A 115,343-nucleotide genomic window follows, 5' to 3' on the forward strand; every position below is an offset into this window, starting at 1 on the left:
GGGTTCCCCGGCGAGCGATGAAAGTACCTGATGGGCGGGCCACCTTGGCAAGCATCGCGAGTTTCACGAATTCAGTGAGTTTGGCGGCGTTGGCCTGGAGCCGCCTCTGAAGGGACGGGCTCCCGGAGTTGCGCGAACGTAGAGTGATGGCCACTTCAGGCGCAGGGCCGGTACCTGTCCGTGGGCTGATGAGCCCAGAAGGGCGGACCTTGGGCTGGCCAAGATGCTTGATCTCCCCGGGTTCGTCGCTGGCGCTCTCCGGCGGCGAGGAGCGCGACGCTGCGGAAATTTGGATCACGATTGCGGCGCGGTGAAGAATTGGGTCGAGGATGGTGGTCTGCATCTGGTCATATCGCAGGACTGCAGCCTCGAGAACCGGTCCGTCGTGAGAGGCAAGCGACAGGTCAGCCGCAGTGTTCTGAGGGCGACAGTGGGGAGAACCATCGGCTGCACTGGCGAGGACCGGGGTCCCTGGTCGGCCGATTTCAGCTCGACGCCGCAGGCATCACTCGGCTGCGGCGCGGGAGCCGGGGTGGGGGAGTGCGGTTACCTCACCCCAGCGGATCGGGGCGCCGCAGGCGCTGCAGGCCAGTGTCGGGTGGAGGGCCTCTCCGCACGTGTGCTCAAAGGGCATGGGTGGCCCCTCGGGCCGCGCAAGGTTTCGGTCACCCCAGTCCCGCAAGACGGTGATGATCGGGAGGAGTGATTTGCCCCGATCGGTGAGGTGGTATTCGTAGCGCTCGGGACGGTCCTGGTATTTGTTGCGCTCGATAAACTCGGCTTCTTCAAGCTTCCGTAAGCGCGCGGTAAGCACATCTCGCGGGGCCCCCGTGAACCGGACGATTTGATCGAACCGGGTACTTCCCAGCATGAGCTCTCGGATCGCGAGCAGCGACCACTTCTCGCCGATCAGCTCGAGGGTCCGGGCGATCGAGCATTCCCGCGCATCTGGTGAGGCCATACCTCCATCATACGCTTGCGTTTGAAATTCCAACTCTGTACAGTTTGGAATCCAAACTAACCGGCTAAACGGACCGCGCTAAAGAAGCACGGGCCCAGACTGCCACTGAAAGGAACAGAACGTGGCCTCCTACACCACAACCGTGACCACAGTCGGAGAGGGCCGCCATGGCGGCCGCAGCACCTCCGAGGACGGCAACCTCGATGTTAAACATGCTTTCCCGGTTGAACTCGGCGGCTCCGGAGACGGCACTAATCCCGAGCAGCTGCTCGGCGCCGGGTGGTCCGCTTGCTTCCGCGGCGCACTCGATTCGGCCGCGAGTCAGCGCCAGATCAAGCTGGGCGACGTAGACGTTACTGCGGCTATCACGCTGCATGCTGAGAACAACGACTACTGGCTCAGCGCCGTTCTGGAGGCCAGTGCATCCGCGGTCCACCAGGCAACGCTGGTCGAACTGATGGAGGATGCCCACCAGCTGTGCCCGTACTCCAAGGCGACCCGCGGCAACATCGAAGTCGAGCTGGTCGCGAAGGCCGCCTGACACCCCCAACGCGGGCACCGGCCGACCTCGCCCGCGGGGCCTTGATGGGTCCCGCGGGCGCTCGTCCGATCTCGCCGGCTGAGTGCTTGGCGCTGGCTACGGATGAGGTCACTGACTCGGCGCCCTGACCCACCAGCAGCTCGCATCCCTTCGTTGCCTTCTTGGCCAGCTGGTGGTGTTTTAGTGAGGATTGTTTGGCGAGGCCGTTCAAGGGCTGCCGTTGGGCAGGTGGTCTTTACTGAAGGGAACAGGGTTCATCTCGAAGCCTGCTGCGTAAAGGAAGCCTGTGGCCAGGTGTCTATAAACTGCCGCACGGCTTCTGGAAGGATCACAAGGCCGGCCCTTCCCAAATCCAAATGCCATGTAATCGATGTTTGAAAGAACCGTCCCGCTGGCCGCCAAACATCTCCACCAGCCCTTGGTGCGGACGCATGCCTGCAGGGCGCCAAACACAAGCTGATAGCCCCGACATTCTCTGCAGCAGCAGGCGGCGCCCGGATTTTTCGCTTCCCCCGTGCCCATCCCCAAAGGGCTGCAATGCGATGACCATTTGGCGTCGCTGACCTGCGTCAACTTGCCAGAGCCGTATGCCGAACACATCGCCCCGTGTTCGCTGCCGAGGGGTAACTCGTCACCGCGACCCAGGCCTGACCTAACCATGGCGCCCATAAACCGAACAACCACCAGAAATTAGGAGCATCCCATGGCATTTCTTGACCGTCTCCTCGGCCGCGCGAGCGTGCGCGATCGCGAAACCCCAGCCCGCACGGAGGATGAAGTCGCCATCGAGCGATACCAGCAAGTGTTAAGTAATGCCCCGACCGAAAAAATCGAGCAGGTGCACGTTGAGGCGTTCAGCAAGCTCACACCGGCCCAGCTCGATGTCCTCTTCGAGCGCTTCACGCAGAACGCTCACACAACGGAGGATCGCCCAGCGAATGCCCAGCCCGCAACCCTGGCAAGGGCAGCGGCACGGTCTGAGCGACACCAGCCCGGTGCCCTCACCCGCACCTTGGGGGAGGGCGGGAGCGGGGCCGACTCCCGCTCGGTTCTCGGCAGTGTCGCCGGGTACGTCATAGTCTCTGAAATCGTCAGCGCCTATTTTTGGAGCGGTTTGTACGCTGAGGCTGCCGGTGACGGCTCGACCGAGGCCTTTGGAGGAACCTCGGCTGAGGAGACCACCAGGCACTACGACGGAGGCGACTATGGCTTCTAACATGCCAGGCCAGTATCCAGAGCAGGAGGAACGAGGGCCGGCGGGCACCAATGGCGGCGGAGATCATCGCTTTGAATCCGTGCCTGCGGCCGGTTTTGAAGCATTCCTGCTCCAAGGCACTGCATCCTGATGGAACCTTCCCTTGCCCTGGTGGGCATGCTCGGAGGACTTATCACAGGCATTTCCCCATGCATACTGCCGGTTCTCCCCGTGCTTTTCCTGTCCGGTGGCGCCCGCGGAGCTCGTCATACCCAAGAAGGAAACGAGCCGGCAAGTGGCGGCCGCCGACCATACCTCGTCGTCGCCGGCCTAGTGCTGAGTTTCAGTGTCTTCACCCTGGTGGGCACATTGGCATTGTCAGCGCTCCCCATCCCAGAAACGGTCATCCGCTGGGCAGGCATCATCGCATTGGCCCTGCTTGGAATCGGAATGATCTTTCCCAGATTCGGGACAATTCTGGAAAAGCCCTTTTCTCGGATCCCTCAACGTCAAGTTGGAACCGATCGAGGCGGGTTCGTGCTCGGACTCGTACTGGGTGCCGTATATGTGCCATGCGCGGGACCGGTGATCGCAACCATTACGATCGCCGGGGCAACCGGAAGCATTGGCTTCGATACCGTGGTCCTGACCACATCATTCGCCGTTGGAACCGCGATTCCCCTTCTGGGCTTCGCCTTAGCGGGCCGCGCCGTTGCCGAACGGACCGCCGCTTTCCGCCGCAAACGGCGAGCCTTGAACGTGGGGGCTGGCATTGCAGCCATCACGCTGGCCGTCGGTCTGACGTTCAATCTGACCGATGCACTTCAGCGAGCCATCCCCGACTACACCACAGCCATCAGTGAGAGCATCGAGAAAGTGATCCCCGCCCCTGTCAGCGTCCCGGGCGGCTCGGCAGTCAGTCAGCGCCTTACATCATGCGTAGAAGATGCCTGGACTGGGCAATCCGGCGAGCAGGACTGCGGGCCCGCGCCACAGCTTACGGGTATTCAGCAATGGCTCAACACGCCTGGTAACACCAGTCTTGACCTGCGGTCGCTGCGGGGAAAAGTGGTGCTCGTCGATTTCTGGGCCTTTTCCTGCATCAACTGCCAGCGGACCATCGAACACATCACTGCTTGGCACAGCACTTACCAGGCTCAGGGATTCGAAGTTATAGGAGTCCACACTCCTGAATACACGTTCGAACGCGATCCCGGAAATGTGATGGATGGAGCCGAACGGCTAAACATCGACTATCCCATAGCACTCGACAACAACTATTCAACCTGGACCGACTATGGCGTTTCAGCTTGGCCCACCAGCTTCCTGATTGACGCCAACGGCACAGTCCGCCAAGTCACCATTGGCGAAGGCGGCTACGAGGAGACCGAAGAGCTCATCCAGACCCTGCTCGACGAAGCCGCAAAGGATCCGGGGCGATAGTATTCTGTGAGCGTTGACGATCGGCTGTGCGCAGCCTATCCCAAACTTGGTAGCTCTATTTGCCCAAGCGGAAGAAGATGATTTAACCTCCTGCAAACGGGCGGTTCTGATTCATCGTGCGGGCAACGTATCAACAGTTCATGACAATGCTTGGTCGTTGCACAGTGTCGCATGATCCACCCGTCTCCACCGGCTTTGAGACGCCCCGCTTAGCTGCCGATAACTGACCTTCGACTGACTTGACCGATTGCTGAGCCCCTTCTGAGCGCCAGATTGACGCAATATCGGTTATCGGTCGAGGCAGTGCAGGTGTGCGAAGAGCCTAGCCGCAGACAGCGGTGTTGGTGGTGTCACTGGGCTACGTTCTCATCGGACGTTCCAGTCGGAAGACCGGCGTTGACCAGTGCGCTATCGCGGGACCAGGTGCTCGGAAATTAGTTCTGCGCTGCGCTCCAGGGAGACAGTGCCGGCAGCCACGCCTACAACCAGGTCGAAGGCTGGCGCGGGTAGTTGCTGCTAACGCGCGGTGAGCGCCGGTGGTCGGCTGTAACTGTGGTTTCGCCCAGGATGATGCTGTCAACTTCTGCCTTTTCGTGCTCCCGAAATTTGTCCAAGTGCTTTGGACAACAATTCGGTCGGAGGCACCCTCGCGGACACCCGACCAGCGCCGCGGCGGGCAAAGCGGGCGAGTTTCACCGCTTTCACCGTTCACGCACCTTCACCCTTAAGGCCCAGTGCAGAATCCCTCCGCGACTGGGAGCCGTCGCCCGGCCATCATCACGGCTGTGGCTGCACCGGCAGGCCGCCAATGCAAGCGGCCGCGCCGGGAGGACTGGCCCTGATTCCCTGAACGGCCCGGCTCGGGGTTCGTTTGCAGGATCGGGCGGGCGCGCACGGGGCGCCGGGCTGCCCCACGAAAAGGCCCTCCTTCACCCGCTACTTTTTACGCAGGGCCTGCCTGTTGTCGTGGGGGTCTTTAAACGGCCCGTCGCTGCTCTGATACCCGAAGCTTCGACTCACAGCATCGTAAAGTCGCTGACTGCGCTGTCGATCGCTTCGGCAGCAAAGACTCTGCGCATGACCAGAGTGGCAAGCCCCTGTAGGGAAGTTTGGTCCCCGCTGTCCCCGGCCTGCACCGTTAGGCCGTCGGCGATGCGTTCAACTACGTCGGCCATGACTCTTGCCCTAACTTGATCGACGAAGGCGGGGATGGAGCCAATTTTCCCTCCAAGAACGAGCCGGTCGGGGTTGAGGGTTGTTATGGTTGCGGCCAAGGCTCTCCCCAGGACAGCTGCGGCTGCTTCAAGAACCCGGGCAACGTCAGGGTTACCTTTCTTGGCAGCGGCGCTGACGGCATCGAGGTCTGTAATGCCTCCGGCGGCGAGCAGATCCGTGATGGCACGCCCTGAGCTGTAAGCGGCGAGGCAGCCGTGGCGCCCGCATCTGCAAAGGGGCCCGTTTTCGGCCATGCGGATGTGTCCGATGTCGCCGGCGGCTCCGTGGGCGCCCCGGAGGATTGATCCTTCTACCACAATGCCGCAGCCGATGCCGGTGGCCACTTTGACGTAGACGACAGTTTCAGCGTCGCTGGCCCGCTCCCCGAGGGCCGCGGCCCGTGCGTCGTTTTCGATAATGTGCGGTACCGGCCATGTGCTGGAGACTGCTTTGGCCACGGCATCCGGCGGCCAACCAGGGATGGTGGTGGTGTGGGAGACATGCCCGCTCTCCGCTTCGACCGGCGCCGGAAGGCTGACGCCCACTCCGATGAGAACTTCAGCGCTGCCTTGGGCGAGTAGGGATTTTCCGGTTTCGATCAGGGGGGAGAGTACGGCATCCGACGGTCCGCTGATGGTGTGCCGGGATGTAACCGAGCGCAGGGGAACGCCCCGCAGATCGGTTACGCTGACGGTGGCATGCGTTTGGCCGAGGGCGAAGGCCAGGACAACCCGGCCCCTGTCATCGAAACGGATCTTGCGGGAGCGGCGGCCCCCCGTAGCCTCCAGCGATTCGGCCTCATAGATGAATCCGCGTCGCAGCAGGGTTTCCAGACGTTCGTACAGCGTGGCCCGGGACATCCCGGTCGCCGCCAGGAGTTGTTGGCGGGACAGGCCGCCGGAGGACCTGATCAGTTCCAGAAGATGCCCGTGGGAGGTCGCTCCGCCCAGGCTCGCGGGTGTTCTTTCAACCGTCATAGGTCCTCCTCTCTTCCGGTCTACCAACATACTGCACGGCTCTGTCGCCCGGTTTCGTTCACGGCGCTGCGAGAACGGCTTCCTCCGCCAGGTGCATCACGCCGAAAACCGGCGCCGTGCCCAATACCTGCACGTCGGTGATTCCGTGGTTGGTCAGATAATTGGTAAAGCTTTCCTGAAGGGCGGGCTGGTTTAGCCCTAGTCCGCCGCCGAGGACTACCGGTCCCTGCATTCGTAGCCGGGCCGCAACCTGAAGGGCCTGCTCGGCCAGGCTTCGTCCGGCCTGGTCAACCAGTTTCCTGCTTGCGGGATTACCCCGGCGGGCACAGTCAAAAACGAGCCGCGATTTATCCGCCCAGTACGTTCTGTCCTTGTTGCCGTGGAAGAGACGTATCAGTTCCTCAGCAGAGCCCAGCCCGCAGCTGTCGAGCAAGCCGGCGGTAAGTTCATCGTCCGGCAGGCCAAGGTTGGTCCTGTGCAAGCTGTGCCGCACTGCTTCCCGTCCGAGCCAGTAGCCACTCCCTTCGTCGCCGAGGAGGTATCCCCAGCCTCCGGCCCGGGCCTCCCTGCCGTCTCCCGTGACACCCCAGGCGGCCGATCCGGTTCCGGCGATGACAGCGATACCCGTGTCGGCCCCTGCAGCGGCGAGAATCAGACGTGTGTCATGCACGATCGTGATGTTCGTGCCCGGGGCTTGGGGCGAGATCAGGCGCCGGAGTTCCGCCTTATCGTTATCGGTGTCCATCCCGCCTGCGCCCGCGTAGATGTGTGCCGCGTTGGCGGCGTCCAGGCCTCCCAGCAGAAGTGACAGGTTCAGGGCAGCGGTTGCAATGCTGACGTTCTGGGTGTTGGAGCTTCCGGCCAGCCGGTCTTCGACAACGGTACCGCCCACAATTTTGATGCCGTGGGTTTTGGTACCTCCGATGTCCAGGCCGATGATCGTCTCGCTGGTGGTATTGCCTCCGGGAAGGGTCGTCATTCCGCACCCTGGTCCGGCGCGCCCGGGGCGGTGGAGGAACCCAGCCATTCGAGGGCAGCAGCTGCCGTCCAGGCCTGCGCGAGGCTTCCGAGGGGTTCTCCGGTGAAGGGCTCGTAGTATTCGCCGAATTTCAGGTCCGAGAGCTGCCGCAGCGATTCTGAACGAAGAGTTTCGTGGAGACCGGCTTGGCCGTCGCGGGAGCATGCCCAGCCCAGCAGCAGATTCAGGAAGGGCCACACGGGGCCGCGCCAGTACGTGCGGGCCCGGAACGCCGGGCTGGACGGGGAGGTGGAGGGCGGAAGCGCGAACAGCAGTTGGGGGTAGCCCATCCAGTCCGGGCCCTGCAGAATGTCCCGTTGGCGGTCCAGGACCTCCGGCTGGCCGCCGGCGATCAGGGGTGCGAAGCCGGACACGGTGTCGGTGGAAATCCAGGTCTTGGCCAGCACATCGTAGTCGCGTGCCAGCCCTGTCTCCGGGTCTACCGTCGAGGCCACGCCGTCGCGGAAGCGTTGTGTCAATTGCCGGAGTTCGGCAGCTTCAGAGGATCGGCCGATCTCCTCGGCGAGGCCTGCCAAGACGTCACTGGATGCGGCCATGATGGCCGAGAAGAAAACGTCCCGGACGCGGAAATCGACGATCTCCTGGACGGCGGCGTCCTCGAACCGGACGGAGGCCATCTGTTGGACGAGCCAGAGGTATTTGGTGTATTCGGCGTCGTCGGGGCGTTCACTGACGTCGGCGACGTGGAGGATGTCGCGCCGTGTAAAGGGTTCCACGTCACCGGGCCGGATTGCGGTGTAGGGACCGTCCCAGCGCGGGGAGTTGTCGAAGCCGGATTCCCAGCCGTGGTGGATTTCGATGAGCCCGACTCCGCCGGGGTCGCGTACGGTGGCCAGCCAGCGGTGCCAGGCCAGCCAGCCGTCAAAGGAATCCCGCAGGAATTCTTCTGCGGCCGCTTGGTCGGCGCCGCCGTTTTCCCGGCCTCGGTCCACGATATGGCGCAGGGCAATGGCGTGGACCGGCGGCTGGCAGATCCCGCTGCTCTTGACTCCGGCGGGGCGCGCAGCGGCCAGAGCGGTTCCCCATCGGTCGTATCCGGGGAAATAGCCCTCGTCATTGTCGCTGAAAACGATGTGGGGGATCATGCCGGTGGACCACTGGGCGTTCAGCAGGGTGCGCAGTTCGGTGATGGCTCGGGGGACGTTCACCCGTGCCAGTCCGATCGCGACGAAAGCGGCGTCCCAGCTCCACATGTGCGGGTAGAGGTTCGGGCCCGCACTGGTCATGGTGCCCAGATCGTTCAGCTGGAGCACCTCGATGGCGGATCGGCGGAGCTGTTCGCTGCTGATGGTCAGGTCGCTGGTCATTTGGCCTCCAGTGCCATTGAGGTTTCTCGATCGTAAAAGCGCATGGTGTTGGGGGACAGACCGAGCCAAATCGTTTGGTGCGGTGCCGTTCTAAACGTTGGGGGTGCCTGGACTTTGACGGTCTGGCCCTCGACATCGACGGTGAGCAAGATGCTGGAGCCCATGGGCTCAACGACGAGCACGGTCGCTGCAATGTCACCGGAGGCACGTTCGGTCGCAACGGTGAAGTTTTCGGCACGGACGCCGAGTACGACGCCCGAGTCTTTGAAGGATCTCAGTAGCGAAGGTGCCATCATTTTCTGGTCTCCGACCACGATGGTGTCCCCGTTGGCGGTGACGGCCGCGTCGATGAAGTTCATCGGGGGCGAACCGATAAACCCGCCAACGAAGCGGTCGCTGGGAGCGTCGTAGACGTCGAGTGGATCACCGAGCTGTACGATGCGGCCCTTGCGCATGACGGCGACCTGGTCGCCCAGGGAGAGGGCCTCGCTCTGGTCGTGTGTGACGTACACGGTGGTGGTGCCCAGATCCTGCACGATTTTCTTGAGCTCCGAGCGGAAGTTGAGGCGCAGCAGTGCGTCCAGGTTGGACAGGGGTTCATCCATGAGCAGGACGTCCGCGTCCATCACAATGGCGCGGGCGACGGCGACGCGTTGGCGCTGGCCGCCGGACAGCTGTGCGGGCATCCGGTCAAGGTAGGGGCGAAGCTGCAGCAGGTCGGCTGCCCACAGCACTTTCTTTTCGATGGTGTCCCGGGCGACCTTGGCCATCTGCAGCCCAAAGCCGATGTTGTACCGCACGGAGCGGTGGGGGAAGACGGCGTAGGACTGGAACACCATGGAGATGTTTCGCTTGTTCGGCGGCAGGTAGGTGACGTCCCTGCCGCCGATGCTAATGGAGCCGGAGTCGGGCAGTTCGAGGCCTGCGAGCATGCGCAGCAGGGTGGTTTTGCCGCAACCCGAGGGGCCGAGCAGAACGGTGAATTCACCGTCGCGGATGTCGAGCGACACGTCATCGGTGGCCCGTTCGGTGCCGCCTGGATACGTCTTGACGAGGTGGGAAATCGAGATGTCAGCCATGGGGGTTGGCTCCTTGGAGAGTTCTGAAAGAGGAGAGGACGGTAGGTCAGCGGATCGTGGAGCCCCACATGTTGGTGAGGTATCTGCGCATCAGAGCGATGAAGATGATGGACGGAATCACCAGGGCAAATCCTCCGGCGAAGCGGTACGCCAGCGGCGAGTCGGCCAGTGACGTCAGCACCTGGGCCGGCAAAGTGCGGTGGTCCAGGGTCAGGATCGAGGCGCCGAGCACTTCGTTCCAGGACATGACGAACGTGAAGATGGAGGCGGCGGCGATGCCTGGCAGGGCCATGGGCATGACCACCTTCATGAACGCGCCGTAGGGTGAGCAGCCGAAGACGCGGGCTGCCTCTTCAACATCGATCGGAACACTCAGGAACACGCTGGCCGAGATGAGGATCGTGGTGGGTAGCGCCAGGGCCGTGTGCAGCAGAATGACGCCGTACGTGGTGTCGTAGATGTCCACCGTCAGGAACAGCCTGGCCAGGGGAACGGACAGGACAACGATGGGCAGTGCACGGGTGAACAGCAGGAACAGCTGGTAGGGCTCCTTGCCAGGGAAGGCAAAGCGTGCAAGTGCGTACCCGGCCGGGACGCCGATCAGGGCGGAGAGAAGCAGTGTTCCCAGGCCGACGATCAGCGAGTTGCCCAGCGCGCCGAAGATACCCGTGGACCCCAGGAAGCCGTTGAGGGTTTCGAACGAGACGTTGCTGGGCAGCAGGCTAAGAGGGAACTCGTTCAGCGATTCCCTCGTCGACAGTGCAGCCAGGGAAATCAGGTAGATCGGTATCAGCATGAACAGCGAGACGGCGATGCAGCTTGCCTGCAGCCAAACTCTGTTGCGCTTTTGCCGCCTCAGGGGGGCAGTGTCTACTGCTACGTCGTTCATCGTTTGCCTCCCTGGCTTTTGTCGCGGAGTGCCCGCAGGTAGAAGATCGAGGTCAGCATCGAAACGACGAGGATGACCAGGGCCAGTGCCGCCGCCACGTTCGGATTCTGGAGGCCTGTGTACCAGCGGTAGGTTTCGCCGACAACGAGGGGAAAGTTTTGTCCCGTGAGGGCCTGAGCGACGGCAAACGTCTGGAATGCCAGGATCGTGCGCAGGATTAGTGCCACCTGCAGGCTCGGTTTCAGCAGCGGCAGGGTGACGTGTCGAAGGCGCTGCCAAAACGTCGCTCCGAATACCTGCGCCGCTTCGTCGTAATCCTTGGGGATCCCTTGAAGGCCGGCGACGACGATGACGAGGACCAGTGAGGTGGCCCTCCAGAGCTCGGCGATGAGAACGCACATGAACATCGTGGTCTGGTTGTCATAGGCCAGCCAGGAATTTCCCTGCAGGCCCAGCCAGGCGAGTGCGGAGTTCAGGTAGCCGCGGTCATTGAAGATGGCCAGCCACACCAGGCCGGCCGCAAGATCGCTCAGCGCCAGAGGTATGGCCCAGACGAAGAAATGGGCTTTGTGCAGCCTCGGATTGGTGCGGAGCAGCAGTGCCATGCCGATCGCGAAGGCGAACTGCAGGGGAATCATGACGACGATTAGGAGCAGCGTGTTGCGCACGGCCGGCCAAAAATACGGGTCCTGGACCATGCGGACGACGAAGTCGAGCGTGAAGCCCTGATCGTTCTGGAACGCCTGAAGGATGCCCTCGACGACGGGCCAACCGAGCAGGAGGGTCATGAAGATCACGGAGGGACCGATCAGCCAGACTGCCGGTGGAACGCGGCGCTGGCGGGGCCGGACCGTCGTTCCGGTCGGGACTGCGGTGGTTTGTACGCTCACTTAGGCTACCTCGCACTTCGCGGAGATGGGGTCGGGTGCCCAGCACGGCACGTTAAGGGTTTTCAGGATGGTGTTGAGTTCCGTGGCCTGGCGGTCCAGGACCGGCTGAATGCCGGAGTTATTGAGGCAGATTTCCTGGAAGCAGTTCTTGAAGATCTGTGAGACTTCGCCTTCCTTGGGTCCGAGACCGACTGGAGGGAGGGCCAGCAGAGCGCCGGCGGACCGCTGTTGCCGGCGAACGGCGAGGGCTTCCAGGGCTATGGCTCCGGTCAGGTCGGTGGGCAGTTCTGTCTGCACGACTGGGAAGAACGCGTTCCGTCGCAGGGTTTCGATCTGTGTCAGAGGTTCGGACAGCCCGCGGATGACCTGTTCTGCCAGATCACGGTCCTTGCCGCCCTTCGGAAGTGCCAGCCCGGCGATGATGAGCATGTATCCGCGTCCTTTGGGGCCTCGCGGGGCGGGAACCATCAGCCAGTCATCGGGCTTGTTGGCCGGGGCGTCTACGAGCCGGGCCACGTGGTCCCAGGCGACCAGCACTTCGCCGCGGGCGAGCGGTTCCTGCATGGCATCGTAGTTCGTCGAGGCCGGCGCCATGTTGGCCCAAAGTTCCTGCATGTAGGTCCATGCAGCCACTGCATCGGGATTCCGGAACGTGGTGATCTGGCCTCCGGTAAAGCTGGGGAGCAGGAATCCCTGGTAGAAACGGTGGTGCAGCCCCTTGGGCCCGGCGGGCATTCCAAAGACCGGGCGGCCAGCACCCTGACGGGCGGCTTTTGCCCACGCGAGGAAGCCTTCGTAGGTAAGGTCATTGACATCAACGCCCGAGGGGAGCCATTCCAGGGCCTTTTTATTGACGGCGACGACGTACGTCGCCTGCATCCAGGGGACGTACTTGGCCGCCGAGCCCCCGGCCTTGGTCAAGTCAAGCATCTCCTGGGTGAACCCACGTCCGGACAGGTCCTGGAGAATCGCGTCGACGTCTTCCAGTGAGGAGGACAGTGGAGCGAGTTCGCCGTGAAGTCCGCCAAGGAGGGAAGTGCGCACGTTTTGTGCGCTGGCCTGCGACTTCACGGTGGATGCGAAAACACCCGGGTCCACAGCGTTGTAAGCGGTTGGCACTCTCAGGAATTTCTTCAGGACTGCTTCGTAGCGCTGTTTTTCCTCCACCGGCGTGAACTGCGTGGAGAGGAAACCCACTGTGCCTTGGCCAGCAGCCGCTCCGCTGGTGTCAAAGCCCGCGCAGGCCGCGAGGAACGGTGCCGACAGTGCGGTGCCCAGCCCAGCCAGCAGCAGGCTGCGCCGGGAAGGAAGCCGGGTGGGGGATGAGAATGCGTCGTTCATTGACTACTCCAATCGTGTGCGCCTCTGCACAACTTTCGTCTAAGACTCAGACAAAAGCTTGCACCTGTCAAGAGCGGTTGGCGGCAACCGCATGCCCTATGCAAAGGCAACGGCCAGGAGGGCTTGACGGAATATCACTTTCGTCTAATGCTTGAACGGAAGTTGCTGGCATTCCGGCGAGGGCCGTCAGCATTCACCGGGCGGAGCATCTTCACCGCCAAGCACGGCCGCCTGGTTCGACCGGATGTGCGGCGCGTCCGCACTTCCATCACATCTTGTTCGAGGGGCCTTCGCGAGCCCAGGAACAATGCGGATCGAGACCGCCAAGGACACGAGATAGGAGACAGGAATGATCGAGGCAAAGACTGATCAGACTCTAAAAGTGACGGTGGAAAGCAAGGCCGCCATGCAGAAGCAGCTCACGATTGCTGAAAGGATCCTACGGGCGAGAGCAGCCAGCGTACGGACGCAGGGGATCATGATCACCCGGCGCAGTCCGACGTTGTTCACAGTAGCGCTCAGTGAAGACGTTCCTTACGGACTGACGTGGGAATTCCGTGCCTACTAGTCTTTTCAGCATCGAAAGGCTCCACGACCTCGATGGAGGACGCCAGGAAGCGCAGCACGCGGCGGATCACTTACCGACAGGCTGGCGGCAGGTTCCGATCCGGGGTGCGATCAGCCGTTCGGCGCAGCCGAGTGCGAGGTGGTGAGCGCCGATAACGGTTCTCGCTCGGTAATGAGAGAGATTGACCGGTTCACGCAGTGTATCGAGGCGACACCTATGTCAGGGATCGGGCCTGTAACCGGAGCGGATGCTGCTCTCGTTTCGGTGTACCATCCACAGGCTGATCATCACGGATTTCCTTATCCGGCGGGCGTGGATGATTTCCTTCAAGCCGACTGCGCCCCATGTTCGGAGGGGCGGGGGATGGCGGTCGATGCGGCTTCACTGACGACTGCGGTCTCGTGGTGTGCATCCCTTGCCGCGCACTGCAACGCAGGCCTTGGGTTAAGCCCCGCCAGCCATCCTGATGAAGACTTCCATGCGGCGCTGCTTGCACTTGTCGTCGCAGTCCATGTGGGTCCTCGCCGCCCAATTGAAGGTCTTGACCTGTGCGAGACCAGCCTGGCTGGGCCCAAACTCGGACTGGGAAGTTCCGGGATGAAAAGGAGATTTCAGGGCGGAACGGCCAGGCATCGGTTCATGTTGCAGTTTTTGCATCGCACCATTGCATTGAATGCATTAGTCCTTGATAGTGATCGTGGATTGAGACGCGGACCACTTCCGCGTCACGGTCTCAGAGAGACTTTGAAGCAGGTCTGAGCGACGCCGGGACGAACCCGTACTTGATGGAGGAAACAGTGATCGAGAAGCCGACAACTTTTTTTAGTGAGGGCAGCCGTCTGCAGGCTACGCTTTACTACCCGGACGATGTTTCGGACGGCGCAGAACGGCCTGCCCTGATTGTCAATTCGGGCTACCAGGGTTTTAACGAGTTCTACCCGAAAATGTTCGCCCGGCTCATGACGAGGTTCGGCTACATCTGCCTGGGGTTTGACTACAGGGGTATGGCGGACAGCGAGGGCCCGAAGGGAACAGTCCTTATCGAGGAACAGGTTGAGGATATCCGCAACGCGGTCACGTTCCTCCAGGCCCAGGAGGACGTTGATGACCAGCGGATCGGACTTATCGGGTGGGGCATGGGTGCCGCCAATGTCATCCTGGCGGCCGAGAAGGGCCGCAATGTTGCAGCAGTCGCTTCACTGAACGGGTTCTACAAAGGTGAACGCTGGCTCAAGTCCATCCACTCGTACCATGAGTGGACGAAGATCCTTCAGGACGTTGAGGAAGACCGGACCCGGCGGGTTCTTGAGGGGGAGTCCCGGCTCGGGGACACGTTTGAGCACTATCCGCTGGATCCGGCGACGGATGACTACGTGCAGAAGGAACTGGCCCAGGTCTACGGCTTTGGCCACCCGACCCGGCTCCAGTTCACGGAATCGATTCTTGACTTGAACGTGGAAAAAGTCGTTGCTGACATTGCACCAACCCCCCTGTTCATCGGACACGGAACGCGTAACTCCCTGCATCCCTATGACGAGGCTCTGGCGCTGTTCGAGGCTGCGTCCTCGCCGAAGACTCTTTACAACGTGGAGGGCCGTCACAACGACTTCATGTACGTTGACCACCCGGAGTTCGTACTTCTGTGCGACCAGCTTGATGAGTTCTTTGAGCAGGCTTTCACCCGGAGCGCATCGCCGAGCCGAAGCGTCTCAGCCTAGCGGGAACCGATGCGTTGGATGCAACTTCTGTTGCAGAAATCACACTGGCTACCTAGGATCGGGGGAATGGAAATGGAGCAGAAGCAGAGTGGGGCTGCGAGAGTTATGGCTGTTCTCGACGTACTCAGTTCTGCCGATGCGGCTCAGTTTCCTGACGGGTTGACTGTTTCCGACGTTGCACGCATGTTGGGCCGGGAAAAGTCGGTCGTCTCGCGGCAGCTGAAGAGCCTGCTGGAGACGGGGCTGGTGGCGAGGGACCCTGACGGTCGTTATGAGCTGAGCTGGCGGCTGTTCGCGTTGGCTCAGCGGGCCGGCGACCAGAGGCTGACGAAGCTGGCCGGGCCCCTGATGTTCCGGCTGACTGAAACGGTTCGTGAACGAACGTATCTGACGGTGCTCAGTGACGGCCAAGTCCTGACGGTACATTCAGAAAGTTCACGCCGGTCCATCGAGGCAGCCGGGTGGGTGGGGCGCACCGTCCCTGTAAACCGAAGCTCCAGCGGGATGGCCCTGTTGCTGGACCACGAGGATGATCACATCCTCGAGATCGTCCGGACAGGTGAGGATGGCCTTGGGGCCCGGGAAGCCAGGGAGTTCCTGGCTCACATTCGGGAAGCCCGGACTAAGGGCTACACGGTGGCGGACCGGATTTTCGACCCTGAACTGATCGGCATTGGCGCGCCGGTGCGCGACTATGCCGGGAGGATCACAGCCGCAGTAAACCTTTCCGGACCTGCCCCCCGCATCGAACCACACATCAGGGTATTCTCGGGCCACCTGCTCTCAACGGTCCGCACCCTTCACAATGCCCTCGCCCCGGTTACTCACGTTCCCGCCTAGCAGCCGCCAGACTTCCCGTACTGGCCCGTCTCCGTAACCCTCCCCGACAAGAACGAGCAGGAGTTAACCATGCACTGTCTTGCCATGCCATTTTCCGGCGCCGATGCCCGAACGAGCGCCCGCCTTCACCGCCCTGATAAGAGTCGTTCTTCAACAAAGCCGTTGAGAGCACGTCCAGCGATAGACCAGAGGCCGCTGTGTTTCTGGAATATCTGAGCAACAACGCAGTTCGGCTGCTGTTTCTTGCTGAGCAGCACGCCGAACTGGTGCTGATCAGTGTGGTCATCTCGGCGGTGCTGGGCATCGGCCTGGCCCTCATCACCGAGTCCATGCCCCGGCTGCGGCGAACTTTGCTCTCCGTGACCGGAACGCTCCTGACGATCCCATCATTTGCCTTGTTTGCTCTGATGATTCCGTTGCTGGGTCTGGGCGTTGCGCCGACCGTGGCTGCCCTGGCCGTATACGGCATCTTCCCGATACTCCGCAACACCGTCACCGGCATCGAAAGCGTCGATGCGGCCGTGATTGATGCGGCAAGGGGGCTGGGTATGGGCCGGGGCCAGCGGCTGCGAACCGTCGTGCTGCCCTTGGCCTGGCCCGTGATCCTCAACGGCATCCGGACGGCAACGATCATGTTGGTGGCTACGGCGGCCATCGGCGCCGTTGTCCGCGGGCCCGGACTCGGGGAACTGATCTTCAGGGGTCTGGCCCGGATCGGCGGGGCCAACGCCCTTTACGAAGCGCTGGCCGGAGTCATCGGGATTGTGCTTGTCGCGCTGGTCCTAGACCTCTTATTCATCTGGATAGCAAAATTCACCACTGTGCGAGGGTTAAATGTCTGAGAAGCCAGGATGCAAGCCTGACACCATGATCTACCTGGAGAATGTCTCCAAGCGCTACCCCGATCAGGGCAAAGACGCCGTGGCCGGCCTGTCCATGGAAATTAAGCGCGGCGAATTCGTGGTCCTGGTCGGGCCTTCAGGATGTGGAAAAACCACCACGCTACGAATGATCAATCGGTTGGTTGAACCGACCGGTGGGCGCATCTGGATCGATGGCAAGGATGTCACCCACGTAGACGTCGATCAGTTGCGGCGCGGCATCGGTTACGTCATCCAGCAGATCGGCTTGCTGCCGCATCTGACCATCGCTGAGAATGTGGCGCTGGTTCCGAAACTTTTGGGTGACTCCAAGAGCAAGCGGCGTGCACGCGCCGAGGAACTCCTGGATCTCGTTGGATTGGAGCCGGCCACCTACGCGGACCGTTACCCCAAGCAGCTCTCCGGCGGCCAGCAGCAGCGTGTGGGAGTGGCCCGGGCACTCGCCGCGGACCCTCCCGTGATGCTCATGGACGAGCCCTTCGGCGCGGTGGATCCCATCGCCCGGGAAAAGCTGCAAATAGAGTTCCTTCGACTGCAGGAGCGCATCCGCAAGACCATTGTTCTGGTCACCCACGACATCGATGAGGCCCTGCGGCTCGGTGACAGGATCGCCATTTTTGGCCCCGGTTCAAGGCTGGCGCAGTTTGACACTCCGCTGCAGATTCTCAGCAACCCGGCTGATGATTTCGTTCGCGATTTCGTCGGGACGGGAGCTTCGGTGCGCCGCCTTACCCTGTTGACGGTCCGTGATGTGGTTGGCCCGTCCACCCCAGAGGCCGGCAGTGTGCTCGCCACGGTTGATGCTGACCCTGGCGAGAGCGTCCACCGCGCACTGGAACGGGTCCTGGCAGCCGGCGCCGAAGGCGTCACCGTGCAACTCGACGGCGGGACAACCCGGGTCATTGACATACAGGGGCTGCTCACCGCAGCGGCTCAGCGGACTCCGGTGCCGTCATGAGCTCGACAGTCATTGACCGGATCAACGTTCCAGGATCCAAGCGGGCCAGGGCGTGGGTTGTGCCGGCCATCGTGGTGGCACTCCTCGTAGGGGTCGCCGCTTACATTGGATCCACCCCCCTTGACTCAAGCGAAGCCCGCAGCCTGGCCCCGGATGTCATTTTCACCTCGCTGTGGCAACACGTCCAGCTGGTTGCTGTTTCGACGGTACTCACTATCGCCATCGGTGTTCCGCTGGGTGTCCTGCTCACCAGGGCGCGCACCGGGGGAGTGGGTGCCGTGGTGTTGGCGGCAGCCAACGCCGGGCAGGCCATCCCTTCCATCGGAGTCCTCGTTTTACTCGCAATGATGTTCGGCGTCGGATTCTGGATGGCAGTCATCGCACTGGTGGCCTATGCCCTGCTTCCGGTGCTGCGCAATACCATGGTGGGCATCCGCCAAGTGGACCGGGCGCTGCTGGATGCCGGCCGGGGCATGGGCATGAGCGCCCGTGAGGTCCTCCTCACCATCGAGCTTCCCCTCGCGGTTCCCGTCATGCTCGCCGGGATCAGGGTGGCACTCATTCTTAACGTGGGAGTAGCGACACTCGCAGCCTTCACCAACGCCGGGGGCCTGGGATCAATTATCTCCTCCGGCATCTCCCTAAACCGTATGCCTGTTCTCATTGTCGGCAGCGTGCTGACCATCTGCCTCGCCCTGACCGTGGACTGGTTGGCCGGCATTGCCGAGCGGCTCCTGCGTCCCAGGGGCATCTAATCTCCCACCACAAGTGAAAGTGATACAAATGCGTAAAAGTATGCTTGCCGCCGGTTTGCTCAGTGTTGTGCTCACCAGCGGCTGCGCGCTGGGCGGCAACGGTCCCGGCCAGGCCGCGGGCGGCGCGGCCAAGGACGGCCCCCTGAAAGATGCCGCCCTCAATGTCGCCTCGAAGAACTTCACCGAACAGCTCCTGTTGTGTGAAGTTGCCGCACAGCGCCTGGAATCACAGGGCGCGAGCGTTGAGCGGACCTGCGGGATGAGCGGCTCCAGCGCCGTCCGCGCAGCGTTGACCAGCGGCGCTGTGGACATGTACTGGGAATACACGGGCAGTGGCTGGCTCACCCACCTGCAGCAAAAAGAGACCATCACCGACCCCGAGGTGATGTATCAAAAGCTCAGCTCCTTAGACAAGGAAAAGAACGGCGTCATTTGGTTGCCGCCCGCTCCTGCCAACAACACCTACGGGGTAGCCGTCAAGACTGAAACCGCGAAAAAGCTGGGGGTCGCGACCCTCTCCGACTACGCCAAGCTAAGCAGATCCGATCCAGCCAGCGCCGCGTTCTGCGGGGCATCAGAGTTCTTCGGGCGCGATGACGGATGGTCTGGCCTGAAGAACATGTACGGCATCACCCTCCCCCAGAACAAGGTGGCCGAACTCGCCGAAGGGCCAATTTACAACGCCATCGGATCGGGTAACCCCTGTAACTTCGGTGAGGTGTTCGCCACCGACGGCCGCATCGCGTCCCTGGACCTGACGGTCCTCGAGGACGACAAGAAGTTCTTCCCGCCCTACAACCTCTCGCTGAACGTCACGCAGGCCGCCCTGGAAAAGTCCCCCGAGATCGCCGAAGTCATGGAACCGGTCAGCAAACTGCTCACCACCGCCGAACTGCAAAAGCTTAACGCTGAAATTGACGTTGACGGAAAGACACCCGAGGAGGTGGCCAGCGGATGGTTGACGTCCAACAACCTCAACTAATGTCGCAGCAGCGGGCGGACACGCTGCGCGTGGGGTTGTTGCAGACGGCCCCGGTGTTCGGAGAGGTGGAGGCGAACATCCGCCGGATTCTGGAAATGCGGGAGAACGTCGGCTACGTGGACCTGGCCCTCACGCCGGAACTGTCGGTCAACGGGTACGGCTTCGGAACCGGGGCAGATTACCGGCCGCTGCAGGCGAACGATCAACGCCTCAGGGCTTTCGCCAACCAGAGCGGCGCCATGGGCATAGGTTTCGCCGAGACCGTCGGCGACGGAAATCCACGCAACGCATACCTGATCACAGGGGCGGAAGAACGTCACCATCAGCAAAAGATCCACCCCGTCTCATACGCTCCCTGGAACGAACACTTGGGCTTTGACGCCGGAGACGCGGTGGACACCGCGGTCATCGGTGGTGCACGGTGTGCCACGGTCATCTGTAACGACATGTGGCACCCCGTCATCCCGTGGCTCGCAGCCCAGGCAGGAGCGGAAGTGCTGATCGTTCCTGTTGCCAGCATCGAGGGCGCCAACGCCGGGCAAGTGCAGCGCACCTGGCAGGTCATCCTCGAGCACGCAGCCCTGCTCCTGCAGTGCTACGTGGTGTTCATTAACCGCTGCGGGACCGACGGAGGGGCGAAATTCTGGGGGCAATCGCGCATCCTGGCCCCGGACGGATCCGTCGTGGCAGCGGCCGGGTCCACCGAGACCGCCTTGACGGCCAACCTCAACCTCGCGGCCCTGAGGTCCCTCCGGGCCCGCACACCGCTGCTGGCCGAAGCTCGGCACGACGTGGTGCTCAATACCCTGAGCCGGCGCACCCTGACGGAGGCCGCTTTGAAAGGACACGATCCACTTGTTTGATGTCCATGTCCATGCAGCGCCTGATGTGATCGGGCGTATCGGCCATGACGACGAGATCTGCGCTGAATACGCTGAAGCAGGCTTCACCGGCTTTGTCCTCAAGGCCCACCACGAGTCCACCGTTGGCCGGGCATCGGCGCTGACCCGCTCCTCAGGGCTGGATGTTGTGGGCGGCATCGCCCTGAACCGGCCGGCCGGGGGAATAAACCCTGACGCCGTCGTCTCTGCTCTGGGCAGCGGCGGCCGGGTGGTCTGGTTTCCCACCGCAGATGCTCATACCCAGGAAACCGCTTCCCTGCCCCGCCTCAGTGACCTTGAAACCCGGCTGGATCGGGCCGTCCTGGCGGTCCCCCCTGTACTCACACCCGGCGTTAGGCAATCAGCAGATATTTCCTTGGTCCTGGACCTCATTGCCGAACATGACGCGGTGCTCTGCACCGGGCACGTGAGCGCCGCCGAATGCTGGTGGCTCGTGGACGAGGCCCAGCGGCGCGGCATTACCCGGTTCCTGCTGACCCATCCTTCCTACACCGTGCCCGGTATGAGCGTGGCCGAGATCGCCGAGTTCGCCGCCCGGGGCGCGTTCATAGAAATCACCGCTTACCAGCTGTGGCATCAGCCAGGCATGAGCGCCGCCCGTCTGGCCCAGGTGGCGCTTGCTGCCGGGGACCGGCTCGTCCTTGCCTCGGACGCCGGACAACCGGACAGCCCGCAGCCGCCCGAAGCCCTGCGGCAGTTGGTCTCCGCCCTTCACGGCGAAGGCCTGGACAAAGGCTGGCTGGCCGACGCGGCTTCTGAGATTCCCAGAAAGCTGGTGCTCTCATGAACGCCGGGACCCTTCGGCCAGAGACAGTGCAAGGCGCCTAGAAGAGGCCGTGGTTCCCTGAACAGGGACGACAGCTCCAGATCAGCTCATGCAGCATAGCGTAAGACACTGCCTCCAGCGGACTGCTCCGGATCTGACATAACGGAAGCCGGCCCACAGAGACGGGGAGTTGCTGCTCCCACAGAGCTTCGTCGCGGCCGTTTTCTGCGGGCGGACCGGGATATGGCGGGGCGTTCCGCCCTGCTGGTCATTGAACGGTCAGCACCCTTGGTGTCGCTGCACTCGTAATGGTCGCGCCCATAATGCTCGGCTGCCCGAAATTCACGGATAGCCGGCCAATGTTTATCACCTGACAATCGGCACAGTAGGAGAAGAAATGACCCCGGTCGCCCTGCGAGAGGACCTGACCACCCGCGTTGCATACGTTTCGGACGCCTCTATATATCGGCGCGTACCCGCAGCTGTTGTTGAGCCCCGTACGGTAGAGGATATTCGAAACGCCTTGTCCGTCGCGAAGGAACGTGGTTGGTCCGTCGTGTGCCGAGGGGGAGGTACTTCTGTGGCCGGAAACGCGATCGGTGACGGACTCATCATCGATACCAGCCGCTACTTCAATCAGATTTTGGGCATCGACCCGGAGGCCCGTACGGCCCGGATCCGCCCGGGAGTGGTGTGCGACACGCTGCGCGACGCGGCGGAAGAGTTCGGGCTCACCTATGGGCCCGACCCGTCCACGCACTCGCGCTGCACCGTCGGTGGCATGTTCGCCAATAACGCCTGCGGCTCCCACTCCTTGGCCTGGGGCACTGCCGCCGACAATATCGTCTCCCTCAAGCTGATGCTGGCTGACGGGCGGGAAATTGAAATCAGCGACACCAACTGCAGCGATCCGGTTATACAGGACGAGCTCAGGCGGCTTCGCGACGAGCACCTGGGCATCCTGCGGACCGAGCTTGGGCAATTCGCCCGCCAGGTATCCGGATACGGGTTGCATCACCTTCTCCCCGAGAATGGCTTTAACGTTGCCCGGGCCATGGCGGGATCCGAAGGCACCTGCGGGATTATCACCGAACTGACAGTCAGGCTCGTCAAGCGTCCCCGGGCCACGGCGCTGGCCGTCCTGGGATTCTCCGACGTCTTCGAGGCTGCAGCCACTGCGCCCCGTCTGAGGCGGCCTGGGGTCTACACAGTGGAAGGGATGGGCGCTGACCTCCTGGCCGCACTGCGGACCCGGCCCGGGCAACACACCGCCGGCTCCGAACTCCCCGACGGGGGAGGTTGGCTGTACGTGGAAGTCGGCGGAGAAACGCCCAGCGGGGCCGGCGACGCCGCCCGCGCGCTGGTTGAAGAGCTGGTCCGGGAGCGCCGCATCGTGGACTCAGTCGTGGTGACGGAGACCAAGCAGGCGCGCGCCCTATGGCGCATCAGGGAAGCAGGTGCCGGCATCGTCACCCGACTGCCCGACGGCGGCGAGGCCTGGCCCGGCTGGGAGGACTCTGCCGTGCCCCCGGAGCACCTGGCGGACTACCTACGCGACCTCTATAAGATCCTGGACTCGCATGGGCTGCGCGGCATACCGTTCGGCCACTTCGGCGAAGGCTGCGTGCACATTCGGATCGATTTCAGCCTTGGGGCAGAAGAAGGAGTTCTCGGGTACCGGGCGTTCATCGAGGAGGCGGCCGCCATGGTGGCCCGTTATGGCGGATCCTTGTCGGGAGAACACGGTGATGGGCGGGCACGGTCGGCGCTGCTGCCCTTGATCTACTCCGCGGAAGCACTGACGGCCTTCGCACAATTCAAAAACATCTTTGATAAGGAGAACTTCTTTAACCCGGGCGTTCTCGTTGATCCGGAGCCGATCGACCAAGGCATCCGTCCCGGTCCCGGAAACCGTACCTTCGAGCTGACCCCGGTTCACGCTTTCAGTCATGACGGCGGGTCATTCTCAGGCGCCACGAACCGCTGCGTTGGCGTCGGGCTCTGCCGCTCCGATGCGGGTTCCATGTGCCCCTCCTACCAAGTGACCCGGGACGAGGTCCATTCCACCCGCGGGCGGGCGCGTGCGCTGGGGGAGATGTTGCGCGGGGAGTCAGTGACCGATGGTTGGCGATCCAAGGAAACGCTGGAGGCGCTGGACCTGTGCTTGTCATGCAAGGCCTGCTCCAGTGAGTGCCCGGTCAACGTCGATATGTCCACGTACAAGGCCGAGTTCCTCCATCATCACTACAAGGGCCGCATCCGTCCCATGGCCCACTACGCAATGGGATGGCTGCCGCTGACATCCCGCCTGCTGGAGGCTGTCCCGGGCGCCGCACGATTAGCCAATTGGACACTTGGGTTCCGCCCGGTCGAAGAGCTGGTCAAACGCCTGGCCGGCATAGAACCCAAGCGCCGCATGATCCACTTCGCACCCCAAACCCTGCGGCAGTGGTTTGCAACCCGTACCCGGGCACAGGAAACAAGTTCGGGTGCGCCGACCACACCCGGTCCGGAACGACCCACCGTGATGCTGTGGCCGGACACGTTCAACAACTTCAATTCCCCCGAGGTTGGTCAGGCCTCGGTCGAAGTCCTTGAGGCGATGGGGTATCGCGTGATCCTCCCTGATGGCCAGGTTTGTTGCGGGCTGACATGGCACTCCACCGGACAGCTGGACATGGCCAAGCGGATTATTTCGCAGACTCTGGACTCATTGGGTCCGGCACTGGACGGAAAGACGCCCATCATTGGACTGGAGCCGTCCTGCACCGTCATGCTCACGGAGGAGATCACCGAACTGTTGCCCGATGACCCCCGGGCCGCCAAGCTCGCACGCCAAGTCGTGACTCTGGCAGACATCGTGGCGGCCCACCGAGGACCCTGGCCGTTCGGCGAAATCAACATCAAAGCCATCTCCCAAGTGCACTGCCATCAGGAAGCGAAGGGATCCTATGCCCCGGACAAAGCCGTGCTGCAGAAGCTAGGAGTGGACACCGACATCATTGCCTCCGGCTGTTGTGGACTCGCCGGCAACTTTGGTTTCGAGCCTGGGCACTGGGACGTCTCACAGGCTCTGGGGGAACGTGAACTGTTTCCCACGGTGAGAACGAAAGACGAAGCCACGCTCGTCCTCGCAGACGGTTTCTCATGCCGTACGCAGGTAATGCAAGGCACCGGAGTCAGCGCCCGCCACTTGGCCGAAGTACTGAGACTGGCACTTGACCAGAGGACACCACAACGGGCCGCGCAGCATCCGACCGACGCGTCGAAGACGAAGTGATTCCCGGCCAAGTTAGAGCCGGCCTTTGCCTGGACTCCGAGGTGACGAGAGCTCCGTATCTTAGGTGGCGCACCTCCTGGCAACGGCACGGCAGCACATTTATCCCCCCGGGGTCCCTGTGACCCGCAAACCGTGCCAGGGCACTCAGAACTTAGTTTGGCTCTCCGGGGGAGTGATGTACTTGCGATGGCGTGCCGGAGCGGTCGTAGAGGAGAACGCAATAGCAGCGATGGCAAGGGTCTCTGAGCTGAGCCTCGGAGGTGCTTATCCCTTGCTCGTCGACGTTTGGGGAATCCAAAAGGTGGACTACCGCGCTCGAAGAGCGTTTGCGGCCGGGCCGTGGCGTGTGACCCGCGTGGCATTAGTCGCGTTCTCGGCAGTGGATCGGGTCGCGGTGCATTTCTATCTGAGCAGGCATCCCCCGGCTTGCCCCGCAAGACTGTTCGAGTCTGCACACGAGGCACTGATCTGGCTCCGAGGCGCTCTTTAGCCCTGAGGAAGCCCTGCGTCAGCTTCACGGAGAATCCGAATGGACAGCCTGATACCAGGATCCGGACGCACAATCTTCAGTCCGCAAGATCCCCAACCGTGCCGTGTGGCGATATTCCCAGAAGGAGGTGCACGGTCGTCCTCGATGATCTCGTCCAGCTCCATGGCCAGTCTGGCGTCGCGGCGGAACGCGGCCAGCACCTCGAGCGGGCAAGCCTGCAGACTGGAGCGGGCATACACCGCGCGGAAGAATCCAATCCGCCCAAATTCTGCCTTCCGAAGTAGCTGTGGCCACTTGTTCAAGACTCACCCGTCAGCCTGCTGCCGCGAATGCCCGTGCGGCAGCCAGGACCGCCTGCGCCCCATCCTCGACGTGGCCTTCCCGAAGCAGCCGCGCCGGCGGCACGTCGTCGAGCTGGGGACCAGTGAACGCAGGTCATCCAGATTGGTGCAAGCCGATCCGTGATGTGCACCACCACGGTGTCCCCGTTACGGGCAAACCGCAGCATCTTGACCTGCTTTTATAAAGGCCATAGAACTCAATCTGACAGGTTGAGAGTTTTGTAGGCACTCAGTCAGCTCCGGTCTGGACGTGTCCCTGCCTGGGGCTTTGTCCGTGAAGACCCGATCCAGAACCTGATGCTTCGATCGTTTGATGTCAGGTTGGGGTGTACTTCAACGTGACCAGGGGAGCGACCGAGTCGACCTCCTGCCGTCCAGGGAGTCGTGATTAAACGAAGTGCTGCCTCGTAAGCCGCGGGCTGCTGGGCGCCCTGTAGGCCGTGGTCCACCCGGCCAGCCCTCGAAGTTTGTCTCCCACGCAGTTTGTTCGCTCTGGTCGGGGCCACGACGCCGTGGTTGTCGAAGGTGCCTTACGCCGAGCGCTGACAGGGATAGACAGCGGCACCGAGGCGGCGTCGCCGCGCAGTCAAAGAACTCTGCCTACGGTTGCTGACCAGCAGGCAGGGGGAGTGGAGCGAGCGTTAAGCCTGGCGACCGCAAGGAGCCCTTCTTGGGCGTCACTCTCATGCGGCCACAAGAGAGCAACCATCGCCGCCAGCAGTCATCCCAAAGTCCTTCCTTTAGGGTGAAATGCTCCAGAACCACCTGGCACGAGTCAGGTCATGACCAGCAGCTCACTAGAGCTTGGCGCTGTTGCTGGAAAGTGGCCGTGGCAGAGCACAGGGGCTCGTTCACCGGAGGAAGTTAACTGGTCCGGCATGCCACGATTTTCAGCCGATGTTTTCCAGCACCAGGTCAGTGACTGCGCACTGCAGTGCATTCAGGTCGATCCCGGCGAAGGGAAGAATTTCATAGATGAAGGCATCGAAGTCAAAAGGGTGACAGTCTCCGCCATGGTTCCAATACAGGATCCATAGGTCGATCAGGGCCAGTTCCTCCTGTTGCAGGAGGTTCCTGGCGGTGAACCTCAGCTCTTCCATGACCAATCCTTGCTTCTGCTACCTACACCCCACAAGACCGGCAAGCGCCAGGAAGACAAGATTTTGGAACTGCCCCTTCTTGGTCTCGCGCGGAGAAGAAGTGTGGCTTGGCGTGCTGGGTCGAGCTGGAACAACGCCCGCAGCAGAAGCCGCCCGGTTCCGCGACAGGTCAACCCCTGACCGCCCCGGTGATGGCCGAAGGTCAGGGGTTGGCTTGGTGCGGCAGCTGGTTGGTGATTGTCAGCGGCGGGTTTCGATGTTCCGGGAGAGCAGTATCGCCAGGGCGATCATGGCGAGGCCGAGGATGAAGTGCAGCCAGTTGTCGGCGTTGTTGACAGGGACGAAGTTCGCGGGGTGTCCTGGCCGACGAGCAGTTCGTAGAGCCAGAGCACCAGGTAGATGACGCCGCCGTAGAGAAGGAAGTTCCTTGCCTGGCTGCGGGTGAGGGCCTTGAGGATGCCTGCGGCCCCGAAGATCAGGTGCAAGGCCCTCTGCCGTTCCGCAAATGATGGACAGGGTCCAGGGGCCGGTTCACAATGAGGGGTGTGATGGCTCGGCCCCTGATGTTCCGATGCACCGCGGTCCGGGGCGCCGATCGGTCATGGAGGAGGACTAATGCGGATGGCATTGATGAGGGCCGCTGTTTTCGCTGCCCTCATTGGAAGTATGTTTTGGATTCCCCCCGCGGCCGGTACCTCCGGCGGACTCGGAGCCGCGACCAATCAGATTTTGGTCGCCTCGCCGGGGGTTTCCCGAGGACAGCAGCCTTCTCCTACTGACGCTCCGACGGGGCCCACTCCAGCGCCGACAGGAACAGCAACTCCGGCTGAATCTTCACCGCCTTCCCCCGCAGGTCCCAGCAACACCGGGACGGCCCAGAGCAGTGACGGCACCGCCCTCGTGATAGGGGCCGCGATCATCTTGATCGTTTTGCTCGTGGTGTTTTATCTCTGGAGACGGCGGGGGTCGGTGAGGGACCTTTAAGGGCAGGAATAGCGGCAGAGCAGGGTGGGCAGCGGGCACCGTGGGGGCACTGGCACCCTTGCCTGACGGGACAAAAGTACCTGCTTGTGCTCGCTCCAGATGACTGGCCGGGCCACTTTTCGTAGTGGATTCATGGACGGGAGACGTGCTCAGGGATCACCTTTTTCGCCGTAGTATCACGGAAAGGTCACCAACCAGGGCGTGGAGTTCGTGCAGGATTCGGAGACCCGCATCCGTGCTGGCGTTGCGGGTTGCTGCAGCCCGGGTGTGCTCCGAGATTAGAGCCGAGATTTCGGCGCTTTCCGGAGGGTACCGGAAACTTCGATTGCCGTTCACGTCGGCCCAGGAAGGTGCCCTCACCGAGGGCCTTGGGATGAGAGGCTCTCCTAAGCGGGTCTCGCTTCAACGATGAGCCGCAGTGTTCGGGCGGCAGCAGCCCACGGAACGTTCCCCTACCGCTGGCATATCCTAGGCTGACATAAACGACACAAAGCTGTGGCCTAAGTCAGGGAAGGACTCCGCTGTAATGACTGTCAAGGATCAGTGGGACCGGCTCGATCCGGGCACAAAGAAGTGGCTCCTGGATAATCCGGGATGCCTGATCCTGCCGCATTCCATAACAGCAGTCATCCGTGAAAAGTCCGGCCATGACATCAAGTGCGATCAGCACGGGCAGATGATGTTGTCCCCGCAGGACCGGGACTTCATCCGTTCAAAGGCCAGCGGCGCAGCGACCACAGCCCCCGGCCACCTCCCCGGCGTTCTTCAAACGCCGACAACCGGCCTTTCGTCAACCTGAAGGGGCACGGGGCACAAACCAGGTTGAGGCGGAGTATGGGGCGTGGGTGTTGCAGGCTCCCTAGATCAGGTCGGGCGCACTTGAAAGAATGTAATCCGCGGCAGCCGGCCCAGTCATTGAGAGGGTGTTCTGTCTAGGGACGATGCCTCTGGCGCCCAGCCCCGCCCACAGGGCATCGGCCGACTCAGGAGGACACCCATTGAGCGCGCACCAGCTGGTGTAGAGGCCGAACAGCTGTTCTTCCCCCAAGCCCTTCTCGCTACCAGGGTCAGCCGTCGTTGCTTCCCGCAGGAAGTCATCAAAATGGGTTGTACTCACGCCAAAGCTTTCCCTAATCATGTTCGTTACCTGGGGTCCAGGGTTCCCGATAGCAGTACCTGAAACTGCTGACCCGAAGCTATCTGCACAGCGTTCTTCCTGTCCAGTGACTCGCATCCGATGAAAGCCAAGCAAAGGCCGAATCGCCGATTATCGACGGCACAGTGAGCCCGTCCATTGGCCACCAGATGCGGGAATCTCTCACACAGTGGGAGTCAAAATCGAACGCCGATAATCCACGTTATGTAAAGTAAGTAGGCTGATAGTTTCCAACGCCATCTTATTCAGCTTAATCCACCCCGCCATCAGTAAGCCATGACCGCTGCCGCTGCATTCACCGGACAACGCCTCGCCCCTTGGCTTCGGATAATCCCGCCCCAGTCAAGGAGAGAACCGCGTATCTGCGCGGCTGGCCCGCGTCTACACGCTGATTCCCACCGACTTACCGATATGGTCGAATCATGATTGAGCCTGATAGCTCCCCGCCTGTACCGGGCAGTATTGGTATTGGTGTTGTAGACGGTGGCTACAACGACGAGTCCCAGACTGAAGGCATCCGCCAGGAAGTGCAGGACTGGCTCCGCCGCGCGGGGCTCAGGGCAAGTCCTGTTGACATACCGGGCACGGGAAGCGCAGTCGGCCCGTTTATGGAGAGCGTGGTTCAGAATGTATGGGCCTCACTCCTTATCCTTGCTGCATCCAAGGCTATCGTCGCGACGAAGAACATGCGGGACAGGAAACACCGCCGGAAGCTCCGCGGGGCGCAGCGGCCTTGTCTTATACAAATCTGGGACAATCGAGGGGCTGAGCGTGATGCCGTAGAGCTCCTACGCCTTCTGCCTGACATCCACATGCAACTTGAACAGGCCTTCCCTAACAGGATGTATTCCTTTTTTATGATGTCGGCCCTAGATAAGCCAGACATCCAGAGGCTGCACATAAAGCTGGAAGACTACGATGACCTCCGCCTCACCACGTGGCAGGCCAGCAAGATGCTGTATCGAATGTCGAACACACCTTTTGCCTTCATGTACTTGGAAGCCGGCCCGTACGGCTCGAGGCGAATCAGCCTCAACGCCATTTAGCCCCTGAGGAACGAAACGGCCAAGAAATTGCTGGGGCTGCTCCCGCCCCCCACCACGGGTGCTCCTGAAGAAACGATAATCTCCGGCGTCCGACCCGCATTTGGATGCAGCCGTGAGGTCTCACACTCCAGAATTGGATGAGATCCGGTTGTGGCCGCCACCGTCACCCTTATTCGAGTTATGAGTAGTCCAGAGCCAGAGCGACTGCGGTCCCCTGTACGGCGGACCGATTATGCTTCCTAGAACTGGATCAATAGAAAGCTCTTGCTTAGTCTGATGAACATTAACCTCGCAGCCTTCCTTATGAGTCTCCTCGCAGGATTGGCAATTCACTTATTTTTCAAGGTCATGAGGCGCCACGGACCAGCAGGACAGGGTGGAGCGGGCCAACGTCAGGCTCAGACGGCATATCTGTCCGTTTCCGATTATGTGGCCAACACACCCAGGCGCAGGCTGTACTACGTGGCTTTCAGGCATCTACCTCCTCTTATAGTGACGATGCTCCTGTGCGGCCTACTGAATAAGCTCTTTCCGGAACTCTGGACATTGCCTTATCTCCTTGCCGCGACATTTTCTTCGGTGTTGTTCGGGAGCTTTCGTGAGTCCTTACGACGAGATATTTACGTGTCCGAGCGCCTTGTACACATCTACAATGTAGTGGTTGTCAACTTGATGGCCGTGCTGACAGAGCCCTTCAGTCACTCACTCTGGTTAGCTGCAGTAACACCATCTCTTGAGGGGATTGTCGATAACATTTGGTCCTCCCTATTCGTCAGTCTCATAGTTATCGCCTTCTTAGAGTTCTCATCTCAGAAGCACTCTGCAAGCAGGGGAGAAGAACGTAGGGACACCACCGAACGTTTTGTGGCGGCTTCGCTAAGCAGCATTGAAGCAAAATTCGGCTCCCACGTTGATGCCTTGTGCGGGGATGATCTACTCCTCAGGCGGCTGATGAGGGCAATCCTGGTCTTCGAAGATATGAACCGACCGGCCTGGATACGGCTTATCGAACGCCTTCTTGTCAGGCTGCCTGGCATATCGATGACTGTCGGTGTAGCTCAGGTCAGCTCCGATCGCCCGCTCTCCGACTTCGACTCTATAACCCTTGCCCACAAGCTTTTGGTCGAAAGAAGCCAGCCTGGCTGCAGTTCGGCAAAACATGCAGACGAGGAAGAGAGGCTGAATCACCTGATCGGAACGTACAACCCGAACGTGAAGTACCTTCAGGATGTCATGTCTGTCTACAGGCTGGTTCCAGTCGGCTGAATGCAGAGCACAACGGATGGTGCTGCCGACCCACATCATTATCAAGATCGCCTGGCACCGCCATGAGCATGGTCAGCTCGACTTCCTGACCAAACGAATAATCGAAGCCTCGCACTAAACCCCGTCCCTAGGGCACTCCCCAGACTTGGTGGATGAGTTCCTGAAACTGTTCGAGAACCCGCGCATATATGTCATGGCTTATGGAAGCAAAATAAAGGTGAATGAGAGCACGATCAAGAAGTTTAGTTCCAGCGTTGCTCGCATGGAGGTCGTCTCGCTAAACAACCAGTTTCGGCAGATTAGCAGCGCAGAGTCGCAGGCTAAGCTCGGAATTTCGTGGATCAAGATCGTCTAAAAAGTTCCACTGTGGAAGAGTGTCGTATCTGGTATACCTCTTTGGGCTCGGAGTGAATTTAGCCGACGGTGACGACCTCTGCAAGGGGCAGGAATTGGACCTTCGAGGCCGCAGGCCGAGGGGCAGCTGTTGAAGACAGTCGCCTTAGCCCTCGCACTCGACGCAGTGGGAATGGCGGTTGCTCTCGCGCGCCAGTTGGGAACCGGGGGCGGACCAAGAAACAGGAATAACAGGTGAGCTCGCCCTTGCCCTGCGGGATGACTTGAACGATCAACTCCTCGGAGACAATTTCTCCCCCGGGAGTCAGCCCCTCATCGAGAGCGTCCGCTTCATCGAGCTCTGTCACGACGCTGCGGGTCATCAGTGGCATTTGCAGACTGCCATGTCCAGAGAACAGTTCTGGGATTCCTTGACGTCGGAACGGACTCCGTCGTAGTCGGCTATATAAACTATCGAAATGCCAGCTCCCTCGGGTTTGAGTCCACTACGTACAGCCGCGCGCAGAGACTTGCAGTTCCTGATTCTGGGGCGTGTTGCTACTCCGGGTAAGCGGGCCGGGTCCCGGCTGTACAAGGACACTCGCTCCGCCCCAAATCTCAACCAATATGTAACGGCATTACTGAGGACCAAAATGCCGGATATTGAGCCGGACGATCGCTTCACCTGGCTGGTAATCACGCATGTGCTCCTGAGCGCCAGTGACGCGTCGTGGCCTGAAAACCGTGACCTCATCGCTGCGAAGCACCTGCTGGCCCTTGGTAACCGCGGGGAGTATCACGACGACCTGCCTGTTCCAGGACACGTCGACACGTTGGAAAGCGTTCGCCGTTCCCTGAAGCGTCCAGGGACCGCCAGGGACTTCGCGGAAAACATGACATTACGGAAAGCCTTCGTTGCACGGATTTTTGGCTTTTCGGACCCAGGAGTGCTCAAACCAGGCAGCCCGTCCAGCGATCAGATCACAGGTGGCGTATTTAACGCAGTTGAGCGGTTCATCGAAAGTACCGGCACCGAGGAACTCACTGAGCTATTCGGCAGCCTGCAGCAAATCACTGATGAACCGCAAAGCGATGCACATGATTCCGAGGCAGTGTCTGCTGTCTCCATTCAGGACCCTGCCATTCCCCTAAACGTGAACCGGGTCCTCGCATTGGGCTACCGTCTTGAACAGGCCCTGGGGGCCTTCACCCAGGTACAGAGAGATGACGCGAACCGAGCGGTTGACTACGTCCGTCGTAATGTGGAGGACGGTATCTTGCAAAGGATGTCCGCACCCGTCGTCCGATCCAACATTCAAGTGGTAATTGGGGAAGCGGGCAACGGAAAGTCCACGCTGCTGTGGGGTCTTGCCCGTAGGGTTCGGAGCTTGGGAAGGCTGAAGCCCATCCTCGTTTCGGCTGCATGGCTGAGGGGTAACGAGCAAGACGGCCCCCTGCTTGAGCCGGAGGACCTTGTTGCTGCTGCAAGGAGTATTGACAACCTTGTGGTCCTCATCGACACCGCGGATTTACTTTTGCACGACGAGCGGGCACGCTTCCTGCTACTTCATGTCATAGAGCAATTGAGCTCAAAAGGTGCCCGGGTACTACTTACAACGCGGCCTGCCGAGGCGATACACCTACCGGAAGATTTTGGCACCAGGGTCTCTTTGGGCCTTTATGATCCGGACATGGAATTGCCCACGGCAGTTCGCTCATTGTCGTCAAGGTTTTGCCCTGACAGTGATGCGGAAATGATTCGCGGTTCCATCAGCTCTGCGGTTACAAGAGGATTGCCGGTCAGCTCCGTTTGCCGATCGCCCCTCATGCTGAGGATGCTTTTTGAAGTATCCGGTGACTCCGGGCCCCTCATGGACCTTGATGTGACGGCGTTGTATGAACTCTATTGGAAACAGCGTGTCCAGCAAGACTTGGGTCCAGGCCGAGACGGTGCCGCTTCCCACCATGACCTGAGCCGAACGGCTGGCCAGGTTGCCCTGCAGATGTTGGAACTCGGATCGCCCGAGGTTCAAGAAACAGAGATGGACTCCGTGTCGGAGGAAGGTGGGCGCTCCTCACTGCTGCTGCTGGAACGACGGAACATCCTCACCCGCACAGGCCCTCTCCTGTCCTTCTTTCATCAGACCATGTTCGAGTTTGCGGCGGCGAAAACCATTTTGCACCGCGACCCTGCCCTGGGCTTGCAAATTCTTCTCACCCGAGTCTTGGAGAGACCATCTGATTTATTCGTAGGGGCGGTGCTGGAGCAAGCGCTGATTCTGTTCGGCAAGCACAGGCGCCTTAGGCCAGATCTCTCGAAAGTCTTATCCATTCTGTGCAGCTCTGAGTTTGACAGTCTGCAGGGAATCGGCCTGATCGGTGTCGCACATAACTCTTGGGTCCATGCCACTGATGACGACCAAGTGCCTGGGTCGCACACCATTATCGAAGCACTTGAACGCCTCCCTGGGCCTTTGGTCCGTCAGTTCCTGCGGGCTATTCCTCGCATCGAACGCCTCGACATCGAACTCACGCTGCATCAGCTGTCAGCTGTTTGGGGTAGAAAGGAAGCAAGTCTTTGTCTCGAGGTACTTGAAACCGCAAATAAACTTAGACACCGCTATCCGACACAAGTAGCTACCTGGTTCAGGTTGGTGGATTGTTGCTCTTACTTCATCGACTGCCATCCCAAGGGCTTGGACGCTCCCGTCCTGCTGGAGTTACTTGAAGCACTTCCCGGTTATGGCTCTGCGAACGGGGTCGCCGCTGTCCGCAGCGCTTATCCACGGATACTGAAGAAGCTAGGAGCTACCGCTGGCCGCACGACCTTCCTTTCGATACTGGCGAGTATCAACCGGAATTGGTCACTCATAGGATCGCAAGAGTACCTCGACGAGATCGTGTCTGTTGTTGATTCTGTCCAAAGCGGAGCAAACAAAGCAGGGCGACCGATGCGCCCTCCGGAGGGGCGCATCGTTCAGACTGCACTCGCTCAGGTCTTGCTCGCCCAAGAACTGATCATTGACGAAGAATCGCCCGTCGAGGCTGAGGGCCGATGGATGCATAGGGCTCGGGACCTGTGTTCGGACCTGGAACAAGATCCCCGAGGGACTCGGACCGGAGCGCGACTGACCTCCCTTGCGCTCTACGCGCGCGGGCTTGCCGACTCGGGCGGCGCTCTGAAGGCAATACTGGACGAAGTCATGGCTTTGCAGAACTGGCAGGCACTGCGGCAACTTCCCGTGAACTTCTTTGCCGTCATCTTAGAGCGCGAGTGCCAAGCTGCGGAGTTACTCGTTCCGCGGCTGATTAGCTGGTTAGGTTTCCTACCGGTCGAGCCCAATAAGGCGAAAAGCCTTCAGGACATCCAGGCCTCCGTTGCTCGTGCGACCCTTGCCGATGCACGAGTGAGCAAACGGAGCTTTCAAGCCATCTGCTTAGACATGGGTTCTGCGACCGTCGAGCGCTGGCACCAGCGGGCCTGGCTGCTATCTGTGCTTCCTTTTGCAGCTGCTGCAGGAGTAGCAACGGCAAATCAGGCAGTCACGGAACTGACCACTGGTCAAGCTCAACTGGGTAGCAAGGAGAGCAGGGATTTCCTCGATTCTGCCAGTGACCTGATCGTCTCTACCCCTGAATTGTGCGCACCCTTTGTCCAACTTGCCGTCCATCAACGAGCTGCCGGTTCGCTCAGACAAGTGTTAACCAACACAAGCGCCGATGAACGTGCGCAAGCTGCACAGCACCTGCGACTCCACAGAGATGCGATCGCCGCCATGGTGTTTGACATGACCAGGAGCTCTAATGGCGAGCAATCAGCAGCTGCCGAACTTCTCCGAAGTCTCGTGCAAGAGAACGTGGTGAATCTCGATTGGCCCACACTGCAGAACGCTTTGGATGCCGCAACCTATCCCAACGCACGCGCTGTCCTGGTCAGATTGATTCATTTCGTGCAAGGGGACAGCAGCAACGGTAACCCCGACAAGCGGTTGTCGTGGATACGGGAGTCGGTTCGATTGAAAGGGTCAGTCCTAAGGCGGCCGGCACCGGACCGCCGACAACTGCCCCCGGTTCTCGCCAACGCCTTCCGTGATTCCTGGCTAATGATGCTCCAGGAATTAGGAGGGGCTGAAGACCTTGAATTAGCTGTTGCCCTTTGTCTCATGCCGTTTCAGACGGAGCGCGGCCCCACCCTCGATGTAGTGGGCTTCGTGCCGTTTGGAAAAATGATAAAAAGGTTGGCACCTGAGATTTCGGACCCTCACAAAGCCAGGGACGCGCTGCTGCACGTGGCGATGCAACTCGCTGCCGCCAACTACTCCGGTAAACAGAAAAGGAACGCATCCAGTGCTCTGGCTCGCGCCATCGCTCCCCTATTGCAGCGCGAGGAACGTCAAGCCTCTCCTGCACTATTAGGTGCACTTGCCTCTGTTCCGTCGCCTTTCGCGAAAAAGATCATCCAGACGGTAGCCCAATTGGCGTATCTGCAACGTCGAAACGAGCTCCTGTCCCTCCTGCACTCCCCTATCCCCGAGGACGTGCGCGCCATTGCAATTTACGAGTTGCGGCGCCGAGGTGACCCAACCGGCTCCAGCCTCTTCCCCGAAATCAGAAACTTGTGACGGCACCACCGAAACCGCTCGTTCTTTGACGTAGGGGTCCAACAGGTATCCCGGGAGACAACGAACACTCCTCCGCTCCTCACCAGTCCGAGCATCCGAAGGAAATCAGCTTGCAGGGGATGTTATGACTGGTTCGCTGAAGCTCAATCGAACGTTTCCAGAAGGGATTGAGCATGAAGCCGGTAGGCAAGGGAGCACGCTTGGACCTGAACGTGCTCGGGGAACTCCATAAACTGACGCCATTCCTGCTTTTCTGCGGTGTCTACGCCAAGCAGATGTACCCCGGCAAGAAAACAACGGCCAAACGAATCGCACAGTTCAAAAAGGACCATCCGTTTGCCTTCAAAGTCCTCTGGGCATTGGATTTGCTGGTTCAAATAGCCGCTGTAGCGTCGGTTATGGGGACTGTTGGTCTAGTGGTAGTCAGGGCACTGCTCAACCTCACGATGACCTAGCTCATGCAAGCAGCATTCCACCTCGGCGGAAGAACAAGTGTGCACTTTGAGGGCTTGAAACACACCCCAAGCCACTACAACAGTCTGGTGCTTCATTAACGGCTGCGGCCTGGCATTCCTGGCAGCCTTGATTGCGGCTGTGGGGGCTGGGCAGGGCAGACCCGAAGATGCTGAACCCGGACAACATTTCCCTGTAGTTCGTGAAGAGGCATCGAGTTCCCAATGGCGTTGCGTTTCTCCAACTCCGCGGCGGTGTCGTAACGGTAGTAGCCGACCAGCTCACGGACACGCGCCCAGTTCTTCTGTTCCACATGGGCGCATCGTTTTTGTCCCCCGGCCTGGAACGGGTGAAGGTGATTGCCGGGCATGGCAGTACTCCAGCAGGTAGTCGTTGATGAAGTCGGATCCGCTGTCTGAGGATCCCAAGGATCGAAATGGGAAGCGGCCAGGGCGTACTGCAGGGCTGCGAACACCCATTTCTGGGCGTTGTCGGGACCGACCGGTACCGTCCATCCGGGCGCGATATCAGTCAGATGCACCTACAATCCAACCTGACGTCAGGCTGCCATAAGCCTTGCGGACAAACCAAGGGTCGTTCCTTCAGGTCGGTGGATTTTTATCACAGATCGGTTCGTCACGCTCTGGTGTCGGTACGTTCTGGTCAATCTTTCTGCCTGCTGATGAATGCGCCCATACCGGGAACGGTAAATTGCACGTGCCCGTGCTCCGGGGCGAAGATGATGCCTTTTTCGATGAGGCGGGCACGTTGGCTGGTAAGGGAACTGTGGTCCTTTCCGAGCCGTTCGCCTAGGTCAGCTGTGGTTGACGGGCCTTCACCGTCCTGGCTCATCGCGCGCAGGTAGTTCCTTTCGGCGCGTGTTGCCCGTTGCCACCGGGCGACGAAGAATCCATGGTCCAGGTCTGCTGTTCCGAGCTCGACGGCAAGGCGGGCGTCCCCGACAGTGATCTCTTTTTCGGAGGCTGCTTCCCAAAGCGTGCGCCCATATGCCTGCAGGAAGTAGGCGTAGCCCCCGGCCGCGTCGAGGACGGTGTCGAGGGCCTGCCCGCGAAGCACTCCCCCGAGCCGGCCGATCGGAACGGTGAGTGCTTCTGCTGCCGCGTCGGGAGCGAGTTTGCCAATCATGCGGTAGTGGAACAGCCGTTCGGCGTAGGAGCGGCTTTCGCTGAGTCGGCCCGGCAGCGAAGGCAGTCCTCCTCCGATGATGTAAAAGGGCCAGCCGCGTTGACCGGCGGCGTGCTGAACGGTCAACAGAGCACCGAGCAACTCGGTGTCGAGGTCCTGCATCTCATCGATTACCAGGGCGAACCCGGCCCTGGCCTTCCTCATGGACAGGGAGACGTCCTCGATCATTTCCTCCAAGTCGATGTCAAGGTCGCGGGAGTCCGCGCGGCCGGCCGAAAACTTCAGGTCGGCAGTGAGTCCTTGGAGCCCCAGTGAGACCGAGATGTTCGAGATGCTTCCCAGGCCTTGGCTGCGAAGATGCGACCACGCGGGGGTTTGCCGGAGTCGCCGGGCTCCGAGCTGGAGCTCTCGGGCAAGCTTCTTGCGGACGGCTTCAGGGCCGCCTTCTCCGGGCTGGGCTTCAAACTGGACGACGAGCCATCCGTTGCGTCGGGCCATCTCCGAGAACTCGTTCAACAACACGGTTTTGCCCACTCCCCTAAGCCCCGTCAGGAGAATGCCCCGGTCACCGGCAGCGTTGGCCTTGGCCCGGGCCACGAGAAGGTCGAAGGTATCAATTTCGGATTGCCTGCCGACAAGGGCGGGAGGCTTGACGCCGGACCCGGGCGCGAATGGGTTTAGGGCTGGTTCCATGGCTCCATAGTAGCCAAAGAATTGCGCAGCATCTCAAAACTTGAAATTATCTAGGATTATTTGGCCTTCTTGTTTGGAGCAGGTTGCTCTGCCCCTCACTTAGTCAGGAGCAGCGTTAAGCATGCACGCACCCAGCAACTTGACGAAATCGTGGTTATCGGCGCTAAAAATGGCCGGGGAGCAGCCGTTTCAGCATGGGGCAGTCTGAGCCGAGGAAGGATTCCACTGGTGCAGGGCGGGAACAGTTTGTTTAGTTGGAATCCCGCCGCTGCGCGGTAAAGGGCAGCGGCGGGACTTTTAGGCGTGGCCCACCCCGCACATCAAGAATTGGCCGGGATTCCGTAAACCGCGCACTGCTACACGGTCGACCCTCTATGCGCTATATCCTCACGATTGGAGCAAGGCCAGCTGTGATTCGGCCGGTCACGCCGCTCCGGGCCCGTCCTGCCGTTCTGCGGTGTGCTGAGGTGCGCAGCAGTTACATCTTCAGGCCAAGTCCTGTTGGTGTTGTTCGCGGATGAGGCCGAAGGGTACGGCTGGGTGGGCCCTGACGATGTACCGGCCGGGGCCTGTTCTGGTGACCATGATGCCGGTTTGATGGCGGGTAGCGGCGTTTCGAACTGTTCCGATGGCCCCGTCGAGTGCTGCGTCGACCTCGGCGTGGCTACCTACCCTGACTTCGATCATGCCGGGTGTGCTGTTGTGGTCCCTCTCGGTCATGGCGCAAGCACTACGGTGGTATTGGATTGCAGGTCCTTTACTGAGAACCCAGTGAGGAGTTCGTATTTGCCCGCCTCATAGCTCCAGCCGTTGTCCCAGTACGCCAGAAGACGGCTGGGGACTTCGACAGTCTTGGTGACGGTTTCGCCGGGTTGGGCCCAGACTGGGGTGGAGGCGACGAGCCACCGGACCGGCCGGTCGACGGCTGAGTCTGTCTTCTCGGCGTAGACCTGCACCACGTGCTTGCCGGACCGTTCGCCGGTGTTGGTGAGGGTGACGGTCACGGGGACGACGTCCCCGGGTGCAGCCGGCTCGGTGGGTCCGTTGACCGTGTCGAGTTTCCAGGTGGTGTAGCCCAGGCCGTAGCCGAATTCGTAGGCGGGTGTGGCTCCGGTTTTGAGCCAGGCGCGGTAGCCGATGTGGATTCCTTCGTCGTAGCGGAGTTTGCCGTTGGCGTCGGGGGTGGTGTTGATGACCGGGACGGTGCCTTGAGTGGCGGGCCAGGTGGTGGGCAGGCGTCCGCCCGGTTCGGCGGTGCCGGTGAGGATGTCGGTGAGGGCGTTGCCGAATTCCTGGCCGCCGAAGTAGCCGATCAGGATCGCGGCGACCTCGTGCCGCCACGGCATGATGACGGGTGAGCCGGCGTTGACGATCACGACTGTGCGGGGGTTCGCGGCTGCGACCGCGTGCACCAGGCGGTCCTGCATGCCGGGCAGGTCCAGGGTGGTGCGGTCGTAGCCTTCGGATTCCACGCGGGAGTTCGTCCCGACCACGACGACGGCGACATCGGCTTCCTGCGCGGCGTTGGCGGCCTCGATGATCAGTTGTTCAGGGTCCACATCTGCGGGCTCGGTGCCGAGGGTGATGCTGAGGGCGTTGTCCAGGGGCCCGGTGCGGTTGGAGGTGTCCAGTTCCACCCGGACGTCCAGCGGAACACCTGCACGCACAGGGATCTCCACGGTTGAGGAGGGTGGGGCGAGGAACGATTCGGCGATGTCCTTGCCGTCCACCTTGATGTTCCCCTCGTGGACAAGAACGTCGTTGACATAGAGCTTGGTCTGGCCGACGGTGGCCGCCCCGAGGCGGACCGCCCCGGTTTCGTCCGGGGTGTAGATGGTGTGTAGCCGGACGGCTGAGGATTCCCTGACGGGGGCGTCTCCGCCGAACCAGACCAGCGCGGTGGAGCGGCGGTCCTCAACGAACAATTCGTCCCCTGCGGCGTCCAGGAAGCTCACGCGCAGCCCGGGTTGGCCGGTGGCCGGGTTCGTCAACTGGTCCAGGGGCAGTTCGGCGACGCCTTCCTGCACTATCGCGCCAATGCTGTAGGTGACGTTGTTGTCACCGAACGCGGCGCGGATACCGTCCAGGGGTGAGACGACCTTCTCCGGCAAAACCGTGGCCGAGCCGCCGCCCTGTGTCCTGGCGTGCTTGGCGTTGTGCCCGATCACCGCCACGACGCCGGTCGCGGCGCGGTCCAGCGGCAGCAGGCTGTCGTTCTTCACCATCACGGTCCCGGCGGCGGAGGCCTCCCTGGTGAACGCGACCAGGTCTTCCCGGTCAGCTGGTTCTGCCTGGACGGGTTCGAACCCTTCCAGCGCGCCGACACGGGCGGCGAGCTGCAGGATCCGCAGCACCTTCCGGTCAACACTGGCTTCCGGAATCTCCCCTGCCCGGACGGCGGTTACGAGGGCCTCACCCCAGGGCCCGTCAGGGCCGGGCATGACCAGATCCTGCCAAGCACGCGCGGACTCAACATTGCGCACGGCGGTCCAGTCGCTGATGACCACCCCGTTGAAGCCCCATTCGCTGTTCAGTGGGGTCTCCAGAAGGTCGTTCTCGGTCGCGGTGGTGCCGTTGATGGAGTTGTAGGAGCTCATCACCAGCCAAGCCCGGGACTCCACGATGGCTTTCTCGAACGCCAGCAGGTACAGCTCCCGCAGGGGGCGTTCGTCCACCTGGACGTCGACGGTGAAGCGGTCGGTTTCTGAATCGTTGGCGACATAGTGTTTGGGCGTGGCGCCGACGCCGTTGCGCTGCACCCCATTTACGTATGCGGCCGCCAACTCTCCGGTGAGAACCGGGTCCTCGCTGAACGCTTCGAAATGACGGCCACCCAGAGGGGACCGGTGCAGGTTAATTGTCGGGCCAAGAACCACATCGACGCCCTTGCGCCGGGCTTCCACCGCTGACGCGGCACCAAGGCGGTCGGCCATGGCAGGATCCCATGTAGAGCTGATCGCCGTGGCGGACGGGAAATTCACCGAGGGCTGCCGCTCATCCCATGCCTCACCCCGCACACCCGTCGGACCATCCGAGACCAGGATCCGGCGCAGGCCGATCTTCTCCATCGGCCAGGTGTTCCAGAAGTCGCGGCCGGTCAGCAGCTGGACCTTTTCTTCAAGGGTCAGTTGGGCCTGGAGGGCACGGAGGCGGTCGTCGGTGGTTTTTTCTTGGGTTTGGTGTGCGGTGAGCGTTTCCATGGGCTGGTTATGCTTCCTGTGTTTGTGGCGGGAGGGTGCGGTGTGGGTGCAGGTTAGCCGTGCTGGAGGGCTTCCTGGCGGCGGGTTTCGAGGATGTCACGTACCTTGGCGACGTCCCGGGGGTAGCAGAAATAGAGTGCTGTCAGAACCAGCGCGTTGATGAGCATGAGGATCACGAGGGTCCAGAGGAACACGGTCTGAATTCCGAGGGATGCGGCCAGGGCGCCGGCGCCGAGGGAGAAGACTGCCCAGCCGATGGTTTCGAAGACGGTGAGGAAGATGGCGAATGCCTGGTTGCGCAATTCGGGCAGGACGACGGCGGCAACGATGGGGCGGTTCGCTGGCGGGTTGGCGCCTTGCGCGAAGCCCATCAGTGCCCAGAAGATGCCGTAGATGCCGATGTTGTCGTAGTTGAACTGGGTGGCGAAGAATGCGACGGCGGCGAAGAGTACCTGGGCGCCCTGCAGGTAGGCGATCCTGCCGCGGTCGGGCAGGACTCGGTCGAGGAGCGCCGTGAGCCAGCCGCCACCCGCGGTGCCGGCGAAATAGCCCAGCCCAAAGGGCAGGAGCACAATGGCCGCTACGGCGTTGGTGAAGTGGCGTTCGGCGACGAGGAATTGGATACCGAAGATCACGATGAGGAGGTGGCCGGACAGCAGGCGGGAGAGCATCATGACCGAGAAGCTCGGGATGCGGAACAGCGAGAGGACTGAGCCGACGGTTACCTTCGGTGCCAGGGCTTCACGTCCTGTCAGGTCCGCAAGCTGCTTTTCGGACGCGCCGACGCCGGGGTCCTTGAGGAAGAACAAGACGAGCAAACCTGCGGCGATGCAGATGGCGCCGATGGCCCACATGCCGTAGCGCCACCCGTCGGACAGTCCTGTGAAGAGCGCGATCAGGGGGCCGATGAACGAGCTGATAAGGCTGATGAAGCCGTAGAAGTAACCTGCGGCCCTGCCTCGTTGGCTGTCGTCGAAGGAGTCGGCGATGATGGCGTTCGCGATCGGGCTGCCGCCGATGATGGCTGCGGACATCAGGGTGTTGAAGATCAGCAGCTGAACGAAGTCCTGCGAGAAGCCGGCGGCAATGCCGAAGGCACCGCCGACAAAGGTTGTGGCTACCAGGGCCTTGCGGCGTCCGATTTTGCTTGCCAGCCAGGCCCAGGCGGGACCGGCGGGTACAGCGACGAGTTTGCCAAGGGCCGCCAACAGGCCAAGGTGGCTGCTTTGCAGTTTCAGCGCGGCGGCGATGGTGGGGAACAGCGTGGTGCTAAGACCGGCTTCGGTGTTGTCCACGACGGTAACGCCGGTGAGAACGGCGAGGTTGCGCCAGCGGTGCGGGACGTGGCTGGCTTGGGCTAAGCCTTCCACCTGGGTGGCGGCGGCCGTGTTTTGGGCAGGTGTTGCGGGTACGCGGTGAGTGCTCATTGAAGGAATCCTGTCTTCGTTGCCAGGGGACTGGATGGGTGGTTGGGTCAGGCGGTGGGAACGGCAGTGAGTGCTTCGGCAATAGGACCGAGGACGGCCGCCGGGACAGCTGCGACCGCGGCGAGTTGATGAAGGGTGAGCTGCGCCGGGAGGTTGACGAGCTCGGTGCTGACCAGATCGGGCAGGTGCCTTACCAGCACCTCACGCGCCTTGGGATCCTGGAGGAGTTCCAGGACCGGGACTGTCAGCGCCGCTCCGCCGCCGGGGAGGGATTCCAAAGCGGGCAGCGGTTCCAAAGCTAGGCGGGCGCGGTCGGCCTGATTCCGGACTAGCAGGTGCTCTTCGCCAGGTTCCCGCACGGCTGGAAGTCCGAGGCGTTCGAACTGGCTTGCAGGAGCGTCGCTGTCATGCATGAGCTTCACGAGCAGCCGCAGCATTCGCAGTTCCGTCTCATCGTCCGTCAGCGGCGTTTTCTGCTGCGGGTCGCTTTCGAGGTCGAAAAGGAGCGTTCCGTGGGTCCAGGGGTTCATGAAGGACCTGGTTTGCACACACATGGTGCGCAGGCCCTTTGTGAATCCGAACGGTTCGGCAGGTTGCCACCCGGTAAGTTCCGGCACGGCAAAGCGGCTGCGCATGTGGGTGGGCATGAGTGTGTAATCCTCAAGCGGGCCGTTGGAGGGATCCGCTGCCGCACGCATGTAGACATACCGGCCGTCGGTGACGTTGACATGGCCGCCATGGATCCCGAAGAGTGCACCGTCCCGGACTTCTGCGGACTCATCTTCGACGACGAGGGCGAGGTCCTGGCCCTGCATATCCGCGGTGGGTTCGAGGCCAAAGTAACGCAGCATGGTGGGGGCGATGTCGATGGTCTGAGCCAAGGCCCCGCACCGGGTGTCCCGGCCCCCGGTGCGGGGATCCCACAGGAACATCGGCAGGTGGACGAGTTCGTTGAACCAGGGCTGCACAGACTTGGCCCACCACCCGTGCTCACCGAGCAGGAAACCGTGATCGGTGTTGACCAGCAGGAGGGTGTCCTCCCAGAGGTTGTGCTTGTCCATCGCGTCGAGGACCCTCCCCAGCGACTTGTCGCACATGGACACCAGGGCTGCGTACTCGTAGCGGGCGTGCTCCACCTGGTCCTGGGATTCGCTGACCTTTTGATAGCCGGGCCAGTCGAACTCCGGTCCGTCGTACTGGTGCGGGTACATCGCCTTGTAAGCGTCGTGGGTGAAGAACGGTTCGTGCGGGTCGAACAACTCAATCTGGAGCATCCACTTGTCCGCGTCCTTGTTGACATCGAGAAAGTGAAGGCCGGCGTCGACCGTTTTGGTCTGTGAATGCTCTTCTTCAGTGGCCATGTAGGAACGGTTGATCACGTCCTGCCGCTTCATCTGCGACCGCCAGTCATGACCCTCTCCTACCGGCTCTACCACGCCCTTCCAGGGATCGCCTTCCTGGCCCCGGAAGAATTCCCACGTGGTGTAGCGGGGATGGTAGGTGGCTCCGCCGTCCTCCCAGTAGTGCGGGTGGTCGGAAACCAGGTGCGTGTGGACGCCGGCCTGCTTCAGGAGTTCCGGCATGGAGTCGTCAAACGGCTCAAGCGGTCCCCAGGAGCGGTGCAGGAAGTTGTACCTGCCTGTGTGCATCTCCCGCCGCGCGGGCATGCACGGCATGGATCCGGCATAGAAGTTGTCGAAGGTCGTCGCCTTAGCGGCGAGCCGGGCGAAGTTGGGTGCGTGGACGATGGTGTCGGCGGCGTAGGGGGAAAGCATATGCCGGTTAAGGCTGTCGAACATCAGGATGATGGCCCGCATGGGGAATCCTTTCAAAGACAAAAGTCAGGTGCGTAGAGGCGGACGAACAACCCGCGTCGAGTTCAGGGAACCGTACGACCGGAGAAGACCCGGGCGTGCTGTCAGCGGGGTTCTGCGGGGAGTTCATCCCCGGGCAGTGCGGTCAGCGAGCGGGAAGACAGCTTCCCGTCGAGCAGGTCGCGGCGGAGGTCAATCATGGCGGCAACGTGGGCGTCGATGGCTGCAGCTCCCATCAGGTGCATGCGCTCCCCGACCGAGTCGGCCAGTTCAGAGTCAAACGGGACAGTTGGCGCCCAAACCTGCCTCCGGTCCCGGTTGCGGTACCGGGCAATTTCAGTCTGGCGGGTTTCAATTTCGGTATCGAGAATTCGCAGCAACTGTTCGGCGCTCATGAACCCACAGAACGTCAACCGCACGCCCAGCTCGGGATCCTGGAACCGCGACGGCGGCTGGTACGGTCCTGTCAGCCAGTCGAGGAAGACCGTGGCCCCCTCCTGCGTCACGCGGTAAGTTTTTGCGTCTTGAGCACCCGGGCGGGGATCGAGCTCATGCGTCACCCAGCCCTGCTTTTCCATGCTGTTCAACGAACGGTACACCTGGCTCATTTGCGTGTTGGAGCGCAAAAAGCGGCCGTGCGTATCGAGGTACTTTTTGAGATCGTAGCCGGTGCTGGGGTGCTCAAGAAGCACTCCAAGGAGGATGCTCTCCATCTTCATTGATGCCTCCGAAAGGTCTTCGTGTCGTGATGGGAATCACCTTGTCCTTCAAAAGGATGACACAAGTAGAATACTGCGTCAATAGCACTTGTGGAATGGTTATATCTGTCCGATAGTGGATGGAGGATCCAAAGGAGCTCCTAACCCGCTCTCTCGAGGAGGACCATGGACTGCCACAAGCAGGAAGCCAGCGCCGGCTGCTGCATGCCCGACAACGGAGCAAGCGCTGGCACATCGGTGCCGCATGCAAAACGAGTAGTAGTATCGCCTGATACGGCTCCCGCCTCACTGGCGGCACCTGTACACCCCGACGTGCCGCTCCCGGCAGGTTCATTTCTCATGGGCGACGCATTCGAAGAAGGTTATCGAAGTGACGGGGAAGGCCCTGTCCACGAGGTGAAACTGGACGCATTCAACATCGATGCGACGACGGTGACGAACCGGATGTTTGCCGCCTTTGCGGAGGCGACCGGGTACCGTACGGAGGCGGAGCAGTACGGGAGCTCGGCCGTCTTCCACCTCCTCGTCGCCGCTACCGACGGGGACGTCCTCGGGCGCGCGGCCGGAGCACCATGGTGGCTGAACGTCCGCGGTGCCGACTGGGCACACCCCGCAGGCCGGTGCTCGGACTGGAACAGCATCCCTGAACACCCGGTGGTGCACGTGTCCTGGCACGATGCACTGGCCTACTGCCAGTGGGCCGGCCGACGGTTGCCTACCGAGGCCGAATGGGAATATGCCGCACGCGGAGGCCTGAAGGGAAAGCGCTACGCATGGGGCGACGAACTCACTCCCGACGGTGAGCATCGCTGCAACAAATGGCAGGGCACCTTCCCCACCACGAACACCCAGGACGACGGCTTCCTCGGGACCGCACCCGTAAAATCTTTCCCCGCCAACGGCTACGGCCTCTACGAAGCCGCCGGGAACGTCTGGGAGTGGTGCAACGACTGGTTCTTCCCCAACTACTACCGCAGCTCCCCCAAAGAGAACCCCCAAGGCCCCACAAGCGGCGCCGGGCGCGTCATGCGCGGCGGTTCCTACCTGTGCCACGAGTCCTACTGCAACCGCTACCGCGTCGCCGCCAGGACCTCCAACACGCCCGAATCCTCCAGCGGAAACTGCGGCTTCCGGACGGTGGCACTCTGATGGTCAAGCTCAAAGAACCTCAATGGCGGCGCGACGGCGAAATGCCTGATTACCGATTCTCGCTCGCCAACGAGCGGACCTTTCTGGCCTGGATTCGCACCGCGATGGCGATCCTCGCCGGCGCAATCGCCGTCGACCAACTGACCCCACAAATCGCCCCGTCCCCGGTCCGGATCTTCCTGTGCCTCGTGCTCGCAGTCGTCGGCTCAACCCTGGCCCTGGAAGCCTACCGGCGCTGGTCCCTGCAGGAACAAGCCATGCGCCAAAAACAGGAACTCCCCCACGCCTGGCTCCTGATGGCCATGACCGTCGTCGTCGCCCTTGCCGGTGCCATCGTCGCTATCCTCATCCTCCTCGTCCGGTGACAACCAGGGACCCTGGCCTGCAGCCAGAACGGACGGCACTCGCATGGAGGCGCACCTTCCTGGCGATGATCGTCTCCGACTTCTTCATCTGGCGCGCCTGGGCAACGTCCCTCACCCACCATGGCGGCAATATCCAAGGCTCCTCCCTCGGCCTCGGAATCGCAGCCGCCGTTGCTGCCTCCGCCACCGCTGTCCTCGGCGTCTGCCTTCTGCGACGGAATGCCAACCTCCGCGATAAAAAAGCACCCGAAACGCTACTCCTGCGCACCGCAACGACAGCCATCATCGCCATAGGTGCCGCAACTATCACTTCAATTCTCTTGGGAGGCTAAGACCAGCCCGACAGGCAGCCACGGCAGTGGCCGAACGGCAATCGAATCGGTGGCTGCCCGAATCAGCTACACCGCACTCTGACATCAAACGATCCAAGTATCTTGACCTGCCCCAAGAAAGGCCATAGAACTCAATCTGACAGGTTGAGGGTTTGGAGGCTCAGGTGGCTGGACAGCGGATCGGATACGTGCGCGTCAGCACGCTGGACCAGAACGAGAAACGCCAGCTCGACGGCCAGGTTCTGGACCGGGTCTTCACGGACAAAGCCTCGGGCAGGGACACGTCCAGACCGGAGCTTACTGAGCTGCTGCGCTTCGCCCGTCACGGGGACACCGTCGTCGTGCACAGCATGGACCGGCTCGCCCGCAACCTCGATGACCTGCGCGCCCTCGTCCAGGGCCTCACACGCAAAGGAGTCCGGGTCGAGTTCGTCAAAGAAAGTCTGGTCTTCACCGGGGAGGACTCCCCCATGGCCAACCTCATGCTCTCCGTCATGGGGGCCTTCGCCGAATTCGAACGCTCCCTGATCAGGGAGCGGCAGCGGGAAGGCATCGCCCTGGCCCAGCAGCGCGGCGCCTACAAAGGGCGGAAAAAGACCCTCACACCGGAACAGGCCGCCGAGCTCGTCCAGCGGGCAGCAAATGGAATCCCCAAATCCGTCCTCGCCAGCGACTACGGCATCAGCCGGGAAACGGTCTACCAGTACCTCCGCCAAGCCCAAGCCAAGCCAAGCCCTATTGAACCTTGTAGAGGATTTCGCTGTCCTGTGCTATTCCGCCGAGGCAGGCACGGAGTCCGAATTCACGAAGTAGGGACGACAGTGGTTCTGGATGCGCCGGCTATGGGTGCCAGACCCGCTGCTGCTGTTATGGAATTGTTGGACATTCAGAACGGTTGCCTTTTGGCTGGCGGGCCTCCGTTGTGGTCGTGCCGCGATGCGTGCGGCAACGGGGCTGGGTGAAAACAGAGAAGCTGGCCGGTTTGCAGCCGGCCAGCTTCCTGAGAACCACTTAGAGCGGCTGGATGTTCTCCGCCTGCGGACCCTTAGGGCCCTGGGTGACGTCGAACTGAACCTTCTGGTTCTCGTCCAGGGAGCGGTAACCGCTGGATGCGATTGCTGAAAAGTGTGCGAACACGTCAGCGCTTCCGTCGTCGGGGGCAATGAATCCGAAGCCCTTTTCGGCGTTGAACCACTTGACCGTACCTGTTGCCATGCTTTTTTCCTTCACGGCTCGCGGGCCGGATCCGCTTGTCGGATTGCCGTCCCCGCCACTCACATGTTGAGCCTATGTGTCAGTGCCGGCGCGGGCAACAGATTGGTCAAAAGCGGAACCTGGATAAAGCGGTCTGCCCCACTGCCCACGGCGTAGTCGACCGCTCCACGCGAGCCGCTGGGATCCAGTCCTGCCAACCGCGATCCCAGCCTCGGATTCTTCCACGCAACCTGCCCCTTCAGGCCTCGCTGCCTCACGGGAAAGACGGCGTGACCTCCCCCGCCGCGGACAATAGCTCGACGAAAGGCGGTTATCGACTCTTCTATGGTTGTCAACGCAGTAATGGCTGGGGACTGTTGGCATTGAGTGTGCGGTAGATCCTTCGGGCGAGGTAGCGTTTCACACACCGGCGGATCTCCTTCTTGGTTCGCCCTTCTGCTTGCCGTTTTGCTACGTATTCGATGGTCTCTGGATCGAAGGCCATCCGGGTAACAGCAACCAGGTGAAGGGCTTTATTCAGGGTCCTGTCGCCGCCGCGGTTGAGCCTGTGACGGACGGTATTTCCAGATGAAGCGGGAATGGGGTTGACCCCGGCGAGGGAGGCGAAGGCGGCCTCGGAATGAACCCGGCCCTGATGAGACCAGGCGGTAAGGCATATGGCTGCCGTGACTGGTCCGAAGCCGGATTCCTGCAGCAGCGGCGCGGCTTCGCTTACCTCGACCAGTTCGGTGATCCGGGAGCCGTTTGCTTTGATCTCAGCGTCAAGGTCGCCGATGCGCTTGGCCAGTCTGACGGCTTCGGAGCGGGCCACCGACACCGCAAGAGGTTCTTCACGGACCCGCCACCGGGACACCTCCAGTATCTGGCTTCCGGTCAACGACTCGCGCGCATCGAAGCCCAAATCATTGATCCGGAGCAGTGCGGTCAACGCGTTCACGGTCCTGGTCCGGTCCGTGGTCATCGAATGACGCGCACTGACCAGGACCCGCAACGCCGCCCGGACCCCTTCGTTCAGCCGTGGCCGGCGCAACTTATCCTCTTCCAAGGAAAGTACGGCAGAAGCGATCCGGTGCGCGTCCAACGGATCCGACTTACCTACCCCACGACGCGGCAGGGCGTCCATGCGCGTGGCTTCGGCAACCTGGTAGCCGGCAGCTGCGACAGCGCCGGCCAGCACGGCACCATAAGAAGCGGCGCCCTCAATCACCCATAGAGTGGCCAGATCGGCTTCGGTGCGACGGGCAACCCAGGCAATGGCGCGGTTGATCCCGGCGCCCGTCGCTGGGAAATCCCGGTTGTCGATCCGTTCGCCGTTTGCCGCGGCGATGATGGCGAAGACGTGCTTCCGGGCGTGGGTGTCGACACCCACGACAAACGGGTGGGAATGCACAACGATAGTCATAGCGGTTCTGGCACCTTCCTCATTTCGCGGACATGTCAGGCCGTTACGGGCCGGTACCAGTCCGGGTAGAGGTCACTTCGGAACAGCACTGTGACGAGCCACGCCCCGCGCGGGAGCGGACAATCTTCTGATCAAGTCACCGAGGTGGGCCGGGCAGGTGCCGGCCGCCCACCCAACAGACGGACAAGTCGATAACAGGGCACCCAACGGGGGCCAAGCGTTCAGATGAGTCACAACCGCCGGGTGGAACGGCCTGCACCTACTCTGCCAGCCAGTCCCAGACCAGCCGCCCCAATCCTCACAGGCGTTTAAGTAGGACGAGTAGAAGTAGATGAGAACCCGGCCGTGTGAACCTTGAACCCTGCCTCACGGCAGATGAGCCCGATGGTTGCCATTGGCGTCCGCGTCGTCCTCGACCACTACTGCTGTTCGCGGCTGTGCCAAGGAGTTGGCTCACCGACACCTCCTCCATCAACGGCGTGAATTCACAACACCAAGGCCTTCCATATCTGATCACAAAAGTAATATGATCAGATCCAGGAGGTTACCAAAGGCACCGCAGGCAGCGGGAGTCCGTCGGCCGGGGAAAGCACCCAGGGTCTTCAGAACGAAGTCGGAGCTCAACGGTTCTGACGGTGATGACAGTCCAGAAGCCCAGAAGCCAATTGGGAAAGGAATGACGATGACACGCGAAGAGGCTTTCGCCAAGTGCACACCGGACTCGTACGTCGAGTTCTATGGCGGTCGGTGGCTCGTCGTGCCGTTCGCCCAGGTGGAGCAGCCGCCGTTCTTTGTTTGCGCACCGCAGGCCGTCCGCCGCAGTCGTTACGTGTGAACTGGAAGGCGACTCGAGTAATGTGCCCATGAGGCGGGGAGAGACTCGGGGCTCGGCTGTCTCGACTGAACGTGTCGATTAGACACCCTCCAAGGCCAGTGTTCCGGTCTCAGGCGTGGAGGCATCACAGTGGACTGCGCGGCATGAGGCGTTGGAAGATCCGCCAGGAACTCATCAGTTTGCCGCCGTCGTCGTCATGAATGCGGGATCGTAGTTCTATGCCGACAATCGCGGTACGTTGCGTTTTGGCGCCAGTCGTGCCCGGCGCGAACCTGGTTGCACCAGCCCGTGTGCCCTGAAAATCATTGCGGGCCCCACGGTGGAAGAGGGTTTGGATTCGGCATCCGGGGCGGCTCTCGCGCCTTTTTGCGGTAGGCACCCCGTCAGTCCCAGTCCGGATGGCTGGGTCGACGGGGGTCCGTCCTGCGCAGAATGCCGGTAGACGGCTGAAAGCATTGCCGAAGCTGTGCAGCACAGGAGCCGTAGCGTTCATCACAACATCCACGCATACTGCTTTTCAGCACTCTGGAGAATCTCCTGCAACAACGCGACGGCAATCGCCGGGTAGTGGCCGGACCACGGTAGTCCGTCCGGAGGCAGTGGTACACCTCATCTCGGCGCCGCCGGCATAGAGTCTTGACCTACCTTTGCATTGGGCGCAGCCGACTCCCCTACCACTCTAGGAGCAGGGGAGTCGGCTCGCCGCCGCATCTGCAAGAGCATCAACTCGGCTGGTGTCCCCATCTTTAGGCCGGACGGCGGCTGCCGGCTCAGCTGCCAACCTTGACGCTGAAGATGGCCAAGCGGATTACGATGACCATGCGGTCGGTAGTAATTCCCTCAATGATCACGAACCACTTCTCTTGCCCCAGGTCAAGGCTGCGGCAGCGCGGACAAGCATGGCGAGGGCGATGGCGAGGCCTTGGAGCAGGAGTTGCACCGATGACGGCGCACCGAGAGCAAGCACGATCTGGCTCAAGACCGAAATGAACAGGGCGCCCACAGCGGAAGCGGTGATGCTGGCCTTTCCTCCCGATAGTGGAGTGCCACCGATCACCACGGCTGTGACGGTCGCCAAGAGGTACGAGTTGCCCGAATCAATCGGGGGTGTATTGACGTAGCCGGCAAAGAGTATGCCAGCGAGTCCGTAACATAGCCCCGCCAGGATGTAGGCGCCGACCTGATAGCGATGTAAAGGTATTCCGGTGGCGCGGGCCGCCGCAGGGCTCGCCCCCACGATGACGAATTTGCGCCCCGGAACTGTATGGCTTGTCAGTACGGCGGCCCCGCCAATTATCACGGCGGCGATCACTCCGATTGTTGGAATACCGAGAAAGCGGCCGTTAACTAGTTCCGTCAGTCCGTCCGAGGCCCGGGTCGTGCTGGAACCGGACATAGTGCGGCAGAGCCCTAACAGGAGGGCGTTCACTCCGAGGGTTGCAATTAGCGGAGTGATGCGCAGGCGTGTGACGGCGATTCCGGTGAGCAGTCCTGTAGCTGCGGAGACGACCAAAGCAGCAACTATCCCGGAGATGTCACCCAAGCCGAAAGTTGCGGGCACAACAGTCGAAATAACCGTTGCCAGCGAGAAGATGCCGGCAACCGAGAAGTCCAGCCCGCGCTGTTGGACTACGAGCGTCTGGCCAACGGCCGCTATCGCCAAAATACTGGCGAATGGCAGAAGGGATGTCAGGGATGGAATTGTCAGGGCTCCTGAAAGACTGCCTACTATTAGGAGAGCAGCGGTTGTCCACCAGATCACGGCATATCCGCCCGTGATCTTCCTGAACCGATGTTGGATAGGTTTCCTATCCTCGCCGTCCAAGACCTGTTGGACGTTAGGATCGATGATGGTGCTGTTCATGCCCTGGACCTCAGCCGCGAGTAGAATCCGGCGGCCACGATGGTGAGGCCGCCCAAGAGGTACTGTTGCCATGCTTCGTCGAGTGATAGGAAGACGGTGACCGTGTTGAGCTGCTGGATAAGCAGAGCTCCTGTTAGCGCGCCAACAAAGGAACCCCTACCGCCGAACACACTGGCACCGGCCAATACGACTGCGGTCACGCTTGGGAGGGTGTACCCGATTCCGGCGCTGGCATCCCCCGACCCAGTCTGTGCAGCCAGAACCAGGCTGGCGAGCACGATTATCGCGGCGGCACCAATGTAAGCGCTGGATAGCGATTTTCGCTGATTGACACCTACTTTCCGCGCACTGGAGGGCAGGGAGCCTGTGGCACGGAGACGAAGACCCCAGCCGCTTCGCCGGAGAGCAAACTCCATCACCAGGCCTAGCACTACAGCAGCGATGGCTGCGACGGGGACGAAGCCGATCGAGGTTTCTACCCATTTCAGAAGGGTGGCGTTGATTACTCCGCCCGGTGTCGGGCGGAGCAGGAGCGAAGTGCCCTGAAGAACGGTGAACGTGACCAGGGTGCCGATCACGGGCGGGATCTTGGCGAGGTCGGTCAGTGCCCAGTTCACGACTCCTACCGCCACCGCAATAGCAAGGAGCGCGGCCAGCCCAAGCATCAGACCCACAACGGTGGACACGGACTGGGATAGAACGAATGACGCGGAAACGACCAGAACTCCGGCCAGCGGACCGACGGATATGTCTATGCCGCCCGTGAGCATCACTAACTGCTGTGCGAGGGCAACAAAGGCGTAGCCGGCAAACATGAAAAGCATTGCGTTGATGTTCAGCGGGGTGAGGTAAAAGTTGTTTTGGGAAGCGGCAGCGAGCCCGAGCAGAACAGTGGTTAGTGCCAGGACCGCCGCAGGAAAATAATCCCCGTGAAGAAAGCGCTGGAATGAAGATTTTTCTGTCTTCACGGGCGCGGAGCGCTGCGTGGTCGAGGTCAGGGTGGCTGCAGTGATGGCCTTTTCACTTAGCCGTTCACCAGCTAGCTCTGCCACCACTTGGCCGCGCGAAAACACCAGCACTCGGTCGCACAACCCGCTGAGTTCCAACGCATCTGAGGATAGAACAATTGCAGTCCGACCCCGTTCGGCGGCCTCCCTGAGGATACGATAAATCTCCAACCGCGCTCCAACGTCGACACCTTGTGTGGGCTCATCAGCGAGGATTAGCAGTGGGTCCGGTTCCAGGCTGCGGGCCAGCACGGCCTTCTGTTGGTTGCCGCCTGACAGGCTTTCGATCGGGTCACCCATCGAGCCTGCTTTCACGCCGAATCGTTGCCGCAGCTGCTCTCCGGCTGCCTGCTCCGACTGCTGCTTTACCACGCCGAAGCGGGCCAGCCTCTCGAGTTGGGAGGAGGTCAGGTTTGTCAGTACGGGCATCGTGGAGAAGATGCCCTCACCCTTACGGTCATTGGACACGAAGGCGATGCCCGATTTTGCTGCCTGCCAAGGTTTCCCCAGTGGAACATCCGCATCGTTAAGCCGTACCGTCCCGTTTGCCGGCTCAAGTCCGCCCAAGGCCCGGAGGAATTCGCGCTGTCCTTGACCTTCGATGCCGGCGAGGCCAACGATTTCGCCCTTGTTGAGGCTAAGGGAGTCCAAGGAGAATGTCTTTCCGCTGAAGTCGCGGCAGGTAAGAGAGGCCCCAGCCTCCGTGTCCACCCCTTTTGGCGGAAACAACGCGGTCAACGGCCGTCCGGCGACGAGATTGATGATTTCCCCATCGGTCTTTGACGGAGCAGGGAAGGTATCTCGCACTTCCCCGTCCCGGAGAACGGTGATGCGGTCCGCTATCCGTCTGACCTCGTGGATCCGGTGAGAAATGTAAACTATGGCGCAACCAGTCTCCGCAAGCGACCTAATCTTTGACAGCAGGGACTCCACATCGTCCTTACTGAGGTGCTCGGTTGGCTCGTCGAGGATAAGGACGGACGGGTTTCCTGCGATAGCTTTGGAGATTTCCAAGAGAAACCTCTTATCCGGGGCAAGATCCCTGACCGTAATCGCAGGGGTCAAGGGCTCAGTCTCTGTGAACGAACTAGTTATCTGACGGGACCAGCGCGCCAAATTGCTGAACCGTGGCCGTTTCTCCGGTAGAACGCCCAAATAGCAGTTTTCGTCAACCCTCAGGTCGGGAATGAGCGCAGGCTCCTGGTAGACAATGGCCAGACCGGCCCGCTTGGTAGATTCGGGGTCCGGGTTGTCAACGCGCTGTCCACAAATCTCTAGAAATCCGCTGTCGGGTTGCAGAGAACCCGCCGCCACGGCCATGAGCGTCGATTTTCCTGCCCCATTCTCCCCCACTAGCCCGAGTATTTCTCCGCGGCGTACGTGCAGGTTCACATTCTTCAGTGCGCGCACCGGACCGAAGGACTTATGGACGCCGGAGAGCCGGAGCGAAACAAGGTCGGGCTCACCTGAATTTATATGTTCTGCCGATTCACTAGCTGCGCCAATCTTTATCGGCGATGTGCCGGCAGTTTGTGCCGTACTCATTACCGCGCACCCGCCGTTGCCCCTGCACCGGGGGGCAGAGGAGCCGGACCGCCAGCTGTGCGGCGCTGCCAGGCGTCCGCCAGTCGAAGCAACCGGGCATCCTGCCAATGCGGGGCAATGATCATCATGCTCACCGGCAGTCCTTCCGACATGCCCACTGGCATAGCAGTTGCAGGGTGTCCGGTGACGTTAAAGGCGCAGGTGTTCTGAAGCATGTCCAGAGCACTCGCTACCTGGGTGCTGATAGCGGCGTCGGGTGCGGGAATGGGCGTTGCCTTTTTGGGCAGGGTGGGCATAACGAGGACATCAAATTCGAGGAAGGCGCGGTCATAGGCCGCCCGGAGCGATCGCGACAGGTTCTGCGCTTTGGCGTAGTAATGCAACCCATGCTTCTGGTTCATGAAATCGGCGAGCAGCGTATAAAGCTTGTGGGTCACGGACAGCTTTCCTCCCTTGCTGTTCAGCGCTGTCCGGATAGCGTCCATTGTGGACAGCGCATAGTGCCCGCGGAAGTTCAGTCCTGCGCCTGCGCCTGTTCCCATCGCATGAAAGCCGCCCTCCACGAAGATGGGCATGGCAATCGATTGAGCATCACGGTGTGCGGGTATGCTGACCTCCTGAACGCTGCAGCCAAGGGACCGTAGGCCGTGGGCGGTTTCGCGGACGATGTCATCGACGTCTGGTTCCGAACTGCCGGGCAATCCGAAGCCTTCCGTGACGATGCCGATACGAAGGCCTTCCACTTCGCCTGTAAGTGCCTGATGGTACGGCTCCTGGAAGAAGCCATGTTGCTGGCGGGGGTCGAGCCCATCTGGTCCGGCTATGACGTCAAGCATCAGGGCTAGGTCGGAAGGTGTCCGGGCGAGCGGTCCGATGGTATCAACCGTCTGGTCGATCGTGATGCCGCCGGTGTAGGGCACGAGACCCCACGTTGGTTTATGGCCGTAGACGCCGGACCAGCCAGCGGGCATGCGCACTGAGCCGCCCTGATCGGTCCCCAGCGCCAGGTCAACTTCTCCGGTGGCGACGAGCACGGCCGAGCCGCTGGAGGATCCTCCGCTCGAGCGTGAGGTGTCATGGGGGTTACGCACCGGGGCCGGGTCAGAGGTGTGGCTGGCGCCGGACAAGCAGAAACTTTCGCAGGTGGATTTCCCAACGATGGTCGCCCCTGCGTCGAGCAGCCGGGTGACGACGGTTGCGTCCTCGGCGGGAACATGCCCCTCAAGTGCTGCTGATCCGTTGCTCATTGGGAGGCCAGCTACGGCTATGGAATCCTTGATGGCTACTGTCCTGCCGGCCAGAGGTCCCTCTTTTGCCCCACGTATGTCAGCGCGCCAGGCCCAAGCGCCGAGGCGGTTTTCCTCCTGTCGGGGACGCGTGCCAACGGAACGTGCGTAATTCGATGGCACAGGCGTGGTCTTCATGTCGTCGAGCCGGCGGTAGGCTCCCAGCATGCCCTCGATGATCTGGTGGTACTCGGAGAGCTCATTGGGTGAGCTCTCCAAGCCAAAGTGGTCGTTTGTTTCCTGCAGGTCCCCCAGGGTGGGGCCGATTATGGTCATGATGCTCCTGTGGTTGGGTACCAGGGTTAGCGGGCGAAGACGGCTTTCATTTGCTCGGGCGTGAGATCTGCTGAAAGGTCCGCGTCCGGCGGCAAGGCGGGGTTGCAGGTCGGCATTTTGCCGTTTTTGGTGTCGATAAAGACCGACAGCTTGACGAGTGGGGATTCAGGATCTTTCAGGCCTTGGGCCGCAGCTACTGCCTTGCGCAGCGCGATTTTGGGTACGTTTCCTGTTCCGTCGACGGACAGCAGCTCGAAGCCAGGGTTCTTTGCCTTGAGGTCCTTCCATGCGCATCCGACCTCGTTGGAGCTTGCCGTGACAGCCAGGGGTACGAGGGGCTTGCCTGCAGCTTGGTAGGCTCTGGCGATGGCCGGGATTGTGGCGCCGTAGTCGGCGAGCAACAATTTTGTGTCGGGGTGTTGCGTAAGCATGCCGGAAACGGCCTGTTGCATTCCGGCGATTGTCCAATTGGTGGTGATCGGATCGTTCTGGATGAGCTTTAGGCCCTGTGGAGCTGCCTTTTTATAGCCGTCGAGGAAAGCGGTGCTCAGGGCGTTGCCGGGCGTTCCGCCAAGCATGGCAACATCTCCGGTCCCGCCGGTAACCTCCGAGGCCCAATCTGCCCACTCTTTACCGACGGCGTCTGAGTCTTCGCTGACGAATACTTCGTAGTCGCTTCCGGGGGTCCCACCCGGGTTTGACTTGTACGGGACGACGACGACCCCTGCTTGGGTTGCCTTGCGGAGAGCGGGAAGGGCAGCGGGGCCGAAATCGTCCAAGGTGATGATGGCGTTGACGCCTTGGGCGACGAGTCCGCTGATGTCGGAGGCGTACTTTTGCGGATCGGCATTGGCATCTGTGTAAAACGTCTTTGTGATGTTGGGGCATTTGGCAGCTTCGAGTTCGAATTGCCGCCGCATGATTTTCCGAAGGGAGTTGCCCCCGAACCCGTCGGCCAAGGCCACCTGGATCGGCTTCTGGCCGCAGAAGTCGTTGATGGAGGGCCGCCCTTCAAAAGGCTCGCTGACCACTTTTGCGGACGACTGGCTGGCTGCGTCGCTTGCTGTGGTGGGCAGATCGCCGCAGGCGGTAGTTGCGGCGACCGCTGCGGCGATTGCTGCTGTGGCGACGAGTTTGTGGGTAATCCTTAGCCTTTGATTCATTTGAGGTCCTGAATTGGTTGGTTTGCTGTGGATAGTTGAAGTTGTTGCGGCCTTCAATGCGGTGAAGGCCGGGACTAGCGACACGTGGGCCTCGTTGCCGGTGCCCGCTATTTGGTGTCTGGTGCCGCCATGTGAAAGTGGTCGGTGATCCTGCAGTAGATCCCGGGGTTCACCAGTCGGGCGATTGGGTCCATGGCGGTCATGTCCACGCGGAGGCGGTTGTCTACGATCCCCTCGCGGTAATGGGCAAAAACTACTTCGCCCACGATCATGTAGTAGGGCATCTGGCCCAGCGGATGGATAGCCGTGACTTTGCATTCCAACTGGACAGGGCAATCGACGATCCGGGGAGGGGAAACCTTCCGCGACGGCCCGCAGCGAAATCCCGCTACGGTTGTTTCGTCCGTGTTTTGCCCGTATTCCGGTCCGCAAAGGTTCATTTTTTCCTTGTTTGCGTCATCCACGAGATGTACGACGAATTCCTCGGTGGCCCTGATATTGACGAGCGTGTCTTTATCGTCGCTTTTCCGGTCGAACATCGCAGGGCCGACAGAGAACATCACCATGGGAGGTCCGACGGCGACGGCATTAAAGAAACTGAACGGAGCAGCGTTCGGCCCTGCAGGCCCGATTGTTGTTACGAGGGCGATCGGCCGGGGAATCACTGTGCTGGAAAAGAGCTTGTACTGATTGGCATGGTCCATGTCGGTGGTATCGAACCCGACCATTTGAAATTCATCCGGCACGGGAAGTTCGAGCAGGGGGAGCTTGTCCCGGCCGGGTGTTGGCACCAGCCTTGATGTCATCGTGCAATCGCCTTTCGAGGTGGTTTGGCTGCAGGAGTTTGCCCAGGAAAGCGGCGATTTCGACTTGTCATCCTCGGCTCTTACGTGTCGTAGATCACTGATGCCGGAGTCTTCTCAATCTAGGCCTTAGCCAATCGTGATTTCTGTGACCTACCCGCCACCTTCATTGGCCTGGACGCGACACAGTTCTGGTCGGCGAGCCGCCGGTGGGCAGAAACTACTGGCCATTGACACCGCCGTGGCGAAATGGAAGGTGGCTGGTTACACACGCCTCAGCGAGGAGGTGGGGTGGGTACCGCCCGTGCTTCGCGCGACAAAGTAGCTGCGGCGCCCCGCAACATGGCGCTGGGTGTGGTGCCATAAGTTTTCTTGAAGCACCTGCTGAAATGGGAGAAGTCGGTGAAGCCACATTCCAATGCCAATGCTGTCACCCGCTCAACCTGCCCCGACTCGAGCAATTGTCGGCTCTTTTCTAACCGCATCTTCCACAACCATTGCACCGCTGTCGTGTCTTCTGTAGCGAATAACCGGTTGAGAGTCCGTGTTGAGATGTGGCAGGCAGATGCGACCTGTTCCACTGTGAGTGTGTGGTCTCCCAGCCTGCTCAGGACGAAGTTTTTTGCTGTCGCCAGAAGGCCAGCTTTACGGCTATCTTCCACCGGTTCCGGCGTGGGCGCGGAGCCGAATCCAGCGCAAATCAAGTCCAGGACTCCGGAGGCCAGGCGGGCCTGCACGCCAGTCTCTTCGGGCATTTCAATCGTTAGGCTATTGCACAACAGATTTCCCACAAGCGGCCCTAATGCGGAGTCCTTCGCCAAGATGGAAGCTGGCATCCTGTCAGCGTCGGCAAATCGGGATAGGACCATTCGCCGCGGTATACGAAGGAAGACCGCCTCATACTCCGTTGGCAGCGTGTGTCGATACGGGCGTCCCATGTCCACCAATGACATATCGCCTGGACCGGCTATTCCCTGCCGGCCGTTCTGTTCCACCTGCCACCGACCGGAACGAAAGTAGCCAAAAAGAAAGTCGTCACACGGATCGGTCTTAACCGCGCTGCTGGAACGGTAAACGCTCAAGGGGCTGGACTGAATCTGATAAAATCTGATGCCTCCCACGTCCCGGGAGGTCATTTTCGCCGAGAAACTCCCTTCGTCCGCCGGCTGGCTTTCGGCAACGCAGAACGAGCGGTCGATGGCTTCATTCCAGTACGCGAACCGATCTGCCCCGGCAATGGAGTCAGTGTCGAACGTGAAAGTAGGCATAACTGGGGAATGGGGGCCGGGTAGTTAGGACAGGGGCCACAGGGACCACGGCTCACCCTGATCCCCCGTTTTGTCGGCCGCGTAGCTGAATTCCTTGGTAAAAACCCGTGACGTCCCCCTCGAAATGAAGTGTCCGATGTCGTGGATGATTTCGCTACGTCCCCGGGCCGAATCGAAATAGTTCTCCCGCATGTCCTTGACGCTAGGGAAGTGCAGAACCGAAACTCCTTGGATGGGTGGCGCCCCCGGAGTTAGGGACCGGTTCACCCAAATGCAGGCATACCGAACCAATCCTGTATGCACTCGTATCGCGAGTTGCTGATGGTGCTTCCAACTCCGCCGGACGGCCGAATCCGGCAGGTCGGGAAAGAAAAACAATCCGCGCATCAACTTGTAACCTTGGGTGGGGAGGCCGGACGTGGCCTCCAGCCTGTTGATGACTTCGTCTTCTTCCACTTCATACACATGGCAGTGCTGGATGAGGGATTCGGCAACTGGTTGGTTGAGCATGAGCAATTGCTTTGCCACCCCTTCACCGCTGCAGGTGATCTCGACAATGGCATCGTAAACGTCGGCGGAGTTCTTCTCGCTGCTGCCGTAGAGTTCAAGCCCTGACGGCTCAGGCACCGCTGCATTCACCCGGAGGCCGGCGACCCTAGGGGTCCAGTTGAGGGCCGTCTCAGTGAAATGACCGATCAGCCATGCCTGCAGCTCATCTTGCCTGCCAGGCTTCGCGCTGTACCAGAGCATGTACTTCATTGGGGTTACTCCTAGGTAAGGAAGCGCCCTCTTGATTGAGGCTGCCGCGGGCAACTGCGTCGTCGCCCGCGATATGCGCTTCTCTTGATATGTTTGGCCTCTTCGTGCGACCGCTTAGATTGTCTAATGCAACCCATTGCACACTTTCCTTCTCCGTGTTTCCGGTCGTAATACATTCTTGAGGCTGGGTGTTTCTTCAGGCCGGAGAGCGCTGGCGCTGGTGTCCTTAATACGGGGCCAGCATGTCCTTTACGATGTTCCAATACCGGCTACGTAAACGATAATTTCAGCCAACTCTCAGAGTCGGCAGCGATCACGATACAGGCTTGGACCATACGACCGGGCGCACCGCCTTCGTTGCTGTGCAGGACGGTGCGCTCATTGTCTGCCGCGCATGACTAGTCGGACTGATCCTGTCAGCTGCTATGTCATTAAGGCAGAGGCAATGACGCCAGAAGTTCGCGAACAGCTATCACTTGCCGGGGAACGTACTCTGCAACGGTTACTGCCACGAGGTCGGCAACTTGGGACAGCTCGGTCAGAGTACGAATGAGCGCCGTACGGCTAAGGCCGTTTGGTTCCATTCCCAGACCGAAGATGATCTCGTTGCTGTCAACAACGTCGAGGTCGAGATGCACTGCGACCCGCGAACAACCCGTTGCCTTCAGCCAGGAAAGTAGAGGTTCAGTATCGTCGTTGAGCTGTTGGGCGCTGAAGCTCTCGATGCCCCATGCATGGGCGTTGGGCCGGTCCCAATCAGTCCATGCGTGCACTCCGGCAATTGCCGCATTGGATGCGTTGACTGTTGCAGGCAGCGCGTCGATAAATTCCGAATCGCCGTGACCCGTCAAATGTGCAAGTGCCATGGCGTGATAAGCATCGTAAGGATCGCTTGGCAGGGTGCAGTCGGCGTGCGCGTCAAGCCACACTACGGCCATGTCATCGCCATATTTCTCGGCGAGGTAAGCGAAGGGTGCAATGCTGACTGAGCATTCACCTCCAAGCGTGACAATCTTCTCTGGCTGAGCCTGCTCAATCAGACTGACGGCTTCACGCAGTTGTGCCAGGACAAGTTGCCGGGCAATGATTCCGCCCTGAGGGTCGGTGTCCCCATTTTGTTCTGAAACCGGCACATGGACGGTGGTGCCGCCTCCGGTTGGGAGCAGCGCGTTCAGAATTGAAGACCCGAGGCTATAACCCGTCTGCGCGGCATGCAGCGGCAGCTCGGGCACCAGCTCGGCTACAGTTTGCGGAGCAGCCCCTTGCCATTGCGGCCACAGGAGCCGCAGCGTCTTCGATTCTTCCGGGTCAGGGTGTTCTGCTGTCACCATCAAGGTCGCATCTTTCTTTCGATCTGCTGAATGCAGAGGCGCATCCAGCACTTTTCATTGTTCATTCCAGAACCAGCCCGGCGGTCTAGACACCGGACCCCCGTGTTATTTGTACGGGTGTCTCGCGGCCCAGTCAGGTGCAGGCGGGGCCATCCGCACGTCTGTTACACGCTCGTAGCCCAACGGCCGCGTCGGTGAAATCAACTCCATCTGCTGTCCCCATGGGGTCTGAAAATAGCACCAGCGGTTGCCGTCAGTCGGGCCACCATCCGTAACATTCTTTGGCTCTCCCTGGAGGACTACACCAGGGACGTCGCGAAGGTAATTGACTGCGGCAACTATATCGTCGACATAGATTGCTAAATGGCTCCCTCCCCAGTCGCTATTTTTGGGCAGTGTCTGCACTTGGTCAGGCGACTGATACTGGAAGAGCTCGATGTTGAAGGTCGGCCCCATGCGAAGCATAGCGATGTCGCAGGAAGCGTCAGCGTGAACGTTGAGGTTGTCCGTCATCCATGACGTCCCGCTCGACTGGAACGGGCCAATTCGCCATGCAACCTCACATCCCAAATGCTCAACGAAGAATCCGATGGCTGCATCCAAATCAGGAACGGTCAACCCCATGTGGTCGACATTCCGGGCTGTGGGAATTCCCCGGGCCGGTTTGGCAGGCATATCGCCCGCTTGCGACGCAGGTACTGGTTGTGAACTCAAGATCTACCCTTACCCCTCGGAGACGTCAATGGGAGCCAACTGCCTCGCCTGGAGAATCTAAGCAACATTGACAACGGTCTTGCCCCTTACTCTTGGTGCACGCGGTTCTTGACCCAGTGCTTGGCAGCAGTATGAGACTGGTTTACTTCCACAGGAATAGTGAGGACGGTGTCCCAATCGATGAATTCACCTGTATCCTCATTCAGTGCAATTCCTTCAGGTGACGCATAGGCGAGGTCTGCTGCTTCTTTTGACTCAAATGTGTATTCGGAGACGGCATCGTAGTCTGGAAAGGAGTCTGATCCATACCATGCACCATGCACTATCGGCATCTGATTGTATGAGATCAATCCCGGTATTGCCGTTGCCAATGGGAAATGAACTTCCGCGTAATGCTGAAAGTATTCCTCTTGGCTGAGCCCCGCCTTGCGCTTAGTAACAAAAATCAGCTTGTACATCTTCTGGTCTCCTTTTTCAGATCCAACTAAGCTCTCTTGCGCTTGCGAGAAACGAAGCCGGATACGGCAACGGAAAGAATGAGCGCGGATCCGTTGAATGCGTTTGTTACCCACGTCTGGGCACCAAGAAGTGTGAGGCCATTGGAGCCTACAGCGAGAAGGATCACGCCGACGACAGTTCCCCAAACGTTGAACAAGCCCGGGCGAATGGTCGTGGCGCCAAGGAACGCCGCCGCATATGCGGGCAGGAGAAAATCTGGTCCGAGGGAGGGTGGAGCACTCCCAGCGCGGGAAGCCTGCAGCAACCCCGCAAGCGCCGCCAAGATGGACCCGAGAATGAATGCAAGTGCCAAGTAGCGGCTGGTGTTGATGCCGGACAGCGTCGCGGCACTTCGGCCCAGTCCCGTCGCGCGCGAGTACCTGCCGAAGGGAGTCTTCTCCATGACCAACCACAGGATGAGCGCAGCGACGACAAGATAGGCGAGGACGACCTGGATACCGCCGACGCGCGTGGTCGTGAGGAGTGCAAACTGCGGTACTTTCAGCGTCAGCAAGGAGCTATTTGTCAGCAACAAATTGCCGCCCGCAAGTAATGTGGCCACACCCAGGGTCGCGATAAAGGCGTTGACCCGGAAAACAATGACCAGCACGGCATTGAAGGCTCCAATTACCGCGCCTACGATCAGCGTCAACAGAATTACCACCGGGAGAGGGAGGCCGCTGTTTGCCAAAGTGAGAGATGTTATGGCACTGAAGCCCAAAGTGGCACCCAGTGAAAGATCAAACTCGCCCACCGTCAGTGGCAAAATCGCGGCAAGAGCCAAGATTCCCGGGATAGCCAGGTTGGCAAGCAGCAGCCGCACGTTGTCGAACCGCGCGAATGATGGGGAGAGAACGCTGAATGCGACAATGATCAACACCAGGAAGATCACGATGCCGTACGCAGCGAAGGGGTTTCTGCGAGCTCGTGGTGCGGACTTTTTCAAAGCCTTCGACTCCACGATTTTGGTTGCTGTCATAACTCTTTCCTAGAATTGCTTGCCGGAAGTGTTTCCACGGCTGCTGAGGGTTGTGAGGTTGGCCTCCGTTAGGTACTGGCCTTCGACTTCGGCCACAAGATGGCCGCGGTCGAGAATGAGGACCCTGTCACAAACTGCGGCAAGTTCCTGGAAATCGCTCGAACCTACAGCTACGGCGATGCCTGTGGACGCCATAGCCCGCAACGAGGTGCATATTTCCTGTTTAGCCAAGGCGTCGACACCCTGGGTTGGCTCGTCCAGAACCATCAGATGCTTTGCCTGCGATGAGGCGCGAGCGACGACTACCTTTTGTTGATTTCCGCCGGACAAGTTCGCCATGGTCGCCTCCGGATCGGCCGGTTTAACGGAGAATTCTTCGATCTGGCGTACTGATTCCGCAAGCTCGCGCTGTGGTTCAAGCAGTTGGGCTCGGTTCACGAAAGAGCCAAGGCGGCCGAGAGTAACGTTCTCCCTCACGGTCATATCGACGATGCAGCCGTCCGCCCGCCGGTTCTGGGGAACGGATGCCACTCCCCGCTGTACGGCGTATTGCGGAGTCTTTGGATCATAGGGTTTACCCTGAAGGACCATCTCCCCGCTTGTGTGGGTTTGCGCACCTGTCAGGACGCGGGTCAATTCACTCCTTCCACACCCGGCCAAGCCCGCGATCCCCAGCACTTCACCGGCATGGATAGTGAAGCTGATGTCCCTCAGGCGGCTCGCCCGGATTCCGGAGAGAGCCATCAGGGCCGGCCCTCGCGCCGGCTCATGGTCTTCCGTCAGCACTTCTTCTAAGGCCTTCCCAAGGATCAGCGAAACGATACCTGCTGAGTCAAGCGACCCGAGCGACTGTTCGGCCACAACCTTTCCGTCTCGCAGGACAACGACACGGTCGGCGATCCGACGAACCTCATCAGTTCTGTGACTGACATAGACCACGGTGCCGCCCAAGTCCCGGACACGCTCCAGGACGGACAGTACGCGCTCGACCTCCTCAGCGGGTAAGGACGCTGTGGGTTCATCCAGAACAAGAATGTGGCGGGAGAGCACTTCCGGGCTCAGGGCCCCCTCGTCCTGAAGCAGGCGAGCAATGCCGACCATTGTTCTGGTGGACGGATCTAGTGCTCCGACCAAGGTTTCCGGGTGCTCGTGGATGTCGAAAAATGCCAGAGCTTGAGAAACATGTTCGTTCTGTAGTTGTGAACTGATTAGCGGAGTCCCATTCCATCGGCGAAAGCTGTCTGCGAATGCGAAGTTGTCGGCAATTGACAGCTCTGGGATCAGTCCGAGGTCCTGGTGCAGAAACCGGAACCCCCGCTGATGGGATATGTGCGGCGTCAGGGGAAGCTCTACGGTTTCTTCCGCAACTTCGAGTGTTCCGCCTGGATCTGGTGCATATATGCCTGCCAGGATCTTGATTATTGTCGATTTGCCGGAACCGTTCATACCGAGCAGCGCTGTTATGGAGCCTTTCGGGATGGAGAAGCTGACGTCATCTAGTGCCTTTTGCCCGTTGAAGGTCTTGGAGATACCGCTCAACGCCAACTGGATGTGGCTGACGGATGCTTCCATGGCTGTCTACTTCCAACGATTCAAGTAAGCGGACTTCCAGTCGACGTCGCCATCCCAGGGGATGGTGGTGATGTTGTCTTTCGTGACAAGCTTGTAGGGTCCCGCGATATTGAGATCCGCCTTGCCACCCTTGAACAGCGTGTTCATGGTGTCCAGAGACTGGTAGGCAAGCCAGGGGGAGCTCGCAGCGACGTCCGCGGACTGGATTCCGCCAGCCTTCACATCGGCAAGGTTGGCCTCCAACCCATCCGTGGAAACCATTTTGATGTTGTCGCCGTTCGCGCTGCGCTGGATGACCGGTCGGATGCTCGCGCCGGCTGCATCGTAACTCGCCCAGACGTAATCAGTCTCGGGATGGGCGGCCAGCGCTGATTCAAACTGCGTCGGGAGGCCGGTCGACAGGTCAGCGATCTGGAAGCTGATGTCATCAGTGGTGGTGCAGCCACTGCAGAATTCCTTTAGGCCGTTTACAAGACCTTCGTGAATCTTAGCCACGGCCTGGAACTCCGGGTCATTGACGAGAAGGACTTTGGCCGTGCCCTTGCTCTGGACGGTAATTTGGGCGGCCAGCAGACGTCCCATGCCTTCAGGCGAGGGTTCAATGTTGACATCAAACTGCCCCGGCTCGTTTCCGCCACCTTCCACATTGATGGTCTTGATTCCCCGCTGGCGGGCCTCTGCCAGGTCAGAGGCCAGTCCGCCCGGAGAACCCGCCAAGAAGAAAATGCCGTCGGCCTTGAGGTTGATCGCCTGCTGTACCGCGGCGCGCGCAGCGTTGGGATCTCCAGCAGGGTCAATCATCTGGGTCCTCCACCCCACCGCCTTTGCGGCCTCGGCGAAGGCGTCCACGCCACGCTTGCAGTTCTCCGCTGCGTAGGCGCACGGGACAGTTATGACGAACTTGCCCGGTTGGACCTTGTTGGTTCCAGTGGGCAGCTCCTTTTCGGAGACCGACGCCTTGTACTGGTTGACCAGTGCTGTGGCAGCTTCGAGTCCTTTCTGGTCCACTGAGCTGGCGGATCCTGCGCTAGTTTCGGCGCCTGAGCAGGCGGTCAGGGTAAGCGTAAGGGCGGCAAGCGATGCGGCCGCGATACGTCCAAGTTTCATTTGAGTCCTCTAATAGTGTGGCTGGGGCGCGAGGGCGCCACGTGATTCTTGAGCTGGCAGGGGTCTGCTGGACCGACACCCTCGTTGGTCCCCGCACCCATGAAAAGCGAGACGTTGCTTCCGCTACACGACCTATAACCTACGTCACAAGTGATCTGATCATAAATATAATCAATTATCAAGACTCGACAACTGGCTGCCCGAGCCCTACAAACTTGCTGAGATCGGCCTGCAGTATGCGGACGGAGCAAGGTGAGTGCCCCGCGCCAGAGGGTCGCTCACCTTGCTCCGGCTGGATGGATGACTTCGACCCGTGAGCCTTCAGCCGCGGGTTAATGCGAGAGGGGTTAGAAGGGACGGTCCAGGCCGTCGAAGATGTGGCTGATACGCCAAACGGTGTCCTGCTTTTCCAGCTCAAACCGGTAGAACCCTGTCGTGGCAAGGTGCGCGGAGTCGCGAATGCTGAAGACGGCGAGGTAGGTGACGACAACGGCCCGATCCGCCGATATCTCCTCGATGATTACATTGCTGACGAGGTGCCGGCGCTGATCGTCTTGGCTGTCCATAATTTCCGACAGCCATTCCACAACGGTGTCGCGACCCTCGACTGACTGCACGTCAGAACCAGCGATGCTAATCGAGAATTTGGCATCGTCGGTAAGGAGGCTTCGCAGCACCTCCAGGCGTCGTTCGTCGTACGCATAGCTGTAGCGGAGGGCACTTTCCCGCGCCAGATCACGATCCGCAAGTTCCTCTATCGTTGCGGGAACCGCGGACGGGTTCTGAAGATTCAGGAAGCCCGCGGCGTGGGCCCAGGCCGGCGAACACGTGCCGGAGTCGGTATTGGTTTCAGTCATGCTATTTCCTCCTTGGAATGCCTTCTTTTCCGCCGACCACGGGGCCGGTTGGTCTATCCCTGCATGCGGGCATGTGCAGAACCTCCGTGCTTCTCGAGCCTAATAGCCCAGCAAGCACGCTGTTGCTCGCGTCACATCTCGATTTGATCATAAAGTAGATATCTTTTCAAGCATCTTCTAATTTGATCAGTTATTTGATATGTTCGGAGGCGCGGAGGGGCGTGTCGGCCAGAGTGCCGAGTCGGCTGGCCCCGCAAGCTACGCGCCGCGAGGAATATGAGTGAGTAGAGAGATCTGCCACCGCGTTCTTGCAGGAGCCGACGCATGTCCTGACCAAAGACACCTGCTTGCGCAGAATTCCTGCGCTGCGTATTGCGCCCTCCGTGCCACCGTTGTAACCATCCCTTCTCTCCAGACAAGGAAGTCAGGTCATGAAAGAACTCCAAGGCCAAGTAGCAGTCGTCACCGGGGCGGGGCAGGGAATTGGGAGGGGTATCGCTCAGGTTCTCGCCCGACATGGAGCGAATGTCGTACTCACGGATCTTGATGAAGAACGTGCCCAGGTCGCGGCCGAGGAAATTAAGTCAGTCGGAGGGTCCGCTCTGGCTGTGCAGCAAAATGTCCTGGATCTTGAATCCAGCGTCCGTGTCCAAGAGTCTGCTATCGATAATTTCGGAAAGTTTGACATCTTGGTGAATAATGCCGGGGTCGCCATTCAGAAACCATTCGATGAGGTGACTGAGAAGGACTGGGACCTCATCAACGATATCAACAGCAAGGCCTTGTTCTTCGCATGTCAGGCCGCTGGCAAGCACTTTCGAAGCCAGAGGGCAGGCAAAATCGTCAACGTGGCGTCGTTTTGTGGCAAGCAGGCAATTCTTGAATATGCCCCCTACAACGCTTCCAAGTTCTCCGTGGTTGGTATCACACAGACTCTGGCGCTTGAACTTGGGCCTTATGGCGTCAATGTGAACGCGGTGTGCCCCGGTGTTGTAAAAACTCCTATGTGGGAGGCACTTCCCCCCGAGCAGTGGGCAATGCAGGAAGAGAAAATACCCCTCCGGCGCGGACAAACTGCGGAGGACATCGGGGAAGCCGTTGCCTTCCTTGCTTCAGAGCGAGCCAGGAGTATCACGGGCGCCAGTGTGCCAATCACGGGCGGACTGGCTATGTGGTAAATCAGAGCCGCAAACCACGAGTCGGCGTTCAGCGTGGCCGAAGATGCTCGGGGATGGATTCGGGCCGTTTCGGAGCATTTCCAGAGGAGGAGGAAAGGTGTTCTCTGTGCATTTCCCGCCTGACGGGCTTGATAGGTCTCCGGATCCGCCGCGGCCAAAGTGCCCGGAGCGCCCTTGCCGCAAATATGATCAGATGTGGCATATAATTCCCTTAACACTATGCGGGCTTACCACGTATCCGCTGGCCGGTCAGTTCGTGCCTGTGGCCGGACGAGGGACAAGGTGCATGCCGTAGAAGATTTACCGAAGGGCCGGACGGGCGCAAACTCCCGTTTGCAACCTACGCGAAGTGACTAGTCAGGAGAATGACATGAAAGCGGGCGGACCCTCCGGAGCAAAGACTGCTCTCGCCTATAACCACGTCAAGCGCCGGATTCTGGAGGGTACGTACTCCCCCGGGTATCGACTTGTCCTTGAACAAATCTCCCGTGAGGCAAGCGTCAGTACAGTACCTGTAAGAGAAGCGCTAAGGCGACTCGAAGCTGAAGGGTATGTCGTTTACAACCACAACGCGGGAGCCCGGGTAGCGGAACTGGACGCAGCCTCTTATGACGCGATTCAGCAGGTTATAGCCGTCCTTGAAGGTGCCGCTACAGCAAGCGCTGCGCCCTTTGTCACTGGCGAGGCGCTAGCGCAGGCGAAGGTGCTGAATGAGGAGATGCGCCGCTGCCGCGAGTTATTTGACGCTGAAGGATTCATGGAGCTTAACGGCAAGTTTCACGACCTGCTATGCGGCCCTTGCCAGAACGAGCGGTTGCTTGAACTACTCAACGGTGAGCGGAGTCGGATGAGCATCCTCCGCCAGCCAACTCTTGGCATTATCCTCCGTCTTGCAGAGCAGTTCATTGACGACCACGACAGGTTGATAGCGTTGATCGCTGTCGATCCCTACAGCACGGACATCCAGATGCTCGCCCAGGCACACAAGCAAAGAATTCTCGAAGCTGTCCGATCAGCCACGGCTACCGCTCAGACTAAGGGTGGCAAGGAAGAATTGGTGGGGCAGGTTTGACATTAGCCTTGGTGTCGCTTAGGAGTTCGGTTTTGGAGATCATGCGTTGGGGGTCGCGGCCTCTATCCGGTTACCGTTAGTCATTCAGTGGTGACGTATAGCGGTGCCATTTGAGTTGCGCGGTCGCGCACGTCGATGAAGTAGGCGGCTCCAGGTTTCCTGTGAACTCACCGGTGGTAAGCAGTGCCAGGCCGGCGGTAAGCATGGCGTGTTCAACTGCGACAACCACCTTGAGGAGTCCGCGCCGAGAGGCCATGCTCCGGTATTGGCTGCGAAATATGTGCTGTCGGAACGCCGAGAGTGCCGCGATGCGAGGGCGTCACGGAGGTAGTGCTGCCCTGCCGGGTTTTGGTTGCCCTGACCCGGCCGGCGGACTCGTTGGAGCCGGGTGACGTTCAGCCTGGGATGCCACCTGCTGCGGCGATAAGACGCCAGTGTCCGGCCCCTGTCTCGGCGATGACCTCGCCAATCCTATGCTGAATCCCGGAATGCTCTTCGGGAGCCCTTGGGCAAAACGCAAGGGCTCCGTCGGCGGTTCAATCCTGGTGCGAAGGTTCATCGATGTCACTTGTGTGGGCATCGATGCGGGTTTCGGTACAGTTCCGCCGTGTACCGATGATGGTCGCTGTACCGGTCAGTGAAGGCATCGGTAGATCCCGGATCTTTGGCCGCATCAGCCGGTGCCCCAGCTCCGCCAGGACTGCCGGACCCTGGCGCATCAGCCGCCCCGATACTCCGTAATCTCCGAGGCCACGGAGGACAGCTTGAAGCAGGCGTCTTCAGCAGTTTCTCTGCACTTCCCTGGTGCTGACCGTCCTCGCCCCGGTCAGGTCGCGCAGTTCGCGAATTGGCGGAAGAGGAACTAATGGAGGAGCGCGTCAGCCGTGCGCACCCCGGTCGGCAAGCCAGGCCGCGTCGGAGACAGGGATCTTACGGCCCGGCACGTTTATGGCGCCACGGGCATTGACCAGCATCACGTCCAGCCCGTTGTCGTCCAGGCGGTAGCGGAAGGGCGCCAGTAGTCGGTGGACGTGGTGGGCCTGCCTCCAGGGCCCTGGTCGCAGACCTTGTTGTCAACGATAGACAAGCAAAGTCTTTCCTCAGAGCCTGTTCCCGACCATGTGGATCAGCCATGTCGACCGGGCGAACGTTAGCTCTTGTTTCGGCGACCTCGAATGTCCGAGGGGTGCGGGCTTTCGCGGCCATCGGCTTGCATCTCTGCGTTCCCCGTCGGGCGTCTCAGACGAACGCTAACATCCCGGTGGCGCGTTCTCCTCCAATGTCTGTCCATAGGGGACTTTGACGCTGGCGGCGACGGTGTAGCGCGAGTACCCATGGCGAGTCACCAGAATGCCGTACCGGCCCTCTTCCATGGTTTGCTGAATTACTGCGTTTTCAGCTGTGTTGAGCTCCTCTTCGATGAGGCGCGGATCATTGGCCTCAACGAAGTAGGCCTCTCCGGCTCCGATGGTGCTGATCATCCTGTTGCTCCTGGCTGCGGTTGCTGGTCTGTTTCGCGTATCAAATCCTGTTTTGGGGTCGCCGGCTTCAAGAGAAACGCCTCGTGGTAAGCCATTTCGGAGGCCAGTGCCGCCGAGGCCGTAACCTCGGTGGATTGGTGTATCCGTTCAAGTACCGCCTCAGAATCCGGGCTCGCGGTCTCATTGGAGGATAGGAGCGACCGGAACGCGGCAAAGCGGGTCAACCTCCCTTTCAGCTCAGCGATGTGTTCCTCGATGTCTGCCAAGAGTTGATCCCGCCACGTTTCCGAAAGGGGCTCAGCGCCGAATGGCTTTGCGTCCGAGGGTCGCCGGTTCGGGCTCGACTCGTGCCCTCTACGCCGGCTGCTACCAAGGTCTGCTAACAGCCTTACGAATGCCTGCGCGGGGGACGATAGTGGGGTTAGGAGTCTGCGGTCAGCCGCTTGGTCGCCCTTGGCCGCGTCGCTCGAATGTTCCATCCCTCTCCTTCTCCGGCGTTGTGAAGCCCTGCCCGCTGGGTGCGTGCCACTTTCGTGGCACCCCTAGGGCCGCCGGTGGGCCGTTTCACTTGGCCGCTGACACGGCTGCGAACGGTCTCATTTGAGGGACTACAGTGTCGCAGTCGTAGATCAATCGAAGAGCAGCACCGCAGTCTGCGCCGGTTAGCAGTCCCTTACTAGGAAGGGGTTTCACACGAGGACACCTACTTCGCATGCTTGGGCTACCGCGAGCTCAGTTGGCGGTAGCCCAAGCATCCCCAGGACACTCTTACCGCTGCTTGGGAAGTATCGAATGGTGAACGGCATCCCCACTTCAGGGAAGCACATTGTTCCGCGCGCCCCCTGCAGTTCCTCGTTTTTCCGTACGACCACGGGTGTCCGACGCTTCAAGCCTTCCAGAACCTCGACCAGTAGGCGCCTCATCACTCAGACGACCGTAAGGTTGTGCTGAGGTGCCTGCTTGTAAAGGACGGGACCGGGGGTCTCCGGACGTGGGCTATGCCTGTCGGTCGCACGCATGCGACTACTTGAGGATGACCAGGATTCGGTGTGCTGCAGACAGAGGCGCTTAGGCGCAAGGTGTCCCCGTCGCCATCAGTAGTTCAGAAAGGTCTCATTCTTTCTGTGACCGATCAGCAGCATCAGGGATGTTTTCGTTCCACTCTTTAGGTTGTAATCCGAGTCACAGACGGTGATTCGTCCATAGTGTTGAGCGGGGCTTCCCGGACGGCATTGAACTCAGGTGAGAAGTCGCGGTGGCGGGTGAGCAGCAGGTATGTGCCGGAGGACACTGCCAGTCCTATTGCGAAGGCGATATCTGCCCCGCCGAGGGCGGTGGCGACCGGACCGGCGTAGATGGCAGTGCTGAAGAAGGGGACCATGCAGATAAATCCGAGGGTGTAGCTGATGATACCGGGGACCCCCCAACGACCGTAGATTCCGCCATCGGGCTTAAGGATGTCTGTGATGGAGTAGCGGCCCCGACGGACGATGTAGTAGTCGGTAAGGTTAACGGCCGTCCAGGGGATCAGGAAGTATCCGAGGATGCTCAGGAAGGCCGCGAAGGCACCCAAAAAGTCCGGGGGAAGCAGGAGAGTGGCCGCGATGACGATCACTCCCGCAGCAGCGATAGTGATCGCTCGTACCTTGGAGCTTGATGTCATCGTCCGAAATGCCTCGAGGGCGCTCAGGAAAGAGACGCTGCCGCTGTAGAAGGAGAGGGAGCACGTGATGAGGCATGAGATGACTGCCAGAGCCATCGTCGCTGTTCCGAGTCCGAACCCAAAGGAGTCTCCCATGTCGTGGATGGCGGTGATGACGTCCGCCTTCGGCATGGCGATAGCCAAGGCAGCGCCTAACGACTCGAGCCATACGGCCGAGACCATCGTGCCGCCGAAGACGGCGGCCGACACTGCCCTTCCCTTCGTCTTTGAAGGAAGGTACCGGGTGTAGTCCGAGACGATTGGGGCGATCGCGATCTGATATGTTGCGGCCGCCCCGAATTGGGCGAGGAACGGGACTGGCTCGAATGCGCTGTTACTGAGCATGGTGCCGATCGGGAGCACTACGATAGCAGCGATAGTGAGCAGGACAAGGTTGGCAAGAGTGAGGTACGACGCGATCTTCTCGATGCGCAAGAGGAGGTTGTATCCAACGATCGCCACAAGGACGGCTACCGCACCAATGACGACGTCGAAAAGACCGATCTGGTCAACAGTGATAGCTGCGAGGGACGAGGCGCCTGTTTGAATGAAGAAGACAGCGAAGCCGAACTGAACAACTGTGGCTGCGGCTAGGGGGAGTACAGCTCCGCGTGAGCCGAACTGAACACGGGACTGAATCATCTGAGGTAAGCCCATGTGAGGCCCTTGGGCGCCATGGAATGCTTGGAACAGCGTGCCAAACACGCTGCCCAGGATGATGGCAAGCAGGGCCCAGGAAAGGCCAAGCCCCATCGAGGGGCCTACGGCGCCGGTGAAAAGGGTGATGAGGGTGGCATTGACCATGAACCAGAACTGGACCTGCGTACGGACTGTGCCGTGGCGCTCCCCTTCTGGAATAAAGTCGAACGACCGGGCTTCGACAATACTGTCGCGTGGCTGTGGCTGCATTGTATTCTCCAGTACGGTGAAAGCAGAGTTTGCGGGTGGTGGGGATGAAACGTAATTACCTTCGTGCCGAGCCGGACCGGCGAAACGTACACGCTATTTCGACGATATGGCGGCGGGCGGTCCTTTAGCCGATCAGGAACGGCTGGCGGAATGTTCGTCACGGCGGTCTTAAGTTCTTAGTTCTTTCCAAGCCGACGAACATAAGAGCCGTGGTCAAAAGAAGCAACGAGCTCGCGGTAGTTAGGGCCGTTTCGGGAACTGATCGTGGCACTAACACAGCGATTCGCAGAATCAGCCTTTCCTGACTGCTTGTGATGAGGATCGGTTGGAGTCAGACCAGGGCTGAGAGTAGATGGAGAACCTGTCCTCCTGGATGAACTCAACCCAAAGTCCGTCTGGGTCCTGAATGAAGACCCATTGAGCCTTGCCATCAGGCAGGGCCCCGATTTCGATGCTCTCATCGGCCAATCCCCTGCTGCATAGGTCGGCCAAGGTCCCTTGGATATCGTCTGTTGCCAAGGCGAGATGCTTTATCCCTAGGACGTCCAAGTCATTTCCGAAGCCTGGCGTTAGTGGCGGCAGTTGCCTGTTTTTCTCATAGGCAAATAGTTCGAGCGCATACTCTTCGAGCTGAAGATGAACGAGAGTGGCGCCGTCGAACTCCGCCCTGTTGATCTCTTCAAATCCCAACCCCGTGTAGAAGCTTAGGGAGGTGGCAAGGTCACGAACAGAAATCGCTGTGTGGTGTGGTCGGTATCTAGGCAAGTTTAAAATTTCTCCTTCTGATTGTTCAGCCGACAGCGGATTTTGAATCACCAGATCTGGAACCCTCCATTGACCGCGAGCGAAGCGCCCGTGATGTTCTTGGCCCGCTCTGAGGCCAGGAACGCCACGGCGTGGCCGATGTCTTCGCAGTAGTGCCCACGACCCAGCGGGATGCCCCCCACTTGTCGGTCCCACTGTTGTGGGTCCGAGTTGTCCCAGATGGGGGTCCGTACAATGCCAGGGCAAACCGCGTTGACGTTCACGTTGTGCTTGGCCAGTTCAATTGCCGCGGATTGGGTGATCCCAATAACGGAAAACTTCAACGCTTTGTAGGCCGAGTGCTCGTCCATGGGACTTTTGCCCGGCATCGGAGCGATGTTTACGATCTTGCCGGCGCCGCGGGCTTCAAAGTAGTCGCCGGCGGCCTGACAGGCAAAAAAGACCGCCTTGGCATTTATGTCGTTGATGAAGTCCCAGCTTCTCTCTGTCACCGGCAGAAAGGGTGTCTGGTGGGCAGCACCGGCATTGTTGACGAGGATATCCACCGATCCAAATGCTTCTTCTGCCCGGGCTAAAACCTCCGCCGTGGAGGACAGGTCCAGCACATCCTGCCTGAAGCACGTTGCCTGCTGCCCTCGCGCTCGGATTGCCTCCGCACTTTCCTGTGCGTGGGATAGCTGGAGCCCTGTCACAACTACAGCTGCCCCATCTGCCGCTAACACATCGGCGATGCCCCGGCCTATACCTTGACCGGCTTCCGTAACGACCGCGACCTTGCCCGCGAGGGGTTTGGTCGGGGAACTGACCCTTGCATTCACATATAGATCCTGGAGTTCGCCGGTCAGAAGGGACGGTCGAGGGCGTCGATGGCTTCGTCGATCTTCCACCGATTGTCTTCCTTGACCATGCGGAACCGATAGAACCCCGTGGTGACGAGCTGGGCTTCTTTTTCTATACCGAAATTCGCCATATACGCGATAACCACCGCCTCGCTCGCTGTAAGGTGTTCAACTGTCATGCTGCCCAGTAGGTGTCGCCGCTGGTCCGACTGGGACTGCATTACTTCCTCAAGCCAGCTGATGACATGCGCCCGGCCGTGCTCGCTGGAAAGGGGTCCTTCTCCCACTCGGTAAGAGAACGTCACGGACTCGGTGAACAGGCTTTCGATGACACTCACGCGTCGCTCGTCATAGGCGATGGCATACCGCGAAGCAGTTTCCATAACCATAAGGCGGTCCGCCAGCGCGGTTAGGTCTGAGGGGACGGGCGCGACGGGCTGGAGGTCGATGACACCGGTAGCGTGAGCCCAGGCCGGGGTGCAGGCTTCTGGTGTACTTGCTGCAGTCATGGTCTTACCTTTCAAATCTTTGCATTGAGAGATAGTCGTCTAGATAGCTAACGGCCGGGAAGTCAGCTGATCGTGCGGCCACCGTCAACCAGAAGCTCCGCACCAGTGATGTACGACGCTTCATCAGAGGCGAGGAATAGGACAGCGTTGGCGACCTCGTGCGGCTGGCCCGCCCGCAACAGCGGGGTACGGGTGATGTCGGGATGCGCGTCACCGGCGGCGGCCAGCACTTCCCGCGTCATCGGTGTTTCGATGATCCCGGGGGCTACGGAATTGACGCGAATGCCGTCCGGAGCAAATTCAACTGCTGCTGTCCTGGTCATGATGAAAACGGCGGCTTTGGCTGCCTGGTAGGCGACAGCGCCTCCGCTGCCAATATGTGCGTAGGTTGAGGACAGATTCACAATGGAGCCGCCTTTACCGTTTTCACGCATGAGGGCCACACCGTGCTTCATTCCTAGCCAGACGCTTGTCTGGTTGATGTTGATCGTGCGGTCCCAGTCAGTGCGCTCGATCTTGGAGATGCCGTTCAAAGACAGAATGCCCGCGTTGTTGATGAGAATGTCCAGACCTTCAAAGCGGTCGCGGATGCGGTCCATGGCCGTAGCCCACGCGGATTCGTCCGTGACGTTGAGTTCGAGGCCAAGTGCCTCTCCCCCGGCTTCCTGGATACGGTTAACGACCGCGGCGACACCCTCTTGGTTGATGTCGGCGACGACGACCCTTGCACCTTCACGGGCGAAGAGTTCGGCTTCGACGGCACCCTGGCCGCCTGCCGCACCAGTGATGAGTGCAACTTTTCCGCTGAGACGTCCCATGATGTTCTCCTTCTGTTTTTGGCCGCCATTCGACGGCTGATTTTGTTTGCCAGTGGGCGGGAGCCGGACGCCCCCGCCCACGGGCTTACGGTTAGCTGGTCTTCCAGAGTTTGAGGTAGGCGTTCTTCCAGTCGAGGTCGCCGTCCCACGGGATCGATGTGACGTTGTCTTTGGTGATGAGCTTCTCGGGCACGTTGACCGTCTTGAGGTTCGTCGGGAGGTTCCCGGCCAGGAGGCGGATCATTTGGTCCACGGCCGCGTAGGACTGCCATTCGACGCTGACACCGATCGTGGCCTTGAACGGTTCATCGCCTGTCTTGATGGCCTGGAGCGCGCCGGCGTCGCCGTTCTGGGAGACGACGGTGACTTTCCCATTCTGAGGTGAGCGCTTAATCACGGGGCTCAGTGACATGGCCACCGGGTCGTACGCGGTCCAGACTGCGTTGGCGTTCGGGTTGGCCTGCAGTGTGGCCTGGAACTCGCTGGGGACCTGGGTCTGCAGGTTCGCGATCTGGAAATTGATGTCCTTCACGATCTGGCAGCCGGGGCACAGCTCCTTGAGCCCGTCAGCAAAGCCTTGGTGCCATTCGACAACGGAGGGGAATTCAGGGTCGTTCACGGAGATGACCTTGCCCGCGCCCTTGGTCGCTACGGTGAGGAACGCGGCGTTCCAGCGTCCTGCCTTGGTGTGGTCGTAGAGGGTGTTCGCGTCGGCAAAGCCTTCGTCTGCGGGTTCTGACATGTTGACTACTTTGATCCCCGAGGTCCGGGCGGTGGAGATGTCGTCCTTGACGACACTGGACGGAATGGACCCGAGGAAGATGCCGTTGGCCTTGAGCTGGATTGCTGTGCGGATGGCTGAGCGCATCTTGTCGGGGTCGCCGGCCGGGTCAATCATCTGGTAACGCCATCCCAGCGCCTTGGCGGCTTCGGCGATGGCGTCGACTTCGCGCTTGCAACCCTCGGCGGCGTAGGCGCAGGGGATGCCGACGACGAGTTTGTCCTTGGGGACGTTGACGGCTTCGGTTGGGAAGTCGAACTTGGTGACCTTGGCCTGCGCCTCGGTGACCACCTTCTGTGCTGCCGAAACATCATTGTTCCCGCCGCCGCTGTTGCCCGCCCCTTGGGAGCTGCCGCAGGCGGTGAGCGCCAGGGCGCCGGCCAGCACTGCTGCCCATGCCGCCGCGCGGTGCTTGATTCTGGTCATGGTGATGCCTTTCAGATGGGAGGTGAAGAAGTGTAAGCAGGATCGTCAGATCGCTGCCTTGCGGCGGCGCTTCCCGACGAGAACGGAGGCGGCGACTGCGACCATGAGGGCGACGCCGTTGAAGATGTTGGTCACCCAGGTTTGGGCTCCGAGGAGGGTGAGACCGTTGCTGCCTACCGCCAAAAGGACGACGCCGATGACCGTGCCCCAGACGTTGAAGTAGCCGGGCTTGATCGTGGTCGCGCCGAGGAAGGCGGCCGCGTAGGCCGGGAGCAGGAAGTCCGGGCCCAGGGTCGGGGCGGCCGTTCCGCCCCGTGATGCCAGCAGCGCACCGGCCAGGGCGGCGAGGACCCCGGCAACGATGAAGGATGAGGCGAGGTAGCGGTCAACCCGTACACCGCTAAGGCGTGCAGCGTCACGGCCCATGCCGGTGGCACGAAGGTAGCGGCCGTAGGGCGTCTTCTCGATTACGTAGTAGAGGAACAGGCTGAGCACGACGGCATAGGCAAGTACGACCTGCAGGTCGAATACCCGGGTGATGGTGAGTGCGCCGAACGCGTCCGAACCCAGCACCAGGAGGGAACTGCCGGTCACCAGCAGGTTCAATCCCGAGAGGATCGTGGCCGAGGCAAGCGTGGCGATGAAGGCATTCACACCGACCTTGACGACGAGGACCGCGTTGACGATGCCGACGACGGCGCCGACCGCCAGGCAGGCGAGGATGACCAGGGGCAGCGGGGCTCCGGCGTTGGAGACTGCGATGGCCGTGATCGCGCTGAAGCCCAGGATCGCCCCAAGGGACAGGTCGAATTCGCCGGCGGCCAATGGCAGGATCGCCGCGAGGGCGAGGATGACGGGGATGGACTGGTCGGACAGGATGGCTTTGGCGTTATCGGACGTAGGGAAAGTGTCCGGCAGCATTACCGAGAAGACGATGATCATCAGGACGAGGAAAATGATGACCCCGTAGGAGGTGGCGACGGTGCCGACATCGGGCCGCTTCCGCCCAGCTTTGGGAGTCTTGGCCGAGGGACGTTCATGGACGGTGCTGGTTGTGGTGCTCATGGCTTCCTTCTGGGAAATCTCGTGCGGTGGAGTGGGAGCGGTGGGAGGAGTCATGCCGCTGCTCCATGTCGGGCGCAGAGGAGCGCCAAGTGCTCCTCGCTGATCTCTTCGCCTGTTGCCTCGGCAACTAGCCGGCCGCGGTCCAGGACCAGGACCCGGTCGCAAAGGCCGACGAACTCTTCGAAGTCGGTCGAAGCCAGAACCACAGCCAACCCATCTGCGGCAAGGACCCGGATAATGTTGGCGATTTCTTGCTTCGCCAGGGCATCCACGCCCTGCGTGGGCTCGTCCAACAGCAGTACCGTTCCGCCGAAGCCGGAGGCCCGGGCGACAACCACCTTCTGCTGGTTACCTCCGGAAAGGAGCCCGATGAGCCGGGAGGGATCCGCCGGTTTGACCGAGAACTGTTCGATCAACCGCAGGGCGCCATCGCGCTCCTTCCGGCCGTCCAAGGCGCCGTTCCGGGTGAATAACTTCAACCTGCCAAGGGTGATGTTCTCTCGGACCGTCATCGGCAGCACTGCTCCTTCGCGGCGTCGCTCCTGGGGCACGCAGGACACCCCTGACGCAATGGCCGCAGCGGGAGAACCGGGTGAGTAGGTCTTCCCGGCGAGTTCCATCTGCCCGGAAGAGGGAGCCTGTGCGCCGGCCAGAATACGTATCAATTCGCTGCGCCCGCAGCCCACGAGCCCGGCGATGCCCAGAATCTCTCCGGAGCGGACCTGCAGATCTATTCCCCGCAGCCGCGGGCCGGTAACCCCAGCAGCGGAGAGCACGACATCACCTTCACGTTCGCTCTGGCGCGGAATTTTCGTCTTCTCCAGTCGCTTTCCCACAACCCGGGCCACGATATCGTCCACCCCCATTTCCTCAAGGGGTTCGTCGGCGACAAGCTTTCCGTCACGGAGAATCACCAGCTGGTCAGCGATGCGCTTCACCTCTTCAGTCCGGTGGCTGACATAAATCACCGTTCCGCCATTAGCCTTCAGTTCCTCCAGCGAGGTCAGGATCGTGTCGACCTCCTCGACAGGAAGGGAAGCCGTGGGCTCGTCGAGGACGACGATGTTTTTCGCGAATGCCCCCACGCCCGATTCTTCTTCGTCCTGGAAAGCTCTCGCCAGGCCGACCATAGTCCGCAACGTTGGGTTCAGTGACCCAACCAGCGCACCCGGGTGCGCGGAGATAGCGAATTTTTCCAGTGTCGCGGCCACATGTTCGTGCTGGCGGCGTTTGTTGATCGGACCGAGGGAGCCTGGGGCACGGAAACGGTCAACGAAAGCGAAGTTGTCCGCGATCGTAAGGCTGTCCACCAAGCCAACGTCCTGGTGGAGGAAACGCAGCCCGGCCTCATGTGCGCTGCGCGGGGTCATCGGCAGTGGCATGTCTGTCCCGCCGATGGAGAGCTGAGCGCCGGCATCCGGCTGGTAGACCCCCGCGAGGACCTTGATGAGCGTGGATTTGCCCGAACCATTCATCCCCAGCAACGCGGTGATTTTTCCCCGCGGCACTGTAAACGAGACGTGGTCCAACGCCCTCTGACCGGAAAACGTCTTAGACAGATTTCTGATCCTGAGAGCATCAGAACCTACACGGACGTCAGCGTCCGAAGTATCCATGGGATTGCCTTCCAAAGGAGGGGTGGTGCCGCTGCGAGCCGCGTGTCCTGTCTGACGCAATTCGCCTCCCGTCTCCGATTCGGTCACGAGGGAGTCACAGATTGTGAGGAGGGTCACCTTTCAGGTTGTGGTTCTGATCATATCTACATTATGATCATATCTACAAGCCGGGAGAGCGAGCTCCTGCGGGTTCCCGCCCCCGGCTTCACAAGACTTAGGCCCTTAGCCTCGGTAGAAGCCTTTGGAAGGTAAAAATGTCCACACCCCATCTGTTCCAGCCCATGACCGTGCGATCAAAGGAGATTCGGAATCGAATCTGGGTTTCGCCTATGTGTCAGTACTCCTGCGAAAACCAGGACGGGATGCCAAACGACTGGCATTTGGTGCATCTCGGCCAGTTTGCTGCCGGCGGTGCTGGCCTCATCATGGCTGAGGCGACGGCAGTGAACCCTGCGGGTCGGATCTCAAGTGAAGACACGGGGATGTGGAATGACGAGCAGCGCGATGCTTGGGCGCGTATAGTCCGATTCATTCACGAGCAGGGTGCGACGGCAGCAATTCAGTTGGGACATGCCGGCCGGAAGGCGTCCGATTACAGGTTGTTTGACGCACGCTGCGGCACCACTAAGCCCATCTCGGAGGGGGGGTGGCGGACAGTTGCTCCGTCAGCCCTGGCGTTTCCCGGGTTTGATGTCCCTGAAGAGTTGGACATCGCTGGAATCGACCGGGTCGTTGATGATTTCGCCGCTGCAGCGACCAGAAGTGTGCAGGCGGGATTCGATGTTATCGAAATCCACGCGGCCCACGGCTACCTCATCCATGAGTTTCTGTCCCCGCTAAGCAATATCCGAACTGATGAATATGGTGGTTCACTCGAAAACCGGGCGCGCCTGCTGCTTCGGATAGTGCGCGCCGTCCGCGAAGCGATCGGCGACCATCATGGCCTCTTTGTACGCTTCTCAGCTACGGACTGGGCAGAAGGCGGGTGGGACCAGGACCAGACTGCGGTTGTGGCTGCGATGGCACGGGACGCTGGGGCTGATGTCTTCGACATCTCCACCGGCGGCCTGATTGATGGGGTTGAGATTCCGGTTGGCGAGGGATATCAAGTACCTCTCGCTGATCACATTAAGTCGGCATCGGAAGTCGCCACCTCGGCCGTTGGCCTGATCACAACATCGGAATATGCCGAAGAGGTCTTGGCCAGTGGACGCGCGGATGCCGTCATGCTGGGCCGGGAACTGCTTAGGGATCCACATTTTGCCCTGCGCGCAGCCCGGGACCTCAACGTTCACGTGGACTACTGGCCGCGACAGTACAAAGCCGTGCAATGGAAGGCCCGGCAGCCCGCGGACAACTGAGTACCCTCACAGCACTAATTCGAGAACGGACATTCATGAAACCGAAGACAGCAACCGGCACGCTTACGGCCTTGGACCGGTTGGAAATCCAGGAGCTAACGACAGGCTACGGAGTGCATCATGACCGCAGGGACTTTGCATCCCTGCGGGATTGCTTCACCGCCGACGCGACCTACACGATGCACATCAAGGGCGGCCCCACGTATGGCCCCCATGCCGGGCCAGATGCCATCGTGGCTCAAATTCAGGCTTTCAAAGAATCGCAAAACGACACCCGTCGTCACCACATCACTAACATCCAGATAGAACCTATCGGAGACGACACCGCGTCAGTAATCTCTTACGTCCTGGTCTCGGCGACGGATGCCCAGGGGCTCTCCATCAAGACAGTAGGCACATACGCCGACACTGTCACAAGAACGGCGGAGGGCTGGCTCATCGCCCGCAAGGAACTCCATCTGGACTCAGCCTTCTAGCATGCTCCTTCTCCTCGGCCAGCAGGAAGTGGTGACTCAATGAGGAAGGTTCGTCCGTTAAGCACAAAAACCAGCCAAGCCTACGAGTATGTAAAGAGGCGCATTCTTGACGGCTCATATGCTCCCGGCTACCGCCTCGTTCTGGATAACATCGCACGGGAAGCGGATACGAGTCAGCTTCCCGTGCGCGAGGCGCTTCGCCGCCTGGAGGCCGAGGGGTATGTGACGTATAGGCACAATGCAGGAGCGTCGGTTGCAGAACTTGATCCTGACTCTTACGAAAGCACACAAGCTGCGATTGCGGTTCTGGAAGGGGCAGCAACCGCCGACGCGGCTCCCTTCCTGACCGCCGAGGTACTCAGCAAAGCCGTGGATCTGAATAACGAGATGCGACGCAGACGCGAGCTCTTTGACGCGGAAGGCTTTATAGACCTAAACGCTCAATTTCACGACCTACTGTGCAGCCGCTGCCCCAATGTTCACTTGCTGGAGCTGTTGGAGGGCGAACGTAGCCGAATGGCCCGCATAAGGCAGCCAACTCTAGGCATAGTCATGCGGCACTCAGCTGAATTCGTGGCTGACCACGACCGCCTTCTGGAAATGCTCCGAACTAATCCCCGCTCCCCCGACATCCAGCTACTGGCCCAGGCGCACAAGCGGCGGATACTCGAGGCTGTTCACACCGAGGCCGTCACACCTCACGCACCCCCAAGGGAGCCGGCGGAACTGGCGGATATCGATGCGAGCACTCCCTAAATCCAGATGCCTCCTTGCGGGCATCGAAAGGCAGATGAGTGTCCGGGACGCTTGGCCCGAACTGCCCCTCAAGTCATCTGCTTTCCCCAACATGGTCAAGGATCCGATGAGACCGGCGCGGCCAGCCTCTCGGTGCTTTGACAGCCCCTTTTTGAGATCAGGAGAAAGGACGTCTCAGATAATGTCGAACGGGTTCGTGATTACGTGAAAGCGGACAGCCTACTCTTTTCCCCATACCGGCTCGGTGGCATGGAACTCAAAAACCGGATCGTCATGTCGCCGATGCTCATGTATCAGGCCGGAGCCGACGGGTATGCTACCGAGCGCCAAGTGCTCCACTACGGTGCCCGCGCTCTAGGCGGCGTGGGACTCGTCATGACCGAGGTTATTTCAGTAGAGCCGCGGGGCCGCATCAGTGATTCTGATCTTGGGCTTTGGTCCGACGCGCACATACCTGGCATCAGCCGCATAGTGGAAGCTGTCCACGCGTGTGACGCTAAGGTGGGGGTCCAACTGGCGCATGCCGGGCGCAAGGCCATTCCTAGCGGCTGCGTGGCACCTTCGCCGATACCTCACTCCGACGAGTCGGCCACCCCATCCGAGCTTACGACGGCCGAAATACACCAACTGGTTCAGCACTATGTTGCCGCGGCTACCCGGGCTGAGCAGGCAGGGGTGGACTGCCTTCAGATCCACGCCGCTCATGGTTACCTTATTCATGAGTTCCTGGCGCCAATGTCCAATAAACGGACGGATGAGTACGGCGGAAACCTGGAAAATCGTGCCAGGTTTCTCCTCGAGGTAGTAAGCGGTGTTCGTGCAGCCCTCCCAGCCGCCAAACCCCTCATGGTCCGCTTCTCCGGTGCGGACCTGGTGGACGGAGGAGTCTCGGCTGCGGATGCCGGCCAGCTAGCCAAGTGGCTCGAGGCAGCAGGCGCCGACTTCCTTGAGGTGACGTCAGGGAACATCACCACTTCATACGCCGGTGACGTGTATCCGGGCTATCAGATCAAGTTTGTGGAGAACATTCGCCGGCAGTCGGGGTTGCCGCTGGGATCGGTGGGGTCAATCCAATCGGCCGATCTCGCAGAGTATCTTTTGCGCGAAGGAGGGATAGATCTGGTTTTCATAGGGCGCGCCCTACTGCGTGATCCTTTCTGGGCAATTCACGCGGCAACCGAGATCGGATTGGAGCCCCCTCTGCCCATCCCGACCTATGCACGCGCGAGCGGGCCCTACCACCGCGGCTTCTGACCGGCTTCGGCTGCCACAGCAGGACTAAGGAGGCCCCCTTGACATAGCCCATAGGGTCAGCTTTCATATTCGTATACGATTTTATATCTAATAAGGAGAAGGTTTGGAGCAGGTCAACGACGACACCCTGGCAGGAGCACGCAAGGTGATCGCTGTGCACATCAACTACCCCAGCCGCGCAGCCCAGCGCGGCCGCACCCCGGCGCAGCCCTCCTACTTCCTGAAGCCGTCGTCGTCGCTGTCCCTGACCGGAACCGCCGTCGAACGCCCCTCCGGCTGCGAACTCCTCGGCTACGAGGGCGAAATTGCCATCATCATCGGCAAGGCAGCCCGCCGCGTCGGGGTCGAAGACGCCTGGGGCCACGTCGCCGCGGTCACGGCCAGCAACGACCTCGGCGTGTACGACCTCCGCTATGCGGACAAGGGGTCCAACCTCCGGTCCAAGGGCGGCGACGGCTTCACCCCGGTGGGCCCGGCACTGATCCCGGCAGACGCCGTCGACCCCGCCAGCCTGCGCATCCGCACCTGGCACAACGGCGACCTGGTGCAGGACGACACCACCAAAGACCTGCTCTTCCCGTTCGCCCGGCTCGTGGCGGACCTGTCCCAGCTGCTCACCCTCGAGGAAGGGGACATCATCCTCACCGGGACGCCGGCCGGCGCGTCCGTGGCCGTACCCGGCGATGTCCTGGAAGTTGAAGTCAGTACGGCTGATGGGGCGCTGAGCACCGGCCGCCTCACCACCGCTGTTAAGGAAGGCACGACGGCGTTCGCTGAGTTTGGTGCCCAACCCAAGGCCGATGACCTTCAGCGCGAAGAGGCGTACGGTTCGCGGGAAGCGGCAGGCCTTCCGGCTGTTTCTTCGGAGGCTGCCGCCTCGGTCCTGACCCCGGAGCTGAAGGCCAAGCTGGAGAGCGTCTGCACCGCCACGCTGTCCTCCCAGCTGCGCAAGCGCGGCCTGAACAACGTCAGCATCGACGGGCTGACCGCCACCCGCCCCGACCGCAAGGTGGTGGGCCTGGCCCGGACCCTGCGCTACGTGCCCAACAGGGAAGACCTGTTCAAGACCCACGGCGGCGGCTTCAACGCCCAGAAGCGGGCCATCGACTCGGTCAACGAAGGCGAAGTCCTGGTCATGGAAGCCCGTGGCGAGAAGGGCACCGGAACCATCGGCGACATCCTTGCCCTCCGCGCCCAGGTCCGCGGCGCCGCGGCCATCATCACCGACGGCGGCGTCCGCGACTTCTCCGCCGTGGCCGCCATGGAACTGCCCACCTATTACTCCAACCCGCACCCCGCCGTGCTGGGCCGGCGCCACATCCCGTGGGACACCGACATCACCGTCGCCTGCGGCGGCACCACGGTACAGCCCGGCGACATCATCGTGGCGGACTCGGACGGCATCCTGGTGATCCCGCCGGCCCTGGCCGAGGAAGTCGCCAACGACTCGATCGCCCAGGAACGCGAAGAGGTTTTCATCGCGGAAATGGTTGAGCAGGGCCACAGCGTGGACGGGCTCTACCCGCTCAACGCCGAATGGCGCAAGAAGTATGAGGAGTGGGAAGCAATGGGAAGCAGGCAAACCCAATGACTGAAACAGTCAGCGCCAGGGCTGCCGAGAGCATTACTGACGGCACCGCCGGCAGCAAGTCCGAGCAGGCCTACCAGGCCATCAAGGCGCGAATCGTGGAAGGCACCTACACGCCCGGCTACCGGCTGGTCCTGGCCGCCATCGCCAAGGACCTCGGCTTCAGCGTTGTCCCGGTCCGGGAAGCGATCCGCCGGCTCGAGGCCGAAGGCCTGGTGAAGTTCGAACGCAACGTCGGGGCCACCGTGGCGGGCATCGACCCCACCGAGTACCTCTACACGATGCAGACCCTGAGCATCGTGGAGGGTGCAGCCACGGCATTGTCCGCGCCGCTGGTCGGCGAAGCGGACATTGCCCGGGCCCGCGCCGTGAACGAGGAGATGCGGGAGTGCCTGAAGCACTTTGACCCCGTACGTTTCACCCGGCTCAACCAGGACTTCCACAGCGTCCTGTTCGAGTCCTGCCCCAACCCGCACATCCTGGACCTCGTCCACCGCGGCTGGAACCGGCTCGCATCACTGCGGTCCTCAACGTTCCGCTTCGTTCCCGGCCGCGCCCACCAGTCCGTGGACGAACACGAGGCCCTGCTCCGGCTCATTGAATCCGGCGCCGACGCCGACACCATCGAAAAAGCAGCACGACGCCACCGCTCCGCCACCCTGGACGCCTACCTCGCCCAAACCAACTAGACCCCCGACAACAGTTAGGACTTCAACGATGACGACCTCCGTAGAAACCACCAAGCACCACATCCCGGAAAATCTGCCCACCCATCTCCAGCACTTCATCGACGGCAAGTTCGTGGACTCCGTGGGCGGGACGACCTTCGATGTACAGGACCCGGTATCGAACGAGAACTACGCCACTGTCGCGTCAGCCCAGCCGGAAGACGTCGACCTCGCCGTTGCAGCAGCAAAGCGCGCCTTCAAGGAAGGCCAGTGGTCGAAGATGCTGCCCCGCGAACGCTCCCGGGTGCTGCACAAGATTGCCGACATCGTCGAATCGCGGGACGATGAACTGGCTCTCCTCGAAAGCTTCGACTCCGGCCTTCCGATCACCCAGGCCAAGGGCCAGGCACGCCGCGCGGCGGAGAACTTCCGCTTTTTCGCCGACCTCATCGTCGCGCAAGAGGACAACGCGTTCAAGGTGCCCGGCCGGCAGCTCAACTATGTGAACCGCAAACCGATCGGCGTCGCGGCCCTCATCACTCCGTGGAACGTCCCGTTCATGCAGGAGTCCTGGAAGCTCGCTCCGGCAATCGCGACCGGCAACACCGTGGTTATGAAGCCGGCCAGCTACACCCCGCTCTCCGCTGTACTGTGGCCCGAGATCTTCCGCGAGGCCGGCCTGCCCGACGGCGTCTTCAACCTGATCTTCGGCTCCGGCGGCGTCGCGGGCGACTACCTGGTGAAGCATCCGGACGTCCCAATCGTCTCCTTCACCGGTGACAGCTCAACTGGTGCGACCATCTCGACCGCGGCCGCCCCCCAGTTCAAGAGCCTCTCGCTCGAACTCGGCGGAAAGAGCCCGGCCATCGTATTCGCCGACGCCGAGATCGATGCCGCTCTCGATGCCACCGTCTTCGGTGTGTTCAGCCTGAATGGCGAGCGTTGCACCGCTGGCAGCCGTGTGCTGGTACAGCGAGACATTTACGACGACTTCGTGGCCCGGTTCGCCGAGCGGGCGAAGAACATCGTGGTGGGCCTCCCGAGCGATCCCAAGACCGAAGTCGGGTCGCTCGTGCACCCGAACCACTTCGATAAGGTCATGGAATACATCGAGATCGGCAAGACCGAGGGCCGGCTGCTGGCCGGCGGCGGCCGCGCCGATGGATTCCCGAAGGGCAACTACGTTGCACCGACCGTTTTTGCCGATGTCTCCCCCGATGCCCGGATCTTCCAGGAGGAGATCTTCGGACCGGTCGTCGCGATTACCCCCTTTGACACTGATGAAGAGGCGCTGGCCCTGGCGAACAACACCAAGTATGGCCTGGCGGCCTACGTCTGGACCTCAAACCTGAAGCGTGCGCACAACTTCGCACACGCCATTGAGTCGGGCATGGTGTGGCTGAACTCGAACAACGTCCGTGACCTGCGCACGCCGTTCGGGGGTGTGAAGGCGTCCGGCTTGGGCCGTGAGGGCGGCTACCGCTCGGTTGACTTCTACACCACCCAGCAGTCGGTCCAGATCACCCTCAACGAGGCCCACTCCCCCAAATTCGGCAACGTCCAAGACGCAGCCGACACCAGCGACAGCTAACCCCTTCCCACCTTTCGAAGAAGAGAGAACATCATGACCAACTTCGTTCCCACCCCCACCGTCCCGGCACCGGACATCGTCCGCTGCGCCTACATGGAAATCGTGGTCACGGACCTCGCCAAGTCCCGCGAGTTCTACGTCGGCGTCCTCGGCCTTCACGTCACCGAGGAAGACGAGAACACCATCTACCTCCGCTCCCTGGAGGAGTTCATCCACCACAACCTGGTGCTCCGCCAGGGACCCATCGCCGCCGTCGCCGCCTTCGCCTACCGCGTGAAGTCCGCGGCTGAGGTGGACGCCGCGGAGGCCTACTACAAGGAACTCGGTTGCCGCACCGAGCGCCGCAAGGAAGGCTTCACCAAGGGCATCGGCGACTCCGTCCGCGTCGAGGACCCGCTGGGCTTCCCGTACGAGTTCTTCTACGAGACCGAGCACGTCGAGCGCCTCACCCAGCGCTACGACCTCTACTCCGCCGGTGAACTGGTCCGCCTGGACCACTTCAATCAGGTCACCCCGGACGTTCCCCGCGGCCGCGCCTACCTGGAGGACCTCGGCTTCCGCGTCTCCGAGGACATCAAGGATTCAGACGGCGTCACTTACGCCGCGTGGATGCACCGCAAGCAGACCGTCCACGACACCGCCCTCACCGGCGGCAACGGCCCGCGCATGCACCACGTCGCCTTCGCCACGCACGAGAAGCACAACATCATCCAGATCTGCGACAAGATGGGCGCCCTGCGCATCAGCGACCGGATCGAACGCGGCCCCGGCCGGCACGGCGTCTCCAACGCGTTCTACCTCTACATCCTGGACCCGGACGGCCACCGCATCGAGATCTACACCCAGGACTACTACACGGGCGACCCGGACAACCCCACCATCACCTGGGACGTCCACGACAACCAGCGCCGCGACTGGTGGGGCAACCCCGTCGTTCCCTCCTGGTACACCGAGGCCTCCCTGGTCCTGGACCTGGACGGCAACCCGCAGCCGGTCATCGAACGCACCGACGCCTCCGAAATGGCCGTCACAGTGGGCGCCGACGGCTTCTCCTACACCCGAAAGGAAGGGTCCTCCGAAGACGACCGGACGGGCTTCAAGCTGGGAGCCCAGGTCTAACGTGACCGGGTGGCCGGTTCCGTACCGCAACAGCGGGACCGGCCACCCTCACGAGCGACAGCCCCACCCCTTGAGGAGCGCACAAATGCTTGAACCAAAGATGATTGAGGCCATTGCGGACGAGCTGGTGGAAGCCGGCCGGACCCGCACCCCTGTGCCCCGCCTGACTGCCCGCTACCCGGACATGACGGTGGAGGACTCCTACGCGGTGCAGCAGCTGTGGCGGCGCCGGAACGAGGACGCCGGCCGGACCCTGGTGGGGCGCAAGATCGGCCTCACGTCCAAGGCCATGCAGGCCGCCACCGGCATCACCGAACCGGACTACGGCGCCATCTTCGATGACATGGTGCTCGAAACCGGCTGCTCCGTAGAGTGGGACCGCTACACCCATCCGCGGGTTGAGGTGGAGCTGGCGTTCGTCCTGAAGGACGGGCTCAAGGGTCCGGGCTGCACCATCTTCGACGTCCTGAACGCTACCGACTACGTGGTTCCGGCCCTCGAGATCCTCGATTCCAGGATCGAGATGGAGGGCCGGACCATCGTGGACACCATCTCCGACAACGCCGCCATGGGCGCCATGGTGGTGGGCGGCCGCCCGGTGAAGCCGGACGCCGTCGACCTCCGCTGGGTCTCCGCGATCCTCTACAAGAACCAGACAGTGGAGGAAACCGGCGTCGCAGCAGGCGTCCTGGACCACCCGGCCAACGGTGTGCACTGGCTGGCCAACAAGATCGCCGCGCACGGGGACAGCATGAAGGCCGGTGACATCATCCTCGCAGGATCCTTCACCCGCCCGCTCTGGGTCCACAAGGGCGACACCGTCCACGCCGACTACGGACCCCTCGGGAGCGTCACATGCCGCTTCGAATAGAGGACACGTTCCGGGACGCGCTCCGCCATCAAAACGGTAAAGCAGGCAGGCCGCTGGCCGGGATGTGGGTGTGCTCCGGCAGCCCGCTGATCGCCGAACTCTGCGCCGGGTCAGGGCTGGACTGGCTCCTGGTGGACGCTGAACACAGCCCCAACGGGCTCGAATCCATCCTGTCCCAGCTCCAGGCGATCCACGGCTACCCGGTCCACACCCTGGTCCGGCCGCCGGTGAACGACACGGTGCTGATCAAGCAGTACCTGGACCTTGGCGTGCAGAACCTGCTGGTCCCCATGGTCAATTCCGTGGCCGAGGCGGAAGCGGCGGTGGCAGCGACCCGCTACCCGCCGCACGGTGTGCGCGGGGTCGGTTCGGCTCTGGCCCGCGCGGCCCGCTGGAACCGGGTCCCGGACTACCTCGCCCGTGCATCGGAGACGGTCAGCGTCACCGTCCAGATTGAATCGACGGCTGCGGTTGAGGCCGTGGAGGACATCCTGAAGGTCGACGGCGTGGATGCCATCTTCTTGGGGCCCTCCGACCTCGCCGCGTCGATGGGGCTGCTGGGACAGCAGGAACACCCCGAGGTGCGTGCCGCCGTCGAACACTGCCTGGCCGCCGCGAAAGCGGCCGGCAAACCCGCCGGCGTCAACGCCTTCGCCCCCGCCACCGCCCGTGCCTATCTCGACGCCGGTGCCGCCTTCATCCTGGTGGGCGCCGACGTCGCCATCCTGGCCCGAGGCTCAGAAGCCCTCGCCGCCGAGTACGTCCGCAGGAATGACGTAAACCCGGCCGACGGCCCGTCCCGCGCCAGCTACTGACCCCGGTGGTTGGGCCCGCCAAACCTCTTCCAGGACAGACCCAACCACCGGCCCCTATACTTCCCAAGGAGACTCCCGCATGAACACTTCCCCCGCACTCTTCCCTGCCATCTCTCCCGAGCGTGAGGTTCAGCTCCTCACGTCCGTGCCCACCGGCCTGCTCATCGGCGGCCAGTGGCGGGACGCGTCCGACGGCGGCACGTTCGACGTGCACGACCCCGCCACCGGGGAGGTACTCGCCACCCTCGCCTCGGCCACCAGCGCGGACGCCCTCGCCGCACTCGACGCAGCGGACGCGGTACAGGCCTCCTGGGCCCGCACCGCACCCCGGGTACGGGCCGAAATCCTGCGCCGCGCCTTTGACCTGGTCACCGAACGCGCCGAGGACTTCGCGCTGCTGATGACCCTCGAAATGGGCAAGCCGCTGGCCGAAGCCCGCGGCGAGGTCGCCTACGGGGCCGAGTTCCTGCGCTGGTTCTCCGAAGAAGCGGTACGCGATTATGGCCGGTACCTCACCACCCCGGAGGGTAAGAACAAGATCCTGGTTCAGCACAAACCCGTCGGGCCTTGTCTGCTCATCACGCCGTGGAACTTCCCGCTCGCGATGGCCACTCGCAAGGTCGCCCCCGCCATCGCCGCCGGATGCACCATGGTCCTGAAACCCGCCAAGCTCACCCCGCTCACCGCCCAGTACTTCTCCCAGACCATGCTCGACGCCGGCCTGCCCGCCGGCGTCCTCAACGTCGTCTCCTCCTCATCCGCCTCCGGAATCTCCGGGCCGCTGCTCGCTGACCCGCGCCTGCGCAAGGTCTCCTTCACCGGCTCCACCCCCGTGGGCAAGCGGCTCATGGCCGACGCCGCGCAGAACGTCCTGCGCACCTCCATGGAACTCGGCGGCAACGCACCCTTCATCGTGTTCGAGGATGCTGACCTCGACGCCGCCGTCGAAGGGGCCATGGCTGCCAAGATGCGGAACATGGGCGAGGCCTGCACCGCAGCCAACCGTTTCCTCGTCCACGAATCCGTGGCACAGGAGTTTACCCGCAAGTTCGCCGCCGCCATGAAGGCCCTGGCCACTGGCCGCGGCACGGAAGCGACCACAAACGTTGGCCCGCTGATCGATGCCGGCGCCCGCGATGACGTGCACGCTTTGGTGAGCGCCGCTGTCGATGCCGGAGCAGTTGCTGTCACCGGCGGCGCACCGGTTGACGGTCCCGGGTACTTTTATCAGCCCACCGTCCTCGCCGACGTGCCCAACGACGCCGCGATCCTGGGTCAGGAGATCTTCGGCCCCGTCGCCCCGGTCACCACCTTCACCAGCGAGGAGGACGCCATTCGGCTGGCCAACGCCTCGGAGTACGGGCTCGCATCCTACCTCTACAGCCGCGACTTCAACCGGCTGCTGCGCGTCGCCGAGCAGATCGAGTTCGGCATGGTCGGCTTCAACGCCGGGGTTATCTCCAACGCCGCGGCACCCTTCGGCGGCGTCAAGCAGTCCGGGCTCGGCCGCGAAGGCGGCTCAGAGGGCATCGCCGAATACACCACCACCCAGTACATCGGCATCGCAGACCCCTATAAGAGCTAAGCCCAGCATCAACGATCGATCCTCAAAGGTTTCAGACGATTCGAACGCCTGGGTAGATGCCAAAGCGCTCCACCGTTCTTTAGCGGACACCCCAAAACCCGAAAGCTTGTCCACCTCGAGGCCACTGGAAGAGCCTATTCTCAGGTGCCCCGTGCTTGGCAAAATCAATTGGAGGAAAAATGCCCCGAGGCCGGCCACTGCTACGCACACACCATGAAACGGAGAGTCCCCATCCGACTTTCTTGCCCCCTCATAACGCCGACTACATTCGTGACTGGGCAACGTTGGCCACGGACGAACAAGTATTCATCGTGGAGAACGACGGTCCTGAACTTTCCGGTCGCGTTGATGCGGTGACCGAAGACGGTCTAATCCTTTGGCTGCAGCTTAACAGGGGTGAAGGACGCCGATTATTTATCCACGGGGATGCCGTATTCGTCTGGCGTGTTCCTGTAGGCGAATAGCACGCGGCGCACGGCTTTGATAGTGGTCGTAGGCGATGAGTGAGCGCTTGCGGGGTACGTTGATGCGCCAGTTGTGCCAGATGCCGGCGGCGAGGGCCAGGAGTCTGGCTGCCACCCGGGCGTAGACGCCGGCCATGGTCCGGCCGCCGTGGTCTTTGAGGCCGAGTTGGCCCTTGAGGGTATCAACGACGGATTCGATTCATTGCCGGATGCCGCCGAGTTTGCCGAAGCGGGGTTTCTCGTCCTTGCAGTCCGGGCGGATCAGGTGCGCGCCGAGGTCCTCGGTGATGAACCGTTCGAAGTCGCGGCCGGCGAAGCCTTTGTCTCGAGTGTTTAGTTGAGTGTTCACAACCCCGGCCCAACACTCTCCGCCTTACTTTAAAAGCTCCTGCGCCCCGCAACGGCAATAGGACTTACCCATCTAGTCCTATGTCCAGAAGGACCTATATTCGGATACGTGGTTGAGTAGGCTACATCTAGAGCTGTTCCATGGCGCCGGAAGAGCGGCCTCCAGGCTGCGTCGAATCCGAAGGGATGAGTTCCGGGCGAAGGGGGCTTACTGCCTCAACTGCAACCATTCGCTCGAGAATTCGGAATTCATGCGGGACGTCTCCAGGAACTACAACGACGTCCCCCGCAGAAGCTACAAATGTTTCATGCCCGATTACGACCTCAATTTTTCCTTCTATAAGGAAAGTCAGTTGTTCCGCGTCATGACGGTGCATGGCGATCACAGCGCCACTTGGAGCGATAGCGCGGACGAGTTGTATTCCTTCGCCCGTGACGACACGGAGGTCTGGCCCGGTTTCAGTCATGCCGGGAAGTAGCGTTCGGCTCAGGTTGTTCGCCGAAAGTACGCCTCTAAAAGCTGACAATTTATCTCCTTAGTTGTGACAGCCGGCCGTTGGCCAAATTGCTTGCACGAATTTTTGGGTCGGGACAAGAAGTGTTTGATGAATCCACTCGAGTTTGTAAAGGCACGGCTTTCGACGTCCTGGAAAGGATGAGGACATTCGGATCAAGCAACGGGTGCAACACCAAAGCCGGCAAAATGTGCACATCGGACTGCGTCCGATTCCGGCAGGAAAAATTGCACCTTCGCCTGCAGTACGTGTGAAAGGGTGATGAGGGCGCGGACGCCCTCAGATGAGGAACCGCCGGCCAAGCCAAAAAGCGAGTAGACGCGCGAGTGTGGCAACCGCCGTCGGCTCATTAGTGCAACTTGCATTGGTGTCATTGGGTCGGGCATCGCGGAGAGCTTGCTTCGCTCAGTCCCACGAGTTGGACCAGGCCACCCAAAAGTGAGTGAGCTCGAAAGCCCAAAATTCGGACGGCTTGCCTGAGAGCCCGGAGAGTTGCGGGAGCTGCCGGACCCACCGTGTCACTCAGGCATCGTGTGAGACGTGGCTTTTTTGTTTAGCGCTACCAAACATAACTTCTTTGGCCAGTTGTTTAAGGCGTTCCCCCGAGGACGCCGGGCCTCCAATGCGGTAAGTCCCGTCGGCAGCATGGGCAAGCAGCGTAGGGTAGGCGTGGATGCCGAGCTGGCGCACTTCCTGCTGTTCAGCGACGGCCTTCTGGCGCGTCTGGGAATCGTAAAAACTGCTTACGACCTTTGAACTGTCCAGGCCATGATCCTGCGCAATCTCAATGTAGGTAGAAACATCGCTTAAGTCCTGGCCGTACTTGTAGAACGCGGTTTGCATCGCATGCGCCATTTGAAGGTCATCACCCCCGGAGTCTTTGAGCGCAACGAGGCCGACGGCGGCGGCATCAGAATTCATAATGAAGTCGCCGTCTTCCAGGAGCTTGACGTAGGGATCTCCGAAGAGTGCACCGGTCAACTGGGCGATCCTTGCATTCGCGTTTGGTATATGCGGGTAATCCCGCAGGGCCGCAATCGCTGAAGCGGGAAAGAGGCCACCACTGATGACACGGAGTTCCACCCACTCTTCTGCAGCCAATTCCGTGACGGCTGGTGCAAAACCGTAGCACCAGCCGCAGTACGCGTCGAAAACGTACGTGAACCTCACCTGGACGCACCTCCAACTATCAGCCGATGGTGTCTTTCCAGGAAAAGGAACCGCGGTTTCAGCTTGGAGTTCAAAGCCTGGGCATCCTTGCCGGAAGTTTGATTCTTCATTACTCGGCCGGCTCCACTGAAGGGAGCTCACATGGAATGAAACGCTCTCCAGGCTTCTGGAAGCTGGTGGCGAATGCAAGGCAGTGGATGCGCTCGGTTCCTGTGGCGCGGATGGTGTGACGTGCATTTCGATCGATTTTGATGAGATCCCCAGGGCGAACGTGGGCCGCCTCCATCTCGATCTGCATGACTCCTTCGCCGCTGAGTACGTAGTAGAACTCGTAGGTGTCGTGATAGTGGGGCTCCAGTTGAGCTCCAGGATCGACTGTGAACTCCCCGATGAAGTCCAGGAAGGACCCAGGCAGTTCTGTTTCCTTCCGCATGCTGCCTTCCGGCACCAGCCAAGTGATACCAACACCGTGGACTATCTCGTTCTCGCCAGCATCAGCGCGCGTGACAAACGTGCCCGTCTGCTCCTTTAGCTGGCTTTGGGTGCTTTTGGCAGTGTTGTCGCTCATTACAGTGGCCTTTCTGATAAGCCCGCAGGCTATTGGTGGTTAGAAGCTAGTGCTCAGGGCACCATCGACGTCGAGGATCTCGCCGGTTACGTACGACATATCGTCGGAGACGAGGGCCAGGGCTACTGTTGCGATTTCATGCGACGTTGCGTACCGGTGTACCGGGATCTTCGCTTCGAGCCCCCTGCGGGTGCTGTCCGGATCGGTGGGCGAAACTGCCGCATGAAAGACGTCATTCATGGGCGTATCAATAAGCCCGGGTGCGATCGCATTGACTCTTACGCCATGTTCGGCTGCTTCGAGTGCAGCCACTTGCGTCAGCGCATGCACTGCTGCCTTTGAGGCACAGTAGGCGCCGTAATTGGGAACACCTCGATTGCCAAGGATCGATCCCGTGTTGACGACAGCTCCTTGCCGGCGGGGGATCATGTGCCGCAGTACGTGCTTCATGACGTGGAATGCTCCGAGGGTATTGATGTTGATGACCTTGAGGACCTCCTCGGTGCCCAGTTCGGTGATCGACTTCATTGGCGCACCAATTCCCGCGTTGTTCAGGCACGCGTCGATGGATCCGAAACGGTCCACCCCACGGGCGACAGCTTCCTGGACGGAGTCCTCATCGCTGACGTCAACGGCAATGGTGAGTATGCGATCCGCAGGAAGGTCGTGCGCGAGCGTTTTCAGGCGCTCTTCGGCAAGGTCCAGGGCAACGACGTTGTACCCCCGCTCAATTGCGGCTACGACGGCGGCTTGCCCCACCCCTCCTGCTGCACCAGTGATGAGGATGGTGTGCGACTGTTTTCCGGTCATTTAATGTCACTTTCGCATTGAGTTGTGTCCAGGACTAAACGGCGGAGAATCCACCATCAACGACAACTTCGGAACCGGTCATAAAGGATGACTCATCAGAAGCCAGGAAGAGTACCGCAGAGGAGACCTCTTCCGGTTCGGCGGCCCGCTCCATGACGGTGGTTCCGAGGATTTCCTTCGCGATGGCTGGATCGCCGGTGAGAACTGGCGCGGTCATCGGAGTGCTGATCACACCGGGGAAAACGGCATTAACCCGGATGCCATAGGTGTGAAGCTCGGTGGCTGCGGCCCGGCTGAAGGCTCGCACCGCGCCCTTCGAAGCAGAGTAGGCGATCGCGTCGGGTGCTCCTACCAGGGCGTAGAGCGACGAGATATTGACGATTGACCCACCCCCGGCGAGCTTCATGGCTGGCAGGATGTGTTTGCACCCGAGGAATACGCTTTTCGCGTTCACCGCCATGTGCCAGTCCCAGAGTGTTTCGTCCGTTTTCTCCAGCATGGCGAGCGTAAGTACCCCCGCGTTGTTCACCAGGACGTCGACCCGTCCGAACTGCTCGATTGAAGCCTCCACCACCCTGGACCAGTCTTCTCCGCTGGCAACGTCGTGCTGATGAAAGACTGCGATTCCTCCCCTGTCCAGAATCAGTTGGGCAGTCTCTCGACCCTGTCCCTCGTTGAGGTCGGTCACGATGACGGCGGCTCCTTCCTTGGCAAGGAGTTGCGCGTGTGCGCGCCCCATTCCCTGACCAGCGCCGGTGACCAGAACTACCTTTTCCTGCATGCGCCCCATAGATGCTCCTCTCGGCTTTTTCTGTATTGACTAGAGTTGGCGTTCCCCGAGCGCATCCACCATCTCCTCGTCGGGCATGGCATCGTCAAGGGCCGGCTGGTCCAGTTCGCCGTTCGTGGTCGCACCAAAGTACTGAACAGGCCGCCGGCGTGAGGGGTTGAACAGGAGTCTGGTCACATCGGGCCGGGCGTAGTGTCCTGCTGGGTCGGCCGCTGCCTTCGCGATAGAGATAAGGCTCAGGTCCAATTCTGCATAAAGGATGCCTTCTTCGTCCTCCGGCAGCGGTGTGGCAAGGTCTGAACCGTCGGGCCCGAATATCCGGCTGGCGCCCCCTCCGGGGAGGAGCAGTTCCTTCTTAGCGGGGGTGTCGGCCAGCATCTCGATAATGTCTTGGGAAATGGGCATCCAGGACGCGAGCACAAAGCAGCCTCCCTCTGCGGCGTACATGCGCGAGGCTGCGGTATTCAGCTCAGCCCCAAGAGCGTACGCGTGGTTGCCGTACAGCGAGGCACTTGGCCAGCTGGCGACGTGGATCTGTTCGTTCTGGCTGTACATAGCGAACTTGTTCAGCGGCTGGAAGTGTTCCCAACAGGACAGGGCGCCGAGGCGGCCGAGTTCGGTGTCGTGGACGGCCAGGTCGCTGCCATCGCCTTCCCCGAATACGGTGCGTTCGACGTGGGTCGGCTTGAGTTTGCGGCGGGCGGCGATGAGTTTGCCGCGGTTGTCGATCAGCATTTGGCCGATGTACAGGCTTGCTGCGTCGCGTTCGCTGTAGCCAAGCACGACGTGAATGTCGTTATCGCGTGCAGCGCGGCGAATTTTCAGGTCGTGCTCGCTTCCTACTACCAGCGAGTTGTCCACGTACCGCTGAACCCACTGGAAGGCCCATGCCTGGGAATCCAACCAGGACCAGTAGGGGTAGCCGGGGATCCACGTTTCAGGGAACGCGATCAGCTTTGCGCCGTTGCGGGCTGCTTCTTCGATCAGGTCGATGGTCTTGTTAACCGTTGCATCGATGTCAAGGTAGGCCGGCGTTGCCTGCACGGCCGCTGCGGTGAATTTGGGGTAGGTGATGCTCATAAGAATGTCCTTTATACGAAATGTCGTGGGTGGGTTTGTTCTTACTGTCGGAGGCTCTTCTCGCGTCCGTAAAGCAGCACTAGGACGAGGAAGATGAGTCCGTACAAGACCTGCCGCCACGCAGGAGAGAGATCGAGGGCGGTAAGGAATGCCGTCAACACCGTTAGCAGGAGTGCGCCCGCCGTAGTGCCCCAGAAGCTGCCTACACCTCCGGCGAGCAGCGTTCCACCGACTACGACGGCGGCGATGCTCAGCAACGTGTATTGATTGCCGATGGACAAACTGACGGACCCGGCATAACCGGTCAGGACGACGCCGCCAATGCCGCCAGCGAAGCCAGCCAGTCCGTAGGTAAGAATGACAACGGATTTCACGTCCATCCCTGACCACCGCGCGGCAGCGCGGTTGGAGCCGGTCGCGAAAAGGCTCTTCCCAAACTTGGTACGGTTCATTCCAGCCCAAACCGCGATGGCTAGTATGACCAGGGCGTAGGTCACGGCCGGCAGCCCCAGGAGTACAGGCTGGCGCACGAAAGCAACGAGTTCCGGCGAGGGGCCGCCGCTGGGACTGCCGTTCGTCAGCACGAGTGAGAGCCCGGCGAGGACACCGCTGATGGCGAGGGTGACGATGAGCGGAGGAAGCTTCAAAACAACGATTCCGGCGCCATTGGCGAGCCCCACAATTGCGCTGGCGGCGACAGCTGCAACGATGCCGAAGGCCGTGTTTCCCGACGTACTGTTGATCACCGCGGCCGTAATGACGGCGGAGAGGGTGAGAACCGCCCCCACTGACAAGTCCAGTCCCTCACCGCCGGAGATAACAACCAGTGTCTGGCCGAGGCTTATCAGGGCCAGGAGAGTCGCGATAGTGAGAATCGAGACGGCCTGTCCAGGGCTGGTGAAACCGGGGGCAAAGATGCCGCCTACCAAGAACAGCGCCACAGCAACTACGAGAGCTAGACCGGGGGCACCGAAACGGCGGAAGAGCAGATCTCGGACTGCGGCCTTGCGCGCCACTACTGGGACAGCAGGCTGCTCGACCGTCTGAGGAGTTGCCTGGGTCATTGGAGGGCTTCTTTCCGGAGGGCTTTTCGCGCTGCCACCGCACCGAGATACAGCCGCAGGCTGTTGAGCGACAAGGCGATGAGGATTGCAACGCCGTAGGCCAGTTGCTGCCAGGAAGGCGGGATGGAAGCTATCGAGATCATGGTCTGGAGTAATCCGAGACTCAGGGCGGCAAAAACGGTTCCAAGAAGGCCACCTTGGCCACCGGACAAGCTGGTTCCTCCGACAATCGCAGCGACAACAGCCGGAAGGACGAGCGTCAGTCCGGCCGTCGGATCTGCCGTTCCTGTCGTAAGGACAAGGGCCATCGCGGCGAAGGCAGCGAATACGCCTGCAAGTATGAAGGCGGCCGACCGTACCCGTCTCACGGGCACGGCGCTTGAATAGGCCGTCTGAGGGGAAGCGCCAGTGGCATACAAGAAGTCACGAAAGCGCGTCCGCATTACCCAGCCCCAGACGAGCAAGATCACTACTGTGATGAGGATTGTGTTGGAAATGAAGAGGTTGTCCGCGTTGAAGGCGAGGACGAGATCGAGGGGAACCTCTCCCCCGGGAGCCGGTTGAATCACCAGTGCAAGACCGCCGAACACGAAACTGCTGCCGAAGGTGGCAATGATCGGTTGTAGGCGGAAGAAGGCGATCGCAACTGCGTTAGCCGCGCCGCCCGCGGCCCCAACCAAAAGCACCAAAAGAGCGCCGGCAAGAACATCTCCCGGGCTGGAATCAGCCTTGACGACCTGGACAGCGACGGCGCTGCAGAGGCAGGCCAGAGCGCCGATGGAGAGGTCGATGCCGCCGGAGATCAGGACGATTGTCTGCCCCAGAGCGAGAAGGATCAATGGCAGGGATGTTCGGATGGTGCCGTTGAACGCGAAGAGCGACGTTGACCCAGGCGCGAAGATCAAATACACGACGAGCAGCACCGCCAGGAGCAGGGCAGAAAGTGCCCAGGCGGGGACTTCCCGTCTGGATCGTTGGCGAACCGGGCGTGGGAAGGTGGAAAGTATTGTGCTACCGGACATCGATGTTTCCTTCTTCCTCGCTGTGGCGGATCCCCATGGATGCGGACACAAGGGCCTGTTTGGTTAAGTGGCGTCCCTTCAGTTCCGCCACCACCCCGCCGTCGTGGAACACCAGCACCCGATCGGCCAGGTCGAGCAGCTCTTCGTCCTCACTGGAGTAGAGGAGGATTGCAGTACCTTGACGCCTGAGCTCCCGCAGTGTGACGTAGATCTGCTGCTTCGTCATCACGTCGACGCCCTTAGTGGGATCGTCAAGAATCAGAACTGACGGTTCGTTGACCAAGGCGCGCGCCAGGAGCACTTTCTGCGCGTTGCCGCCACTGAGCGACGACAGGGGGTGATCCAGGCTCGCTCGCTTCACTCCGAGCTTGTCAGCAAAGCCTGTCGCTGTTGACGACACCGTACGGGCCCGCAGAACCGGCCCAAAACGTGACCAAGCAGTCGCAAGCAGGTTTTCCTGAATCGACCTCTGGCTAAAGGCGAGTTCCTTCCGGTCGCCACCTACATAGTGGACGCCCGCACGCATGGCATCACCGGGCGAACGGAACTTCGTGGGCTGCTTTTCGATTTCGAGATCGCCGCTGAGGCTTTGGTGCCCGCCGCCGATCGCCCGCAGCAACGCGCTTTGTCCCTGCCGCTGAAGGCCGCCGAACCCCAGGATCTCTCCACGCCGGAGCTGGAGGGTTGTACTGGTAATGCCCTTCGCTGAGAAGTCTCGCAAGGCCAGTACCGGCTCGCCGGTCCGCGCTGAGGCTTCCGCTGTTCCTGTTGGAACACCACCAGCTTCGGAATGCCCCGTCATAGCACTGACCACGGCTTCCCGAGTGACATCTTGAGTCGAGCACGCCAAAACGGTCCGGCCCCCGCGTATAACGCAAACTTCGTGGGAAATCGTGAAGACCTCCTCCATTCGGTGGGAGACAAAGATGATTCCCATGCCAGCGGAGCCCCACTCGCGCATCAGCTCGAACAGCCGGGACACCTGGGATCGGTCGAGTGTGGAGGTTGCTTCGTCGAGAATGAGCAATTTCGGCTGGCGGGCAATCGCCTTCAGGATTTCCACGAGCTGGCACTCGTCCGGGGACAGCTCGGACACCCGAGTTTGGGGTCCCACATTTTCCCGGCTGACATCCGCGAAAAGCTCAAGAAGCGGCTTTGTCGCGGCATCCTGGCGCTTGGAAAGGCTCCCCCGGGTCTTCGGGAGGTTGGGCTGGGCACCCAGCCAGATGTTCTGTGCCACGGTCATGCTGGGCACAAGGCTCAGTTCCTGTGCCACGGCGACCACACCCAGTTTTTGCGCCACCATAGGGGAACGGGGCACGAATGGTTCGGAGGCGAACTCGATATGCCCCTCGTTGGCAGACGCGGCACCTGTGAGAATCTTGGTCAGTGTGCTCTTTCCAGAGCCGTTGGCCCCAAGCAGCGCAACTACCTGCCCCTCGTTGACACTGATGTCAACGGAATCGAGCGCGCGCGTAGCGCCGTAGTCCTTCCGGATTCCCTGAGCGGTCAACAATTCGTTCATTAGTCTCTCCTCGGATGGGAGCTCCGGTGCCGGCACTTCCTGGTGCCGGCACCTCCAATTCGGCTCCTAGCGGAACCAGAGGCTCAGAGCCTGGTCCTGCGTGATGTTGTTGACGTCTACGTTGTTCGCGTCAGGGACGTCCTTGACGAGGTCTACGTACTTGTCAAAGTTTTCCGCGGTGATTTCGCCGCGGGGCAGCGTGATCTTGTTGTCCTTGAGGTTCTTGCCCTGCAGCAGACCCATGGCCACGTGGACGCCGGCCTGACCTTGGGCGGCGGGCTGGATGAGGTTGCCCACAAAGAACTTGAAATCGGGGTGTTCGGTCTTGACCTTGGCTGCAAGTCGTAACCATCCGGCAGTCGCTTCACCGTTGATCGGCGGGAGGGGGTTCGTCCCGGCTGAGACGAACGACTGGAGCACGCCGTAGGCTACGCCCCCGCCGGTGGACCACACTCCGTCCGGCTTGTTGCCGGACGCCAACCATGAGGAAGTTACCTGGACTGCTGTGGCGGTGTCCCAGTTACCGTTCAGGGTAGCTGCCAGTTTTACGTTCGGGTTCTCCTTCAGCGCGGCGGTAACAGCATCAATTCCCATCTGGTTTGCGGGAACCCCTGCTATACCGTCAACCCGCAGGAGCGAGCCTTTTCCGCCCATCTGCTTCATCACCCAGTCTGCGTCGGCTCTGAAGTTGCCTGGGAAGTCCACGGAAACCTGCGCCGCCTGGGGGTCGTCAACGGAGTTGTCGACCGCAACAACCTTGATCCCCCGCTGCTCGGCCTGAGCAAGGATGGGCTTCAGTGCCGTGTCCGAGCTCGGATCAATAATGATGGCATTGACGCCACGATTAATCAGGTTCTGCACCTGGCGGACCTGCCCCTGCGAGTCCGTGTCAGCATTCTCGATCACCAAAGGATTGAGCGTGCCTTTGTCGATGTACTCCTGCGCTGTTTTCTGGATTGAGTCCATCAGCTGGACCCGCACAGCCTGAGAGAGGGTGGCGTTGGAAACTCCGATTGTGTACTTTTGGCCTCCGCCGCCAGTCGAGCTAGGCTGGCCCGAACCGCCGCAGCCGGTGAGGCTAAGAGCAGCCACGGCAACGGCAGCAGTAACGGCGACGCGTGCATTTCGCGCCCTGGCTGCTTGTCCCAGGTTCAATAGTTTTTTGAACTTCAGCATTGGATGTCCAATCCGTTCTGTTGCTCGTCTTTGAGCAGTTATTAGGCTTGAGCTTGCGTTTGAAGGGGCGGCGAAATGCCGACCAACGTCCGGCTGGGGACGCCGATGGTAAGGATTGGGTGGATGGTGCCCACGCGTCTTCGCCGGGGCACCATCCCCAACTAAAGTCCGACGGCGAAACGCTGGCGGTGGTGGCGCGGTGATTCGATCTCGTCCGCAAAGGCAAGCGCGTAATCCTCACCGGAGATGTTGGAGCTGCCTTCTGAGTCCTTGACCAGGGTGTCCAGCTGTGTCCGGTAGGAACCTGTGGGCTCCACGGCGGGAGCGTGCGCGCCGAAAGCAGCTGTCGGGCTCACGTAGAACCAGTCGATCGGCGTATCGGAAGTGCGAAGGAACTCCAACGCCTCCCCTTGAGCAGTCGCTTCGGCCTTGTACACTTCCGGGAAATTCGGATTGTCGATAACCCGAGGGCCGCCTTCGGTCACCTGGAGGCTACCGGCTCCGCCAGCCACTCCAAGACGAACGTCTACGCCCGAATCCAAGATGCTCGTGAGAGCGCGAATGAGCTTGTTCTCATTGTCACCAAATGCCTTGATGGCGATGATCGCGACGTCAGGATTGATCTCCGCGAGGGCATCTTTCACCTCAACCGGATCGGTGACATCAATCTTCACGACCCCATCGCCGCCACTGCGGCTGGCGCGAACAATGTCATGCCCGCGCTTCTCCAGCTCTCCGGCGACGTGGCCGCCGGTGTAGCCAGTGGCACCAAAAATAAGAACTTTTGCCATTTGAAATTCCTTCCAGTGAAGTCTGTAAGCGACCGGCACGTCCTGTGGTGCCGATCACGATTTAATGATCATAAATGATTTCTGATGCGATGCAAGAGGCAGGCTAGGACCAATCAGCAACTGCAAGGTCAACGGGAAGAGCCAATCATTTGGGGGAATCCGCGATTCGCCTGCCCCTTCCATGGACGGTGAGAGATGATATCGTTTACGATTTAGAAGGACGAAAGGGATTCTGGTGGAGATGCAGGAAGGGGTCGTTGTGCCGTCCCTACTGGCTACGTCCTGGACTTCGGCGGGTAACGCACGTCCGGAAGTCGATGGAGGCCGCAGTCCATTGGCATTGACCGACCGCGTGACCGCGCTCTCTGAGGCTGGATGGAAAGGGATCGGTCTCCTGTACGCGGATGTCGCAGCCTACTTACAGAACTCAAACAGCCTGACATCCCTAGGTGCACTGCTGAAAGACAATGGCATCGAGCGGCTTGAACTCGAATTCGTTACGGACTGGTGGGCTGAAGGGGAACGCCGCAGAGCCTCGGATGAGGTCAAACGCATGCTTTTCGAGGCTGCGGCCGAGCTGGATGTTCCCCACATAAAGGTTCTACCCAACTTCAGCGGGGACGGGGTAAACAAAGCTGAGTTCTACAGGTCGTTCGCTGCCCTCGCCGACGAAGCTGCGAGCTTCGGGACGAAAATCGCCATAGAGAACTTGCCCTTCGCCACTCACATGCAGACTCTGCGTGAAACCCTGGACCTAGTCCAAGCCGTGGATCATCCCGCAGCGGGGTTAGTCCTCGATATATGGCATCTACGCCGCACCGGGACCACTGACGACGCAATAAGCACCATTCGAGCGGACAAGATCTTCATTGTTGAACTCGACGACGCCGCTAAGCAACCGACGGGCCGACTGTACGACGACACCATGGACAGGCGCCTCTTGCCTGGCGACGGCCACTTGGACGTGCCAGGGTTCATCAACGCCATCGAAACTGCCGGCTACGAGGGCTATTGGGGAGTCGAGATAATTTCGGATGCCCACCGACAGCGACCTCTTCGTGGCGCTGTCGCTTCGGCGTTCGAGTCCACTATGCGATGCTTTGAAGAAGCGCGTGCACGCCACGTTGCAGGTTCAACTGATACCCCGGGAAAGCTAGTGTGAATACAAAAACAAGCCAAGCAGGCTCAAACGGAGCTTCAGCCTCAAAGTCAGAGGTGGTTTACACGGCCCTGCGGTACCGTATTTTGCACGGTACGTACAGGGAAGGACACCGACTGGTGTTCGATCGGCTCGCCCGAGAATTCGACGTTAGCCCATTCCCTGTGCGTGAAGCAGTCCGTCGACTAGAAGCAGAAGGCCTGATCCAATTCACCCCTAACGTCGGGGCCGAAGTTGCCAGATTCGATGCCACGCAGTACGACGATGCGATCGAGGCATTGGCATACCTAGAAGGAGTATGCACGGCACTCGCCGCCCCACGCCTAACCCGCGCAGACGTCATGGAAGCCCGCCGCATCAACGATGAAATGGATGCCGTCCGGGCCGCATTCGATACACGCATCTTCTCGGGGCTCAATGACCGGTTTCACGAAATCATCTTTCGGAACTGCCCCAACAGACGGCTTGTAGATTTGATGAACACAGAGCACGAGAGGGTTCAGCTGATCTGCCAGTCGCTCTTCACGCTGAACCCGGGACGCGCCGTCGATTCCATCCGAGAACACAAAACGCTCTTGGATCTGATCGAAATGGGCGCAACTGCGCCCACGATTGAAGCGGCAGCCCGGGAGCACCGCCTCAACACCATGGCAGGCTTCAACCCTTACGGCACTGACACGCCAGAACGCGTCAGTTCTTAGCCTGCCCAATTAGGGCCGGGCTTTGGGCTGGAACTGACGGGCGATCATTTTTGCCTTCCTACCGTAGGCACTCTATCTCGACCGGGCCGATCTCGGTCAGCACCGTCTTTGGCCTGGTGCCGTTGCGCATGTTGGCTGCGAGATGGCGATCCTCGCCGGCGCAGTCGCCGTCGACCAACTGACCCCACAAATCGCCCCGTCCCCGGTCCGGATCTTCCTGTGTCTCGTGCTCGCAGTCGTCGGCTCAACCCTGGCCCTGGAAGCCTACCGGCGCTGGTCCCTGCAGGAACAAGCCATGCGCCAAAAACAGGAACTCCCCCACGCCTGGCTCCTGATGGCCATGACCGTCGTCGTCGCCCCTGCCGGCGCCATCGTTGCTATCCTCATCCTCCTCGTCCGGTGACAACCAAGGACCCAGGCCTGCAGCCAGAACGGACGGCACTCGCATGGAGGCGCACCTTCCTGGCGATGATCGTCTCCGACTTCTTCATCTGGCGCGCCTGGGCAACGTCCCTCGGCAATATCCAAAGCTCCTCCCTCGGCCTCGGAATCGAAGCTGCCGTTGCTGCCTCCGCCACCGCTGTCCTAGGTGTACTGCCCAGGGACGTTGGTTGGGTGAATGTGATGACTCGCTGGAGTTGTTGACTCATGGGTGAGGACCTCCGGTTGCACAGTGGAGTTGCTTAGACAACCGCTGAAGCGACCAGGAGGTCCTCAATGTCCAACGAGAAGGTCTTAGATTCCAACCTGACGTTTCCGCACCTGAGCAAGCGTAGTTAGTACTGGGAACCCATGTCTGGGAGGGTTCGCAGCTCCCGCTAATCCGCTTACGTCGCTCAGGGGCACGGGTGAACTCAGTTGATTGCTGTGCTGGCCTGAGGGTTCACCGGGAGGGCACGGGCGTCGGGCTCTGCATTGTTCCGTGATCGGCAAGGTGTAGCAGCTCGCGGTCGCCCAGCGGCTTATCCAGGGTGACGGTGCTCACGGGGGTGTTCAGGGGCCCGTTACAAGGCGTTGCAGATCCGTTCTGGTAGATGGGGACAAGGGCGACGGCCGTGGAGGTTTCGGCTTTGAGGATTCCCTTGGCAGTCGCGCAGGGTCCCCCTTGGGAGTACTGGATCACCAGCTTCGTGCGGTCGTGGTTGATGTCCATTAGCCGCCAGTCGCCGATGGTGTCGATGCCCTCTTCGTAGGATGTGGCGACCAGCGGCTGCGTTGGGGTTATGTTGCCAACCAGACCCGCTGGCCGAAGGGGGTCGGGAGTGCCTTGGTTCCAGAGGTCGGCCGGGATATTTCCTGGCAGTGATGCACTGACCGATGCGGATGGCGCGGGAGGTTCCGAAGTGCAGCCTGCGGCGGCCAACGCCATCACAGCACTCACCGCCGACACCGCCAGCGGGCGGGGAACTGCTAACGTCATCACTGACCACGGAAGCATGCCCATACCTGAAGCCTGTTGCTGCTGCCGGCTTTCTGCCGGCAGGTCACCTTTTCATCCTAACCACACTCCGAACCAGACGTACCCCTTCATCGCAGCAGCCGTGGGACAGCTGGATCCCCCGGATATGATCGGTTGTATGGCCAGCCCGCAGAGTTCCTAGGTCCCATCCTGGAAGGGATGACCTGGTCGGGTTCGGGGATTCCTCTGCTCATCACCGGTTACGTCCTGCGCAGGCGCCGCTGTCATTCGACCAGCACGACTGCCGAGGTCTTCGACGCCGGCAGGTACACGGGTTTCCGTTGGTCCGACAGCACTAACACTCCGCACCTGTCCCTCCACGCCCCGGCAGGGAGCCGGGGCCGTGGACACCGGCGCCCAGGGCGAGCTTCATTACGACCAGTGTCACCCCTCCCGGTGGAGCCTGGGCCTACCCCGGCACGACAACACCATCAGCATGCTGGGACTGATCCTCACCGGGGTCGGGGTCGCCTGCACGGTTGCCGGTTTCGTCCTGCTGATGTTCTCACCTGGTCAGTCCCTTCCCATCTTTGGCAGCGGCGGGGAAGTTACCGCACTGACTTACGCCGGCCAGCAATACCCTCAGCAACACCGATCAACGCAACGGCTGCTATGACGGCGACAATGAAACCAAGAAAGTTCAGCTCGAAGATATCCCCGGTCCCCAACAGACTTGCAATCACGCCGCCGATGACAGAGCCTGCCAACCCCAGCAGCAGAGTCGCAACGATACTGAGGTTCTGTTTACCAGGTTTGATCAACCGTGCAAGTGCACCAATCACAAGCCCGGCAATGATGAATCCGATCACGGTAGTACACCTTTCATTTCGGGCCTGGCGTTAACGGGCCGAGGATCCTCATCCTAAACCTGCACGCCTTCCTTGGCTTGTTCAATGCAGCCCATCTCACTGAGCGGCGTCATACGCCTCGCGCAGCCAGGAGGCGACTTCTAAATCGATGGCGCTTGCGTCGGGGAGTTCAAGATGGTGCGTCCAAACCAGGGCTAACGGATGCGCGACTAGTCTGAACCTTGGTGACTGCACTTTCCGGGGAAGGGCGATTGTAAGTACTGCCGGCAATCTGAGAGTGCAGGTATTGGCCCGGGCACCACAGGTAGGCGAACCCGCGTCGCCGGCGAAAGCTGATTTCCTTCTCTGACTCCCGTTCCTCCACCGCCCCGAGTGTCGCTATTAGAGTGGCCACAGCCTCGTGGATGGCTGGTCCGTGGGCTGAAGGACCTCAAGTATTCAGCAGCGGTGGTCTGCTGGCAGTGCGAGGCGGTGTGCTCGCCTCGCCTCCGAAACAGCACCCTTTTCGTCAAGTACAGCAATCGTCACCTCATCGTCCCGGTAAGCATGGGGGGCGCGGCAGGAAGCCATTCCGTTCAGCGGGCTGCCACCCGTCGGATAGAACGGAGCTGCGAGCTCGTTGAGGGCCACACTTATCCCATGAGCCCGGTTCTTCTGTGCTGGCGTGTGGCTGAGCGCCAGGTCGGTGGATGACCCGCTCTTATAGAGAGTACTCCCGTCTGATTTCTGCCGGGCTGCTATTCCTCGAAGGCGCCCTTGACCTCATCGCCACCCTGCTTCCATTCCAAAATGGAGCCCCTCGGCCCGTTCCCAAGGTCCACGAGTATACGTTTGCCTTACCTCAAGCGAGGGACAGAAGGAATGAAAGCACGAACCCGGCCGCGGTGCTCAGAGCCAAGCCTCAAACGGACGGACAGACAACCCGCACCACGAAACAAAGGTGAGGGTGCGCTCACCCTGCCCGGTCGTCCACGGCTAAAAAACCCTTAACAAACGTTAGGGAATCTCATCGCATTTGAGTGTGTAGTAGCTGCTTGACGCCGCGGCACACTGAGACTGAACGACGCGGCGCCGAGCGGTGTCGAGGGTCAGCGGGTGCCGCTAGGAAAGAGCTGCCGGACCACGGTTTCGATGGCTTGACGACCCAGTGCCAGGAACGCGTCGCGTTCCGGACCGGCGGGCACTAGGTCGCCCTGCCCCGCCCATGAGGTAGCCAACTGGCTCACGAACACCAGCATGTCTGTTGGATCCCAGTTCTTGTTGAGGACACCGGACTCCTGCGCTTGCCGCAGCTGCGCGATCTTGCCCGCGACGATCAGTCGGAACGGGTCTTCATCTGCGCTCGCCAACATCTCGAGTTGGCCCCACTGCCAGAGACGCAGCCGCTCGCCCAGCGCGCCGACGTCGTTTTTTCGCTGCCGGCTGGCCAGGCCGCCGCTGCGCTGTCCGTTCTGCGCGAGCGGCAGGCGGACCTCGATTTTGAGGGCCTGCAGCACAACGAGCTGGCGGGCAAGGTGATGCTGTCCGGGCTCGGCATGAGGTCAGCTCCCGCTGTTTTCTCCACGTTTTTCGGTGCACTGTCAAAGGCCCGGGTGGACCTTGACCTCATCGAAATCTCAGAAACCGGCATCGGGGCAGTGACCAGGGCTGATCAGCTAGAGAGTGCAGTCCGGGCAGTTCGGTCAGCCTTCGGCCTCAGCACGGACGGAGCGGCGAAGACATCAGGAGTAGCCCGTCTGGCTGGTGCCCGGGGCCCGCGCCCGGGCACCGCCGGCCATCCCCACCCGTCACGGAGCGCGCCGGCCACGCTGACACGGCGAACGTAGAGCCGCGCGCCGGCTGACTATCAATTCCAATGAAGGAATCAGCACAATGACCAAAAACGTGAAGACCCGGAGCCGTGGCGGGCTCCGCCCCGCCGAGCTGCGCGGGATCCTGACAACAGGGCAGAACGGGCAAGGCCCGGTCCTGACGTCAGCCTTTCCCGACCATGTGGCACGGTGGAGCAGGGGGCAACGGCTGAACCAGCTGTTTGAGGACCGCTGCGACACCTTCGTAGAGCAGGGCCGCGCCGATCAGCTCGCCGTGGACGCGGAGGATGCTGTCCTTACCTACGAGGATCTGGACCGGCGGGCCAACCAGCTGGCACGCTACCTGCTCACTGCCGGTGCGCGGCCGGGGGACCGCATAGCGCTGCTGTTTGATCAGCCGTCTTATGCCTACGTCGCAATGCTGGGCGTGCTTAAGACCCACGCGGCCTACGTTCCGCTGGATCCTGGCTTCCCGCCGGACCGGCTCAAGTACATCGTCGAAGACGCCGACGTGACGACCGTCCTTTCCCTGTCTCATCTGCAGGACCTGCTGCCGGAAGTGGCAGCGCTGACGATCTGCCTGGACGACCTGCACGAGCAAGTGGACGCCCAGGACCCATCCCGCATGGAAGAACCACTGGAGGGCGGGACAAAGGATGAACTTGCCTACATCATTTACACGTCAGGCTCGACGGGCAGGCCGAAAGGCGTTGCGATCGAGCACGCGAGCATCTGCAACTTCGTGCGGGTCGCCGCCGCCCTCTACGGGATCGAGCCCACCGACCGCGTGTACCAAGGGATGACCATCGCCTTCGATTTCTCTGTTGAAGAAATCTGGGTTTCCTGGCTCGCCGGAGCCACCCTGGTGCCCAAACCCGCAGGCGCCACCCTGCTGGGCGCCGACCTTGCCTCCTATCTGGTGGCGAAACGGATCAGCGCGCTGTGCTGCGTGCCCACCCTGCTGGCCACCATCGACGAGGACCTGCCCGAGCTGCGCTTCCTATTGGTCTCCGGGGAGGCATGCCCGCGGGACCTGGTAACCCGCTGGCACATTCCGGGCCGCCGCTTCCTCAACGTCTACGGACCGACGGAGGCGACCGTCACAGCCACCTGGGCCCTCGTGGACCCGGACGGCCCTGTCTCCCTGGGCGTCCCGCTTCCGACCTATTCCGCTGTCATCCTGGATCCCACCGAAAACCGTTCACTGCCGCGAGGTGAGTCCGGGGAGATCGGTCTTGCCGGCGTCGGCCTCGCCCGTGGATACGTGAACCGCCCGGACCTGACAGAGAAGGCCTTTGTTCCGGACTTCCTGAACATCAGCAACAATCCATCGGGCAGGATTTACCGCACCGGCGATTTGGGCAGGATCAACAAGGACGGGGAAATCGAGTATCTGGGCCGCATTGACACACAGGTCAAGATCCGCGGCTACCGCATCGAACTCGCGGAGATCGAGTCCTTCCTTTTGCAGTTCCCGGGGATTGCACATGCGGTTGTGGATACTTTCGAACCGAAACCGGGACTGGTGGAACTTGCAGCCTTTTTCACCCCCCGCCATGACGCCGGGAACATTGAAGCCCACGACATTCATCAGATGCTCCGCACCAGGCTGCCCGGCTACATGGTGCCGGCCTACTACGAGCAACTCGATTCCATTCCAATGATGGCCAGCGGCAAGGCCGACCGGAAGCGTCTGCCGCGGCCGTCCGAGCGCTTCAGCATGGCAGCCTCCGGAACGTACACGGCGCCGGCAACACCGGCGGAGGCCTCACTGGCCGAACAACTGGGCGCGATCCTGGGGCTCGACCGGATGTCCACGGAGGCGCATTTCTTCAACGACCTGGGTGCCAACTCACTGCTGATGGCACACTTCTGCGCCCGGGTCAGAAACAACACCGATCTTACGCCCCCGGCCATGCAGGATATCTATCAGAACCCCACCGTCCGTCAGTTGGCCTCCGTGCTCACGGCACCGCAGCCCGAGCCTCCCGGAGCACCGGCGGAGCACGACGGCGAGGTGGTGCCCCAGGCCGCCGTCAAGCCACCCACCACCGCCGAGTATGTAATGTGCGGAGCCATCCAATTGGCGGTATTCATTGGCTACACGACATACAGTGCATGGTTGCTGGTGCTGGGCTTTGAGTGGGCGTCTGCGGCGCAGGGCTTCGTTGACATGTGGTGGCGTTCAGTCGGTTATGGTGCCGCCATATTCGTGGTTCTGTCGCTCACCCCGGTCTTGATCAAGTGGATCCTAGTGGGCCGGTGGAAGCCCGGGAGAATCCGGATCTGGAGCCTGAACTATGTCCGTTACTGGATCGTAAAGACACTGACGCGGATAAATCCCCTTGTGCTGTTCGCAGGCTCTCCTCTCTACGTGCTGTACCTGAAGCTGCTCGGAGCCAAGATCGGCAAGGGCGTGGTAATTTTTTCCCGGATGGTGCCAGCCTGCGCAGATCTCCTGACCGTGGGAGAGGGGACCGTGATCCACAAAAACTCCTTCTTCCTCTGCGCCCGTGCCCGGTCGGGGGTCATCGAGACCGGCCCCGTGACGCTGGGGAAGAATGTCCTTGTCTCGGAGAAAACCACTCTCGACATTGGCACATCCATGGGGGACGACACGCAGCTGGGGCATGCCTCGTCATTGCAGACCCGACAGACCGTTCCCGCCGGCCAAACCTGGCACGGCTCGCCTGCCCGGCCAACCTCCGCCAACTACCGGCGCGTCCCCGTGACGACCTGCACTACACGCCGGAGAGTTATCTTCAGCCTTTTCCAACTTTTCGGCCGACTCTTCCTGGTGCTTCCGGGCGGTGTCCTCGTGCTTGCTGCCCTGTTGCCTTCCTATCTGGACACAGGACACCTGAACCCGGGCAATCCGTCCTTCTTCCTTGAGGTCATGGTCCTCACGCTGGTCCTGTACTGTGCACGGTTCATCGGCGGCCTTCTTCTCGTACTCAGCGTTCCACGCATACTCAATCTGTTCCTCGAGGCAGAGAAGGTGTATCCGCTCTACGGCATACACTTCTCCTTCCAACGCCTCATCGCGAGAATCACGACCTTTAAACTTTATAAGGACACCTTCGGCGACAGTTCGTACATTGTTAACTACCTCCGCGCCCTGGGCTATGACCTCGGCAAGGTGGAGCAAACAGGGTCCAACTTCGGGCCGGAGGTGGCACAGGAGTCGCCTTTCCTGTGCTCGGTGGGAACTGGGACCATGGTCTCCGACGGTCTTAACATGATGAATGCCGATTTTTCGAGCACGTCGTTCCGGCTTTCGAGGGTGCGAATCGCCAACCGCAACTTCTTGGGCAATGACCTGACGTTTCCGATCGGCGCTAGGGTTGGGGAAAACTGCCTCCTTGCCACCAAAGTGATGATTCCCATCGATGGTCCGGTCAGGACGGACGTGGGACTGCTCGGTTCGCCTGCGTTCGAGATTCCCAGGTCTGTGCAGCGCGATGCGCAGTTTGATGAGCTCAAGATTGAAGAGGCGAAGAACCGGCTCCTGCCCGCCAAAAACAGGCACAACATCGTGAGCATGGTCCTGTTCCTCATGATCCGTTGGATCCTCTTGTTTGCGGGAACTCTCTGGGGTGCCGTGGCCGTGACGGCGCATGGCTTCCTTGGTGTGCTGGCTGTGTCCTTCTCAATGCTCGGCTTTATGTTGTTCCGAGGGCTGCTGGCGGTGCTCGTTGAACGCTCGGTTATGGGCTTCCGCCGCCTGAAGCCGCAGTACTGTTCCATTTACGACCCGTACTTCTGGCGCCATGAACGGCTGTGGAAGCTTCTCGCTACGCCGCCGTTCAACGGTACCCCCTTCAAATCCTGGGTTTGGCGACTGCTGGGCGTGAAGGTGGGCAAGCGGCTCTACGATGCAGGCGTCAACATCCCGGAGAAGACAATGGTGACCATTGGCGACGACTGCGCCTTCAACGAGGGGACGGCCATCCAGTGCCACTCGTTGGAAGACGGAACGTTCAAGTCAGACCACATTGTCCTGGGCAACAGGTGCTCCCTGGGCGTTGAATCGTTCGTCAACTACGGGGTGGTGATGGGGGACGGAGCGTCACTGGAAGCTGACGCTTTGCTCATGAAGGGCGAGGACGTCCCGGAGGGCGCCCTCCTAGTGGGCAACCCGGCGCGCGACGTGACCCGACAGCGAGGGACAAAGGCACCGTCGCCCGCTATGTCTTCAGGCCCCCGGCACAGGGCAGCTGCCGGTGCCCCGGCTGCCCGGAGAAGCGAGGCCGCCGCGGAATCGATGCGGCAGCGTCATCGTGCAACGGCGGATGGGCGGAGCGAGGCCATGGCATCCATGCGGGAAGAGGCGCACCGGAGGTCACACGCCCAGTCACATCGGCACCGGAGGACGGTGTCACGGTGACGGAAGTGCCAGGCCCATCGCAGCGCCGCCGCCCATCGCCGCAACCCGCCCGCCGCTGAACCCGGCCACCGCCAAGCATCAGGAACCGGTACCGACGGTGGTTAGTCAGATGCATGAGATCACGACAGGCAGCAGCATGCCGCCCCCAGTGCAGACGGATCCCGCAGCGAATGTGCAAGCGGGCGTCACTGTCTATTTCCTGGGCGGGGAGCAGAATTTGCTCTACGTTGAGGTCGACGGGCAGTGGGTGGAATACGCAAGATCCGCCCCGCCGCCGCAGGCTCCGGCCGAAATCCCCGCCCAAGTCGGCCCTGATACCCAATCCGGCCCTGATAACCAGGCAGGCCCTGTCCACTGGGCCGGCTACACCTGCCACAGCCCCCACGAGATTACACGGGAACGCAAGCGCCGGGTCTACTACGACCCGGCCTCCAGGCCGGACGTGTTGAAGGCCGGGAACGGGGAGGCTGCCGCCCTGCCCTTGCCCGTCCTGGAGCTTGCCAGACACCCCGAGGACCCGGAACCGTGGCTCGATCCAGACACAGGAGACCGGTTTTCCTCAGTCCAGGCCAGCACGGTCACGAAGCTGCTGAGGTATGCCCCGCGAAAGCCGTTTACGGCTCCGGCTGTTTGGTAATACACTGCTCGTTCACACGGAGGTTTCAGTTTGGCACATTAGTCTGAACGGGTAAGGCAGCCCCAGCTTAGGAGAACGCAATGGCCGATGACACAAGAACCATGGAGTTCGTCGGTCGGGTCGCCATGAAGTGGCTCGAAGACTTTGCGGACAATCCCAAGCGCGGAA

The 115,343-nt window shown here is 60.9% G+C and carries 101 protein-coding genes and 6 pseudogenes (1 of these 107 running past the window's edge); 47 read left to right on the forward strand and 60 right to left on the reverse strand.

Features of this window, described 5'->3' with window-relative positions:
• Both QF036_RS23840 and QF036_RS23845 read right to left on the reverse strand, forming a co-directional pair.
• The coding region (locus QF036_RS23840; protein ID WP_307106088.1) for a hypothetical protein at window positions 1-343 on the reverse strand (343 nt) is incomplete at its 3' end.
• Between the two features lie 162 nt (window positions 344-505).
• The gene (locus tag QF036_RS23845) at window positions 506-961 is read right to left on the reverse strand and encodes a winged helix-turn-helix transcriptional regulator (RefSeq protein WP_307106089.1); all 456 of its coding nucleotides are present in this window, start codon (window positions 959-961) and stop codon (window positions 506-508) included.
• 121 nt (window positions 962-1,082) lie between these two features.
• Here QF036_RS23845 and QF036_RS23850 point away from each other — a divergent pair, with 121 nt between their 5' ends.
• From QF036_RS23850 to QF036_RS23860, 3 genes are all read left to right on the forward strand, one after another.
• Window positions 1,083-1,502: an Ohr family peroxiredoxin gene (locus QF036_RS23850; protein ID WP_307106091.1), complete on the forward strand. Its 420-nt coding sequence runs from the start codon at window positions 1,083-1,085 to the stop codon at window positions 1,500-1,502.
• 703 nt (window positions 1,503-2,205) lie between these two features.
• Window positions 2,206-2,718: a hypothetical protein gene (locus tag QF036_RS23855; protein WP_307106093.1), complete on the forward strand. Its 513-nt coding sequence runs from the start codon at window positions 2,206-2,208 to the stop codon at window positions 2,716-2,718.
• A gap of 129 nt (window positions 2,719-2,847) precedes the next feature.
• On the forward strand, window positions 2,848-4,140 hold the full coding sequence (locus QF036_RS23860; RefSeq protein WP_307106094.1) for a cytochrome c biogenesis protein/redoxin: 1,293 nt from the start codon (window positions 2,848-2,850) through the stop codon (window positions 4,138-4,140).
• 1,016 nt (window positions 4,141-5,156) lie between these two features.
• On the opposite strand, the gene QF036_RS23865 is transcribed toward QF036_RS23860, so the two are convergent.
• The 7 genes from QF036_RS23865 to QF036_RS23895 are packed head-to-tail and all read right to left on the reverse strand — an operon-like array spanning window position 5,157 to window position 12,877.
• A complete protein-coding gene (locus QF036_RS23865; protein WP_307106095.1) occupies window positions 5,157-6,332 on the reverse strand; it encodes an ROK family transcriptional regulator in 1,176 nt (391 codons plus the stop codon).
• 58 nt (window positions 6,333-6,390) lie between these two features.
• A complete protein-coding gene (locus QF036_RS23870; RefSeq protein ID WP_307106097.1) occupies window positions 6,391-7,311 on the reverse strand; it encodes an N-acetylglucosamine kinase in 921 nt (306 codons plus the stop codon).
• On the reverse strand, window positions 7,308-8,678 hold the full coding sequence (ggh, locus tag QF036_RS23875) for a glucosylglycerate hydrolase (protein WP_307106099.1): 1,371 nt from the start codon (window positions 8,676-8,678) through the stop codon (window positions 7,308-7,310). The genes QF036_RS23870 and ggh overlap by 4 nt, the downstream gene beginning before the upstream one ends.
• Entirely contained in the window at window positions 8,675-9,757 is a 1,083-nt protein-coding gene (locus QF036_RS23880; RefSeq protein WP_307106100.1) for an ABC transporter ATP-binding protein, read from the reverse strand. Before QF036_RS23880 ends, ggh begins: the two co-directional genes overlap by 4 nt.
• Window positions 9,758-9,803: 46 nt before the next feature.
• Window positions 9,804-10,646: a carbohydrate ABC transporter permease gene (locus QF036_RS23885; protein WP_307106102.1), complete on the reverse strand. Its 843-nt coding sequence runs from the start codon at window positions 10,644-10,646 to the stop codon at window positions 9,804-9,806.
• Window positions 10,643-11,536 (reverse strand): carbohydrate ABC transporter permease, encoded by an 894-nt coding sequence (locus QF036_RS23890; RefSeq protein ID WP_307106104.1) that lies wholly within the window; start codon window positions 11,534-11,536, stop codon window positions 10,643-10,645. The genes QF036_RS23885 and QF036_RS23890 overlap by 4 nt, the downstream gene beginning before the upstream one ends.
• Window positions 11,537-12,877, reverse strand: a complete 1,341-nt coding sequence (locus tag QF036_RS23895; protein WP_307106107.1) for an ABC transporter substrate-binding protein — start codon at window positions 12,875-12,877, stop codon at window positions 11,537-11,539.
• Window positions 12,878-13,226: 349 nt separating this feature from the next.
• Between QF036_RS23895 and QF036_RS23900 the strand changes: the two genes are divergently transcribed.
• From QF036_RS23900 to QF036_RS25465, 11 genes are all read left to right on the forward strand, one after another.
• The gene (locus tag QF036_RS23900) at window positions 13,227-13,445 is read left to right on the forward strand and encodes a hypothetical protein (protein ID WP_307106109.1); all 219 of its coding nucleotides are present in this window, start codon (window positions 13,227-13,229) and stop codon (window positions 13,443-13,445) included.
• A gap of 797 nt (window positions 13,446-14,242) precedes the next feature.
• Entirely contained in the window at window positions 14,243-15,163 is a 921-nt protein-coding gene (locus QF036_RS23905) for an alpha/beta hydrolase (protein ID WP_307106110.1), read from the forward strand.
• Window positions 15,164-15,268: 105 nt separating this feature from the next.
• Window positions 15,269-16,003, forward strand: a complete 735-nt coding sequence (locus QF036_RS23910) for an IclR family transcriptional regulator (RefSeq protein ID WP_307106112.1) — start codon at window positions 15,269-15,271, stop codon at window positions 16,001-16,003.
• A gap of 197 nt (window positions 16,004-16,200) precedes the next feature.
• Complete coding sequence (locus QF036_RS23915) at window positions 16,201-16,845, forward strand: ABC transporter permease (RefSeq protein ID WP_307106114.1); 645 nt, start codon at window positions 16,201-16,203, stop codon at window positions 16,843-16,845.
• Window positions 16,846-16,870: 25 nt separating this feature from the next.
• Complete coding sequence (locus QF036_RS23920) at window positions 16,871-17,842, forward strand: ABC transporter ATP-binding protein (RefSeq protein ID WP_307106116.1); 972 nt, start codon at window positions 16,871-16,873, stop codon at window positions 17,840-17,842.
• Window positions 17,839-18,597 carry an ABC transporter permease gene (locus tag QF036_RS23925; RefSeq protein WP_307106118.1) on the forward strand — a complete coding sequence of 253 codons (759 nt, stop codon included), beginning with the start codon at window positions 17,839-17,841 and terminating at the stop codon, window positions 18,595-18,597. Before QF036_RS23920 ends, QF036_RS23925 begins: the two co-directional genes overlap by 4 nt.
• A 28-nt stretch (window positions 18,598-18,625) precedes the next feature.
• On the forward strand, window positions 18,626-19,579 hold the full coding sequence (locus QF036_RS23930) for a glycine betaine ABC transporter substrate-binding protein (protein ID WP_307106120.1): 954 nt from the start codon (window positions 18,626-18,628) through the stop codon (window positions 19,577-19,579).
• Window positions 19,579-20,442 (forward strand): carbon-nitrogen hydrolase family protein, encoded by an 864-nt coding sequence (locus QF036_RS23935; protein WP_307106122.1) that lies wholly within the window; start codon window positions 19,579-19,581, stop codon window positions 20,440-20,442. The genes QF036_RS23930 and QF036_RS23935 overlap by 1 nt, the downstream gene beginning before the upstream one ends.
• Entirely contained in the window at window positions 20,435-21,268 is an 834-nt protein-coding gene (locus tag QF036_RS23940; protein WP_307106123.1) for a DUF6282 family protein, read from the forward strand. Before QF036_RS23935 ends, QF036_RS23940 begins: the two co-directional genes overlap by 8 nt.
• A 376-nt stretch (window positions 21,269-21,644) precedes the next feature.
• A complete protein-coding gene (locus QF036_RS23945; RefSeq protein WP_307106124.1) occupies window positions 21,645-24,527 on the forward strand; it encodes an FAD-binding and (Fe-S)-binding domain-containing protein in 2,883 nt (960 codons plus the stop codon).
• Between the two features lie 118 nt (window positions 24,528-24,645).
• Window positions 24,646-25,017, forward strand: coding sequence for a DUF7793 family protein (locus QF036_RS25465; RefSeq protein WP_444875989.1), 372 nt, complete (start codon window positions 24,646-24,648; stop codon window positions 25,015-25,017).
• 407 nt (window positions 25,018-25,424) lie between these two features.
• On the opposite strand, the pseudogene QF036_RS23950 reads toward QF036_RS25465, so the two are convergent.
• From QF036_RS23950 to QF036_RS25405, 3 genes and pseudogenes are all read right to left on the reverse strand, one after another.
• Window positions 25,425-25,673 (reverse strand): annotated as a pseudogene (locus QF036_RS23950) (hypothetical protein); the annotation flags it as partial.
• A 575-nt stretch (window positions 25,674-26,248) separates the two neighbouring features.
• Complete coding sequence (locus QF036_RS23955; RefSeq protein ID WP_307106126.1) at window positions 26,249-26,458, reverse strand: hypothetical protein; 210 nt, start codon at window positions 26,456-26,458, stop codon at window positions 26,249-26,251.
• Between the two features lie 240 nt (window positions 26,459-26,698).
• Window positions 26,699-26,943, reverse strand: a pseudogene (locus QF036_RS25405) (DUF4383 domain-containing protein).
• Window positions 26,944-27,968: 1,025 nt separating this feature from the next.
• On the opposite strand from QF036_RS25405, the gene QF036_RS23970 reads away from it, so the two are divergent.
• Window positions 27,969-28,241 carry a hypothetical protein gene (locus QF036_RS23970; RefSeq protein ID WP_307106128.1) on the forward strand — a complete coding sequence of 91 codons (273 nt, stop codon included), beginning with the start codon at window positions 27,969-27,971 and terminating at the stop codon, window positions 28,239-28,241.
• Between the two features lie 60 nt (window positions 28,242-28,301).
• On the opposite strand, the gene QF036_RS23975 is transcribed toward QF036_RS23970, so the two are convergent.
• On the reverse strand, window positions 28,302-28,580 hold the full coding sequence (locus QF036_RS23975; RefSeq protein WP_307106130.1) for a hypothetical protein: 279 nt from the start codon (window positions 28,578-28,580) through the stop codon (window positions 28,302-28,304).
• Window positions 28,581-29,020: 440 nt separating this feature from the next.
• Here QF036_RS23975 and QF036_RS23980 point away from each other — a divergent pair, with 440 nt between their 5' ends.
• Both QF036_RS23980 and QF036_RS23985 read left to right on the forward strand, forming a co-directional pair.
• Window positions 29,021-29,644 (forward strand): hypothetical protein, encoded by a 624-nt coding sequence (locus tag QF036_RS23980; RefSeq protein WP_307106132.1) that lies wholly within the window; start codon window positions 29,021-29,023, stop codon window positions 29,642-29,644.
• A 276-nt stretch (window positions 29,645-29,920) separates the two neighbouring features.
• Complete coding sequence (locus QF036_RS23985) at window positions 29,921-30,910, forward strand: hypothetical protein (protein ID WP_307106134.1); 990 nt, start codon at window positions 29,921-29,923, stop codon at window positions 30,908-30,910.
• 499 nt (window positions 30,911-31,409) lie between these two features.
• Here the strand turns inward: QF036_RS23985 and QF036_RS23990 are convergent.
• Window positions 31,410-31,709 (reverse strand): annotated as a pseudogene (locus QF036_RS23990) (DUF4193 family protein).
• Between the two features lie 187 nt (window positions 31,710-31,896).
• Between QF036_RS23990 and QF036_RS23995 the strand changes: the two are divergent.
• Window positions 31,897-35,865, forward strand: coding sequence for an ATP-binding protein (locus tag QF036_RS23995; protein ID WP_307106138.1), 3,969 nt, complete (start codon window positions 31,897-31,899; stop codon window positions 35,863-35,865).
• A 173-nt stretch (window positions 35,866-36,038) separates the two neighbouring features.
• On the forward strand, window positions 36,039-36,320 hold the full coding sequence (locus QF036_RS24000; protein WP_307106140.1) for a hypothetical protein: 282 nt from the start codon (window positions 36,039-36,041) through the stop codon (window positions 36,318-36,320).
• 661 nt (window positions 36,321-36,981) lie between these two features.
• On the opposite strand, the gene QF036_RS24005 is transcribed toward QF036_RS24000, so the two are convergent.
• The 6 genes from QF036_RS24005 to QF036_RS24030 all read right to left on the reverse strand — a co-directional run bounded on the left by QF036_RS24005 (window position 36,982) and on the right by QF036_RS24030 (window position 45,317).
• On the reverse strand, window positions 36,982-38,157 hold the full coding sequence (locus tag QF036_RS24005) for an ATP-binding protein (RefSeq protein WP_307106141.1): 1,176 nt from the start codon (window positions 38,155-38,157) through the stop codon (window positions 36,982-36,984).
• A gap of 486 nt (window positions 38,158-38,643) precedes the next feature.
• A complete protein-coding gene (locus QF036_RS24010) occupies window positions 38,644-38,877 on the reverse strand; it encodes a hypothetical protein (protein WP_307106143.1) in 234 nt (77 codons plus the stop codon).
• A complete protein-coding gene (locus QF036_RS24015; RefSeq protein WP_307106145.1) occupies window positions 38,874-41,357 on the reverse strand; it encodes a beta-glucosidase family protein in 2,484 nt (827 codons plus the stop codon). Before QF036_RS24015 ends, QF036_RS24010 begins: the two co-directional genes overlap by 4 nt.
• Before the next feature lie 53 nt (window positions 41,358-41,410).
• A complete protein-coding gene (locus tag QF036_RS24020; RefSeq protein WP_307106147.1) occupies window positions 41,411-42,784 on the reverse strand; it encodes an MFS transporter in 1,374 nt (457 codons plus the stop codon).
• 47 nt (window positions 42,785-42,831) lie between these two features.
• Window positions 42,832-44,601, reverse strand: coding sequence for a sulfatase (locus QF036_RS24025; RefSeq protein ID WP_307106148.1), 1,770 nt, complete (start codon window positions 44,599-44,601; stop codon window positions 42,832-42,834).
• Window positions 44,602-44,702: 101 nt separating this feature from the next.
• Window positions 44,703-45,317 carry a PadR family transcriptional regulator gene (locus QF036_RS24030; protein WP_307106150.1) on the reverse strand — a complete coding sequence of 205 codons (615 nt, stop codon included), beginning with the start codon at window positions 45,315-45,317 and terminating at the stop codon, window positions 44,703-44,705.
• A 165-nt stretch (window positions 45,318-45,482) separates the two neighbouring features.
• On the opposite strand from QF036_RS24030, the gene QF036_RS24035 reads away from it, so the two are divergent.
• The 4 genes and pseudogenes from QF036_RS24035 to QF036_RS24050 all read left to right on the forward strand — a co-directional run.
• Window positions 45,483-46,466 carry a formylglycine-generating enzyme family protein gene (locus tag QF036_RS24035; protein WP_444875990.1) on the forward strand — a complete coding sequence of 328 codons (984 nt, stop codon included), beginning with the start codon at window positions 45,483-45,485 and terminating at the stop codon, window positions 46,464-46,466.
• On the forward strand, window positions 46,466-46,831 hold the full coding sequence (locus QF036_RS24040) for a YidH family protein (RefSeq protein WP_307106152.1): 366 nt from the start codon (window positions 46,466-46,468) through the stop codon (window positions 46,829-46,831). Before QF036_RS24035 ends, QF036_RS24040 begins: the two co-directional genes overlap by 1 nt.
• Window positions 46,828-47,163: a DUF202 domain-containing protein gene (locus QF036_RS24045; RefSeq protein ID WP_307106154.1), complete on the forward strand. Its 336-nt coding sequence runs from the start codon at window positions 46,828-46,830 to the stop codon at window positions 47,161-47,163. The genes QF036_RS24040 and QF036_RS24045 overlap by 4 nt, the downstream gene beginning before the upstream one ends.
• A 164-nt stretch (window positions 47,164-47,327) precedes the next feature.
• Window positions 47,328-47,891: pseudogene (locus QF036_RS24050) on the forward strand (recombinase family protein); the annotation flags it as partial.
• A gap of 283 nt (window positions 47,892-48,174) precedes the next feature.
• Here the strand turns inward: QF036_RS24050 and cspE are convergent.
• Together cspE and QF036_RS24060 are read right to left on the reverse strand one after the other, a co-directional pair.
• The gene (cspE, locus tag QF036_RS24055; RefSeq protein ID WP_104046164.1) at window positions 48,175-48,378 is read right to left on the reverse strand and encodes a transcription antiterminator/RNA stability regulator CspE; all 204 of its coding nucleotides are present in this window, start codon (window positions 48,376-48,378) and stop codon (window positions 48,175-48,177) included.
• Window positions 48,379-48,709: 331 nt separating this feature from the next.
• Window positions 48,710-49,780, reverse strand: coding sequence for an IS110 family transposase (locus tag QF036_RS24060; protein WP_307106156.1), 1,071 nt, complete (start codon window positions 49,778-49,780; stop codon window positions 48,710-48,712).
• A gap of 682 nt (window positions 49,781-50,462) precedes the next feature.
• On the opposite strand from QF036_RS24060, the gene QF036_RS24065 reads away from it, so the two are divergent.
• Window positions 50,463-50,615, forward strand: coding sequence for a hypothetical protein (locus QF036_RS24065; protein ID WP_307106158.1), 153 nt, complete (start codon window positions 50,463-50,465; stop codon window positions 50,613-50,615).
• Between the two features lie 847 nt (window positions 50,616-51,462).
• Here QF036_RS24065 and QF036_RS24070 read toward each other — a convergent pair.
• The 14 genes from QF036_RS24070 to QF036_RS24135 form a co-directional block, all read right to left on the reverse strand.
• The gene (locus QF036_RS24070; protein ID WP_307106160.1) at window positions 51,463-52,479 is read right to left on the reverse strand and encodes an ABC transporter permease; all 1,017 of its coding nucleotides are present in this window, start codon (window positions 52,477-52,479) and stop codon (window positions 51,463-51,465) included.
• Window positions 52,476-55,031, reverse strand: coding sequence for an ATP-binding cassette domain-containing protein (locus QF036_RS24075; RefSeq protein WP_307106162.1), 2,556 nt, complete (start codon window positions 55,029-55,031; stop codon window positions 52,476-52,478). The genes QF036_RS24070 and QF036_RS24075 overlap by 4 nt, the downstream gene beginning before the upstream one ends.
• Window positions 55,031-56,593 (reverse strand): amidase, encoded by a 1,563-nt coding sequence (locus QF036_RS24080; RefSeq protein ID WP_307106164.1) that lies wholly within the window; start codon window positions 56,591-56,593, stop codon window positions 55,031-55,033. Before QF036_RS24080 ends, QF036_RS24075 begins: the two co-directional genes overlap by 1 nt.
• Window positions 56,594-56,619: 26 nt before the next feature.
• Window positions 56,620-57,840, reverse strand: a complete 1,221-nt coding sequence (locus tag QF036_RS24085) for a substrate-binding domain-containing protein (RefSeq protein WP_307106166.1) — start codon at window positions 57,838-57,840, stop codon at window positions 56,620-56,622.
• Between the two features lie 23 nt (window positions 57,841-57,863).
• Window positions 57,864-58,562, reverse strand: coding sequence for a flavin reductase family protein (locus tag QF036_RS24090; RefSeq protein ID WP_307106168.1), 699 nt, complete (start codon window positions 58,560-58,562; stop codon window positions 57,864-57,866).
• Between the two features lie 272 nt (window positions 58,563-58,834).
• Window positions 58,835-59,827, reverse strand: coding sequence for a helix-turn-helix domain-containing protein (locus QF036_RS24095; RefSeq protein ID WP_307106169.1), 993 nt, complete (start codon window positions 59,825-59,827; stop codon window positions 58,835-58,837).
• Window positions 59,828-59,851: 24 nt separating this feature from the next.
• The gene (locus QF036_RS24100; protein ID WP_307106171.1) at window positions 59,852-60,586 is read right to left on the reverse strand and encodes a hypothetical protein; all 735 of its coding nucleotides are present in this window, start codon (window positions 60,584-60,586) and stop codon (window positions 59,852-59,854) included.
• A 431-nt stretch (window positions 60,587-61,017) separates the two neighbouring features.
• Window positions 61,018-61,968, reverse strand: a complete 951-nt coding sequence (locus QF036_RS24105; RefSeq protein WP_307106173.1) for an arginase family protein — start codon at window positions 61,966-61,968, stop codon at window positions 61,018-61,020.
• A 54-nt stretch (window positions 61,969-62,022) separates the two neighbouring features.
• Window positions 62,023-62,631 carry a VOC family protein gene (locus QF036_RS24110; RefSeq protein ID WP_307106175.1) on the reverse strand — a complete coding sequence of 203 codons (609 nt, stop codon included), beginning with the start codon at window positions 62,629-62,631 and terminating at the stop codon, window positions 62,023-62,025.
• An 86-nt stretch (window positions 62,632-62,717) separates the two neighbouring features.
• A complete protein-coding gene (locus QF036_RS24115; protein ID WP_307106176.1) occupies window positions 62,718-63,089 on the reverse strand; it encodes an EthD family reductase in 372 nt (123 codons plus the stop codon).
• 26 nt (window positions 63,090-63,115) lie between these two features.
• Window positions 63,116-64,108: an ABC transporter permease gene (locus QF036_RS24120; RefSeq protein ID WP_307106178.1), complete on the reverse strand. Its 993-nt coding sequence runs from the start codon at window positions 64,106-64,108 to the stop codon at window positions 63,116-63,118.
• 9 nt (window positions 64,109-64,117) lie between these two features.
• A complete protein-coding gene (locus QF036_RS24125; protein ID WP_307106180.1) occupies window positions 64,118-65,680 on the reverse strand; it encodes a sugar ABC transporter ATP-binding protein in 1,563 nt (520 codons plus the stop codon).
• 6 nt (window positions 65,681-65,686) lie between these two features.
• Window positions 65,687-66,787, reverse strand: coding sequence for a sugar ABC transporter substrate-binding protein (locus QF036_RS24130; RefSeq protein ID WP_307106182.1), 1,101 nt, complete (start codon window positions 66,785-66,787; stop codon window positions 65,687-65,689).
• Window positions 66,788-67,134: 347 nt separating this feature from the next.
• A complete protein-coding gene (locus QF036_RS24135; protein ID WP_307106184.1) occupies window positions 67,135-67,644 on the reverse strand; it encodes a nuclear transport factor 2 family protein in 510 nt (169 codons plus the stop codon).
• Between the two features lie 431 nt (window positions 67,645-68,075).
• Between QF036_RS24135 and QF036_RS24140 the strand changes: the two genes are divergently transcribed.
• The 3 genes from QF036_RS24140 (at window position 68,076) to QF036_RS24150 (ending at window position 70,916) form a co-directional block, all read left to right on the forward strand.
• On the forward strand, window positions 68,076-68,822 hold the full coding sequence (locus QF036_RS24140) for an SDR family NAD(P)-dependent oxidoreductase (protein ID WP_307106186.1): 747 nt from the start codon (window positions 68,076-68,078) through the stop codon (window positions 68,820-68,822).
• 370 nt (window positions 68,823-69,192) lie between these two features.
• Window positions 69,193-69,894 (forward strand): GntR family transcriptional regulator, encoded by a 702-nt coding sequence (locus tag QF036_RS24145; protein WP_307106188.1) that lies wholly within the window; start codon window positions 69,193-69,195, stop codon window positions 69,892-69,894.
• A gap of 884 nt (window positions 69,895-70,778) precedes the next feature.
• A complete protein-coding gene (locus QF036_RS24150) occupies window positions 70,779-70,916 on the forward strand; it encodes a hypothetical protein (RefSeq protein ID WP_307106189.1) in 138 nt (45 codons plus the stop codon).
• 228 nt (window positions 70,917-71,144) lie between these two features.
• Here QF036_RS24150 and QF036_RS24155 read toward each other — a convergent pair whose 3' ends face one another.
• The 9 genes from QF036_RS24155 to QF036_RS24195 all read right to left on the reverse strand — a co-directional run bounded on the left by QF036_RS24155 (window position 71,145) and on the right by QF036_RS24195 (window position 80,805).
• A complete protein-coding gene (locus QF036_RS24155; RefSeq protein WP_307106191.1) occupies window positions 71,145-71,375 on the reverse strand; it encodes a hypothetical protein in 231 nt (76 codons plus the stop codon).
• Window positions 71,376-72,540: 1,165 nt separating this feature from the next.
• Window positions 72,541-73,986 carry a purine-cytosine permease family protein gene (locus QF036_RS24160; protein WP_307106193.1) on the reverse strand — a complete coding sequence of 482 codons (1,446 nt, stop codon included), beginning with the start codon at window positions 73,984-73,986 and terminating at the stop codon, window positions 72,541-72,543.
• A 291-nt stretch (window positions 73,987-74,277) separates the two neighbouring features.
• Window positions 74,278-74,802: a VOC family protein gene (locus QF036_RS24165; protein WP_307106195.1), complete on the reverse strand. Its 525-nt coding sequence runs from the start codon at window positions 74,800-74,802 to the stop codon at window positions 74,278-74,280.
• Window positions 74,799-75,638: an SDR family NAD(P)-dependent oxidoreductase gene (locus QF036_RS24170; protein WP_307106196.1), complete on the reverse strand. Its 840-nt coding sequence runs from the start codon at window positions 75,636-75,638 to the stop codon at window positions 74,799-74,801. The genes QF036_RS24165 and QF036_RS24170 overlap by 4 nt, the downstream gene beginning before the upstream one ends.
• Complete coding sequence (locus QF036_RS24175) at window positions 75,593-76,099, reverse strand: nuclear transport factor 2 family protein (protein ID WP_307106197.1); 507 nt, start codon at window positions 76,097-76,099, stop codon at window positions 75,593-75,595. The genes QF036_RS24170 and QF036_RS24175 overlap by 46 nt, the downstream gene beginning before the upstream one ends.
• 62 nt (window positions 76,100-76,161) lie before the next feature.
• On the reverse strand, window positions 76,162-76,998 hold the full coding sequence (locus tag QF036_RS24180; protein WP_307106198.1) for an SDR family NAD(P)-dependent oxidoreductase: 837 nt from the start codon (window positions 76,996-76,998) through the stop codon (window positions 76,162-76,164).
• Window positions 76,999-77,008: 10 nt separating this feature from the next.
• On the reverse strand, window positions 77,009-78,124 hold the full coding sequence (locus tag QF036_RS24185; RefSeq protein ID WP_307106200.1) for a sugar ABC transporter substrate-binding protein: 1,116 nt from the start codon (window positions 78,122-78,124) through the stop codon (window positions 77,009-77,011).
• 45 nt (window positions 78,125-78,169) lie between these two features.
• A complete protein-coding gene (locus QF036_RS24190) occupies window positions 78,170-79,189 on the reverse strand; it encodes an ABC transporter permease (protein WP_307106202.1) in 1,020 nt (339 codons plus the stop codon).
• Between the two features lie 50 nt (window positions 79,190-79,239).
• On the reverse strand, window positions 79,240-80,805 hold the full coding sequence (locus tag QF036_RS24195) for a sugar ABC transporter ATP-binding protein (RefSeq protein WP_307106203.1): 1,566 nt from the start codon (window positions 80,803-80,805) through the stop codon (window positions 79,240-79,242).
• A gap of 254 nt (window positions 80,806-81,059) precedes the next feature.
• Here QF036_RS24195 and QF036_RS24200 point away from each other — a divergent pair, with 254 nt between their 5' ends.
• The 11 genes from QF036_RS24200 to QF036_RS24250 all read left to right on the forward strand — a co-directional run bounded on the left by QF036_RS24200 (window position 81,060) and on the right by QF036_RS24250 (window position 92,889).
• Complete coding sequence (locus tag QF036_RS24200) at window positions 81,060-82,166, forward strand: NADH:flavin oxidoreductase/NADH oxidase (RefSeq protein ID WP_307106205.1); 1,107 nt, start codon at window positions 81,060-81,062, stop codon at window positions 82,164-82,166.
• 35 nt (window positions 82,167-82,201) lie between these two features.
• Window positions 82,202-82,642 carry a nuclear transport factor 2 family protein gene (locus QF036_RS24205; RefSeq protein WP_307106206.1) on the forward strand — a complete coding sequence of 147 codons (441 nt, stop codon included), beginning with the start codon at window positions 82,202-82,204 and terminating at the stop codon, window positions 82,640-82,642.
• Window positions 82,643-82,681: 39 nt separating this feature from the next.
• Window positions 82,682-83,398, forward strand: a complete 717-nt coding sequence (locus QF036_RS24210) for a GntR family transcriptional regulator (protein WP_307106208.1) — start codon at window positions 82,682-82,684, stop codon at window positions 83,396-83,398.
• Window positions 83,399-83,602: 204 nt separating this feature from the next.
• A complete protein-coding gene (locus tag QF036_RS24215) occupies window positions 83,603-84,652 on the forward strand; it encodes an NADH:flavin oxidoreductase/NADH oxidase (RefSeq protein ID WP_307106210.1) in 1,050 nt (349 codons plus the stop codon).
• 103 nt (window positions 84,653-84,755) lie between these two features.
• Entirely contained in the window at window positions 84,756-86,243 is a 1,488-nt protein-coding gene (locus tag QF036_RS24220; protein ID WP_307106212.1) for a fumarylacetoacetate hydrolase family protein, read from the forward strand.
• Window positions 86,240-86,929: a GntR family transcriptional regulator gene (locus QF036_RS24225; RefSeq protein ID WP_307106213.1), complete on the forward strand. Its 690-nt coding sequence runs from the start codon at window positions 86,240-86,242 to the stop codon at window positions 86,927-86,929. The genes QF036_RS24220 and QF036_RS24225 overlap by 4 nt, the downstream gene beginning before the upstream one ends.
• A gap of 28 nt (window positions 86,930-86,957) precedes the next feature.
• Entirely contained in the window at window positions 86,958-88,499 is a 1,542-nt protein-coding gene (gene hpaE, locus QF036_RS24230) for a 5-carboxymethyl-2-hydroxymuconate semialdehyde dehydrogenase (RefSeq protein WP_307106216.1), read from the forward strand.
• Between the two features lie 33 nt (window positions 88,500-88,532).
• Window positions 88,533-89,618 carry a 3,4-dihydroxyphenylacetate 2,3-dioxygenase gene (hpaD, locus tag QF036_RS24235; protein WP_307106217.1) on the forward strand — a complete coding sequence of 362 codons (1,086 nt, stop codon included), beginning with the start codon at window positions 88,533-88,535 and terminating at the stop codon, window positions 89,616-89,618.
• A gap of 85 nt (window positions 89,619-89,703) precedes the next feature.
• Window positions 89,704-90,489 carry a 2-oxo-hept-4-ene-1,7-dioate hydratase gene (gene hpaH / locus QF036_RS24240; RefSeq protein ID WP_307106219.1) on the forward strand — a complete coding sequence of 262 codons (786 nt, stop codon included), beginning with the start codon at window positions 89,704-89,706 and terminating at the stop codon, window positions 90,487-90,489.
• On the forward strand, window positions 90,474-91,304 hold the full coding sequence (locus QF036_RS24245; RefSeq protein WP_307106221.1) for an HpcH/HpaI aldolase family protein: 831 nt from the start codon (window positions 90,474-90,476) through the stop codon (window positions 91,302-91,304). Before hpaH ends, QF036_RS24245 begins: the two co-directional genes overlap by 16 nt.
• Window positions 91,305-91,383: 79 nt before the next feature.
• Window positions 91,384-92,889: an NAD-dependent succinate-semialdehyde dehydrogenase gene (locus QF036_RS24250; protein ID WP_307106224.1), complete on the forward strand. Its 1,506-nt coding sequence runs from the start codon at window positions 91,384-91,386 to the stop codon at window positions 92,887-92,889.
• Between the two features lie 486 nt (window positions 92,890-93,375).
• Here the strand turns inward: QF036_RS24250 and QF036_RS24255 are convergent.
• Both QF036_RS24255 and QF036_RS25415 read right to left on the reverse strand, forming a co-directional pair.
• Window positions 93,376-93,693: pseudogene (locus tag QF036_RS24255) on the reverse strand (IS982 family transposase); the annotation flags it as partial.
• Between the two features lie 136 nt (window positions 93,694-93,829).
• Window positions 93,830-94,078: a cupin domain-containing protein gene (locus QF036_RS25415; protein ID WP_373460329.1), complete on the reverse strand. Its 249-nt coding sequence runs from the start codon at window positions 94,076-94,078 to the stop codon at window positions 93,830-93,832.
• On the opposite strand from QF036_RS25415, the gene QF036_RS24260 reads away from it, so the two are divergent.
• A complete protein-coding gene (locus tag QF036_RS24260; protein WP_307106226.1) occupies window positions 94,010-94,180 on the forward strand; it encodes a hypothetical protein in 171 nt (56 codons plus the stop codon). The two genes, QF036_RS25415 and QF036_RS24260, sit on opposite strands and share 69 nt — an antisense overlap.
• Window positions 94,181-94,738: 558 nt before the next feature.
• Here QF036_RS24260 and QF036_RS24265 read toward each other — a convergent pair.
• The 10 genes and pseudogenes from QF036_RS24265 to QF036_RS24310 form a co-directional block, all read right to left on the reverse strand.
• Entirely contained in the window at window positions 94,739-95,386 is a 648-nt protein-coding gene (locus QF036_RS24265; protein WP_307106227.1) for a DsbA family protein, read from the reverse strand.
• A gap of 109 nt (window positions 95,387-95,495) precedes the next feature.
• Window positions 95,496-95,954 (reverse strand): cupin domain-containing protein, encoded by a 459-nt coding sequence (locus QF036_RS24270; protein WP_307106228.1) that lies wholly within the window; start codon window positions 95,952-95,954, stop codon window positions 95,496-95,498.
• A 39-nt stretch (window positions 95,955-95,993) separates the two neighbouring features.
• Complete coding sequence (locus QF036_RS24275; protein ID WP_307106230.1) at window positions 95,994-96,764, reverse strand: SDR family NAD(P)-dependent oxidoreductase; 771 nt, start codon at window positions 96,762-96,764, stop codon at window positions 95,994-95,996.
• A 34-nt stretch (window positions 96,765-96,798) separates the two neighbouring features.
• Window positions 96,799-97,554 carry an SDR family NAD(P)-dependent oxidoreductase gene (locus QF036_RS24280; protein WP_307106232.1) on the reverse strand — a complete coding sequence of 252 codons (756 nt, stop codon included), beginning with the start codon at window positions 97,552-97,554 and terminating at the stop codon, window positions 96,799-96,801.
• Window positions 97,555-97,791: 237 nt separating this feature from the next.
• Window positions 97,792-98,634, reverse strand: a pseudogene (locus QF036_RS24285) (carbon-nitrogen hydrolase family protein); the annotation flags it as partial.
• Window positions 98,635-98,675: 41 nt separating this feature from the next.
• Entirely contained in the window at window positions 98,676-99,698 is a 1,023-nt protein-coding gene (locus QF036_RS24290) for an ABC transporter permease (RefSeq protein ID WP_307106235.1), read from the reverse strand.
• Complete coding sequence (locus QF036_RS24295) at window positions 99,695-100,720, reverse strand: ABC transporter permease (RefSeq protein WP_307106238.1); 1,026 nt, start codon at window positions 100,718-100,720, stop codon at window positions 99,695-99,697. The genes QF036_RS24290 and QF036_RS24295 overlap by 4 nt, the downstream gene beginning before the upstream one ends.
• Window positions 100,710-102,245 carry a sugar ABC transporter ATP-binding protein gene (locus tag QF036_RS24300; protein WP_307106240.1) on the reverse strand — a complete coding sequence of 512 codons (1,536 nt, stop codon included), beginning with the start codon at window positions 102,243-102,245 and terminating at the stop codon, window positions 100,710-100,712. Before QF036_RS24300 ends, QF036_RS24295 begins: the two co-directional genes overlap by 11 nt.
• A gap of 66 nt (window positions 102,246-102,311) precedes the next feature.
• Complete coding sequence (locus QF036_RS24305) at window positions 102,312-103,421, reverse strand: substrate-binding domain-containing protein (protein WP_307106242.1); 1,110 nt, start codon at window positions 103,419-103,421, stop codon at window positions 102,312-102,314.
• A 161-nt stretch (window positions 103,422-103,582) separates the two neighbouring features.
• Window positions 103,583-104,212, reverse strand: a complete 630-nt coding sequence (locus tag QF036_RS24310) for an NAD(P)-dependent oxidoreductase (protein ID WP_307106244.1) — start codon at window positions 104,210-104,212, stop codon at window positions 103,583-103,585.
• A 241-nt stretch (window positions 104,213-104,453) separates the two neighbouring features.
• Between QF036_RS24310 and QF036_RS24315 the strand changes: the two genes are divergently transcribed.
• The 4 genes from QF036_RS24315 to QF036_RS24330 all read left to right on the forward strand — a co-directional run bounded on the left by QF036_RS24315 (window position 104,454) and on the right by QF036_RS24330 (window position 106,717).
• The gene (locus QF036_RS24315) at window positions 104,454-105,374 is read left to right on the forward strand and encodes a sugar phosphate isomerase/epimerase family protein (RefSeq protein WP_307106526.1); all 921 of its coding nucleotides are present in this window, start codon (window positions 104,454-104,456) and stop codon (window positions 105,372-105,374) included.
• 53 nt (window positions 105,375-105,427) lie between these two features.
• Complete coding sequence (locus QF036_RS24320; protein WP_307106527.1) at window positions 105,428-106,072, forward strand: GntR family transcriptional regulator; 645 nt, start codon at window positions 105,428-105,430, stop codon at window positions 106,070-106,072.
• A 142-nt stretch (window positions 106,073-106,214) separates the two neighbouring features.
• Window positions 106,215-106,475, forward strand: a complete 261-nt coding sequence (locus QF036_RS24325; RefSeq protein WP_307106245.1) for a hypothetical protein — start codon at window positions 106,215-106,217, stop codon at window positions 106,473-106,475.
• Window positions 106,472-106,717 carry a DUF202 domain-containing protein gene (locus QF036_RS24330; protein ID WP_307106247.1) on the forward strand — a complete coding sequence of 82 codons (246 nt, stop codon included), beginning with the start codon at window positions 106,472-106,474 and terminating at the stop codon, window positions 106,715-106,717. The genes QF036_RS24325 and QF036_RS24330 overlap by 4 nt, the downstream gene beginning before the upstream one ends.
• A 238-nt stretch (window positions 106,718-106,955) precedes the next feature.
• Here the strand turns inward: QF036_RS24330 and QF036_RS24335 are convergent, their stop codons facing one another.
• The 3 genes from QF036_RS24335 to QF036_RS24345 all read right to left on the reverse strand — a co-directional run bounded on the left by QF036_RS24335 (window position 106,956) and on the right by QF036_RS24345 (window position 109,836).
• Window positions 106,956-107,492: a hypothetical protein gene (locus QF036_RS24335; protein WP_307106248.1), complete on the reverse strand. Its 537-nt coding sequence runs from the start codon at window positions 107,490-107,492 to the stop codon at window positions 106,956-106,958.
• A gap of 587 nt (window positions 107,493-108,079) precedes the next feature.
• Window positions 108,080-108,340, reverse strand: coding sequence for a GlsB/YeaQ/YmgE family stress response membrane protein (locus QF036_RS24340; RefSeq protein ID WP_307106250.1), 261 nt, complete (start codon window positions 108,338-108,340; stop codon window positions 108,080-108,082).
• 1,088 nt (window positions 108,341-109,428) lie between these two features.
• The gene (locus QF036_RS24345) at window positions 109,429-109,836 is read right to left on the reverse strand and encodes a hypothetical protein (protein WP_307106251.1); all 408 of its coding nucleotides are present in this window, start codon (window positions 109,834-109,836) and stop codon (window positions 109,429-109,431) included.
• A gap of 21 nt (window positions 109,837-109,857) precedes the next feature.
• Between QF036_RS24345 and QF036_RS25420 the strand changes: the two genes are divergently transcribed.
• The 4 genes from QF036_RS25420 to QF036_RS24360 form a co-directional block, all read left to right on the forward strand.
• Window positions 109,858-110,166: an ACT domain-containing protein gene (locus QF036_RS25420; protein ID WP_373460330.1), complete on the forward strand. Its 309-nt coding sequence runs from the start codon at window positions 109,858-109,860 to the stop codon at window positions 110,164-110,166.
• A gap of 46 nt (window positions 110,167-110,212) precedes the next feature.
• Window positions 110,213-114,538, forward strand: coding sequence for a Pls/PosA family non-ribosomal peptide synthetase (locus tag QF036_RS24350; protein ID WP_307106252.1), 4,326 nt, complete (start codon window positions 110,213-110,215; stop codon window positions 114,536-114,538).
• 136 nt (window positions 114,539-114,674) lie between these two features.
• Entirely contained in the window at window positions 114,675-115,175 is a 501-nt protein-coding gene (locus QF036_RS24355; RefSeq protein ID WP_307106254.1) for a hypothetical protein, read from the forward strand.
• 80 nt (window positions 115,176-115,255) lie between these two features.
• Window positions 115,256-115,343, forward strand: partial view of a hypothetical protein gene (locus QF036_RS24360; RefSeq protein WP_307106256.1) — the start only. The gene runs 137 nt beyond the window's last position; the window shows 88 of its 225 coding nt (coding positions 1-88); the start codon lies at window positions 115,256-115,258; its stop codon lies beyond the right edge, outside the window.

The organism is Arthrobacter globiformis (assembly GCF_030817195.1).
GTDB lineage: Bacteria > Actinomycetota > Actinomycetes > Actinomycetales > Micrococcaceae > Arthrobacter > Arthrobacter globiformis_D.

Excerpts from the sequence above, each read along its gene's own strand:
- QF036_RS23845 (WP_307106089.1), bottom strand. The coding sequence starts at position 961 with ATGGCCTCACCAGATGCGCGGGAATGCTCGATCGCCCGGACCCTCGAG.
- QF036_RS23855 (WP_307106093.1), top strand. The coding sequence starts at position 2,206 with ATGGCATTTCTTGACCGTCTCCTCGGCCGCGCGAGCGTGCGCGATCGC.
- QF036_RS23860 (WP_307106094.1), top strand. The coding sequence starts at position 2,848 with ATGGAACCTTCCCTTGCCCTGGTGGGCATGCTCGGAGGACTTATCACA.
- QF036_RS23865 (WP_307106095.1), bottom strand. The coding sequence starts at position 6,332 with ATGACGGTTGAAAGAACACCCGCGAGCCTGGGCGGAGCGACCTCCCAC.
- QF036_RS23870 (WP_307106097.1), bottom strand. The coding sequence starts at position 7,311 with ATGACGACCCTTCCCGGAGGCAATACCACCAGCGAGACGATCATCGGC.
- ggh (WP_307106099.1), bottom strand. The coding sequence starts at position 8,678 with ATGACCAGCGACCTGACCATCAGCAGCGAACAGCTCCGCCGATCCGCC.
- QF036_RS23880 (WP_307106100.1), bottom strand. The coding sequence starts at position 9,757 with ATGGCTGACATCTCGATTTCCCACCTCGTCAAGACGTATCCAGGCGGC.
- QF036_RS23885 (WP_307106102.1), bottom strand. The coding sequence starts at position 10,646 with ATGAACGACGTAGCAGTAGACACTGCCCCCCTGAGGCGGCAAAAGCGC.
- QF036_RS23895 (WP_307106107.1), bottom strand. The coding sequence starts at position 12,877 with ATGAACGACGCATTCTCATCCCCCACCCGGCTTCCTTCCCGGCGCAGC.
- QF036_RS23900 (WP_307106109.1), top strand. The coding sequence starts at position 13,227 with ATGATCGAGGCAAAGACTGATCAGACTCTAAAAGTGACGGTGGAAAGC.
- QF036_RS23910 (WP_307106112.1), top strand. The coding sequence starts at position 15,269 with ATGGCTGTTCTCGACGTACTCAGTTCTGCCGATGCGGCTCAGTTTCCT.
- QF036_RS23920 (WP_307106116.1), top strand. The coding sequence starts at position 16,871 with ATGATCTACCTGGAGAATGTCTCCAAGCGCTACCCCGATCAGGGCAAA.
- QF036_RS23925 (WP_307106118.1), top strand. The coding sequence starts at position 17,839 with ATGAGCTCGACAGTCATTGACCGGATCAACGTTCCAGGATCCAAGCGG.
- QF036_RS23930 (WP_307106120.1), top strand. The coding sequence starts at position 18,626 with ATGCGTAAAAGTATGCTTGCCGCCGGTTTGCTCAGTGTTGTGCTCACC.
- QF036_RS23935 (WP_307106122.1), top strand. The coding sequence starts at position 19,579 with ATGTCGCAGCAGCGGGCGGACACGCTGCGCGTGGGGTTGTTGCAGACG.
- QF036_RS23945 (WP_307106124.1), top strand. The coding sequence starts at position 21,645 with ATGACCCCGGTCGCCCTGCGAGAGGACCTGACCACCCGCGTTGCATAC.
- QF036_RS23955 (WP_307106126.1), bottom strand. The coding sequence starts at position 26,458 with ATGGAAGAGCTGAGGTTCACCGCCAGGAACCTCCTGCAACAGGAGGAA.
- QF036_RS23970 (WP_307106128.1), top strand. The coding sequence starts at position 27,969 with ATGACTGTCAAGGATCAGTGGGACCGGCTCGATCCGGGCACAAAGAAG.
- QF036_RS23975 (WP_307106130.1), bottom strand. The coding sequence starts at position 28,580 with ATGATTAGGGAAAGCTTTGGCGTGAGTACAACCCATTTTGATGACTTC.
- QF036_RS23980 (WP_307106132.1), top strand. The coding sequence starts at position 29,021 with ATGATTGAGCCTGATAGCTCCCCGCCTGTACCGGGCAGTATTGGTATT.
- QF036_RS23985 (WP_307106134.1), top strand. The coding sequence starts at position 29,921 with ATGAACATTAACCTCGCAGCCTTCCTTATGAGTCTCCTCGCAGGATTG.
- QF036_RS23995 (WP_307106138.1), top strand. The coding sequence starts at position 31,897 with ATGCCGGATATTGAGCCGGACGATCGCTTCACCTGGCTGGTAATCACG.
- QF036_RS24000 (WP_307106140.1), top strand. The coding sequence starts at position 36,039 with ATGAAGCCGGTAGGCAAGGGAGCACGCTTGGACCTGAACGTGCTCGGG.
- QF036_RS24005 (WP_307106141.1), bottom strand. The coding sequence starts at position 38,157 with ATGGAACCAGCCCTAAACCCATTCGCGCCCGGGTCCGGCGTCAAGCCT.
- QF036_RS24010 (WP_307106143.1), bottom strand. The coding sequence starts at position 38,877 with ATGACCGAGAGGGACCACAACAGCACACCCGGCATGATCGAAGTCAGG.
- QF036_RS24015 (WP_307106145.1), bottom strand. The coding sequence starts at position 41,357 with ATGGAAACGCTCACCGCACACCAAACCCAAGAAAAAACCACCGACGAC.
- QF036_RS24020 (WP_307106147.1), bottom strand. The coding sequence starts at position 42,784 with ATGAGCACTCACCGCGTACCCGCAACACCTGCCCAAAACACGGCCGCC.
- QF036_RS24025 (WP_307106148.1), bottom strand. The coding sequence starts at position 44,601 with ATGCGGGCCATCATCCTGATGTTCGACAGCCTTAACCGGCATATGCTT.
- QF036_RS24030 (WP_307106150.1), bottom strand. The coding sequence starts at position 45,317 with ATGAAGATGGAGAGCATCCTCCTTGGAGTGCTTCTTGAGCACCCCAGC.
- QF036_RS24035 (WP_444875990.1), top strand. The coding sequence starts at position 45,483 with ATGGACTGCCACAAGCAGGAAGCCAGCGCCGGCTGCTGCATGCCCGAC.
- QF036_RS24040 (WP_307106152.1), top strand. The coding sequence starts at position 46,466 with ATGGTCAAGCTCAAAGAACCTCAATGGCGGCGCGACGGCGAAATGCCT.
- cspE (WP_104046164.1), bottom strand. The coding sequence starts at position 48,378 with ATGGCAACAGGTACGGTCAAGTGGTTCAACGCCGAAAAGGGCTTCGGA.
- QF036_RS24060 (WP_307106156.1), bottom strand. The coding sequence starts at position 49,780 with ATGACTATCGTTGTGCATTCCCACCCGTTTGTCGTGGGTGTCGACACC.
- QF036_RS24065 (WP_307106158.1), top strand. The coding sequence starts at position 50,463 with ATGACACGCGAAGAGGCTTTCGCCAAGTGCACACCGGACTCGTACGTC.
- QF036_RS24070 (WP_307106160.1), bottom strand. The coding sequence starts at position 52,479 with ATGAACAGCACCATCATCGATCCTAACGTCCAACAGGTCTTGGACGGC.
- QF036_RS24075 (WP_307106162.1), bottom strand. The coding sequence starts at position 55,031 with ATGAGTACGGCACAAACTGCCGGCACATCGCCGATAAAGATTGGCGCA.
- QF036_RS24080 (WP_307106164.1), bottom strand. The coding sequence starts at position 56,593 with ATGACCATAATCGGCCCCACCCTGGGGGACCTGCAGGAAACAAACGAC.
- QF036_RS24090 (WP_307106168.1), bottom strand. The coding sequence starts at position 58,562 with ATGACATCAAGGCTGGTGCCAACACCCGGCCGGGACAAGCTCCCCCTG.
- QF036_RS24095 (WP_307106169.1), bottom strand. The coding sequence starts at position 59,827 with ATGCCTACTTTCACGTTCGACACTGACTCCATTGCCGGGGCAGATCGG.
- QF036_RS24100 (WP_307106171.1), bottom strand. The coding sequence starts at position 60,586 with ATGAAGTACATGCTCTGGTACAGCGCGAAGCCTGGCAGGCAAGATGAG.
- QF036_RS24115 (WP_307106176.1), bottom strand. The coding sequence starts at position 63,089 with ATGTACAAGCTGATTTTTGTTACTAAGCGCAAGGCGGGGCTCAGCCAA.
- QF036_RS24120 (WP_307106178.1), bottom strand. The coding sequence starts at position 64,108 with ATGACAGCAACCAAAATCGTGGAGTCGAAGGCTTTGAAAAAGTCCGCA.
- QF036_RS24125 (WP_307106180.1), bottom strand. The coding sequence starts at position 65,680 with ATGGAAGCATCCGTCAGCCACATCCAGTTGGCGTTGAGCGGTATCTCC.
- QF036_RS24130 (WP_307106182.1), bottom strand. The coding sequence starts at position 66,787 with ATGAAACTTGGACGTATCGCGGCCGCATCGCTTGCCGCCCTTACGCTT.
- QF036_RS24135 (WP_307106184.1), bottom strand. The coding sequence starts at position 67,644 with ATGACTGAAACCAATACCGACTCCGGCACGTGTTCGCCGGCCTGGGCC.
- QF036_RS24140 (WP_307106186.1), top strand. The coding sequence starts at position 68,076 with ATGAAAGAACTCCAAGGCCAAGTAGCAGTCGTCACCGGGGCGGGGCAG.
- QF036_RS24145 (WP_307106188.1), top strand. The coding sequence starts at position 69,193 with ATGAAAGCGGGCGGACCCTCCGGAGCAAAGACTGCTCTCGCCTATAAC.
- QF036_RS24155 (WP_307106191.1), bottom strand. The coding sequence starts at position 71,375 with ATGATCAGCACCATCGGAGCCGGAGAGGCCTACTTCGTTGAGGCCAAT.
- QF036_RS24160 (WP_307106193.1), bottom strand. The coding sequence starts at position 73,986 with ATGCAGCCACAGCCACGCGACAGTATTGTCGAAGCCCGGTCGTTCGAC.
- QF036_RS24175 (WP_307106197.1), bottom strand. The coding sequence starts at position 76,099 with ATGACTGCAGCAAGTACACCAGAAGCCTGCACCCCGGCCTGGGCTCAC.
- QF036_RS24185 (WP_307106200.1), bottom strand. The coding sequence starts at position 78,124 with ATGACCAGAATCAAGCACCGCGCGGCGGCATGGGCAGCAGTGCTGGCC.
- QF036_RS24190 (WP_307106202.1), bottom strand. The coding sequence starts at position 79,189 with ATGAGCACCACAACCAGCACCGTCCATGAACGTCCCTCGGCCAAGACT.
- QF036_RS24195 (WP_307106203.1), bottom strand. The coding sequence starts at position 80,805 with ATGGATACTTCGGACGCTGACGTCCGTGTAGGTTCTGATGCTCTCAGG.
- QF036_RS24200 (WP_307106205.1), top strand. The coding sequence starts at position 81,060 with ATGTCCACACCCCATCTGTTCCAGCCCATGACCGTGCGATCAAAGGAG.
- QF036_RS24205 (WP_307106206.1), top strand. The coding sequence starts at position 82,202 with ATGAAACCGAAGACAGCAACCGGCACGCTTACGGCCTTGGACCGGTTG.
- QF036_RS24210 (WP_307106208.1), top strand. The coding sequence starts at position 82,682 with ATGAGGAAGGTTCGTCCGTTAAGCACAAAAACCAGCCAAGCCTACGAG.
- QF036_RS24225 (WP_307106213.1), top strand. The coding sequence starts at position 86,240 with ATGACTGAAACAGTCAGCGCCAGGGCTGCCGAGAGCATTACTGACGGC.
- hpaE (WP_307106216.1), top strand. The coding sequence starts at position 86,958 with ATGACGACCTCCGTAGAAACCACCAAGCACCACATCCCGGAAAATCTG.
- hpaD (WP_307106217.1), top strand. The coding sequence starts at position 88,533 with ATGACCAACTTCGTTCCCACCCCCACCGTCCCGGCACCGGACATCGTC.
- hpaH (WP_307106219.1), top strand. The coding sequence starts at position 89,704 with ATGCTTGAACCAAAGATGATTGAGGCCATTGCGGACGAGCTGGTGGAA.
- QF036_RS24245 (WP_307106221.1), top strand. The coding sequence starts at position 90,474 with ATGCCGCTTCGAATAGAGGACACGTTCCGGGACGCGCTCCGCCATCAA.
- QF036_RS24250 (WP_307106224.1), top strand. The coding sequence starts at position 91,384 with ATGAACACTTCCCCCGCACTCTTCCCTGCCATCTCTCCCGAGCGTGAG.
- QF036_RS24260 (WP_307106226.1), top strand. The coding sequence starts at position 94,010 with ATGCCCGATTACGACCTCAATTTTTCCTTCTATAAGGAAAGTCAGTTG.
- QF036_RS25415 (WP_373460329.1), bottom strand. The coding sequence starts at position 94,078 with ATGCACCGTCATGACGCGGAACAACTGACTTTCCTTATAGAAGGAAAA.
- QF036_RS24270 (WP_307106228.1), bottom strand. The coding sequence starts at position 95,954 with ATGAGCGACAACACTGCCAAAAGCACCCAAAGCCAGCTAAAGGAGCAG.
- QF036_RS24275 (WP_307106230.1), bottom strand. The coding sequence starts at position 96,764 with ATGACCGGAAAACAGTCGCACACCATCCTCATCACTGGTGCAGCAGGA.
- QF036_RS24280 (WP_307106232.1), bottom strand. The coding sequence starts at position 97,554 with ATGGGGCGCATGCAGGAAAAGGTAGTTCTGGTCACCGGCGCTGGTCAG.
- QF036_RS24290 (WP_307106235.1), bottom strand. The coding sequence starts at position 99,698 with ATGACCCAGGCAACTCCTCAGACGGTCGAGCAGCCTGCTGTCCCAGTA.
- QF036_RS24295 (WP_307106238.1), bottom strand. The coding sequence starts at position 100,720 with ATGTCCGGTAGCACAATACTTTCCACCTTCCCACGCCCGGTTCGCCAA.
- QF036_RS24300 (WP_307106240.1), bottom strand. The coding sequence starts at position 102,245 with ATGAACGAATTGTTGACCGCTCAGGGAATCCGGAAGGACTACGGCGCT.
- QF036_RS24305 (WP_307106242.1), bottom strand. The coding sequence starts at position 103,421 with ATGCTGAAGTTCAAAAAACTATTGAACCTGGGACAAGCAGCCAGGGCG.
- QF036_RS24310 (WP_307106244.1), bottom strand. The coding sequence starts at position 104,212 with ATGGCAAAAGTTCTTATTTTTGGTGCCACTGGCTACACCGGCGGCCAC.
- QF036_RS24315 (WP_307106526.1), top strand. The coding sequence starts at position 104,454 with ATGCAGGAAGGGGTCGTTGTGCCGTCCCTACTGGCTACGTCCTGGACT.
- QF036_RS24325 (WP_307106245.1), top strand. The coding sequence starts at position 106,215 with ATGGCGATCCTCGCCGGCGCAGTCGCCGTCGACCAACTGACCCCACAA.
- QF036_RS24335 (WP_307106248.1), bottom strand. The coding sequence starts at position 107,492 with ATGACGTTAGCAGTTCCCCGCCCGCTGGCGGTGTCGGCGGTGAGTGCT.
- QF036_RS25420 (WP_373460330.1), top strand. The coding sequence starts at position 109,858 with ATGCTGTCCGGGCTCGGCATGAGGTCAGCTCCCGCTGTTTTCTCCACG.
- QF036_RS24350 (WP_307106252.1), top strand. The coding sequence starts at position 110,213 with ATGACCAAAAACGTGAAGACCCGGAGCCGTGGCGGGCTCCGCCCCGCC.
- QF036_RS24355 (WP_307106254.1), top strand. The coding sequence starts at position 114,675 with ATGCCGCCCCCAGTGCAGACGGATCCCGCAGCGAATGTGCAAGCGGGC.